Origin of the sequence: Rhizobium sp. L9, from assembly GCF_002531885.1 — a bacterium.
Lineage (GTDB): Bacteria > Pseudomonadota > Alphaproteobacteria > Rhizobiales > Rhizobiaceae > Rhizobium.
The window spans coordinates 1-109369 of record NZ_NWSZ01000027.1 but is presented as its reverse complement, the minus strand read 5'-3'; the positions used below and the strand labels follow the sequence as shown (position 1 = coordinate 109369).

The following is a 109369-nucleotide window of genomic DNA, read 5'->3' as shown; positions in this document are numbered from 1 at the left end:
GCCGCTGCTGGGCGGGCGGCGCAGAGAGCGTCTCGCCAGCTCAGAAATGACTTCGCCGACGCTCCGGTGCTGCTGGGTTGCCATCGCTTTTGCGGCGATCAGGACATCGTCGTCAATCGCTAAGGTCGTTCTCATATCCGCCTCATCGCGCATCAATCATCACGCATCATATAAAGCAAGTGGTCGGCCGTCTCAAGGTGGATACCGAAATGACGCGTCATTGCGCCAATCTTTTCACCAGAACCTGCGATTTTTTGCTCGACATGATGACGGTCGCCAACACGACCTTGCAGGGGGCCGTGAACGATGAGTGCTACCTGCGAAAGGGTGATTTCCGATCTGCGCGAGCCATCGGCTCGCTGGAGGGCTTATTAGCCCGAAAGGCTGGCTGTCTTTCCTTTGGCGTGCCGGAAATCGATGCGGTCCTGCCTGGCGGTAGCCTTACCCACGGCTTTTAGCAGCTGCGTCGCTTAGCGGCGTGCCTCGCACGCCGAATATGACCAGGTGAGGTCAAGGAGCCGTAACGCGACCGCAGCGTCCGCTTTCCGAGCAATCGGAGGGCGTACTTTTTCAAGCACCTCCGCTAGAAGCCATGACCGGAAGTCGTATCACTATGAAGGTCGGTTGCGAGGGCTTCACGCTTGAATGATCTGCTCGCGTGGCCTCACTTCCACCATCGCCGCCATCCGTCCAAGGGGACGACGGGATCGGATCGAAACTCGGCGGTGCATTCGATGGCGAGGTGATCAGGCATCCCTCGGAGAAGGGGTGTCGTGTCGGGGTCAGGCTGAGGTAGCCCGCGAGATCGGTTGTCGGGGCAGGGATTCGAACCCCGCGTCACAGCTCGAAAGCTGGAAGCAACCTCGGACACCCAAGGGATGGGGAGAGCGCCACGCTCCAATTACGCTTACGCCCGACTGAAGCATTAACTCCCTGGCCTTGCGATTGTTCCTACTGCTGCGAAGATGATTGTAAGATTCCTTTCCATTATCGCCCCAGGTTGTCGAATAGCGATGCTATACAATTCAGCCTCCGATGCATAAAGAACGACGACGTCGTCAATGTTAATGGTGCGTAAGCCGTTTATACAGTTGATTTCTGAAGTATGGACGAATAGCCTCAGCTTATTCGTCAGGCGGACCAGACGAAGCAGAACTTGAGGCAGCCGAAACTGCCCGAAGAAACTCCAAGCGGCAACCAAGCCGCCCGCCAATTTCCCTGCTAGGAACCGAGCTTACGTCGCTGATGGCGTGTGCTCACGGCTGTTTGGAGATAACTATGAAGTTCGCCCTCGTAGAAGGAATCCGCCAAGAAGCGACGACTGGCACCCGTGGTATCTGTCCCGGTTGCGGCTCGCCGGCGCTAGCCAAGTGCGGCACCAAGCGCCTGCGTCACTGGCCCACGTGAGCACCGCCGTTTGTGACCGATGGTGGGAGCCCGAGACCGAATGGCATCGAGCGTGGAAGAACTTGTTTCCGATGGACTGGCAGGAAGTCCATCATCGGGCTCTCGACGGCGAGGTCCACGTCGCCGTTGTCGTTTGGCAGTACGTAAGAATGCGGTTGTTTCGAATTCTTTGGCAGATAATTTAAGACTCCTGGCGAGAGGAATCTCAAATTAAGTGCAACAGCTCAGGCTTTGCTATCGGCCTCTTTGATCCTCGATGTTGGGTCGTGTGTTCAGATCCCTTCAACTGCCCCAGACGACGACTTGCCATTGATCGTGAAATTGCCGCTACCCGGATGCCTTCGCCGCCGCGCCCTGCCGATAAGATTTTACGCCCCGGTCCAGATCAGCATCGGCGACTGGGATAATTGCGCCACGAGCAATAAAATGGAGAAACTATTGATGCAATTGTGACCAACGCGTTCTGACGACATTATCCACGTCAGACGAACTCAGCGTCGCCTGAAGCTATCAAAAACGAAGTTCGCAGGACGCGAAATGACCAAACCCCTTTCTTCCATGACCCGCAGAAATCATCCCACGCTGGAGCAGTGCTGCTATGGGTCGAGGTTGTGATTGCGCGGGCAGTATTCAATTCCACGGTTCATCCTCCAATATCGCTCGGATCCACTATGCCGCGGTATAATGTGCGTCACGTGTGATGTGCTGATAGAGTTCAAGCTTCAACTTATATTTGCCACGAGGATCCCGTGAAGGAAAAGCGACCAGAAGGCATCGAGCGCTACGACCGTCCGGCCGGCGGCTGGGATGCGTTAAAAGCCGTAGCAAAGACCCTTGCCCATCAACAAATCATCGCGCAGGGCACACGAACGCTGCTAAAGGCCAACCAACCGGAGGGTTTCGATTGTCCAGGTTGTGCCTGGCCGGATCCCAAACACACCTCGTCGTTCGAATTTTGCGAAAACGGGGCCAAGGCAATCACCTGGGAGTCGACCGCCAAAAAGACGGATGCCTCTTTCTTCGAACAACACACCGTGGCGGCGCTGTGGGAATGGACAGACCACAAGTTAGAAGACGCTGGCAGGATTACGCTTCCGTTGCTCTATAATCGCGACACTGATCATTACGAACCGATTGGTTGGGATACCGCGTTCGAATTGATCGCGAGTGAGCTTAATCATCTGGACAGCCCTCACCAGGCGGAGTTCTACACGTCCGGCAGAGCCTCGAATGAATCGGCGTTTCTCTATCAGCTTTTCGTCCGCGCATTTGGGACAAACAACTTCCCTGATTGCTCCAATATGTGCCATGAGGCTACGAGCGTTGGCCTGCCGATGTCGATCGGTGTCGGCAAAGGTACTGTGACGCTGGAGGATTTCGACCACGCCGACGCCATCTTCAGTTTCGGACATAATCCCGGTACCAATCATCCCCGGATGATGTCGACATTGCATCAAGCGTCGCGTCGAGGTGTGCCAATCATAGTGTTCAACCCGCTCAAGGAACGTGCACTCGAGCGTTTCGCGGCACCTCAAGATCCGCTTGAGATGGCTACAATGTCATCGACGCGTATAGCCTCCGCTTATCATCAGGTCCGTGTCGGAGGTGACCTGGCAGCGTTGAAGGGGATCATGAAGGCGATTTTCGTTCGCGACGCCGAGGCGATTGCGGGCGGAGGCGAGGGGGTCTTGGATCGTGCCTTCATCGCGGAGCACACGGTTGGATTCGACGCACTCCAGGCGGACATAGAGTCGACGAGCTGGGCTGATATCGAATCAGTTAGCGGGCTCACCCCCCAAGCCATCGAAAGCGCAGCCGATGTCTACGTGAAGGCGAAAAACGTAATCGTCTGCTATGGGATGGGGCTGACGCAGCATGCCCACGGGACGGAAAACGTACAGCAGGTTGCCAACCTGCTCATGTTACGCGGCAACATCGGTCGCGAAGGCGCTGGGATCGCCCCGATCCGCGGCCACTCCAATGTTCAGGGTGACCGCACCGTTGGGATTACAGAGATCCCGACTGAGGCGCTGCTGGAGGGAATGGAGAAGGCTTTCGGCTTTAGGCCTAACGGCGAAACGGGACACAGCGCCATTGAGGCTGTTGATGCGATCGCGGAAGGGCGTTCGAAAGCGCTGATCTGCCTCGGTGGGAACCTGGCCGTCGCCATGTCGGACCAACTTGCGACGTTTCAGGCGATGCGTAAGCTTGATCTCGCAGTGCATATTTCTACTAAGCTGAACCGATCGCATTTGCTTACAGCGCGAACGTCGTTGATACTTCCCTGCTTGGGTCGAACGGATCTCGATACGCAAGACTCGGGTCCCCAGGCCGTTACCGTGGAAGATTCGATGTCGATGGTTCACGCGTCGAGGGGCTTTCTAAAGCCGCCGGCGAAGATGTTGAAGTCGGAGCCGGCAATCATTGCCGGCATCGCCAAGGCCACGCTTGGTGGGCGTTATTCGATCGACTGGGATGGGCTGATCGCGGATTACAGCCGGATCCGAGATAAAATTGAAGCTGTATTCCCGGAGTTTTTCGATTTTAACAAGCGAGTCCGAGTTCCGGGAGGGTTTCGTCTGGATGTGGCCGCATCATTCCGTCGGTGGAACACCCGCACCGGGAAAGCAAACTTCCTGGTCGCTCGGGGCCTCCTTGAGGATCCCTTATTGACACGGCCAGACGCTCTCCTTCTGACGACGATCCGAAGCCACGATCAATATAACACCACCGTTTACGGAATGGACGACCGGTATCGTGGGGTATTTGGCCGACGGGACGTTCTTTTCATGAATCCGGCCGATTTGGCAGCTCTACAACTCAGTGACGGCGACCTCATCGATATTCGGTGCCTGATTGACGCGGAGGACCGCGATCTTAGGGTACAGCGGCTTACCGCGGTTGCCTACGACATTCCATCAGGTTCTGTCGCCGGATATTATCCTGAGTTGAATGCTTTGGTGCCATTGAAGCACTTCGACCGCACCTCCGGAACGCCCTCCTACAAAGGAGTTCCGGTCGCAGTCGCCAGGGCGTGCTAACATCAGGCGGATGACTCCAGCGGTATTGTGCGGTATTGGTGCGAGGGGGCAGTCTCTTGCACATCACGCCTTTGTTTGTCCGGTCTTCCCGTGAGACGTGTCCAATCGCTGCTTTCGCAAGCAGCTCTCCGTATTGCAGGAGAATTTGATGGCACCACGGCAACCGCCTGAGATAGTCACCTTCGGGCCTTTTCGCCTGCATCTCAAGCTCCGCCGTTTGTTCCACGACGAGGAAGAGGTGCGCCTTGGCAACCGAGCAATGGAATTGCTCATCGCACTGGCGCGTAAGAAAGGAGAGGTCGTAACAAAACGAGACCTGTTCGACGCGGTATGGCCAGGCATCTTCATTGAGGACGGCAATCTCAAGGTCACAATCGCCTCGCTGCGGCGAACCCTTCGAAAATACTCGGCGATGGGCAACTATATTCAGACATTTTCAAACCGGGGCTATTGGCTTAGCGACCAAGCCGATGGCGTTGCGCCTGATGATGGTAACCTGCAGAGCATCGCGAGCACACAGCTCCCTCACTTAGGTAACGTCATTGGCCGAGCTGACGAAATCGCCGAGCTGTGCAAGACCGTCGGGGTCAGCCGGCTAACCAACATCGTCGGGGCAGGAGGCATAGGCAAAACAACGGTGGCTATTGCTGTCGCCCGGATTGTTGAGGGCGAAGAAGAGGTTTCTGTCACGTTTGTAGATCTGTCGCGGATTACCGATGAAGAATATGTCATACCTTCACTTGCGGCCGTCCTGGGCATCAATTCAGGTAGTCAAGACCGACTTGATGCCATTTCCTCAACCCTCGCCAAACGAGCAACCCTGCTGGTGTTAGATACCTGCGAGCATGTGAGCAATGCCGTGGCGCATCTATGCGAAGTGGTACTCAAAAGAACCGAGAGCGTGAGGATCCTTTGCACAAGTCGACAAGCTCTGCGCGCCAAGCACGAGAAAGTCGTATGGCTAGCGCCCCTGGGGGTGCCGCCGGCAGGCGTAGCTCCCGCCGCGGAGGAAGTCCTGGCATATCCCGCTCCCAAGCTGCTGGTTGAACGGGCTTCGGAGGCGGGCCATTACAAACTGACGGACCGGGACGCAGAAACAGTCGCAGAGATCTGCCGGAGGCTTGACGGTCTGCCGCTTGCGATCGAACTTATCGCGCCCCGCCTGTTGGTCGAAGCGGCGGCCGATGTTCTCAGAGAACTCGACAACCGATTTGCTGGACTTACCGGCCGCGAGCTTGAGGCCCCGCCGCGGCAGCGGACCCTTCTCGCCACGCTGGAGTGGAGTTATGCAATGCTCACCGAAACCGAGGCGGCCGTCCTACGTGCCGCCTCGATATTCGCGCACCCATTCGAACCAGGTGCACTACTGCGCGTGATACATCACCGCCAGTTTGATCCCGCCCTTGTCTTCGACGCGCTTGCGGGCCTTCGCTCGAAATCGATGTTGAGCATCGAGCACTCATCCGACGATATGCGGTATCGGCTTCTGGACAGCACACGAGCATTTGCTGCCAGCCTGCTCGAGACTTCAGGCGAGGTTGAACAAGTTTCGGCGGCATACGCTCGATATGTTCTAGAGGTGTTTGAGAGGTCCATAACCGAGCGGGCACGACTCCCGGCTCAAAAGTGGTACGCGACCTATGCAACCCGCGCAGAAGAATTGCGCAAGGCCATCACCTGGGCTCTCTATCAGAATGGTGACACGTTGCTCGGGCTGAGGCTCGTGGCTATCGGCCTTCCCCTTTGGCATGAACTTTCCATGATCGAAGACGCAAGAAGGAACTGCGAAGAGGCTCTTACAGCGTATGACCGGATATCTTGCTCAGAGCGCGCGCTCCAGCTGAAGCTCCTCCTGGGGCTGGCCGCGGTCACCAGATTTATCTCGACTGATACCGATAAGGCCATTGCGACGTTCGAGAAAGCTATAAAGCTGTCGCGTGATGTCGGGGACAAAGACGCTGAGTGCCAGGGACTTGTGGCGCTGGCTAGCTATCGACTTTTGCCAGGATACCGAACGGCAGCGCAGGAGACACTTGCGCAGCTGAAGAACGCCGCGATGCAAAGCGGTAACCGCCCGGCTCTGTGGGAGCACGAGACCCTTCTCGCCGAGATGGATGTTATCCAGAGCGACTACCCGGCAGTTATCGCTCGACTTGAACGGCTCCGTGAGCAAATACGGAACGCTTCGGATGGGACCGCATCTCGTTTTGACGCCGACATTCGGATCAGGACCGAAAACACCTTGGGTGCGGCTCAATGGCTTGGTTCTCAGAGGCCGGGAACCGGATTACGTCGGGTCCAGACCGCAGCCCATTGGGCATTGGAGGCACATCATGGTTGGACGCTGATATACTGCTTCACTCGCGGTATTCTCTTCATACTCAGCGAATGCCGCGACTACGCACTCGGCGGGCACTGTCTCGCCAAATTGAGGGAAGCCATCGACAGGTATGACATGCCAACCTGGACCCCGGTTGCCGTCTGTTATGCGGAAGCCTTCGACGCACTTTCCGGGTCAAGAAGAGATCCTGATGCGATCATGCGGGCGTTCGATCAACTCCGCACTGGCCTCCCTCAGCACGGCAGGCATGTCTACTACGCGCTTCTGGCGAGAGCGCTTCACGCGATCGGATGCGTGGATGAAGCGGCTCGCATTCTCAATTACGTCTTCGAGATCGGCCCGCAACGCTCAATGCTTCCCGAATTGCTTCGTCTCAAGGCAATCGAAGAACGGTCGAAAGGTCGCGATGACGATGCACATTCAACTCTGTCGCGGGCTCTGGCGATTGCGGAAGACCATGGTTCTTGGGCTTGGCGGCTACGGGCCGCGACGGACCTCGCCTCGCTTCTCCTGGAAAAGTTTCAGGTTAATGATGCGAAAACAGTGCTCGAGCCGGTATATGGCCAATTCCTTGACGGTTTTGTCACGCCCGATCTGCAGCGTGCGAACAAAGTGCTTGATGATCTCAACAGCTCAAATCTCATGAGTACTGTGGGAGTCGCGGCTTCTCGATAACCGCTGATTACGGCTGCTCGAAAATGGCGACTAGCAGGAGCCTCAACGAGAGACTTTCCCCTTAGCTTTCCGTTATCCGCCTTTCTTTCTCGGACTCGGCCGCCAGCTGCTGCCAGTCCAGGTCCTCTTGCAATTCCAGATATTGCGTCGCGCCGATGAGATCGGCGTCTCTAAGTTCATCGAGGCGCTGGCGCTGAGCTAGGGTCGCAGCGCGCAATAGCCCGCGGCGTCGATCGTCCGACAGGCCGCCGGGGTCCGCTGCGGTCTTGGCATACTGAGCAATGAGTGCTGCTGCTTCGGGTCCTTCTTCTGAGGCCAACCTTGCGACCGCAGCTTCAGCAAGGCCGGCTCTAGCCACATCGGTCTCCTTTCGGACTGCCGTCTGGCGGCCTAGCCGGAGAAGGTGGATCATCGGAGCCAGCGTCCCCCCTTGGATGACAAGCGTCGCAAGCACAACGGCAAACGCCGCGAGTACTACCAAGTTGCGCTCGGGGAAATCTGGTGGGAGAGCGAATGCAGTCGCAAGAGTGACGAGGCCACGCATCCCGGCCCACCCCACAAGCATAGTCTCTCCATGTTGGAATGGTGCGAGGTAACCCCCTCTTTTGTGTCGGTACGCGACTACCGCGTGAAAGAGAAAAGCAATCGCCATTCTGCAAACGATCACGCTGATGACGACAATCGTGGCGAAGCCGACCGCGCGGGCTAGCTCATCAGGAGACATTGTCTGAACGATGCTTTTCGCCTGCAGGCCCATCAGCAAGAACGCTACCACATTCAGTAGAAAGACCACGGTCGTCCATACGGCAAACGAATGGACGCGCATCCGGGGGGAGTCGTTGACAGTCGCCAAAGTGGCGATAGTCATAGCACTTGATACGGTAGCCAATACCGCCGACAGATGCAGTCTCTCGGCGATTAACCAGGTTGCGAACGCGTAAACGAACTGGAGAAGCGTCCCGCCTACCGTGTTTTCCGTAAGTGGCCTGAGTCTGGACAGAAGATAACCAAATGCTATACCGAAAACTATCCCACCCGGTGCCGCGATCGCAATCTTGATAACGGTCGCCGACCCTAGCCCGCCACTGGCATGGACGTTCAGAGCCGCGCTGAACAGCAAAAGGGCGGTCGCGTCGTTGAACAGGCTCTCGCCCTTGAGCAGCGTATCCACCCTGCGATCGACGGGTAGTCCTGACAGAACGGCGGTTGCCGCCGCAGCGTCCGGAGGAGCGACGATCGCGCCAAGAGTGACGGCAACCGCTAGGGGGAGGCCGGCGGTCATCGTGCCAATAGCAACGACGATACCCGTGGTAGCGAGAACGGCTACTACTGCGTAAACAAAGATCGGCAGGAGCATGCGCCTCGCAGCGCCGATAGGAAAGTCATAGGCAGAGTCGACGAGGACAGGCGCGATAAAAAGCGCCAACGCTGTATGGGGATCGATCGGGATGTTAGGTGCTCCGGGAACCATCGCGACCGCTACGCCAGCCGCGGCAAGAATGCCTGGATAGGGCAGGTGGACTCGCCTTGTGATCTGCAACAGAAACACGGCGACTGCCAGAAGCGCCACTAGGGTTTCGAAAAAGCTCATGATGTACAATAACAAAGATCTGTAGGCGTTATAGTCTCGGTAGCCCGAATCATGAGCATCCGGCGGCCAATTTCACCAAAATTAACGGAGCGCGTTATGGACTTCGAGGTGGCAATAATCGGCGCTGGGGCAGCTGGTATTTCCGCGGCCCGTATGCTGACCTCGCTGGGTCGCAAGGTAGTCGTCATTGAAGCAAGCAGCCGCGTCGGCGGCCGAGCCTGGACCAACGAGATCTATGGTCTCCCACTCGACATGGGTTGTGGCTGGTTACATTCTGGTGAACGCAATCCGCTGGTCGATATGGCAAGGGCTGAAGGCTTCGATGTCGTAGAAGGTCGCACCGCTTGGCAGGATCAATGGCGGGACCTCGGGTTCACTCCCGATGATCGAAAAGCTGCCCTTGAGGCTTGGGCGGGAATGTCTAAACAGATGGAAAGAGACCCACCGGCCTCTGATCGAGCTTCGGATGCCCTTGACCCAGGTGGGAAGTGGAACGCTTACTGTCAGTCTCTAAGCGGATATCTCAACGGTGCGCCGCTCGATAGTCTCTCAGTCGAGGATTTCCTTGCCTACGACAAGGCCGCGACCCAGTCAAACTGGCGGGTGCGTGAAGGATATGGAACGTTGTTGGTAAGGAGTATGCCGCCTGTTCCTCTCTATTTATCTTGCGCTGCCAGGAAGGTGCGGCAAACCCGAACTGGCGTTAGGATTGAGACCGATCGCGGAACAGTTGATTCCCGGGCGGTAATCGTGACTGTCTCGACAGCCGTGCTTGCCAGAGCCCTTATCGAATTCGATGCGGAAATGGACGACCACCTGCATGCGGCTGGGAACCTGCCGCTTGGCCTGGCGGACAAACTTTTCTTCCACCTTGAAGGCAATCATGGTCTGGAGGCGGAAACTCATCTTCTGGGCAATCCTGCAAACGACAAAACGGGCAGTTACTACATCCGACCGCTTGGTCGCCCGATCGTTGAGGGATTTTTTGGCGGCCCTGGCGCGATCGCGATCGAAGACGCTGGAGTTCTCGAAGCTTTCGCCTTTGCCATCGAGGAGTTGACGGCGCTGCTCGGTGGTAAAATTGAAAAATACCTCAAGCCAATTTCGTCCTCTTCATGGTGCAACGTTGAATGGATCCACGGCTCATATAGCCATGCATTGCCCGGCTGCGCTCGAGACCGCGAGACATTGGCAAAACCAGTGAGCGAGCGACTGTTTTTTGCAGGCGAGGCCACAAGTCGCTTCGACTTCTCTACAGCTCACGGTGCATGGGAGAGTGGCATCAGGGCAGTTCAAGAATTCGCGGCGTGCTATCCTAAAGCAGTCGCTCCCTAGTGGGCAGGACTGACCGCATAGCGAATGGCTTTCAAGATTTCGACATTTTCTTCTAAACCCGAACCCCGATCCGCTCCGAGGCTTCGCTAATTTGCGGCCACGCGGCCAGCGTGGACGGCCGCAGCGGCCATCGACCTTTGGAGACCTACGCCTTCTGCGAAGACGAAGCCCGGCTGACGATGCCAATGCCGTTTTCAAGATCACCAACAGAAATGGCGTCGATGCGCCCGCCGACCATTGCCAATCACTCCTCAACAAGAACGGCTTGGGTCTCTGACTTGGCCTGATCTATAAAATGGAGCCTTCCCGGATAGCTCCGAGTGGGATGCACCCCGTGAGTGTTAGCTTTCATTCGCCCGAGAAAATGTCCCCGCGCCATTTGCGGCAGAATCCCGGAATCTGCAATGACGGGGCATCCTGAGATCCTTTCTGCGTTGATGTTATCGTGGAGCTGCGTGTTATTCCGTCTCAAAAAGACCGCGATACCGATTGGGCTGCGAGCGAAGGTATTGGTTTGGTACACGAATTTTACCACCCAGCTCCGCTGCAGCGTGCCACGGCCAGTTCGGATCGAATAGGATAGTTCTTGCCAAGGCTACCATGTCGGCGTCACCAGTCCCGACGATCGCTTCGGCTTGATCGTAGCCGGTGATCAAGCCAACCGCGACCACGGGAACGTGCACGACCTTCCGCACCTCTCGAGCCAACGGGACCTGGTAGCTAGGCCCTACTGCGATCTTCTGGGCGGGATGGAGGCCTCCACTGGACACATGTATCGCGCCAGCGCCATGCTTTTCGAGTTCTTGTGCGAAAACAAGCGACTCTTCAAGCGTCAGGCCACCCTGAACCCAATCCGTTGCAGAGATACGCACTGAAACCGGCTTCTCACGGAATGCTGCGCTGACCGTATCGAAAACTTCTAAGGGAAAGCGCATTCGGTTCTCGAGGCTCCCGCCATATTCGTCCGTGCGTTGGTTGGCTAACGGTGACAAAAACTGATGGAGTAGATAACCGTGCGCGGCGTGAAGTTGCACGATGTCGATACCGAGTTTGTCGGCTCGCGCCGCGGCAGCTCCAAATGCATCGCGAACGCGTTTCAGTCGCTCTTTATCCAAAGCGACGGGCGGTTGTTGATCAGCGTTGTAGGAGATCGGCGACGCGCCGTATGTTTGCCAACCGAGTCCGTCGGTTGGAGCAAACTGGCCGCCACCTTTCCAGGGAACTTCGGTCGACGCCTTCCTGCCTGCGTGACTGAGCTGAATCGCGATAGGCATGTCCGACCACCGCCGGATGCTCTCGAGCGTCAAGCTCATAGCCGCGTAATTCTGATCGCTGTAGAGGCCGAGATCTCCATAGGTAATCCGTCCTTCCGGGAGAACTGCAGTTGCCTCAATCGTCAAGAGCGCTGCGCCTGAGAGGGAAAGCTTGCCAAGATGTATCAAGTGCCATTCGTTCATGTTCCCTTCTTCGGCGGAGTACTGACACATCGGCGCAATGACGATCCGATTGGCCAATGTGAGGCCCTTGATTTCAATGGGCGTGAAAAGCTTTGGCTTGGACATTGTTGCTGCTCCCAACACGGCTTCCTGTTGCCGTACGTTTGTCCTTATGCGCTAAGGTACCACGATGTGTGACGGTCTAGGCGGCTGCCAGATTAGGACGGCGAGTGAGCGTCATGGTGAAGATGACGAGACCGGTGAGCGTGAGGCAAAACCCCGCCCAAGCGGAGGAGAGAATGCCAAAGCCGCTCGCAATCGCGAGGCCACCCGACCATGCCCCGATCGCATTGGACAGGTTGAGTGCCGCCAAATTCATCGCGCCTACAAGGGTGGGCGCCTCGGGAGCGAATTTAGTCAGTCTGACCTGGATAGTCGGTATCGCGGTGAACATGGTTGCGCCGACCAGGAAGAAACCGGCGAATAGGACGGGAAGCTTGAACCCGAAAGTGGCCAGTGCTGCGAGTACGACGACTGCTACGCCAAATCCGAGCAGGAGACCGCGTGCCGGATACGTGTCGGCGAGGCGACCGCCAAGAAAATTGCCTGCAGTCATCCCGAGTCCGAAAACTGTAAGTGCAACCGGGATCCATCCTGCTTCCAGCATGGCGACATCCGTGATTAACGGTCCTACGAAAGTGTAGATCGCAAATATGCTCGCAACGCCGAGAGCGGCGACGAGCATGGTCATCCATACTGCTCCTTTACGCAGAGCGCTAAGCTCCTGTATGACGGAGCTACCGCTCAGAGCGTGGGTTTTCGGCACGAACGCCATTAGCGCCAGGAACGATAGCGCGCCGAGGCCCGACACCGCAAAGTAGGTGTTTCGCCAGCCGATGGTCTGGCCGAGGAACGTCGCGAGTGGGGAGCCGACGATGGTCGCCACGGTCAGTCCCATCATCACCAGAGCAAAGGCCTTGCCGGTATGGCCAGGGCCGTAGACGTAGGTGGCTACAACGGCTCCTGCCCCGAAATATGCACCTTGGGGCATGCCGCTGATGAAACGAGCGAGTACGAACATCTCCAAGTTGGCCGCCAGCGCGGACAGGATATTCCCCAATACGAACTGCGCCATGAGCATGAGAAGCAGGGTGCGACGGTTTAATCGTGCAGCCGCTAGCGTGACAAGTGGTGCGCCGATGACCACTCCGAAAGCGTAGGCAGTCACGGCGTTCGTCGCAGTAGGAATGCTTATCCCCAGGCTTTCGGAAAACAGTTGGAGGATACCCATGCTGGCGAATTCGGAGGTGCCAATGCAGAAACTGCCCAAAGCCAGTGACAGCAGTGTCAGGCGGCATCGCCCGCGCTCCACGGGATCGGAGGAATGAACGTAAACCGCGGCGCATTGAGCGTGATAGGCTTTGTCGAGCATCGGTCGCATCTTTAATGGGGTGGGAAAAGTGTTTCGGACCCGTCCCTGTAACTGGATGCGTTATCTTCACGCCGGATATCGATCGAGTGTAATTAAGCGTTGTAAAATGCAGTGAATCTCATGCTCATACGTCAATCACGTCGACGGCTGTCACGGTATAAACGGATCGATCCGCGAGTTCGCCGATCTTGCCCACGTAGTTTTGAAAATGAGGAGTTTCACGATGAGAGGAGTTGGCCTCCACGTCGATGTACATCTCGTCAAGGATGAAACGGCTCGGCTCCGAGGCGTCTCGCCAAAGATCATAGCGCAAGTTACCTTTCTCTCCCCGCGAAGGCGCAGCCATGCCTCTTAGCAAGTCTTCCAATTCTGCTTCTTTCCCGGATTTTGCCGTAAGAACCGCGTAAACTTTGACGTTTGTCATATGGTGTCCTTTGATCCGACCGCCTACCCATCACGGATGGGACGACAACCGACAGACACACTATCCGGTCGACTTGAGAGGCGTGCGTAAAACACAGTAAAAAAGCGTTAAACGATGCCGGCTTCAAGAGTTACGTCGGTAGAAGCCGCTGGGCCAAACCTCGGCCTAACGTCTCCTTCGGCGAGAGGACGATGGCGGCGTACGACGCGAGCTGCTGAAGCCAACCGCAGTCGAAGAACTGGAGACGGGGCCTTACAATAACAGGGCCGTCGTTTCTAATCCGTTCAACCGCAAAAAGAATGACATGGGTTCAGGTTTCGGGTCTTATTCAAGACCTTCGGAAACCGTCGGCTGCCAGTGCGGGCAACATCCAAACGTCACGGATCCGCCTCTTCTCGGTTGTTGCGCTTGGCGCGGAACAGCGGCTGTTTCCTCGACAGGATTGCACTACGCAGCTCACGCAATTAACTGCTCCGACCGCTTTCATTCCGTTCGCAATGCAATCAGAAGGGTGATCGCTGCGGTCCTCGACGACGAAGGATTCTGGCCGGTCACCAGAAGGCCATCGCGAACGACATAGCTGTTGAAGTCCTCCGCAGCTGAAAACTTCGCTCCTTGGCTCTTGAGCAGATCCTCCAAAAGGAAAGGCACCACCTCCCTGAACTGCATCACGGACTCCTCGGAGTTCGTGAAGCCGGTCACCTCGAGTCCCATGGTTATTGGTCGGTCATCCGGGGTCCTGACGTTGGTGAGAATGCCTGGAGCATGAGACACCAGCGCAACCGGCTTGCTCGTCGCCAGCATCGTCTCGATCAAGGAAAGCGCGTCGGGATCATTCGTCAGGTCCCAGAGCGCACCGTAGCCGCCTGAGAAAAACACTGCGTCAAACTCCGCTGCGGCGATCGACGACAGTCGACGCGTGGCTTTCAGCGACGCCATGGCGGACGCATCGCTTTCGAATCGCCGCGTATCATCCGTCTGATAGGCGGCTTCGCAACTCCTGGGGTCGAGCGACGGAATACCGCCCTTCGGTGAGGCTAACGTGATATCGACGCCGGCTTCTCGGAACAGGAGGTACGGTGCAGCAAGCTCTTCCAACCAGAAGCCCGTTTTCTTGCCCGTGTCGCCAAGTTGGTCGTGCGATGTCAAAACGATCGCAATCTTCACAGTGCCACCTCCTGCTCGGCTGCGGCACCACTCTATATTGCTGGACTAGCTGCGCACGGTCACTGCGTGCTGCACATTATTCCGTCTGTGCGCAGTTGAGGTCCTTTGCGGCACACGCGGTGATAACCGGTCGATCAGTAGTGCATCACTGGCGGGACATGCGCCTGAACTCGCCCGGTGTCATCCCGCCGACGCGTTTGAAGGACCGGACGAAATTTGACTCAGACGAGAAGCCGCAATCGAATGCGATCTGGGCGATCGAAAGGCCGGCCGCGAGTCGTATCTTGGCCATTTCCAGCCGACGGTGACCGACGAAGGTGCTGGGCGACTGCCCGGTTGCAATCTTGAACATGCGCGAGAAATGGAAGCGGCTCAGCGAGGCCACAGCTGCCAGATCGTCCAAGGTAATCGGTCCTGCGAGATTAGCATCGATATAGTCGATCACGCGTTGGAGGCGCCTTGAGTCGAGACCTGGTGATGCGATTGCGCTGCGCGCAGGGTCAATCCCAAAACCCGCGTGACTATTCAGGAGCCTCAGAGCTAACGCGTCCGAGAGGGCTTCGATGAGCAAACTCCCGCCCCAGGTCTCGCAAGTTAGTTCCCTGACGAATTCCGTCGCGATGCACTCGATGAGCGGGTCACGAAAGCCGGCATGATAGTCGATAGAAGGCGATGACGCATCGCTGCGGAGCGTTCCGGCGAGATTTGATAAAAACGATGCAGGCAGATAGATGTGTACCATCTCGTCTATCGTACGAGAGATCGATTTAAAGTCCTCTCGTATCCCGCAGGGGCTTAATCCGATCGTTCCCGGCGCCCCTACGATCCGTTCACGCACACCCTCGGCCTGACGGGTTACCACCGTCGTTCCGCGCATGACGACACAGATCTCGTTTACGTCGATTGTACCAGGTGGCCTCTCGCCCGCGGGATGGAAGCGAAGTTCGGCCTGGACACCCCGCCAGCTCCTGCCGGAGGAACTCAGGATCACGCGTCCTCTGGCATAAGAGGCAGGCAGCTTATTCATGCTTCGCACCCTCATCATCCGGTAGCGCATACGATCACATTCGTTTACTTGGCGCAATTGGGAAGCGACTTGGGAGCGGCCGAGGCAATGCGTTACCTCACCAACCAGGGACTCAGTAGAATTCTTCGCAGCATTTACCTTGGGGAGGCAAGTAGTAGTCTATCCGCCGTGAGTTCAGTGAGCGTCCAAGCCCACGTGAAAGGCAGGTTGGGACATGAGTGATAAAACTGTTATCGGCATCGATATCGGCACCACCGCCATTAAGGCAGTGCTGGTGACCGGGGCGGGCACTCAACTGGGGCACTATGTCGAGTCGTATCCCACCGCGCGTCCCGCTCCAGGGATCGTCGAGCAGGAACCTGATGATTGGATCAGAGTGGCCATTCAGGCTCTTGCCGGCTTCGAGCGCGATTTTGACCTCGGGGGGCTACAGGCTATCGGCATATGCTCCCAGGCCAATACTCACGTCTTCATTGACCGCAACGCAACGCCACTCGCTCCGGCGATTGTCTGGCAGGACCTGCGATGCGCCGACATCGCCGTCGAACTGGATGGGCAAGTGGGCGCTGAGAGTCGGATTGCATGGTGGGGTGCTCCATTTCCTATCGACGCCAGTCATTGTCTCAGCCGTATGGAATGGATGCGACGCAACAGGCCGGACATCTGGGGCCGCTCGCGAGCCGTCATCCTGCCGAAGGACTACTGCATCGCACGATTGACGGGAGAGGTTGCGGCGGACGCGATAGCATCTATTGGTCTGGTTGACGGACAACTTAATTACATCAAGGCGCTTCTTGATCTCGTGCCGGATGCAGTGCAACGCCTGCCCCCACTGCGTGATTTCACACATGTCGCGGGACGCGTCTTGCCGGGGTTGCCCTGTGCGGGTACGCCCGTCATTGTCGGGACTATGGACGCATGGAGTGGCATGTTTGGCGTCGATGTCGGGAAAGTTGGAAGCGCAATGTATCTCAGCGGTACGAGTGACGTGCTGGGGATCGTATCGCCAAAGCGCATCCCGACGCCGGGAGTTGCAGCATTTCCTACCTATCAGGAAATCACACTGCATGCCGCGCCGATACAATCCGGAGGCGCGTCGCTAGCATGGCTCAGCCGTCTCCTGGGTAGAAGCATCGACGAACTTTGTGTTCTGGCAGCCGCCATGAGTGGACAGGAACGCATTCCGCTTTTCATCCCCCATCTGGATGGCGAGCGGGCGCCGCTCTGGGACCCATTCGCGCGAGGTATATTCCTTGGGCTCGACTCCTCCATGGGTCCCGCCCACTTGGTGCGATCAGTTATGGAAGGCGTTGCATATTCGGCGCAATGGGCGCTGGAGACGCTTGAGCGCTCCGCCGACAGCTCTCCGTCGATCCTGAACTGCGGCGGCGGCGGATTTGCTTCGGACGTTTGGAACCAGATTCGCGCTGACGTGCTCGGTCGCACGCTTCGATGTGTACGAAGCGCGGATGCGGCGGCGACCGGGGCTGCGGCCATGGCCCTTGCGGGAATAGGTGCAGCGGGCTCGATCGCCGATGCTGCCAGCCGCATTGTCCAATTCGAAAGAGAGTTCCGGCCTGATCCGGCTCGCAGAGGTTATCACGAGGTCCGCATGGCGCTTTTTAAGGACTCGTACGCGGCCACCCAAGACATCAGCCGACGCCACGTAACATCCGTCCTCTGACTAGCGACCGACGGACGATCGGGTGCGCCGTTGCGTCAGGTGGTGGTCCGCTGCCCGCAGCATGCGATGTAGACCAGTCCCCCGCCGGACGCTGCGCAACTGCGTGGCGACCGTCAACGTTCCCGGCGCGCGTTTCCCATCCCATCGCGCCGAAGCAAAAGAGCAATATCTGAGAATCCTTCCGCAATAGCGGAGCATGCGCCATCGGCGCCCTTGCGATAGCGTCCGAGTGCCGTTGGTATGACGTGCTCGATCGGTTTGTGCCCAAACCGCAAAACAGGATTGCTCGCTGTCATGATCACAACCGCTTCACCATCGTCGGTCATCCAGCCGACAAGTCCGTCGTTTCCAGGAATGGAGAGTTACTTCCAAACGGTCGGCATTTCGTGCTCGCTGGGGTAGCAGCCGCTACTATTTACCGGTTTTAACCCCCGGCTTTTCTTAGATCGTATAGACTACTGATAGTGATAAGTGTGCAAAGCCTCGGTCGCCACACAGTTGCGGGCACCAACGGGGGTGCGTGACGTGAACGCTGTTTTCAAATTTGGCCCTTTCAGCCTTAATCCGGTCTCGCGGAAACTCATGCGGGACGGGCGTGAGCTGCTGATCGGCAGCCGTGCTTTTGATATGTTGGTAGCACTCGTTAATAAACAAGGTGAGATCCTTTCGAGACGCCAACTGATGGCTTGCGCTTGGTCCGGCCTGAGTGTTGAGGACTCCAATATACGTGTTCAGATGGCCCACCTTCGCCGTAAGTTGGGTTGCGGCGTCAACGGCGACCGATATATTGCCAGCATCGCGGGCAGGGGCTACAGCTTCGTGATGCCTGTCAAAACGCAACAGGACGTATCCTCTGCGCATTCCCACAGCATCTCCGACGAAGCAGTTTTCGACGATCCCGTCATCATTCAACGCGAGATCAAGATTCCGATCGCGTCTCGCTCGGACAAGTTTTTGGGTCGGGCTTCCAATCTTGAAGAACTGGAGCGTGCCGTCCAAGAGCGCCGGTTAATCACGGTGGTGGGACCAGGTGGGGTTGGTAAAACCACTCTTGTCACAGCCTTGGCGCGTAGCCTCCGGAACTTCGATGAGATCAGGTTCGTGGATCTCAGTGTTGTCACGGATGACGCTCTAGTCGCGGCCGCCGTCGCATCATCGGTCAATTCAAGTGTCCGAAGCAGCGATCCGCTTCGCGACGCGGTTACATGGCTTTCTAAAAGGCGGAGCCTGTTGATCGTCGACAACTGTGAGCATGTCATCAATGGGGTTGCCGATGCGGTTTCGTTCGTCCTGAAACATTCACTTTCTACGCACGTGCTTGCGACGAGCATCGAGGCACTACGGGTCACGGGGGAGGCGGTGTATCTCTTGCGGCCCTTGGGAACCCCCCCCAATACGGGACGGATGACTGCGAACCACGCTCTGGCATGGCCATCGGTTGAGCTTTTCATGAGCCGAGCCGTTGACGGTGGCCACAAAGGTGCCCTCGCTGACGAGGAGGCCGCCATAGTCGCTGCTATCTGCCGGCGGTTGGACGGGAATCCCCTCGCGATAGAATTGGTGGCCAGCCGCGTTGGCATGTATGGATTGGACGGAGTATTGGAGCTGCTGGATAATCAGTTAACGCTCCGTTGGCGCGGCGACAGGGACGCGACACCTCGGCACCAGACTGTTCAATCGCTGCTCGACTGGAGCTACGTTCTTCTGTCGAAGAACACCCAAACGGTCTTGAACAGGCTATCTGTGTTCGCCAGCGAATTCACGATAGATGCGGCGACGGATGTCGTTGCTGGATCCGGCATAAGTGACGCCGATGTTTCGATGGCGATAAGTGAGTTGGTCGACAAATCCATGGTGTCGTCGGGAGGGGTGGATGAGACAACCGGCGCGTTGAAACTCCGGGAGATCGTCAGAACATACGCGGCCTTCAGGCTGACGCGCGAACCTGGGCGGCACGAAACTCAACGAAGACATGCCCTTTTTTACCTAAGAAGAATGCGCGCCCGCGAGGGCGGATCGGGCAAAAACACCTCGCTGCACGATTTCGACATTGGAAACGTACGCACTGCGCTTGAGTGGGCGTTCTCTGAAGGCGGAGACGCCGAGATCGGAGTTGAGACATGTTGTCTCCTGCTCGAAACCTTCCAAGATTTGATGCAGTTCGATGAGTGTAGAAGATGGTGCCAACGCGCGTTAGAGCTTTTGCCGCCCAAACATCAAAACACGGAGCTGCACCTCAAGCTTTTGGAGAGTCTCACGATCGCAACGCTCTTTGGGCATGGCGGCGATACGGAGGTTGCGAACTTATTCGATATCGGACTGCCGCTCAGCCGTCGCCTCAAAAACCATCGCATAGAATCTCACCTGTTGGCGGGATTGGGAATGTATTATCTGAAGCAGGGCGATTTCCGTTCGGGCCTCAACGTTGCAGAAGCTTACGCGAACAAGGTCGATCACCACAGTGGCTCGTATGACAATTTTGTGGCGGGCTGGATGCTGGGAACGATGTACCACATGCTCGGAGAGCAATTCGAGGCCGCGGCCACTTACGATTATAGTCTCGCGCGAGCCACCGGATTTTCTCCGTCGAGATTGGGGTACTTCGAGCAGGCCCACCTTGCGCTAGCGAAGATCGCCCAAGCGCGCGTCACGTGGCTCCGAGGCTCGCCGGAAACAGCGTTGCAGATGGCCGAGAGTGCCATCGAGGAGGCAAGAAGCCAACCAGCCGCTTTATGTTTGAGCCTGCTAATGGGCATAACCGTTTTTCTGGACAGCGGCGAGCTAGATCGAGCGGATATCCTGACCGATGAACTGGCTGAACTAACGGCGACAAATGGCAATCTGTCCGGATACCGTGAAGCTGGCATGGCGGTGCGCGGCCAGCTTCTGGTCCTTCGTGGCGAAGCGGAACAGAGCATAGATTTGTTGCGCGGGAAATTACGATCGGTGAGTTCGATCGGCTTTCAGAGTTTGATATTCGGAACCCTTCGTGCCCTCGCAGAGGGACTTGCCATCGCTGGCGAGCATACCGAAGCGGTTTCGGCCATCGATACTGCACTGGGTCTGTGCGAACGCGCTGGTGGGACCTACCTTCTGCCGGAGCTTTTACGGACGAAGGCCATGATCCTCCTTTCGTCGCCACACTCGAACTTCAATGTGGTACATCGTCTTTTAAACGATGGTACCGCAATTGCGCGCAGAACGTCGGCGCTAGGATGGGAGCTTCGATTGCACCTCGCCCGCATAAAGGCCGACAGATCGATGGGTCTTAATACGACGGAGGAAGGCTTCAGCAAGCTTGCTGAAATCGTCCGAAGTTTTCAGGACGGTTCCGAAACCGCCGACCTACGAACAGCCAACTCGCTTCTACGACAGCGCCTAGACACGGCGCTCGCAAGCTGAACGTGATTTCCCGCGAAACAACCAGGCTCAACCCGCGGGCGCTCGAAGCAGCCGCTAGCGTATGCGCCAAGGGCCATTCGCTGCCGCCGGATCACCTGCCTCAGCTGTGGTGCCGATGGGCCGCCACCTCTACCGGAAGAGCACACAACAAATGCGCCTAACTTCGAGGCTCGTGTCATTTGTTTCGCGACGGACCTTGTGGTCTGAAGGACAGGTATATGCTGTCGTCCCTGAACAGTTGGACATTCTCGATGGGGTTCGAGCGGCAATTTCGATCGCTTTTTTGCTAGCCGGTGCAATCTGCCTTGATATACCAGACTTGGCATTCAGCGTTGTCGCCGCATTTTGGACCTCCCTTTGCGACCCGTTCGGCGGAGCCCGGTCTCGCTTCCGTGTCATGGCGAAATTTGCGATCCTAGGCGCGATCGTGTTTGCCCTCTCATCCTTCGGTGCTCACTTCGGCACCGTGGCTGCTACCGCAACGCTCTTCACTCTCGTCGCATTGTGCTGTCTAGGTCGATCCTACGCGCCCGCGTTCGGACCCGGACCCGCCCAAGGTAGCTTCATCTCCGCAATTGCAGTTGTGATCGGTGTGTCGACACCCCGTCCATTCGAGGGAGCGCTCCAACTTGGAGGTTGCTTCCTGCTCGGATCGACGGCGACAATCCTCATATCGACCTTGATATGGCCGAACCACACCAATGCCCCGGGCAGATTGTTGCTCGTGACGATCTACAGCCGGTTGCGGACGATGCTGAGCGCGCTGATCGATCTCGACCGATCTCCAGTTGGCGACAGCGCGGCCTGGCTGCAATATGAGACGCTGACCCGTAGGGCCGTGAGGATCGCTATTGAGCGAGGTCGCCAAATCGTTGCGCGACGTCTTTTGGGGAGCAAGCCGCACGGTCACGCGGTTGACGTAGCCTCGAGGTTACTAGGTAATCTGATCGCTCTCGGGCACCTACGCAGGTCAGGCGGGGTGTTCAGCGAAGATAATGTCACATTACTTCGCGATTTAGACGAGCTGTTGCGGGAAGTGATCGATTGCTTGGACTCAGGAGCCATGACCTCGGCTCGAATCAACGAAGACGCAAGGTCTCTCCACCGCGCGGCCGAAGACCAAAACAAGGCTTTCGGCAGGTGCATAGAGGGCGCGGCCATCGCACTGATGTCTCTGGGCGGAACAACAAGCCCGGAACAACGGCAAGATGTTTTATCCACGGGCCTATTAGCGACGATCTTCGAGAGGCCTGCGATGCCGTCTGTTGTGTGGCATCAAGCGTTAAGGGTGGCCACAGCTGTGACCGCTTGCCATCTGGTGGAGAGGTGGCTTGGAGTGACCTTGTCATACTGGGGAACGATTGCGACTTTGGTCGTGATGCAGCCGGCTTTGGGGAACACCTGGGCCCGGGTGTTGGAGCGAGCAACAGGCACTCTCCTCGGCGGGTTGGTCGCCGCGGGGTTGCTCATGAACAGCCCTGGCGACGGTGCGATGGCTCTAACGATCGTTCCGCTCGCGGCCGCGGTCATTGCCTTACGCACGGTGAATTACGCGCTATTCACGATCTTCCTGACGCCGATGTTCATGTTGCTCTCTGACCTCATCAGACCCGCAGACGATCTGATCTTTTTAAGAGCGGTGAACGAGAGTCTTGGTGCTCTCTTCGGTGTGGTTGCGAGCATATTGATATTCCCGACCGACGATCGTGTCGCGATTTCCGATACTCTCCGGACAGCCGTATCCGCAAACCTGTCATTTGCGTCCAGCGTGCGAAGGTCGCGCCACGGGCCGCATTCGGCGGAGATTGCGAAGGCACAGGCAGACGCGGGTGTCGGCAGCTCCAGGGCTGAGGTTGCGGCGATGGGACTAAGTCTCGGCAACGGTGCCATAGCCAGCTCAGATGCTCTGAATAGTGTTCTCCTGGCGCTGAGAAATGTATGCGGAGCGTCTGCAGTCTTCGAAACTCTCGGAGACCACGATCCTCAGGTCGATACACAGCGAGCCGACTACTACGAAGCCATGTCATCGGTTCTCGAGATGCAGCTCAGGACTTGGACATTGGGGGATCTACCCATGCCGTTCCAAAAGTCCGGCGACGAATTGGACCAGGCCGTTGCTGATCTTGCATTGACGGTGCAAGCCTTCATCAGGGCATACGGCCGTAGTGGGAGGGGCTACGGCGGGCAATAGTGAGAGGAGTGGGTTTCCCTCGGCTTTCTCGCCGTTTGACACCATTTCACTGACTTCAACGTTTTGTCATGGGGAAGCACGCGTAAAGTTAACGTGTCGAAACGCGAGAGGAAAAGTCAATGATGATTTCTACATCAAGGCGAGCAACGAGTTCCACTCGGGATGACGATCTTCATAATCTGGGGTGCGTTGCAGTCATCGAGGATGATCCCGACACTCGCATGCTGGTATCGAGCCTGATCGAGAACGTTGGGTTTCCGGTCGTGACTTTCGTCGGAGCCTCCGAGTTTCTCTCATCTCCACTTACCCTCGAACCCAGCTGTATTTTGCTGGACGTAAGGCTGCAGGGGATGAGTGGCCTTGATCTTCAGCAGCGCCTGTCGCATCGAGGCTCGCAGTCCCAGATCGTGTTCATGACCGGCTTCGCAGACGTGAACATGAGCGTGCGCGCGATGAAGGCCGGCGCATTCGACTTTATTCAGAAACCTTTCCGGGAGCAGGAAGTCCTCGACGCCGTTTGCGCCGCTGATCTGGCGTATAGGCAGCGTGCCAGCATCAATCGTTCCAAGGCTGCGATTGACCGGCGTTTTCACTCCTTGACGTCACGAGAGCGCGAGGTCTTGGAGGGCGTTGTCGACGGACTGTTGAACAAGCAGATCGCCGCCCTCCTTGGAATCACCGAAATCACCGTGAAAGTGCATCGTGCAAAATTGATGAAAAAAATGCAGGCGAAGACCTTGGCAGAGTTGGTAAAGGACGTCTCGCTGCACCTTTCCTTCGAACGGTCCCAAACTCTTGCGAACGCGGACGACAGCGCCTTCAAGGACACCCGGGAGCGAACAACCGACGCTCGGAGCCTCGTGATGCCGGTCTTTGCCTGAATGCGGCATTGTCCCGATAGAACGCCAAACCAGCTGATCCGATGTCGTTTCAATCAGGGCCGGCTGCATGAGGTCATCGTTACTGCGCGTCCGCGCGGTTGGGCCAAGCCATGACTATACCCCGGTATAAGGCCTCCAAGCCTCTCGTTGCACTCGAGTATAGTGTATTTAAACCATCGAAAGTTTCTCTGCGGGCGTTCCAGCGGGTAAACTTGCACTGGCTCTGTTGAGCTTCCTCCCCATCAAAGGATAACGCCATGGACAGAAAAGTAGCGCATCAACACCGAAGCCTTCCGCTTTCAACGCCGACGGACCTGGGGGAGGACGCAACCCGTGATATCGCGGCAGCGCTCACGGCTCTGTTGGCGGACGTTTTCGCACTCTACCTCAAGACCAAGAACTTTCATTGGCACGTGTCCGGACCGCATTTTCGCGACTATCACTTGATGCTTGATGAGCAAGGAGCCCAGATTTTCGCGATGACGGATGATATCGCCGAGCGTGCTCGAAAGGTTGGCGGGCCGACGCTGAAATCGATAGGTCATATCTCGCGACTTCAAAGGATCCTCGATAATGACGCGGATTTCGTGACGCCAAGAGACATGTTGTCCGAGCTTCGTGACGACAACAAGCAGCTTGTCCGTATCTTACGTCAGCTACATGAGCTGACCTCTTCACATGATGACCATGCGACAACGAGCCTCACCGAGAACTGGATCGACGAGGCGGAAGGCAGGCTGTGGTTCCTGTTCGAGGCAACGCGTCTCGAGCGGTAGCTCCTCGAGAGAGGTGGCTGGATCCGTTGCGATGAACTAGAAAGGCGAGCCGCCCCGGCGGGGGGCGGCTCTCTTGGAGCGTATCGCAGGCGGCGGTGGGAGGCGAGACCAGCAAGCCTTGGTCCTCGGTCGCCTCGGGAGGAGGTGGCGACGGACATGATGCTACCCCAATATTAGAAAGAACATAATTGAGCCGAGGTATCGGTTTGGTTACCCGGTCGGCTGACCTGCGCAGTGCTCTCCTCTGGGCGTTCCGCGAGGATGGAAACGCATTTCTTGGCATCGAAGTGACGGCAGCGTCACTTCCGCTTTGGTTTGAATCTTCGCTGGTCGCGGTGGCCAGAACCAGGGTCGAGTCCGTCTTGGCGGTCTCGGAGACAAACGGATTTGAACCGCTATCCACAGATGCCGAGGGCGAGGGCGGCAAAGGCGAACGTAGGAAACATTAGCATGCAATTTCTCCATCGTTGAAGTACTCATCGATGATCGCGCAATCTCGCAAAATTCGAAATTGTCCGAGTTTTTCGCACGCTAAGCTTCACGTCTGGGGGGTGCGAGCGTTGAAGGCAGCCAAAAATTGGCCGATCAGGGACGCGATCTGAGGGAGGCATTCCTCGAGCGCGAAGTGTCCAGTCTCGAGAAATTGTAGGTGAGCATTGGGGAGATCGTCCAGGTATGCCTGTGCTCCTGCCGAAGTAAAGAAGGGGTCGTTCTTACCCCAGACGATCAGTGCGGGCGGCACGTTGGCTCTCAGCCATTCCTGCCATTGCGGGTAAAGGGGCAGGTTGCTCTTGTAGTCGAGAAGCAGGTCAAGTTGTGGCTGTTTGCGACCCGGCTGCTCGATGTAGAGCAAATCGAGATCGTAATTGTCCGGCATTATACGTTCCGGCCGCGATGTTCCCGCGAGGTACTGGAAGCGAACTCCCTCTGCTGTGAGCAGCCCTGATAGTTCGGCGGTGACTGCGGGATCCTCTGGTCCAGCCGACATTAGCCTCTTTGCTGCCTCCGACAATCCGGCGTCATAACAGTTTCCGTTTTGAATGATCAGGCCGGCTATGAGTTCCGGCCTTCTGGTTGCGATCCTCATCCCCACTGGGGCACCAAAGTCGAAAATGTAAAGGATCACCCTGGTTAGGCCAAGGGCATCTATAAAAGCCTCGATGGCACGTGAAAGGTTGTCGAATGAGTATTCAAATGTTCCTCCCTCCTTCTTGCTGACAGGAGCGGTACTTTGACCGAACCCGGGATAATCGGGAGCGATCATGCGGAAGCTTCCTCCAAGTCGCTCCATAAGTGCTCTGTATTGATGCGACGTTGAAGGAAACCCGTGCAGTAGCAAAATGGGAGGAGAAGTCGATGCCGCATCTTTTGGATGCGTCTCGCGATAGAAGATCTCCGTGTCTTCGACGGCGAGCCGGCGGTAGGTCATTTCGTAATAGCTCGTCATCGCGCCTTCTCCCATCCACTTTACTTTGCCGCCTGAATTATCAGATCCGATACTTCCTCGGCATGCGATAGCATCGCGACATGGCTTGAAGGTATTTCGATCGCCTTGGCGTTGGCCGCCTTAGCCTGATCCTTCTCGAGCTGTGGCGGGATGATCTGGTCTTTGGTTGCCACCACCATGAAAGTCGGTTTCTCGCGCCACGCCGCTTCCGAGACCTTTGCGCTAAGGCATCTGACGTGGAACGGACCCTGCGTCGCAGCTACAACCGCTTTAGATTCAGGGTCGAGATCAGCTGCGAAGTACTTCTTGATGCCTTGGTCGCTGATCCTCAAGAAGCCGTCGTCGTCCTTCACGTATTCCTTGCGGCTTTCCAGCTGGGGATATTTAGACGTAACGTCCTCTAACGACTGCCCTTTATCGGGCGCGTAGGCCGCCACATAGACTAGAGACTTCACCTTCGGATCAGTTCCAGCTTCCGTTATGACAACGCCTGCCCACGAGTGGCCGACGAGAACTACAGGGCCTTCGGCGTTCTTGATCGCGCGCTTGGTAGCGATGACATCGTTTTCAAGCGAGTCCAGAGAATTTTGGACGGCTATTACTTTGAGGCCAGCCTTCTCCAGGCGCGGAATTACCTTTTGCCACGATGTCCCGTCGGCGAAAGCGCCGTGGACAAGTACGACTGTTTTTGCAGCCCCATCCGCGGACCAGGCCGCGGTCGATAACGCCAAACTTGAAAGCAGAAGTGCTGCGGTCGACAAAATCGTCATCATCTGAAGTCTCCTTTTTGCCGATTTTCGGCGTGAAAACTCGATCGATTGTTTGACTTTCCCGTTGCATCCGGGCGGCGTCGATGAGAGGCCGCCTAGTGGGAAAGTGGCAGCATTGGCCGTCGATCGTCATTTTTGCGTGGGATGCTCTCCCACGACATCCAGGCTAGAACACACGAGGTCACGCATCTCGTTAAATCCTGCTAAAGCACGGGAATTCCTAGAGATGGAAGAGCCTAAGGATCCGCATCCTCAGGTCGGGGACTGTCGTGGAAGCGCGGTCACTGCTGGCTTGGTGAAGCGCGTCCTCCGCCTTTGTGCGCGTAAGCAGCAAAGCTGCGAGGTCCTCAGCGATGGCGGGGCGTTCTCTAAGTATCTCTGCAATCTTGCCTTTGCTTATCTGATATAGCGTCACATCCGTAAGGCATTTGGTATCAGCCACTTCCTTACTACCCAGCAAAACGCCTCTTTCTCCAAGAACGTCTCCAGGCGAGAGCCTTGCGAACTCAATCCTTCCGTCCTCAACACCGTCTTCGACAATCGCGACGCCACGTGCCAACATCATAAGTGCGCTAGTCGTTGAGTCCTTCGTGGCGATTACCGCTCCTTGCTTCATCAATATGCGCTCGGCGGAAGAGGCCAGTGCGTTCGCTTCGTCGTTCGTGAGATTGGCGAAAATCGGTGCCAAGCTGATGAGGCTCTTAACGAAATCAGGTTTTCCAGCACCCGCCGCCGTTTTTTCCGCGGGAGGGTCTGAAGCAAGTGGCAAGCTGGCAGCGAAGGTGTGGCGATAAATCAGGTCGAATATTTCGTTCCTCGCCTTCGCAACAGATAACAAGGTGGGTACACGGAATGAAAGTTCCACCTCGATGCAGTCTCGGCTCATACCCGTTATCGAGACCGATGGGCTTGGCGATCTCAATATCTCCCCGCTACCAAGCAGCACCTGATGCATCATCTCTTCGATGGCTTTGGGTGGCACACTCGCTTGCATCTTAACAGTCAGGCTGGCTCCATGTGAGATGTCTGGGACACTCAGATTTGTTATCCGGCTCTTCGCTAAGATGCTGTTGGGGACAACAACGAGGTCGTCCGTTTTGTTGAGAAACTGTGTGGACCGCCAGTTGGTCTCCACGACCTTGCCCTGAACGTTATCGTCCAGAACGACCCAGTCCCCCACAGAAAGGAGCCTGTTGAGGTTGAGCGCGATGCCCGAGAACACGTCGTTTAAAGTGCTTTGAAGGGCAAGGCCGAGTACGATAGCGAAGACGCCGGATGTCGCAATTATCGTTCCGACCGGCAGGCTGAACACATAGGCTATGATGCATAACGCGGCGCTTACGTAGATAATTGCTATGACGAGATCTTGAAGAAGTCTGCCTTCGCGCGGCTTGTGTTCAAGAATTAGAAAGACGCGCGCGCAATTCGCTAAAACCATTGCACCCGCCAGCCACCATATGGTCTTGAGGCTCCCGTGCACGAAGCGCGACGTTACCGCAGACCCCAGGTCTTCCACAGAGTAGGGCGGTATGCCGTTCCAAAGCAGTAAGGCAGTCAGTGCCAAGAAAAACACGCAGTCGATGATCAGTCGACGGGTTCCAGGAGCAGGAGACACTATATGGGCGGCTGCTCTGGCTCCGAACAGTATAGCGAACTGTATCCACAAATCGGTCAGAACGGATGGCATTCGCGTCTCCCGGCCGTTGGTTGGCGGCACGTTCCGCCATCGCGGGCTTTCGACTTAATCGAGCAATACGACAGAAGTGGCCGCAACGCAGGTGAAATGATGTAAACATGCGTGAAACGCGGCGGCTGCGCGCGAGTGGGGATAGCAACTTTCCGATTTGACGGTGTTCAATACCCGTTTTTGGCCCGCCCTGTTACTTGGCTAGCTCAACGTCGCTGTAACTGCGGTTTGACTGTTGCAGTCCAGTTGCCGCGCCTGGGCGTCTTCGCCGGACCAACGCCCCATCCAGCGCCAGCGATGTTACGCCCTAGGTCAACCGCGATGCTCGTTTCCCTGGGATTTACGACGATTAACTCGTTCGGGGTTCTGCGGTCAGGCAATATCCAGCAACGAAATGAGCACTGTCCGATCGTAAGAAGGGAGAACGTGCATGCGCCGTTTTGTCTTAGCCTTGCTGCTAGCTATCGTCTCCGCGGCACCTATTGCGCGGACCGCGAATGCCGGTGCGCAGACCGCCCCAGAGATGCACGCTCCGGTCGTCACCGTGCACTACCGGTCAGCCAAGATCCAGGGCTTGAACGTCTTCTATCGGGAGGCTGGACCGGCGGACGCTCCCGTCGTGCTCTTGCTTCACGGGTTCCCAACCTCTTCACACATGTTCCGAAATCTCATTCCCCAACTGGTGGATCGATACCACGTTATCGCCCCCGATTTTCCCGGTTTTGGGCATTCCGACGCTCCGGATCACAAGGATTTCAAATACGGCTTTGGGGCGTATGCAGACATCGTCGACGAGCTGGTGTCCGGTATCGGTGTCCAGAGCTACGCGATGTACGTGATGGATTACGGCGCACCTGTCGGTTACAGGCTTGCACTGAAACACCCCGATCGTGTCACCGCGTTGATTATCCAAAATGGAAACGCCTACGATGAGGGTCTGCGAGAACTCTGGGAGCCGATAAAGGCTTATTGGGCGGACGGATCGAGCATACACCGGGACGCGCTATCTGGCCTGGTGACCCTCGAGGCGACCAAGTTCCTATATACCGACGGAGTGTCGGACGTCAGCCGCATAAGTCCTGACAACTGGGTCCAGGACCAAGCGCTCCTGGATCGGCCCGGTAACAAAGATATACAAATGGATCTCTTCTATGACCACCGTACCAACGTGCCGCTCTATCCAGCATTCCAGAAATACTTCCGCGACCATCAGCCGCCGACGCTAATTGTCTGGGGAAAGAACGATAAGGTTTTCCCTGAGGAAGGAGCGCGTGCCTACCTTCGGGATCTGCCACAGGCCGAAATCCACTTGCTCGATTCCGGACACTTCGCGCTCGAAGACAAGTTGGATGAAATGGTTCCGCTAATTCGCGGCTTCCTGGATCGTGAATTGGCCAAACTCTAGACGCCGCTCCACCGAGCCGGCGGTGACACTTTAAGTACGCGGGTGGCGTCCGCCAACGAGCAAGATTCCCGTATGCCAAGTATAAACAAACGGAGAAGCAAATGACAAAGCACGTTCTATTCATCGTCACAAATGCAGCAGTGATCGGTCCGCATAATCGTCCCACCGGTTTCTTCTTCGCGGAGGTTGCTCATCCGTTTGACGTCCTCGACAAGGCGGGCGTCGCCGTCGAGTTCGCGTCACCTGCTGGCGGATGGACTCCGTTTGACGCCTATGACGAGAAAGACGTCGCGCAGAAAGAGTTTCGTGGGAGCAAGGCTTTCCGCCGACTGAACCGCAGTCGTCGGCTGTGCGAAGTGAACGCCGCGGATTATGATGCGATCCTCATTCCCGGAGGCCTGGGGCCGATGGTCGACATCCAACGCAATCGTGAGGTCCAGAGTGCGATCGTGCGCGCCTGGACGACGAGCAAGATCGTCAGCGCGGTCTGCCATGGACCGTGCTCGTTACTTGGCGTTGATCTTGGCGACGGAACACCGTTCGTACGCGGCAAAAAGGTGACGGGCTTCTCGAAAAAGGAGGAATACGACTACGCCCGCGAGGATGTGCCGTTCGAGCTTGAAGATGCCTTGACGGGCGAGGGTGCTATCTATTCGTCTGCGGCGAACTGGGAGCCTCATGTCGTCGTCGATGGTCGCCTCATCACTGGTCAAAATCCGGCTTCCGCTGGACCTCTGGCGCAGGAGTTGCTTGCGGCCCTCAGAAAGCAGGGGTGATCATCGCTCCTATTGCTCGCCTGCCAGCGCATACTGCAGGCGAGCAACCCGTCGTTTGCGTTCAGCGTTTTATTTCCTTGCTATGCTGGCCATCGGATCGTCGACGTTGGTAAGCTCCTTCGCCACTACACTCTACGCGTTGTCCGCCGGGAGTGCCGACCTCAGATATGACAGTGGGATGTCGTTACTCGCGAACTTCGAGACGGTCTCCGTATTTGAGAGCGAGCCACCTGCAATCTTCGCAATCAAGCTCAATGCCATCGAGTGTGACTGTCGCAGCCGCCGTGCTGCGAACAGACTGATCCAACCTGGCGACACGAAGAATGGCGTTGCCAAGCAGCATCTCACATGGAGCCTGATCTACTTCAGGGCCGCCGACGCTGTGCGTCAATACCCCGCACCGGGGCAAGCCATTTGCGCATTCGGATGATATTTCTGTCCTCGACCATGAGCGTGCCTCTGCCGGAAACCCGGTCAGTTCACCTCGAACTGACCAAGTCACTGCTAGGAAAACCCGTTTGAGAAATCCTTTGGCAGATAATTTAAGACTCCTGGCGAGGGGAATCTCAGATTAAGTGCAACAGCTCATGCTTTGCTATCGGCTTCTTTGATCCGCGATGTTGCACAAGGAAAATCGTAATATCAGGGTCGTGGGTTCGGGTCCCTTCAAGGCGGCCAAGTCACGTGGAAGCGTCCGATTCGCAGGACTTCTGCTATTTTTCATGATCTTGGATCCAGCAACTGCGAGCATGCCAAAGCGGTCCTGGCGCTCTCGACGCCACGTTCCTGCGGACCCCCAGCGCCTGATTGCTTCAATCATGTCAAGTTTATTGCGGCCGTTTCATCTCCGACTATCCTTGTAGGGCGCTGGAGATTGAACATGCAGAATGGAAAACGCAGGCCTCACGGGATGTCTCCGAAGGGAGATTTCGCGCAATCCAAAACTGTTGCGACAGCGATCATTGAGGACAGTCTTAGGGCTGAAAGAATGAAGACGGAGAAGTTGCGAGCGACCCGGCTGAATGCCCTGAAATCGAATGAAAAGCAGCGAGGGCATCAGCTGTAAAGTCGTTAGTCGGAGCGGCGACTGTCTGCAGCTATGCAGATAGGAAATCGATTGGCAGGGTGAGGCCGACACGTGCAATCGCAGTTCCCCCCTACGTTTAGCAGTTCGACAGCGATGGTTTCATCGGGACCGCTTGGCAACCCGTCTCCGGCAATCTCTCCCAGAACGCGCTTCGCTTCATCGAGGGCAGCCGCCAGATCGACGAATTCATAACACTCTTCATTCGCCACTTCGCCGTCCTGATGCTTGAACCGAAACCTGTAAATCGTCATCAGATGCTCCTCGGGCTGGCGGCAGAACCGCATGCCCAGGATATGGTTCCAGACGATGTGAGACATCAGAGGAAGGCTTGGCCACGTGACAGCCAATCGATCATCATTTACATTGATCGAGGAAGAAGCGGACCATTTCTGTTGTGGCGTTCGGCCCTCGAGGATCTGTATATGACCCGTCGGCATGTCCGCCTGACCACGCATGCCCCGCGCCGTTCACCAGCCAGTATTCCAGTGCGGGCCTTCCATTCTCGTCCGTAAGAACGGTTGTTTCATAGGTCAGGCCGCCAGCAGAACGGCCGGGCTTGCTCACTGCGCCACCCCGCGCAGATGGGGTTGTCGTCGCGACGATCCGATCGGCGTTGGAGGGATGAACCGTCCGGTCAGCGTCGCCGTGGAAAACGATCGTGCGGACCTGGCACGCCGCGTCTAAATCTTTCGGGTCTCTCCTGCGAGAGATAGGACTGCCTTCCCCACGCATAGCGGTGAATGCCGAAACGACGTCGGTGGCCGATCCGCAGGCCAGCCCGGAATGGATTCCCACCGCTGCATAGAGATCAGGATAGGCCTCGGCCATCACCGCCGCCATCGCTCCGCCGGCAGACAGGCCCGCAACAAAGATCTGGCTGCGATCGAGTTCGAAGTCGCGAATGATCTCTTCCGTGATGCCGGCGATGATCGCAGGCTCGCCAGCGCCGCGTCTCTGATCCGATGGCTGAAACCAGTTCCAGCAAGATGATGCGTTGTTCGCTGCCGTCTGGCCGGGATAGGCCACCACCAGGCCATTTGCTTCGGCGGCGGCGTTCATGTCGGTTCCAATCGCGAAGTCGTCTGGATCCTGCTTGCAACCATGCAGCATGACGACGAGGCCTCGCGGCACGGCTGGCGCGGAGGCCGGAACGTAGAGCTTGTAGCTTCGCGTGCCCGCCGCACACGTGAACGAGCGTGCCAGATATTGTGCACCGTCCGGGATTACAGGCTTGAGGGAGCGTCGCGTCATGCCGGGAAGGCCGCCGTCTGAAAATGATGGCAGCTTCCCGGCCATCGAGCGTCCTTCACTGAGGATCCTGAGCGTGTCTCCCAGCGGCCGTCGCACCCGCGGCGATCGTTGAAAAGTATTCGTCTCGGCGAAAGTGGATTCCGGTTTTGCCGCAGGCTCTATGAGCTGGGCGTGAGGATCTATCGGAAATGGTTTCGGGCGCGAATTCGCGGGCGGGGGCATGATGTCGGAAACCGCCGTTCCAGGTTCGCCTGAGACGGTTCGCCCGGCAAGAGTATCCAGGATTACTCGGGTGGCTTCCGAAGGGTTCGAGGCACGCGTGAAGAGCGTTGCCCGGCGCATGGCCGCAGCAAATTCATCATTCATGGGTAGTATCCTTGTTGACGGTGCGATTAGCTTATCGGATGCGCTCTGCGAGCGCGGATTTCAGTTCCGGGCTGGCCTGAAGCGCGCCGAGCACGGTGATGGATTCGATTGTCGCAAGAGCGAGGTCTGGCGTTACATCCGACGCGATACGGGCGAGGCCCACCACTTTGATCTTCAGTCTTTCTCCAGCCGCTTTGACGGACTCCAAGTCGGTTCTGCTGTAGTCGCGCAGTCCAAGTTCGAGCGTGTGACGGACAATCGATTGCTTTACCGCCTCGCCTTCAATGCCCAGCTGGTTCCGGATCGCAGTGCGGATGAAATCGGTGCGATTTGAGTAGAATCCCTCCTGAACGAGGAGGTCGATGCGGCCGAGATCGACATAGCCAAGATTAATTGTGATCTTTTCCGATTCAGTCCCCTTGTCGGGAAGCCTGCGTATATTGTCCGCCATGATCGTTCTCCATCCATGTGGATGGTATATGGATGGTAAAATCAGGTATTCAAGAGCCGCAGTTGCGAGGATCCGCTTAAGATTACGCCATGCGGTTTGGGGAGGACGCAACCGACTGTTTTTTTGCGATTCCCATCACCCACATACGAAATTCTCTTCCATAGGGCTTTTCAAAAGCGGAACGATCCGAAGCAAGGTAGTAGCTCTCGGGAAGCGGAAGGCGGATGTCGAAAGGAACGACCAGGGTACCAGCCCGCAACTCGCCCTCGATCATCGATATTGGTCTGCGCCCGCAGGCGCTGCGCGAAGGTACGGCCGGAGGTGCCGGGCAGGTTATGGTCGACGAGCACGAGATGCACTGTTTCGCGCGAAAGCACGATCGCCGCTTCCTCCGCCGACGGCGCGGTGAGCGGCGTCCAGCCCTCCGCCTCCACGAGGTCGGAGATAAGCTCCGCCATGTCCGGATCGTCCTCGACGATCAGAATGCAGATCCTCTCATTCAACACATGCACGTCCTCCCGCATCCATTATAGGCAGGGCTGTCACGATCTTCAAAGCGGGCTCGTGTTATGCGCTTTGTCACATTTGTAACCTTTGTCATTTTTGAGGGGTTCGCCGCCGGCAAAGCTGTAAAAACCGTAACCATTCTTCGATTGCGCAACGCGGCAGATCTGACATCCTTATTGCGGAGATTGGGACGCAAGGTCCAACGGGAGGAAATCGTGAGAGGCATCACCGCTTTTAGCGCGGTCGCGGCTTTGTGGCTGGCGAGCACCGGCACCGGCATGGCTGCCCCGTCACTCACCGTTTTGTGCGGTGTGGACGAGATGTGGTGCGCCGCGATGAAGACGGCCTATGAGGCAAAGACCGGGCACGAGATTTCGGTAACCCGCAAGAGCACCGGCGATATTCTCAATCAGATCCGGGCGGAGGAAAGCAGCGCCGACCGTCGATGTCTGGTGGGGCGGCACGGGCGACACCCATCTGCAGGCTGGCTCTGAAAATCTTCTCGAACCCTATCAGCCGGCCCATGAGCGCGACATGCTGCCCTGGGCGCAGAATTTCTTCGCCATGTCCGGCGGCCGCTCGGCCGGTATCTATGCCGGGGCGCTCGGCTTTGCCTACAATGCCGATCTGCTGCTCGAGCTGAAGTTGCCGGCGCCGACCTGCTGGAAGGACCTGACGGATACCGCCTATCATGGCCGCATCCAGAGCGGCAATCCGAATTCTTCCGGCACCGCCTTCACCACGCTTGCGACGCTGGTGCAGCTCTTCGGCGAGGATGAGGCGTTCCGTTATCTCGCCGCGCTCAACCGCAATATCGAGCGTTACACCCCTTCCGGAGCTGCGCCTATCAAGGCGGCGGCGCGCGGAGAAACCCTTATCGGTATTTCCTTCATGCATGACGCCGTCACGCAGAAGCAAGCGGGCTTTCCCCTCGTGATCGTCGCACCCTGCGAAGGCACCGGCTACGAGATCGGCGCCGTGAGCATCGTCAAAGGTGCGAAGAACATCGAGGAAGCAAAGCGCTTCGTCGATTTCGCGTTGAGCCCGGAAGGGCAGGGGACCGGAGCGGCGTCCGGCCAGAACCAGGTGCCATCAAACGCGAAATCCAGTCTGCCGCTCGCAGCACCTGACATTTCGATGATCAAAATGGTGGACTATGACTTCGCCACCTTCGGCTCGCCGGAAGAACGAAGTCGACTGCTCCGCAGGTTCGATGCGGAAATCGCCGCGACGAACTGAACAAGCCCTTTAGACAAACAGCAATCCGAAATCGTGAACGCGCTGCCGCGGGCGGGCCGAAGGCCCCGCTGTGTCTCGTTCATGGGAAAATCTAACCCAGGCAACAGGAGGATGCCCGCATGAAAATCAACACCCTTTCCCTCATGCTCTTCGCCGGCACGGCGCTCGGGGCACTACCGGCGCAGGCCGCTGGCGAACTCAACCTCATCTGCTCGGCCGACGTCGTCATCTGCGAGCAGATGAAGGGTGATTTCGAGAAGGCGCATAGCGACATCAAGGTGAACATGGTTCGCCTCTCGTCCGGCGAAACCTATGCCAAAGTGCGCGCCGAGGCCCGCAACCCGAAGACCGACATCTGGTGGGCCGGCACGGGCGACCCCCATCTTCAGGCGGCATCGGAAAATCTGACGCTGGAATACAAGTCGCCGAAGCTCGATGAACTCAACGACTGGGCGAAGAAGCAGGCCGAAAGCTCCGGCTACAAGACGGTCGGCGTCTATGCCGGCGCGCTCGGTTGGGGCTACAACACGGAAATCTTCAAAACCAAAGGCTACAAGGAGCCGGTCTGCTGGGCCGACCTTCTGGCGCCGGAATTGAAGGGCGAGATCCAGATCGCCAATCCGAATTCTTCCGGCACCGCCTACACGGCGCTCGCCTCTCTCGTGCAGATCATGGGTGAGGACCAGGCCTTCGACTACCTGAAGAAGCTGAACGGCAATATCTCGCAATATACCAAGTCCGGCTCGGCGCCCGTCAAGGCGGCTGCCCGTGGCGAGACGGCGCTCGGCATCGTCTTCGTGCACGACGCAGTGGCGCAGACGGCGGAAGGTTTTCCGGTCAAGTCGATCACACCCTGCGAAGGCACCGGCTATGAAATCGGCTCCATGTCGATCATCAAGGGTGCGCGCAATCTCGACAATGCGAAGATCTGGTACGACTGGGCGCTGACGGCTGAAGTCCAGTCCCGCATGAAGGATGCCAAATCCTTCCAGCTGCCTTCCAACAAGAGCGCGGTAATCCCGAAGGAGGCGCCGCGCTTCGAGGACATCAAGCTGATCGACTACGACTTCAAGACCTATGGCGATCCGGCAAAGCGAAAGGCACTGCTGGAACGCTGGGATCGCGAAATCGGCGCCGCCGCCAACTGATGTCCTGACAGGCGGCGCCTGCCTCCACAGGCGCCGCCTTCCTACACTCAAAAACAGCGAGGTCAGCCATGAGACATGGCTATCGCAGGCTGGACGTGGTCCTGCTCCTGGGCGTGGTCGCATTGACCCTGTTGCCCTGGTATCGGATCGAGAACGGCTTCTTCGGGCTCGGTTGGCTGGCCGGTTTTCCCCTTTCCACGGAGGCCGCCCCCGGTCTCGTACAGATATTCGCCCACGGCCGACTATGGCTTGCCGCTGCGCTCGTGCTCCTTCTCCTGGCGGTCGCGGCTCGCGGCATGGCGGACCCGATGCGCCGTGGCGCCGTGCTCGCCTGGACCGGCGCGATCGGCGTCCTGTTCGTCTCGCTCCAGGGCCTCGCCATCGGCTTTTCCGGCTGGAACTGGACGGTGAGCGACACGCTCTTCGGCACACTTTCGAACGGCCAGCCGGCCATGGGGGCGGGTGCGGTCCTCTCTTCCATCACCTTCGTGCTGCTCTTCGCCTTCGGACTTGCCGAGCGCGGCGTCATGAAGGGCGATGCCTTCGTGGTCAGCGCAATCGCCCTGCTGGTCTTCCTCGTCGCCGTCTTCGTCTTCTACCCGATTGGCAGCATGTTCGTCGGTTCGGTGCAGGATTTCGACGGGTCGTTCAATGCGGATAACTTCATCCGCAACATCCAGGATCCGAGCATCTGGAGCCTCAACTGTGTCATCGGCGCCGGCCGCTGCGGCGTCGCCTGGCGCACGCTGTGGCTGGCCATCATGACCGGCCTCGGCTCGACCCTGCTCGGCCTTGCCTTCGCGCTCGTCGCCACCCGCACGCGCTTTCCCTTCAAGAAGGGCCTGCGGCTGCTGACGATCCTGCCGATCATCACGCCGCCTTTCGTCATCGGTCTGGCGCTGACGCTGCTCTTCGGCCGCGCCGGTGTCGTCACGCAGGGGCTGTCGCAACTGTTCGGCCTAGAGCCCGGCCGCTGGCTCTACGGCCTCACCGGGATCTGGATCGCGCAGGTGCTGTCCTTCACGCCGATTTCCTTCCTCGTGCTGATCGGAGTCGTCGAAGGCGTCAGCCCGTCGATGGAGGAGGCGTCAACGACGCTGCGCGCCGACCGCTGGCGCACCTTCCGGCGGGTGTCGCTGCCGCTGATGAAGCCCGGCCTCGCCAATGCCTTCCTCATCGGCTTCATCGAAAGCATGGCCGATTTCGGCAACCCGCTGGTGCTCGGCGGCAGCCATGGCGTGCTCTCGACGGAAATCTTCTTCGCCGTCGTCGGCTCTCAGAATGATCCCTCGCGCGCCGCCGTGCTCGCCATGGTGCTGCTTGCCTTCACGCTCTCCGCCTTCCTCGCCCAGCGCGTCTGGCTATCGGGCAAGAACTTTGCCACCGTCACCGGCAAGGGCGACAGCGGATCGCATATCGCCCTGCCCCGCGGGCTGTCGATCGGTGTGCATGCCGTCGTCATCCCCTGGATCCTTTTCACGCTCGTCATCTACGGCATGATCCTGATCGGCGGCTTCGTGAAGACCTGGGGCCTCGACAATTCGCTGACGCTCGACCACTACGCCAAGGCCTTCTCGATCAGCTTCGAAAACGGGGTTGCCTGGACGGGTGTCGCCTGGAACTCGTTTTGGACAACGATGGAGATCGCGCTGGTCTCCGCCCCGCTGACAGCCGCCGTCGGTCTGCTGACAGCCTACATCATCGTGCGTCAGAAATTCGCCGGCAAGAATGCCTTCGAATTCGCCCTGATGATGAGTTTTGCCATTCCCGGCACGGTCATCGGCGTCAGCTACATCATGGCCTTCAACCTGCCGCCGCTCGAAATGACTGGCTCGGCGCTGATCCTGATCGCCTGCTTCGTCTTCCGCAACATGCCGGTCGGCGTGCGCGGCGGCATCGCGGCGATGAGCCAGCTCGACAAGAGCCTGGATGAGGCCTCCCTGACTTTGCGGGCCAACAGTTTCCGTACGATGCGTAAGGTTATCCTGCCGCTCCTGCGTCCTGCCATCACTGCCGCGCTCGTCTATTCCTTCGTGCGTGCCATCACCTCCATCAGCGCCGTCATCTTCCTCGTCAGCGCCGAATACAACATGGCGACCTCCTACATCGTCGGCCTGGTCGAGAATGGCGAATACGGCGTGGCGATCGCCTATTCCTCCATGCTGATTGTGGTGATGATCACCGTCATCGCCGGCTTCCAGCTCATCGTGGGCGAGCGGCGCCTGCGCCGTGACAACCGCGTCGCCGGCCTCGCCACCTCCGCTTCCTCTCGTCAGGAGAAAATCGCATGATCAACCAGAAAGCCGGTTCCGTCGTCTTCCAGAACGTGCGCAAGACGTTCGGCGCCTTCACCGCCATTGCCGACCTGTCGCTGACCATCGAGCCCGGCACGCTCGTCACCCTGCTTGGCCCTTCCGGCTGCGGCAAGACGACGACGCTGCGCATGCTTGCCGGCCTCGAACATCCTTCCGCCGGAAAAATCCTCATCGGCGGCAAGGACGTCACCATGCTGCCGGCCAATGAGCGCGATGTCTCGATGGTGTTCCAGTCCTATGCGCTTTTTCCGCATATGAATGCGCGCGACAACGTCGCCTATGGCTTGGAATCCTCCGGCCTCAGCCGCAAGGAAGCACGCGAGAAGGCGGAGGAAGGGCTGGCGCTCGTCGGTCTTGCCGGCATGGGCCACCGCCTCCCCGCCGAACTCTCCGGCGGCCAGCAGCAGCGCGTCGCCGTCGCCCGCGCGCTGGTGCTGGAGCCGCAGGTGCTGCTGCTCGATGAGCCGCTCTCAAATCTCGATGCACGCCTGCGCCGCAAGGTGCGCACGGATATCCGCCAACTCCAGCAGCGCCTGGGCTTCACGGCCGTCTATGTCACACACGATCAGGACGAAGCGCTTGCCGTGTCCGACCGCATTATCGTCATGAAGGATGGCGAAATCGCCCAGTCCGGCGCCCCGCGCGATCTCTATGAAGCGCCGGCTTCCGCCTTCATCGCCGATTTCATGGGGGAAGCGAATGTCATCCCATGTGAGGTGGTCGGCATCGATGGCGACGATGCTGAAATCCGCATCGGTGGTTTCAAGCACCGCGTGCCTGCCGGTCGGGCGAGGCCGGGTGCGGCAAGCCTTGCCGTTCGTCCCGGCGCCATCGCGCTTTCCGAGGGACGTGGGCAAGGGCTTGCCGGCCGTATCTTGCATTCGGCCTATCTCGGAGATCATGTCGAGTACGAGGTCGAAACCGACGTCGGCACGCTCTTCATCGTCGACCACGCCGTCGACCGCATCCTGCCGGCCGCCGCCGACGCGACGCTCGGCTTTCGAAGCCGCGGCATCGCCCTTATCAGCGGGTGAGCCTCTAATATCTGAACATTCGGTCGGTGCGGGGCGCTCAATTCCCGGACCGACGACAGCCATTGCAAGGGGTACCAGCATTATGTTGCAAGAGACCGAATTTGATACACGCTTCGCTTTCGCCAAAGCGGTGGCACAGGAGGCGGGCGCCATGGCGCTCGACTATTTCAACAGGCGCGAAACGCTCGTGGTCGAAACGAAGCGGGATCTGCAGGATGTCGTGTCCATTGCCGACCGTAACGTCGAGACGTTCATCCGCAGGCGCGTGGCGGAAGCTTTTGGGGCAGACGGATTTCTCGGCGAGGAATACGGGTATCAGGAAGGGCAGTCGGGATTGACATGGGTAGTCGATCCGATCGACGGAACGGCGCCCTTCGTCAATGGCATGCCGACGTGGTGTGTGTCGATTGCGGTTCTGCACCGCGGTGTACCGGTGATCGGCGTCATCCATGTTCCATGCACTGATGAACTCTACGCAGCGGCAGCGGGCATGGGTGCGAGCCTGAACGGCAAGAATCTCAGCCTCGACCCGTCGAGGACTTTGCAGAATGCGATGACGGGCATCGGCTGCAATACCTATGTCACCCCGGAACGGGTAGGCGCGATTGTCGCCGCCGTGCTTGGCAAGGGTGGGAATTTTATCCGCAATGGCTCCGGTGCCCTGATGCTCGCCTATGTGGCCGCTGGCCGGCTTGTTGGCTATTACGAGCCTCATATGCGTGCCTGGGATTGCATGGCCGGCTACTGCCTCGTCAGGGAGGCAGGTGGAACTCATCTAACCTTCCCGGCTGAAGGCGAAGCTTTGCTACAGGGCCATCCGGTGCTGGCGAGCAATCAGACAGTCTATGCTGATTTGCTGGCAATCCATACCGGCTAAACATCCCAGCGCCCATCGGGGGTCGGGGCTCCGGCGACTGCGCTCCCATTCAGACGTATTCTCGGAGACCCTTGATTTTCACCAGAACGGAGCCGATCGCCAAAATTTCTGTGTGAATGCCGGTTGCCGAACGTCCTTTATATCACCGGGAGCGAAAATAGCTGGGTGAATAGTTCGAATACGTTCAACTGCGAGGGGGAACGGGAGTTCAATCGCCTCCATACGTTCGTCGCGAACAGACAAACACCAATAGAGGCGGCAAGTATAAAGCAGAGGCTGCCGGCGTTCACTAGGGACGAGGCAATTCATTCGTCTTATCGGCCGGGATCGCAGAGAATGTCCAATATTCGACGCGGCCCTCGGTCTCATCGAAATAGTCTGCCACCTGGACGGCGATTGCTTCTCCCTTGTCATCACGGATGTTCCGGAGGGTCGGAGGCAGGAAAACATGGATGAAGGATGGAGAACTGCAGAAATTCGCCCGGTTGAGCACGCGGCCGATTTCGGGGTGCACTTCAAAATCCACTAGAGCAACTCAAAACTGGATAAAACCTGGGGCAAGGTCAGCGGATCGTCGAACTCCTCAGACCGGCCAAACTTCGCCCAGCCGCCTGACCGAGTATTCGTCCGGCCAACACACGGCGGCTTCCCATGCGGCGGACGCTTGTGTGGCGATGTCATAGGCGCGGTCGTCGAGACCGGCGGCATTGCCGGGCAGCACCAGGTCGAGGTCGGGAACGTCGACATGTGACTCGTCCCAGTCGATCAACGCGACCCGGTCGGCGGTCATGCGGACGTTGGCAGCACTGTTGGGGTTGCCGTGGACAACGCATGTCTGAGGTCCGACGAGCCGCGCCCACGCGGCTCGACATCGCATAACGCCCTCGGGCGGCATCGCGGCAAGGTCGATCCTCGTTCCGGTTTCGGCGTGAAGGAGGTCGGTCGATGATCGCCAGCCCGGGCGCTGCGGCCAGCCCTGCGTCAACCGATGCAGCTCGCGGAGCGTATCAGCCATGCGACGCCAGTCGGATTCCGTTTCGGGCGGTCCGCGCTCGATGTATCTCATCACCACCAGACCGTCCACGAACAGCCGGCCGTCAGTCGTCGGGATCGGCACTGGAGCGTGCATGCCTTCACGGTCGAGGTATTGGATCAGTTCGGTTTCCCATGCGAGATCGGCGTCGGTTCTGCGTCCGAGACGACCGACGGCGACCTTCCCGTTGACGCGAACGCTCCACACGTCGTTGGCAATGCCGCCCGTCAGCCGTTCGATGCGAACCGCGTCTTCACCCCATTGCCTGAGTGCGTCCCATCCCATTGGCGATATCATTGGCTGACGTTCTTTGAATCAGTGGAAGCAGTAAGCCGCCATTTCGTCGTCGGCCACCGCTGCTGGGTGTGACCTAATCCCCGCATGCTCGGCGGCTTCGTTCGTCCACGCGGAGAACATGGATCGATCTGGGAAGTGCCCGAGCTTGACGACATCCACGACCTTCAGGTTGGGGTTAGTTTGTGTCCGCGGGTGGCAACTAACCCCTGTCGAGGGCATTAACCTCCGGCCCTGTTCAGAGCACGCCTGATGGCAACAAGGAACAGGTCGACGTCTCCGGATTGGCAGATGAGCGGCGGGCGCACTTTGAGTGTATCTTCATTGGCTCCTGTCGTGCTGATGAGCACGCCATCATCCCGCATTGCATTGACCAGATCCAGAGCCATTGCGCGCCTATCCAGCGTCGGCATCTCCGCGGGTCCGATGTCGATGCCAAAGAATAGACCTGCGTTGCGGATGGCGCGAATGCCATCGTGCTTCCTTGCTAACTCCTCCAGCCCGACTCTGAGCTGCTCGCTCATGGCAAGAGCGTTTTGAGGAATTTGGTCACGCTGCAAGATCGTTAGCACGGCGTCTGCAGTCGCAATCCCAACCGTATTGCCGGCAAAGGTATTCGAGTAGCGAGCGGTGGCGCCAAACCGCTCCATGGGCGCTTTGCGACCAACGACCGCCCCAATCGGAAAGCCGTTACCCATTGGTTTGCCGAGAGTTACAAGGTCGGGTACGATTCCGTGCCGTTCAAAGCCCCACATATGAGCACCAGTTCGTCCGAAACCCGGCTGAACTTCGTCGGCGATGACGAGGCCGCCCGCGTCCCACACCGCCGCAACTCCGCCCGCAATGAAACCGGGCGGATCTACCCACACCCCGTCACTTGAAAAGATGCTGTCGATGAGCAGGGCGGCAACGCCTATGCCGCGACGGGTCAGATCCGCTATTGCTGAACGCACCTGAGCCTCGAAAAAGTCGGCGGCTTGCGTTTCTGGTATACCTGCCGGGCCGGGGAGAGAAACCATCCGCACGAATGGGCTGAGCCTGACGGCGTCTCCCAAGTTAGGCGAAACCGCAGCCACAGCCGCGCTCGTGCCGTGATACGCATGCGAGGAGACGATCACCCCCTCGCCGCCACTCACGAGACGCGCGATCCGTAGGGCAAGATCGTTGGATTCACTGCCCGTGCATGTGAAGACCACGCGGTCGAGCTCGTCTGGGAACGTATCAACCAGCCGCTCAGCATAGTCGACAAGTCTTGGCTCGAGATAGCGCGTGTTGGCGCTGATACGCGCCGCCTGTTCCGCCATTGCCGCATTCACCTCTGGGTGGCAATGACCGAGGGAGGGAACATTGTTGTAGAAGTCGAGATAAGCCTCGCCGTCCGGATCATAAAGCCACATGCCTTCGCCGCGAACGAAATGCACAGGCCGTCTATATTGCAGTCGATAAGATGCTCCGAGAACTGCGTCACGGCGGGCAATGAGCTCGGCTTCGCGCGCTGGGAGGTCGGACTCACCTGGTCTGTAGCGATTGGGCATAAGGTCTGTGGACATGTTCTCCGCCTGTCTAAGGTTTCGGTGAAGGCTTTGACGCTGCCGAGAGGACTGCCGCCTCGCCTGATGCAGTGGAAAGAGGCGCCAGGATAGACAGGCCGCGCTCGGCACGAGCGACGTTCTTTTTGATGTACTCCGCGTCGGCCGGAAAGAGATAGGAGCGCCAGTAATTGACTAATATCAGTGCGCTTTGTCGTGCCCGCATCAGCCCGACCAGCAGCTTTGCTTCGAGAGCAGAAAGTGGAACGACCGCCGCATAGCCTGCAATGAGGTGCTCGGCTCCGCCCAAAGGAAGAGTTGGATCCGTCACGACGTGACTTGCCGCGATCGCCAGATCTTGGATCCTTGGGCTCCAACTGCCATCGCCGAAATCGATGAAACCCAAGCCATCGCTGGTAACGATTGTGTTGAACGGGCTGGGATCGTTATGAGTAACTTGCCAATCCAAATTCTGGATCTGCGGCTCGATGATCCGCATGTATTCCGCCATCGCTGCCCCAACGCTTTCAGCCACGCTTCCAGCCGGTAGGTATTCCTCTAGTTCCATCAATCGCGACCAGCACCCGATATGCCAGAGAATGGGGCGTTTGGCCGAGGGTAGGTTGACTTGCCCAAGCGCCATGTCCAGTCGGCCAAGAGCGCTTCCGGTACGAAAGAGGAGCTCAGGAGTTGGCGTCTCTTTGTGCAAAGAGATGCCCTCGATACGGGTCTGTAGGTAACCGCTAATACCCTCTTCCTCAAACATCAATGCGCCGCTACTCGTGCGAATAAGTGTGGGTGCAACAAATCCCGCGCTATTCTGTAATGCCGCCAAGGCAGCGCTTTGGAAACGGAAGCTGTCGATCGCCTCACGTCGTGCCGACGTCTTCAGGATCAATCGGCGACCGTCAAGCAGAGAGACCTCAGCAGTGCGTTCGACCTCAGACGACAAGACCGCGATCGATCCTTCCAACCCGTAGTGCCGCTTTAGCAGTGTTGCCGAAATGTCGGGTTCCGAAAGGTCTGGCGGCGTGGAGAGAATTGCGGTTGCGGCGCGAAAAAAAGCCTCTGTCGAGGCTGCAGCATGCGGTGGTTGACGGAAGGCCGCAGCCGCGGGGCTGCTGAGCCGGCCGAAGTCCCGATCGGCATCAAAACCACGATCGCCCAATTCGAAGATCCTCGCCGTTTATGGTGCTTTTCGTGCGGCCGAGCTAGAAGCTCTGACCTAGTGTGACTAGATCAGAGCAGGCACTCGAGCACCGCCAACTGGCTTGCGCGTCTTTCGATTCGTGAGCCGCGGTCGCCTTATTCAAGTTAGAGTCCGAAAACGCCGGGCAGCTGCGAAATATCGCGAATCTCGGTGTATTCATAATAGGGGTTGGCTGGCTCATGGCCACGATTGACCCACACCTTGCTCTTGATACCCAGATCATAGGCGGACATGAGGTCGTGACGGAAAGACGACGAGACGTGCGTTATGTCCTCCGGTCCGCATCCGAGCATGTCAAACATATATTCAAACGCCTTGAGGTGCGGCTTGTAGGCTCCTGCCTCCTCGGCAGTGTAGACAGCATGAAACGGCGCGCCGAGCTTTGCCACGTTCGAAGGGATCTGGGCCACCATGGAATTTGTCAGAATGACAAGGGGGATTTCCTTGGCGAGCTTAGCTAGTCCTTCGGGCACATCCGGATGCGGTCCCCATGTCGGTACGCGGTTGTAGATGGTTTCGGCGTCTTCGGGCCGGAAGTGAACCTTATTACGGCGGCACGTGCGCTCCAAGGCGTTGTGGACAACGTCGGCGTAAGGTTTCCAAGCCTGCATTACCTCATCAATGCGGTACGCCTGGAAGTTCTTGATGAATTCGTTCATGCGCGGCCCGTCCAGGAGATGACCGAACAGATCCCGAGCGGCTTCCGCCATCTGAAAGTTGATCAACGTACCATGGCAGTCGAATGTTACGTATTTAGGCCTGAAGCGATCCATGTCCTTGGCTCCTGTGAACTGTACGGCATGGACGAAGCATAGTTGCAGTCGTTTGGCAGAATGTGCCGGAATGTTTCATCTTTCAGCAGAAGTCTCTTCGGTCGCAGCAAATCCCGCACAACCTTCCGCTGGCGGCGGGTCTCGCATTTGGTTGTGTCCTGAGTTGAGTTGCTCCAGCGAATGCAGCGGTTCGCGAGGCCGCGTTGTGTTGGAACAATTGCGTCTGCCTTTAACGGCAACTGACGAGACGGAACTAGCTGGAATACTGAAAAGGCGCCATTTCGAGCGTCGGCAGTCGAAGCGAGAGCGATCCAAGAGCTGGCATTCCGAGGCTCCTTTGCACAGGCTTCCTGCGTGTATGAGCCGATTAAAGCTAGCAATGCCGTCATCGGGACGGGCTATGGTTCACCCGAGTGCGTGACCAGCCAGGCCATAAATCCAAGGTTCGCCGGCCTTACGGTTCAAAAGGAGTTGGCCCCGCGACATAGTTGTCACTCGTTCGGCCACTTGAAGGTCGCACGCGCGTAGAAAGTTCACCAATGGTCCTGTTTCGCGCGTGTCGACGCGCGCAAACTGGCCCTTCAGATTCCGTAGATGGACCGCAATGAGCTGAAGCGCGTCATCGTCGTTGCTAGCTACAACAGGGCCGATCACATGGCCGCGGCCGAACTCCCTGCATATGGAATAGCCGACGATCCTCCCATCGCGGCGGAGGGTTTGGATAGTGGAAATCGGAACCAGTGCCGAGATCAGTTCCTCGCGCTTCCAACCGAACGCCTGGGTATCAAGTTCGATGATCTGCCCTAGTGCATCGATCCCCGCTTCAATCAAATCACCGTTCGGAGCGGGCAAGTTGGGCAGGGAGGAAGCAACTGTCCCCTGGTGCATCCATACCGTCGCCTCGTTTGCAAAACCCAACGAGACATACAGATTGTGGGCCGCACGAGTTGAATTGAGATACAGATTTCTGCCGCGACATTCTTCGAATACCTGCTCCATGAGCCAACGGGCATTACCCTGGGCTTGCGAGCGCGGGGTGGTGATCACTAGGCCAATCATCGCAACTTCTTGGCCGTAGGGGAACCACATGGCGCTCCCGAAAACCCGCCCGATGCTATCTACTACCGCTATACCCCGACCGAACTGGCGAAGCCAATCCCAGTCCTTGGTACGGTGTGGCCATCCGACCGCCACGGATAAGGCATGGAGCGAGCCGACATCAATCTCGTTGATATCCCGAGCCACCAACTCGAATGATTTAAGTCGAACAGACTTCGGCATTGACTTTGAGCTCCTTCGCCCGCCACCAGTGGAACGGCCTTGGCGACGCTACTACCAAGCGCCAATGACCTCATGATTGCACGTCAGACTCGGCATCTTTCACTAATTTGCCCTCGGGTGTCGAAATCTTATCCCGAAATTTGCGGCGTCGGGATGACAACGCAACTTTGCTAAACTTAGATAAAGCAAAGTTCGACAGACTGCAGGGGGCCGCACAGAAACCGCAGCATAAATCAGCTCTGCGAGGCGTCAAGAAATGCCAAACGAGCCAAGCATTTTGGAATTTCGTGCTGTTGCGGCAGCATAATTCGGTGACTCCTTCGGCAGGAGAAGACCATACTAACATCATTCCGTCGTGGCATGTCGGCATGTTTCGGTAGGAGCTCGGCAGTTTGTGTCAGTGGATTGGGGGCGATTCGATTGTCAACGCCACCCTGTTGGGCCTTGTAGCATTTCGCGACACCGGGAGTGTGAAACGGCCTCGTCGTTCGGCCGAGGCGTCGAAATTCAGCAAGATCGGCTTCAACAACTGGTGCGATCACGACCGAAGTGACCACAAGCGATCTGGTTTGGGCGCGAAGGCGGCCAGGCAGGCCTCCAATAGCCGGGCTTAAGTTTGCAGGCCCAGCGTGACGTTTTTGCCTTCGTACCAATGATGGGAGAAAGTTCGTGAAAACTCTGCTTCTCAAGAAAGAAGAGGTCGGCAGATTGATCACTATGAGGGACGTGATTGGCGCCGTCGAAGAGGCGTACAAAGCTTTCAACAGCGATCAGGTGGAGCAACCCGATTATATAGGAATGCATCTCCCGTCACCGGGTAGCGAAATCGACTTCAAGCTCAGCCACTACAAAACCAATGAACTTATTTCGATGAAGACGTCCTCGGGAGGGTTTGTCAACAATCCGACTGCATTTGGGGTGCCGAGCGGGATGGGAACCATTCTGCTGTTTGACGCCAGAAACGGGGCGCTGATCTGCGTCATGGACGGCAGCCTGATCACGGGCTTGAGAACCGGCGCCGCGGGAGCTGTTTCCGTAAAGGTGTTGGCGAGGAAAGATGCTCGCAGGATCACATCCATCGGGACTGGAAATCAGGCAAGAATGCAGATCCGAGCGATCCGGGAGGTCATCAATATCGAGGAGATCCATGCCTGGGACAATAGCGCGGATACGCTTTCCCGTTACAAAGCAGATATTGAAAGCGAGTTCGGCATTCCCGTCGTCATTGCGCATTCCAAGAAGGACGCGGTCGAGCAGGCGGATATCCTCGTTACGACGACACGCGGTAAAGGCTCACTCGTGGAAGCCGATTGGGTAAAGCCGGGCACGCATATCGTCGCGATCGGCACGGACCAACGAGGCAAACAGGAACTGGATCCAGAAGTATTCAGAAATGCCAAAATCGTCGTCGACTCGATCGCGCAGTGCAGCGAGAAAGGCGAAACATGGCATCCGCTCGATAGGCATGTCATCACCAAGGAGAGGATCCATGGTGAAATCGGAGAGATATTGCTGGGAAGGAAACCAGGAAGAGAACACGACGATGAGGTGACCATTTTCGACTCTACTGGAATGGCAATCCAAGACAACACAACCGCATCGAAGATCTATAGCAATGCGATAGAGAGAAGCGTTGGAACCTTCTTCGAATTTTTCGAGTCCTGACCTCCGGTACGATCTTGGCAAAGCGGCTGGAAGGTTCCAGCACGTGCGGGCACATCGTTTGCTCGCGATCCGGCGCCGAAAAACAAGCAGTCTTCAGGCCGATCCTTTCCATCAAGGAAACGCGAACTCCAATATACTAAGGCGAGCAGCATCATGCTAGACTATCCAACTATTCAGGACATTTGGGAAGCCCGGGAACGATTGGCGCCCCATATCAGACACACTCCGTTGCTGCGGGCGGACAAGATCGAAAAGGCTGCAGGTTGTCAGCTCTATCTCAAACCCGAAACGCTGCAGATTACCGGCGCATTCAAACTTCGCGGCGCTCTCAACAAGATGCTTTCGCTCCCGCGAGAAGTCATCGCAAATGGCGTCATCGCCAGTTCCTCGGGCAACCATGCTCAAGGACTCTCATACGCGGCTCGAATGCTCGGTGTGAAGGTTGTCATAATTGTTCCGGCCACCACGCCTAAGATCAAGATTGCCAATACCGAAGCATTGGGCGCCGAGGTCATTGTCTTTGATGGCGACACCGCCGCGAGATGGAAGCGGGCCTATGAAATCGCCGAAGAGAACAACTACGCGACCGTCCACGGCTTTGAAGACCCGCTGGTCATGGCCGGTCAGGGCACAATCGGCTGTGAAATTCTGGAAGATTTGAAGGACGTGGAGACGGTCATAGTTCCCTTGGGCGGTGGAGGCCTGATCTCGGGAATTGCGACCGCCATCAAAGAAACCAAACCGTCGGTTCGAGTCATCGGTGCTGAGCCTGCTCTGACACCGAAATACTATCAGAGTCGGATCAACGGCCAGCGCACCTCGTTGCCCCTGAAAAACACGATCGCGGATGGCCTGAGAATTAGTGTTCCGGGCCAGAACCCGTATCCAATAATTGAAAAATACGTCGATGAAATCATTCTCGTCGAAGACCACGACATCATCGCGGGCATGCGCGCACTTGCAAAAGATGCCAAGCTGATTGCGGAGCCGGCGGCTTCGATCGGCATCGGGGCTCTGCTCGCGGGCTCCATAAAGGTCAGGTCGGATGAAAAGGTCTGCGCAGTGCTGAGCGGTGGCAATTGGAACTTGCCGGACCTTGCCGAGATATACAAGGACGGCTCGGAATGACCTTTTGTGATACTTGCTGGATGCGCACGGCGCCTGGACGAGGTGGCCGTACCGACCATGATGCAGATAGCACGCTGCCGCAACATAATACGTCTCTCACTTCGGAGATGTGCGCCAAACTTTCTGCTTTGAGCTAGCTGGATTCAATAGATCCTGCTGCTCAACATGGAGCGTTCGGCAGGAAATGGTCCTCAGCAAGCCGTAATGTGGAGATCAGAGCGCCGCTTGGGCGGCTACGTCAAGGAGACCTGCGATGAACGCCAAGGAAATCCTCGAGCGCCTGGTCGGTTTTCCCTCCGTCGTCGGAACGCCGAACGATGGCATCGTTGCATGGATCACGGACTACGCAGAGCGCTGCGGTGCCAAGGTGACGGTGTTGCCGGGGCCGGAAGGTGACCGCGCCAATCTGTTTGCGACGATCGGCCCCAATCATGTGCCCGGCTATGTTCTCTCCGGACATATGGATGTCGTTCCCGCGCTTGAGACGGCCTGGACATCCGATCCTTTCCGCCTGCGGGCGGACGGTGATCGGCTCTTCGGCCGGGGCACGAGTGACATGAAGGGCTTTCTCGCCGCACTATTGGCTGCTCTGCCCGCAATCGCCGACATGCCGCTCGCGCGCCCCCTGCATTTTGCATTTTCCTATGACGAGGAAGCCGGCTGCCGAGGTGTGCCTCATCTCATCCGTCAGTTGCCCGAGCTTTGCGCCAAGCCGATCGGCGCGATCATCGGCGAGCCCAGCGGCCTGCGTCCGATCCGCGGCCATAAGGGCAAGGCCGCTGCAAGAGTCGAGATCCGCGGGCGATCCGGCCATTCGTCGCGACCTGATCAGGGTCTGAATGCAATCCATGGCTTCGCCTGCGTCCTGCTTGCCGCCGTTCGTGCCGGAGACGCGTTACAGAGCAGCCGATTGGACCCGTGCTTTGAGCCACCCTATTCCTCGCTCCAGGTCGGAACCGTGTCCGGCGGACAAGCCGTGAACATCATTCCGGATTGCCTCACGGCGGAAATCGAGGCCCGGGCGATCACCGGAGTGACACCCTCCGATCTCCTCGAGCCTGTGAGGCTTGCCGCACTCGGGCTTGAGCAGCGAGGATTTCAGACAAAGTGGGAGCTCCTGAGCAGCTATCCGGCGCTATCGCTCGCAGCCGATGCACCACTTGCTACGCTAATGGAGGGCCTGACAGGGGTCGAAACGCTCGCCGCCGTGAGCTACGGCACCGAAGCCGGGCTTTTTCAAGCGGCCGGCATCGATGCGATCATTTGCGGTCCTGGCGATATCGCGAGAGCCCATCGGGCCGATGAGTTCATCCGTGGCGACGAACTCAGTGCATGTCAGACGATGATCGAGCGGCTCGCTGAAACACTCCGAAACTGAGGCATTCCAATGACGTTCTGGTTCAATTCTGATCGAGAGCGAGGGCGCATCTTCGCCGAAGCATTCGCCCGCGACCTGCCCGATCTCCCTTTCATCATGGATGCAACGCAGGTCGATCCCGATGATATCAGTTACGTCCTGACGTGGACCGCTCCGCCGGATCTCGACCGCTTCAAAAACCTGGAAATCGTCTTTTCGATCGGCGCCGGCGTCGATCAGTTCCGGGTTGAAAACCTCCCTTCGGGGGTGAAGCTCGTCCGAATGATCGAGGATGGCATCGTGCGCATGATGCAGGAATATGTGACGCTTGCGGTGCTGGCGCTCCACCGCAATCTCAAGGCCTATCTCATGCAGCAAACTGAAGGGAAATGGCAGGCGCTGCCCGCCCGGCAGGCGGCAGACCGCCGGATCGGTGTACTTGGTCTCGGGATGCTCGGGCAGGCGGTGATCGCGCGGCTGATGCCATTCGGCTTTCCACTGTCCGGCTGGAGCCGTGCTCCGCGCCAGATCGATGGGGTGCGCTGTCATCACGGCGCCGAGTCGCTGGCGTCCTTTCTCGGCGAGACCGACATTCTGGTCTGTCTGCTGCCGCTCACGGAAGAGACGCGTGGCATACTCGATGCACGTCTCTTCGCGGCCCTTCCGCCCGGCGCATCGCTCATTCATGTCGGCCGCGGCGCTCAACTCGATCATGATGCGCTGATCGACGCACTCGATATGCATCAACTGTCCGGTGCGGTGATCGACGTCACCGAACCGGAGCCGCTTCCGCCTGAACATCCGTTTTGGCGCCACCCAAGGATCATGCTCACGCCGCACATCGCCAGCGTGACGCAGCCCGAAACCGCCGCCCGCTCGGTCATCGAGAACATCAAGCGCCATCGCGCCGGCCTCGACCCGATCGGACTGGTCGACCGCACCCGCGGTTACTGATCCACAGCAGGACACAAAGGAGAAACCATGTCACTACTCAAGACCATCGACCCGAACAGCACAGAGGCCCCGCGCGAATCCAAACCGGTTCCGGAGCGGCTAATCTCCGGCGACCCCTCATTCAAGACCTGGGCTCAGGATGTGGCACGCGATGGGCTCGTCCATACCGGTGTCTGGGAAGCAACGCCAGGCCTCACCCGCTCGATCAAAGGCGAGACCTTCGAGTTCTGCCACATCCTCCAAGGGGTCGTTGAGCTCACACCGGATGATGGTGAACCGGTTACCTACAAGGCAGGCGACAGTTTTGTCATGAAGCCGGGCTTTACCGGCACATGGCACACCATCGAAACCGTCAGGAAGATCTACGTGACGGTGATGTAACCGCACCACCGACCACATCCCCACGAGTAACGCACGAGCCTATCGACAGACATAGTCGTCACAAAGGCCTCGTGCGGTCTCGCCCATATATCCGCAAGGACACGGCCATGGCTCTGAGTTTCAATCCCGACACAATCGAGTTGCCGAGAGGTCATTTCATCGGCGGGCGCTACATCGACGCCAAGGGCGAGCTACCGATGCAACGGCCGTCCGATGCCATCGCCTATGCCGACTGCCCCGTGGCCGACGCTGCCCTCGTCGATCAGGCGGTATCCGTTGCAAAGAGAGCGCTCCGCGAGAGCGGCTGGGCCACCCGCCGCCCGCGCGAGCGGACCAATGCGATGCATCGTTGGGCGGACCTGATCGAGGCTGAAGGAGAGACCCTTGCCCGGCTGGAAGCCGTTTCCTCCACGCGTCCGATCGGTCAACTCATTCAGGGCGATGTCGCGGTCACTGCCGAGCAGATACGCTTCTTCGCCGAATTCGCCGACAAGGAAGGCAGCGACCTCGTGCCGACGGACGACTTAAGCTTCGGCATGATCATGACCGAGCCCTATGGCGTCGTCGGCGCGATCACGCCGTGGAATTTTCCACTCTCCATGGCGGGCTGGAAACTGGGTCCGGCACTTGCTGCGGGCAATGCCATTGTCTTGAAGCCCTCGGAGATGACGCCCTTTTCGACGCTCTATCTTGCTCAACTTGCCGTCCGCGCCGGCATTCCGGAAGGCCTCATCAATATCGTTCTTGGCGACGGGCAGACCACGGGCCAGGCGATGACCGGCCATCCCGATATCGGAAAGATCAGCTTCACCGGCTCGACGGGGGCCGGGTCCGCGATCATGGCGAATATTGCCAGGACAGGCGTCAAGCCGATGACGCTGGAACTCGGCGGCAAGAGTCCGCAAATCGTCTTTTCCGACAGCGATCTGACGCTCGCTGCGAATGCGATCGCAAACAGCATCCTCTCCAACGCCGGACAGGCCTGCGTCGCGGGCTCACGGGTTATCGTTGAGGAAGCTGCGATGGAGCCGCTGGTCGCCGCCCTGCGCGCCCGAATGGCAACGATCGAGCCCGGCCCGACCTGGGACGAGCGCTCTAACTACTCGCCAATCATCTCCGAGCGTCAGATCGATCGGATCGACGCAATTGTGCGCGCGGCGCGCGACGCCGGCGCCGAATGCCCTGCCGGCGGCAACCGCCTCGAGCGGGAAGGCTATTTTTATGCTCCGACGCTACTGTCGAATGTCGACCAGGTCTCCCCTGCGATCACGGAGGAAATCTTTGGGCCGGTGCTGACGGTGCAGAGCTTCACCGATGAGGAAGAGGCGCTCGCACTGGCCGATCATCCCTCCTACGGGCTGGCGGCGGGGCTCTTCACCCGCGATCTCAACCGCGCCATCCGAACCACGCGCCGGCTGCAGGCCGGCACCGTCTGGGTCAATCGCTACAGCCGCTCCCGCGACCATATCCTGCCGACGGGCGGCTACAAGCGTTCGGGCATCGGCAAGGATCTCGGACGCGAAGCCTATCATGCCAACCGCAAGAGCAAGAGTGTGCTCATCAACCTCCAGGATCAGACATGAAGACCTATTCCATCGCGCTACTGCCCGGGGACGGCATCGGCAAGCCGGTCACCGAGGCCGCCTGGGACGTGCTGCAAGCCACGGCGAAGACTTCAGGCTTTTCACTTGAAGGGACGGCCTTTCCTTGGTCCTGCGACTTCTACAAACAAACTGGCGCCATGATGCCGACGGATGGGATCGAAACACTCAGTCGTTTCGATGCGATCCTGCTCGGCGCCGTGGGTTGGCCGGCCGAAGTGCCGGACTCGGTTTCGTTGCATGGGCTGCTGCTGCCGATTCGCAAGGCTTTCACACAATATGCTAATATTCGCCCGCACCGGCTGCTGCCGGGCGTCTCGGGTCCGCTGAAAAGCGGTGCGTTCAATATCCTCTGCATCCGCGAAAACACCGAGGGCGAATATTCCGGCGCTGGCGGCCGCATCCATCAGGGGACAGATGACGAGGTGGCGGTGGAGACCTCCATTTTCACCCGAAAAGGCGTCGAACGCATCCTGCGCTTCGGTTTCGAGCAGGCTCGCATGCGGCGCGGCAAATTGGCCTCGGTCACCAAATCCAATGCCCAGCGATATTCCATGGTTTTCTGGGACGAGATCACCCGAAGACTGGCGGCCGAATATCCCGATGTCGAGGTGACGAGCTATCATATCGACGCGATGGCGGCGCGCATGGTCATGGCGCCGGAATCGCTCGACGTCGTTGTCGCTTCCAACCTGTTCGGCGATATCCTCACCGATCTCGGTGCCGCAATCCAGGGTGGGCTCGGCTTTGCGGCGTCCGCCAACATCAATCCGGATCGCTCAGCGCCGTCCATGTTCGAACCGGTCCATGGATCGGCGCCCGACATCGCTCATCTCGGAATCGCCAATCCAATCGCCACGATGTGGTCGAGCGCCATGATGCTGGAGCACATCGGAGAGACGGCCGCTGCCGCTCGCACAGTGTCCGCCATCGAAGCGACGACGAAGGCCGGGATCGGCGTCGTTCCCGGAAAAGACAAGACCGAGACGATCGCGAGGGCAGTGCTCGAACGTCTTCTCTGAGGGGCCGCTTGAGTTCTTTCGCCGGAATCCGCGGAGCTATTCTCCTGGTTCCGACTACGTCAGCAAGCGCGGCAAACTCGGCCTTGATCTTTCATCTATTCTATCGGCGAAAAAGAAGGCGCGGATCGTGAGATCCGCGCCCTAGTTGGCGGCAGGGGAGGAGGGGCCGCTTATTGAAATCTGTCGAGGGTCTTGTAGTAGAGCCCGACGAGTGGCAGGAACCAGGGCTTGCCGAAATGGCCGGGAACGGCGGGCCATTCCAGACCTTTGAGCGGATTGCGATCCGCCTTGCCGAGTATGGCGTCTGCCATAATCATTCCCAGGTGGGTCGAGAGCTGCGCGCCATGGCCCGAATAGCCCATTGCATACCAGACACCATCTACATAGCCCGCCCGGGGAAAACGGTCCTTGGTCATATCGACCAGCCCGCCCCAGCAATAATCGATCTCGACATTGGCGAGCTGCGGGAATATCTGGGCAAGGCTCGCCCGCAAAATGGCGCCGCTCTTTTCGTCCGAACGTTGATCCGATGTCGCGGAAAAGCGGGCGCGGCCGCCGAAGATCAGCCGGTTGTCAGGCGACAGACGGAAGTAGTTACCAATGTTCATGGAGGTGGCGCAGGTCCGGTTGCCCGGCATGGTGGCGGCCACCTCCGCCTCGCTCAAAGGCCGGGTCGCGATCAGGAAACTGCCGATCGCAATGATGCGGCGCTGGAAATAGTTGAAGGAAGTTCCTGACCCATAAGCGCCGGTCGCGACCAGGACATGATCGGCTGTTACCTCTCCCCGGAAGGTCTCCAGACGATGCTTGGACCCTGTCACTGTGTGCCGTGTTACCGAAGCCCTTTCGAATATCGTGGCGCCATGTCTGACCGCAGCATCGGCCAATCCAACGACATACCTGCCCATATGCATCATGGCGCTCTTTTTCGACAGCATCGCGCCATGGAAGGGAGAGCCAATTTCCGTCTTAAGATCACGCGCCGTCAGCAGCGCGGTATCCGGATCGACCTCCCGATGCACCGCTTCGAAATTCCGGGCGATCGTGTCGAAATGCTGCGGCTTTGACGCGAGTTTGAGCTTGCCCGCGCGCCGGAAATTGCAGTCGATCTTTTCTTCGGCGACGATCCTTTCGATCGTGTCTATCGAGTCGTCGAGGGCACGGTAGAGCGCCACCGCGCGTTCGACGCCGAGTTCACTCTTGGCAGCGATGAAGCTGTGGGCCAGCCCATTGTTGAGATGTCCACCATTGCGACCGGATGCACCCCAGCCAATATGGTTCGCCTCCAGCACGGCAACGCGCGCACCCGACTTTGCGAGCTGCCGCGCCGCGGCGAGCCCCGTGAAGCCCCCGCCGATAACGACAACATCATAGTGGCCATCGACGGGGCCAATGCAGGCGCCCGCGAATTTCAATGCGGTGTCGTGCCAGTAGGATTCAAACTTCATCGCCTTGCTCCGCTAGAGGCCAATGCCGGCTGAAATGCTCTTGATCTCCACGTAGCCGTTGATCGGCTTGCGTGTACGATCAACTTTGTTCTGGATGTCGATATTGATTGCCGACATGAACATTGGGACTGCACGCCCGTAATCTAAGCTAGTGGATTTCGATTGGGGTCGAATCATCGAGTTGGTCCTTGGTTATGCCCGAGGCGCGTTCGTATGAGCAATTCTACGAGGGTTATGCAGAGTAAGTGGCCGCAGTTGCCACTCTACGAAGCAGATTCTTTCGTATTTCGTCGGTATTTGGCAGAGAGTTCCGACCGCGAGCCGCTGAGGCACCGAGCCATTCGCGGATTTGCTGTCAGCATAAGATGCGGTGACCGCACGCCAACACGGTCAAAGATGTCGCCAGTCTCCATTTGTCGGGACGATCTTCTTTTCGGCCGACGTTATTCTTCCCTTTTAGAAAAGCAGGGATCCAGACAATGCATATGACCCAACTCCACATGGTTCCGTTTGGCGCCGAACATCTTGCAGGCGCGCTGGCGCTTTCGCGACAGGCCGGATGGCCACACAGGCTGGCGGATTGGGAAACGGCACTTGCAATGAGCACAGGCGTCGTCGTGCTGGATAACGAACAGGTCGTCGGCACTACGCTCACGACACGCTTTGGAGGCTGCGCCACAATAAATATGGTCATCGTCGCCGAAGCCATGCGCGGACGTGGCCTCGGCCGCCGCTTGATGGAAGCGGGTCTTGATGGTGCTCGCGGTGTGCCGTGCAGACTGGTCGCGACCCAGGAGGGCCTGCCGCTCTATGAAAAGGTGGGCTTTCGCCAAGTTGGCGACATCTTGCAATGTCAGGGCATCTGCGCGGCCGTGGAGGCGCCGATGGATGTCGAGTGGATGCAATCCGGCGATCTCCCGGAAATAGCCGCCTTGGACAACGTCGCCTTCGGTGCTGATCGCAGCAAGCTGATTTCCTATATCAAGGATATCGGGCGGTTTGCGGTGATCCGGCGCGATGCACATGTCGTAGGTTTCTCAGCAACGCGTTCCTTTGGCCGCGGTGAGGTCATCGGTCCCGTGGTGGCCAAGAATGCGGAGGATGCCCGCAAGCTCATCCTGTTCCAAATAGCGGCTCGAAACGACAAATTTCTTCGCATCGACACACCCAAGGACCTCGGCTTGTCGCAGTGGTTGGCCGAGTGTGGACTCGTCCATGTCGGTGGAGCGACAGCGATGCAGCGCGGCGGCGAGACCAATCCATCTCCCCATGTCACAACCTTCGCCCTGGCCAATCAGGCTTTCGGCTGAACGGAGATAACGATGCACAGCAACTCCCTTATCGAACTCGACCGCGCCCATCTCGTTCATCCGGTCGCCTCCTATCGCACCCACGAAACGCTCGGTGTGCGCGTCCTGTCCTCTGCGTCCGGCGCGAGCGTAACCGACATGACCGGCCGCCAGCTCATCGACGGCTTTGCCGGCCTCTGGTGCGTGAACGCGGGCTACGGACACGAAAGCATCGTTGAGGCTGCCGCACGGCAGATGCGAGAACTGCCCTACGCCACTGCCTATTTCGGTCTCGGTTCGGAGCCGGCGATCCGCCTCGCCGCGGCGCTTGCCGAGCGGGCGCCGGGCAATCTCAACCATATTTATTTCACCCTGGGCGGATCGGATGCGATCGATAGCACGGTTCGCTTTATCCGTTATTATTATCACGCCAGGGGAACCCCGCAGAAAGACCAGTTTATCTCCCTCGAACAGGGCTATCACGGCTCCTCGACCGTGGGCGCCGGGCTCACAGCTCTTCCCGCCTTCCATGCCGGCTTCGGCATACCGTTCGAGTGGCAGCACAAGATCCCCTCGCATTATGTCTATCGCAATCCCGTGGGTACCGATGCACAAACGATCATCAATGCCTCACGGCACGCCCTGCGGCGGAAGGTGGAGGAAATCGGCGCCGAACGGGTGGCGGCTTTCTATGCCGAACCGATCCAGGGTTCTGGCGGCGTGCTGGTGCCGCCGAGGGGCTGGATGAAGGCGATGCGCGATCTCTGCCGCGAACTCGACATCCTGTTCATCGCCGACGAGGTGATCACAGGCTTTGGCCGCACCGGCCCGCTTTTCGCCTGTAGCGAAGACGATGTGGTTCCCGATTTCCTCACCGTCGCCAAGGGCCTGACCTCCGGCTATGCGCCGATGGGCGCGGTCTTCATGACGGACCACGTCTATAACACCATCGCCGACGGCGCCGGCGGTTCTGCCGTGGGCCATGGCTATACCTATTCCGCCCATCCGGTCAGCGCCGCGGTGGCGCTCGAGGTCCTGCGCCTCTATGAGAGCGGTCTTCTGGAAAACGGCCGGCGGGCAGGCGCTCGCCTTGTCGAAGGGCTGCAAGGCCTTGCCGATCATCCGCTCGTCGGCGACATCAGGGGCCGCGGCATGCTGGCCGCCGTCGAGCTTGTCATCGACAAGGCAAAGAAGACGCCGCTTCCGGCAGCGGCGGATCCTTCACGCCGGATTTTCGACCGGGCTTGGGAAAACGGGTTGATCATTCGTGCTTTCGGCAATGGCGTGTTGGGCTATGCGCCCCCGCTTTGCTGCACTGATGGTGATATTGACGCGATCATTGCCCGCACGAGAACGACGCTAGATCAGACGCTGGACGACAGGGACGTCAGGGCTCTCATGCCATGACGCGGAGTGCATTGCTCGATCTCAGCTCACAGCTCTCGCTTACGAGGAGGCGCAGCTCGAATATTGCTGGCGTTTGCCGGCCCAATAGGGAATGAGGCTGCGGCCGTCGTTATCTCTCCAGGGAGCGGACGTTGGAGGCTGGGCACGCTGGCAGGACGTCGCCGGCACTGTGGTGCTGGCGGGCGGCTCACCCCTTGTCAGCCAAAAGGGCTCAATCCGGACGATGATCGCTGTGCTTAGCGGCAGCGCGTGATCCTCACCTTCTGCGACTACTCGGACGAGCGCTTTCCTCAGGCCTTGGTGCCAGCTTCAATTCCGTCCTTCGAACCTAGTGTCGACGGCCTGCCGAGTGCGCTCCATACGACGGAGTTTCCAGAGAACGGCGTGCCGATGGTGCTTATGGCGATCAGCGGCCGTGTCAGGTCGACGTTACGGCACAGCAGTTCCGGTTCGCTCGCTATTTCGTGCCGATGTTTGCCGTCGCTGGCCAAGCCGGCGCTAAGGGGGCTGAGGATTGGCGCTCCGGCCGTGAAGCTTCGGCGCTAGCAGCTTGATGAACACACACCAATGGAGCGGATGCGCAGTTGCGAGAATTATTTGCCCCTCGCTCGGTAGTGGGCCATTAATCAAGAGGCGCCGTATTGCGTCCGCCGACGATTAGCTCACGTCGCGGGTCTTTGTGGGCAGGCCGGCCGAGCGCAACGACGATTACTGTTCGATGCGTGCGAGAATGTCGCGGCATTTAGATCACCGCTCCAATGTATACCCCTACTGGCATCAAAGGAGGGAACTTTCTAGGGCTGGTTTGTAAACGACACAAATAATTCCAGGAGCGACGGTCGGGCAGTTAAAGTTAATCCTAAATTAGCACATCAGCCGAATTCTTGCGGTTATCTGAGCTGCACAGCCCGCCCTAGAGGACTGGAGAATTCTATGAAACGCCCGACCGTCAAGCAGACCCTCATTGCCGTTTTGTCTGTCATCTGTGCCTTCCTGATTGCATTGTCGTACAATTCTCTCAGTTCAATTTCGACACTGAACGACAGTGCTCAGCAGATTGGCGGTTTCTGGATGAAGCGGATGATCACCGCCAGGGATATCCAGGGAAACTTCTCTGATCTGAAGCTGGCTTATGCGCAGTACTTGCTGGAGGCGTCGCCGGAGAAGCGGGCCGCCGAGGTGAAGCTGATCGACGAGACGAACGCCGCAGTCGAGCGGGCAATCCAAGAGTATGTGGCGGGCGTCCGGACGGAGAAAGGTCGCGAGCTGATCAATGACGTCAAGTCAGGGCTCAAGAAATATAGCGAGCTCGCCGGGCAAATGGTCCAACTGCAGGACAACGGCAAGACCGCCGAGGCGGCCACTCTCTTTCGGGAGAGTATGGAGGCGCAATCTAATTTGGTGACACAGGAGATTGCAGACCTCGTGGGCTTCATCCTGGGACAGACCGAAACATATGTGACCACAAGCGACGCAACCGCGAGCTACGCGTTCAGGACCACGGCATTGATTGCCACCCTTTCGATTCTGGTCACCTCGGCTGGAGCGCTCTTTGCCGTTTTCGGCATCGCCAATCCGATCCGCCGAATTGCCTCTTCAATGAAGATCCTCTCCGACGGAGATCTGCAGAGCGAAATCCCGTACGCTGGCCGGGCCGACGAGATTGGGGCTATGGCAGGAGCGGTGGAAGTGTTTCGACAGAACGCCATCAATGTTCTTCGACTGGAGCGGGAAGCAGCGATATCGCGAAGCGAGTCGGAGGCGGCGCGCGCCGCCGCTCAGGAGCGCGCCGAACGGGAGGCACAGCAGTTGCGCTTTGCAACAACGACCCTTGGCGATGGATTGAGACGCCTTGCGGATGGTGACGTTTCTTTCCAGCTCGCGGAGCCTTTCGCTCCGGAATACGAGAGGTTGCGTGCGGATTTCAATGCTTCGCTTAGTCAACTCGGCACAACCATCGGCGCTGTACTGCAGACGGTGCACAGCATCGACAATGGAACACGCGAGATCGCATCCGGCGCGCAAGATCTCTCCAAGCGGACCGAACAGCAGGCCGCCTCCTTGGAAGAGACTGCAGCAGCCCTTGATGAGATCACTGCCAATGTGACAACTGCCTCGAAGAGAACCGACGAGGCTCGCAATGTCGCCCTCGAAGCCAATGTCAGTGCAGAACGTTCTGCTTCCGTTGTCTCTCACGCCGAACAGGCGATGAGGCGGATAGAGGAAAGCTCCGAGAGGATATCGAGCATCATCAGCGTCATCGACGACATCGCTTTTCAAACCAATCTACTGGCGCTGAATGCTGGCGTCGAGGCAGCACGGGCCGGGGAAGCCGGCAAAGGTTTTGCGGTTGTCGCTCAGGAAGTTCGCGAGCTTGCACAACGCGCAGCGACGGCGGCGAAGGAAATCAAGGGACTTATCGAAAAGTCCTCAACCGAAGTCGGCACCGGCGTGAAGCTGGTTCTTGAGACCGGCCAGTCGCTAAACAAGATCGGCGAGCAAGTGTCTCAGATCAACCAGTTGATGGACGCAATTGCTACGTCCGCGCGTGAACAGTCCACTGGGCTGGCGGAAATCAATACGGCCGTCAATCAGATGGATCAGTCCACTCAACAGAATGCTGCGATGGTCGAGCAATCCACGGCGGCGGCCGCGTCATTGTCGGCTGAGGCGACCAGGCTGCGCGAACTCGTCAATCAGTTCACTCTCGACCGTGAACCTGCTCAGGCGGCTCAGCCTAGACGTAACCTCCGAACCATGGCGGCGTGATGGCGATCAGGGACTTGTCCTCACGCAACCGGATAGGAGAACCAACAGCCTGCTCTCTCCGCGGCCAATTTCTAGAGGAGTGCAAGGAGTTCTTAACACGCGATCTCCAGCTTTAGGACCCTTCCTTTAAAGCATGCTTAACGCGGAGGATGGTGGTCGCAACAGCTCCCACGACCACTGGAACAGCGCCAAGCATGATCACCGGATCGATGTGGAAACCTGCATAGTCAGCTGTCTCATATATGAACTTCAGCAGGCCCAGGAGATAGTAGCTGATCGCGATTATCGAAAAGCCTTCAACCGCGCGCTGGATCTTGACCTGTGTCGCAGCCCGGTCCGCCATTGCCTGGATCTGTAGTGCTTTCAGTTGTCCAGCTACGTGCTCTGCCCCGTAAATCGCGCGGACGGAGGGATTAATAGCTTGGCCGTCCATGATCACAAGCGCCTTGTTCCTGACCGTCTGCACCCGACTGGTCGGATCAGTCATAAGGAACTTAATCCTCGCTTCGCCTTATCGAGTTCCCAGCGGTTCCGATCGACTTGCGCGACGACGTTGACGTCTGGATCGGTAGCGATGATGCGTTCCCGGTCGAGGGCTGGCGATTCAGCTTTCGTGGTTATGGCGTTTGTCCCGCTGAGGACGTCGGCAATAAAGCCGGCGGCGCTATTTTTGCCTTCGAGATCGGCATCGGCAGATGCCGACGGACTGGAGAACCAGAAACGTAAGACAGCTTCGTTCCATCTTTGGGTGCCTCGGCACGCAACGCGGCTTCAACGTTTTACTTCTCTTTTGGAGCGCCGGAATCGCTCAAGCGCCTCGCACGGAGAACCCACGAAGGTACGGGGTCGCGGCATTCCAGGCAGGGGGTGACGGCGAAATGCCAGCAACGGCAACGACAAGTTCGATCCTGGAGGCCACGCTGTTCAGGTGTTCAGGCGGCTCGAGTGACTCTGTGGTTAACACCTCTCTTAAGCAAACATTCAGCCCTCCTAAATGTCATCTTCCGGTCTTTCCGGGCATCTTATGCAGGGCAGGTCCAATGGCCCCAATGTCGTGAAGCGAGGTGAAATGATGCTGACCGGACGCGAGAGCCAGTTCTACATTGGTGGGAAGTGGCAGGAAGCGGTGGATGTAACCCGTTTGCCTGTCGTCAATCCCGCCTCCGAGCAGGTTGTTGGGCAAATCGCTGCGGGCGGTGCTAATCACGTCGATCTCGCGGTTGCAGCTGCGCGCAACGCATTCCCGCTTTTTTCTCAAGCATCTGTTTCCGAGAGGCTTGGTCTGCTCGGCAGGATGCATTCTCTCCTGAAAGAAAGAGCGGATACGTTCGCAGAAGCCCTCGTTATGGAAATGGGGGCGGCGATCAGCTTCGCGCGCGCATCCCAGGTTCCTTTCGCTGCCGAGCACATCCGTGTTCAGATGGAGATTCTCGAGAAATACCAATTCACCATGGTTGATGGGCGCACCGCAACCGTCAAGGAAGCGATCGGGGTTTGCGCGCTAATCACACCCTGGAACTGGCCACTTTACCAGATCACGGCTAAGGTCGCTCCCGCGATCGCAGCAGGCTGCACCATCGTCTTGAAGCCAAGTGAGTTGTCCCCTTACAGCGCTCTGCTCTTTGCCCAACTGATGCATGATGCCGGCACTCCGCCGGGGGTATTCAACCTGGTCAACGGCACTGGCGAGAGCGTAGGCGCAGCGCTCGCCAGCCACCCCGACGTCGACATGATCTCGATCACCGGTTCCACCCGCGCAGGGGTACTCGTCGCGCAGGCGGCCGCCCCGACTGTGAAGCGGGTGGTTCAGGAACTCGGCGGCAAGTCACCGAACATCTTGCTCACCGATGCCGATTTCAGCGAGGCGGTAGCGAAGGGCGTGCTCGCCGGAATGCGCAACGTCGGCCAGTCGTGCAGTGCGCCGACGCGCATGCTGGTACCTGCACATCGGCTCGGCGAAGTGGAGGAACTGGCAAGCGCGGCTGTGCGTGCCATCCGTGTCGGCGCGCCGCTTGATCCTGCGACGGATATGGGGCCCATAGCCAATCGTGCCCAGTTCGAGCGGGTACAGGTCATGATCCAGGCCGGTATCGATGACGGCGCTAAGCTGCTGTGCGGCGGTTTGGGCCGCCCGGCTGGCCTTAGTGGCGGCTTTTTCACGCAACCGACAATCTTTTCCGAGGTGACGCCCCACATGCGGATTGCTCGTGAAGAAATCTTCGGACCCGTACTTTCGATCATGCCCTACAAGGACGAGGAAGAGGCAATCGCGATTGCTAACGACACCGTCTATGGATTGGGCGCTCATGTTCAGTCTTCAGACCCGGAGCGTGCGCGCCGGGTCGCCACTCGCATCCGCGCCGGCCAGGTCCATATCAACTATCCGGCTTGGGATGGAGCGGCCGCCTTCGGTGGCTACAAGCGGTCGGGCAACGGGCGCGAGTACGGCGTATACGGGCTTGAAGAGTATCTCGAGACGAAGTCGATCCTCGGTTATTGACCAGGCTTCTCCGCAGGATCGGCTCTCCATGGCAGTGGTTTCAGCGACTGACGAAGCATTGTCAGGAAAGCGGCAGTGCGCGCACTTCGTCCGTGCCGCGATCCGAGGATGGCGACGATATCGGCCGACGGCAGCTTCCAGTTGGGAAGTACCTGCCTCAGCCGTCCCATCGCCAGGTCTTCTGCAACGGCCCATTCGGAGCGCATCATGATGCCCTGACCCGCCAGCGCCCAATCCCGAATAACGGCGCCATCATTACTCGACATGACAGGGTTGACGCGCACTGTCGCACTTTCCTGCCGTAAGCCCTTAAACCGCCAGAGCGTTACGTCCTCCTCGTTCTCGCGAACGACAAGGCAGCGATGTCGCGCCAGATCGGCGGGCGTAGTAATGGGCGCAGCCGAAATTAGGTATTCGGGACTTGCGCAGAGAATCCGGTTGTTCGGCGCCAGCGTCGTCACGACTTGATCCAGATGCGCGGACGCCCCGATGTGAACAACCACCTCATAGCTGTCAACGATCAATGCCGTGGGATGGTCGGACAGTTGCAGGGTAGCGGTGGCACCACGATGCTCTCGAGCGAAAGCCTCCACGACCGGGGCGACGTAGATCCTACCAAAACCGTGAGGTGCTGCGACCCTGAGGTGCCCGCGGACCGTACCCTTGCGATCAGCAAGGGCTTCGGTAAGCGAGTCTAAAGCATCGCTGACGATAACGCTGTGGGCAGCGACCAATGAGCCCTCTTCGGTAAGACGCAGGTGGCGTCCGGAGCGGTCGATCAGTCGTACCCCGACTTTCTCTTCAAGAGCGCGCAGGCGCTGGGTCACCGCCGGAGGGGTGACGTTCAGCTTTCTCGCGCTTTCAGCGAGGGATTTGGAGGCTGTGAGGACCGAAAAAAAGGCAAGATCGTCGGATGTGAGCATTAATCTGCTCCTGAAGTGATCGTTCATAGAGGATTAATTGCCATCTTTATGGTTTCGCGACAAGGTGAGATCAGGTTGGTTATTGGGTTCATGGAGCTGGCGACGTTGACTTATCAGCCCGATGAGCTGGCCTCGGCAGTATTCAGCGGGTGCGGGGTGGAAACTGAGTGAGGGAATGCGCGGGCCGATTTGGCCGCACTTGAACCGGAAGGGATCCCCTGAAAGATAACGCGCGACCGCTGCTCCGGACGGAGCTGCTATGCGGGCAATGGTGGGAGCGTCTTCATTCGAAGCTCCATATGTGAACCCAAAGCTCGGATGGGCCTGCTCGCTGATAATCCACAATCCGTTCGCATAGAGCGGATAGTCCGCCGATTAGGTTCGGGGCGAACACCGCCCGCATCTAACCAATCAGATTTATCTTCGGATTACGGAGGAGAGGGCGAACGCGGTCAGTGTATCGCGCACGCCGGGCATCTCGGCAATCAATTGCCAAATCTGTCGGATGCGGTCGGCCTCAGGGGACTCGACCCGCACGAGGAGATCGAAATCGCCGGTCATAACGTCGCAAGCAACGACTTCTGGGATCTTGCGTAGCGCCTGAATGACTTCTCCGCCCCTCATGCGATCGTGACGATAGACGAAAATCAATGCGGTTGTGACGTTTTGGCTATTCCCACCATCCCCGGTGAGGATTGTATATCCCTTGATGAAGCCTTCTCGTTCGAGACGTTCGATTCGCACCCGCACGGCGTTGCGAGAAAGGTTCACCTTCGCCGACAAATCCGCATGCGAAATTCGGGCATTAGCCTTCAATTCGATAAGTATCTGTTCGTCAGTTCGATCGAGAAGATATTTCATGGATATTGAGCCGGGTCGCTTAACGTAGAATGTCGGAAGTTACGGACCGATAAGCTAACATGGCGATTTCCGGTAGTAATGTTCTTTCCCTCTTGCTCGCAAATCGCTTTGATGTCGAAGCCATTACGAATCCTGGCAGCGCCTCCTTTTCCCCATCAGTCAGGCAGCGGACGTCCTGATAACCCTGCAGCAGCGCACGGGCCCGGTCTTTATTCAGCTCTCCGTTGATTTCGCCCGCCCAACCGACAAGCGCATCAGCAAGCTCCGACACGAGCGCGTCGTCGTGCCGAAGCCTGAAATTGATCACTCCGCTGACTTCCTCTCCGAGGAAAAAGACGTTCTCCTGGACCAATGCGCCATGAATTGCGCCAATGCGAAGATCCGTCGATTTGCACTTCGCTTTTTGTTCTAAGACGGTGTGCATTTCAGCCATCACACGGCCCAGGCTGAGGCATTTTGCCGGGTTTGCAAATGTGGGTGAGGCGCCGGGTACGAAGCTGACGATGGCGACCAATCGACCTGCGGCCCGAGACGTGGCGTGGCCATCGACAGTGCGCAGCGGCTTAGGGCAGGGGACGCCATGTCGATAAAGCGCCTCCATGGTTTCGAAGGCCCTTTCCAGATCTGAAGGTTGGGCTCCGCTCTCGAAAAGGGTAACGATGAATTCGCCTTCCCTCGTCCGGAACAGATAGGTCGTCTCGGAGTCGCCGTCCGCAATGCCAATCACAGACAGAAGCGACGTAAAACCATAAGCTGCGGTAATGAGTTGGCGATCTTCGTCAGAAAGCTCGGTAAAAACAGCCATTTCCTACCCTTATGCGGCCGATGAACCCATCAGAAATTTGCGAAGGCGGTGGTACCTTCGAAGAGCTCTTCAACTTGATTGGAAGTTAAGATCCCTTCCTCTTCCACGACCTGCCGCAGCCCCCGCTTTTCGACCAGCGCTTTTTTGGAAAGTTGCGCTGCCTTACTGTAGCCGATTAGCATCGCCAACGGTGTCGCAAGGACGAGAGACTGATCGAGGAGGTCCTTGCAACGGTCGACATCAACTTCAATGCCGACGACGCACCGCTGCTTAAAAATTTCTATACCCCGCGTCAACATCCGCATGGATTGAAGGATGTTGAGGATGATCACCGGCTCCATCGCATTGAGTTGCAACTGCCCCGCACTTGCCGACAGGGTGACAGTGAGATCATTTCCGATAACCTGAAATGCGATTTGGTTCATCATTTCCGGAATGACGGCGTTGACTTTGCCGGGCATGATCGAGGAACCGGCCTGGACGGGCGGAAGTCGGATTTCTCCCAGGCCGCCCCTCGGCCCACTGCTCAAGAGCCGCAGATCATTGCAGACCTTTGTCAGCTTCACAGCAATTCGCTTGAGGACACTGGAGATGGAAACGAAGCCACCGGTGTCGGAGGTGGCCTCGATCAGATTTCGAGCTCGGATGAGCTGGATACCGGAAATCTGTGTCAGGTGGGCGCAAGCCGCGGCTGCAAAGCCGCGGGGTACGTTGATCGACGTTCCGATCGCAGATCCGCCGAGATTAACCTCCTTCATCAGCCTCGAAGCAGCCTGCAGTTGGTCGATATCTTCGTCGATCAGCTCGGCGAACGCACCAAATTCCTGCCCGACTGTCATTGGGACCGCGTCCTGCAACTGAGTGCGGCCGACCTTCAGCACAGTCGCATATTCATGCGCCTTGGCGCGAAATGCATCGCGCAGCCCGACCTGGGACTCGATTAGCCCTTCGCAAGCACGAAGAATGGTCAGACGCAGTGCGGTCGGATAGACATCGTTTGTCGATTGAGACAGGTTCACGTCATCATTTGGATGAAGCTTGTCATAGTCGCCCACATTCGCGCCGAGCTTCAAGAGCGACAGGTTCGCAACAACTTCATTGACGTTCATGTTGGTGGACGTTCCGGCGCCACCCTGCATCATATCGACCGGGAAGTTCTCATCAACGCATTTCAACTCGATGAGCTCATCGCAAGCCTCTGAGATTGCCGACGCCTTTTCCGCTGACAGCAGGCCAAGCTCAGCGTTCGCACGCGCGGCCGCTTTCTTGACCATAGCCATAGATTGAATGAGTTCGGGGAAGTCTTTCAGGCGAAGGCCTGAAACGGTGAAGTTAAGTTCGGCTCGACGCGTATGGACACCGTAGAGAACGTCACCGGGGATAGGCAGGGGGCCGATCAAATCGGTCTCTATGCGTTCGGTTCCCATTTGCCGTTCCCCCTAGTCCAGAATTCCGGCGTGGCGCATGGCATGAAGGATTACCTCTTTGACAGGATCGCTCACCTCCACGAGAGGAAGGCGCAGGTCCCCTCGAATCTTTGAGAGTTGCGCCAGCGCGAATTTCACGCCAGCCGGGCTGGTCTCGAGGAATAGCGCGCGATGCAGGGGCATCAGTCGATCCTGAAGAGCCAGTGCCGCCGCGAAGTCGCCTTTCAGGCATGCCCGCTGGAAGTCTGCACACAGCCGGGGAGCAACGTTCGCGGTCACGGAAATGCAACCGTGGCCGCCATGGGCCATATAACCCAGCGCGGTGCCGTCTTCGCCGGTCAGAAGATTGAACTCATTGCCGCAGGCCATACGCTCCAGCGAGGGTCGCAGGAGATTGCCCGTCGCATCTTTGACACCCTTGACGTTCGGACAATCCTTAAAAATTCGGGCAAGCGTTGCGACTTCAATGTCGATTACACTCCGACCCGGGATGTTGTAGACAATGATCGGAACCGTAGCTTCAGCATCGATGGCCTTGAGGTGCTGATAGATCCCCTCTTGGGTGGGTTTATTGTAGTAGGGCGCGACGATCAGCAAACCGTCCGCGCCGGCCTCCTGTGCATGCCGCACGAAGCTGATTGCTTCCTCCGTGCTGTTGGAGCCGGCGCCGGCTATGACCGGAACGCGACCATCCGCTGCCTTGATCGCGATTTCCACGACTCGCTTGTGTTCGGCATGGCTGAGGGTCGGGCTTTCCCCCGTTGTTCCGCAGGGGACAAGCCCTGACGTGCCCTCGGCGATCTGCCATTCGATGAGGCTGCGAAGCGCAACCTCATCGACTTTCCCATCGGCAAATGGGGTGACAAGGGCAGTGATGGATCCTTTGAACATCTTGACTTCCAAAAACGACGATGGGTTCACACTGGCGCCGGCGATCAGTGCTGCAGCGACGTGATGCAAACGACCTTTGGCTGTGTCATGTCCTCATAAGCAAAGCGAACGCCTTCGCGTCCCATGCTGCCGTATTTGAATCCGCCAAACGGCATGGCGTCGAACCGATAGTCGGACGACTGGTTGATCATGACGCCCCCGGCGTCGATCCGCTTTGCTGCCTCCAGGGCGGTGGCAAGATCGTTGGTAAAGATCCCGGCATGGAGGCTGTATTCCGGCTTGTTAGCCATCTCTATTGCCTCTTCAAGTTCATCGAACGGCTGCAGTATGACGACCGGGGCGAAGACTTCCTCATTAAGTACGTCGCACGCGGCCGGCACGTTTTCCAGGACGGTCGGGGGATAGAGGGTGCCGGCCGGCTTGTGACCGCAAAGCAGCATCGCGCCGGCAGCGATTGCCCGTTCCACCATAGCGGCGGCTCGGTTCACCGCACTTTCGGAGATCATCGGGCCCATGTCAGTCTCGGATTTCATCGGATCGCCGGTCTTCATCTGGGTAGTCCGGGCCACGAACTTGGTCTTGAAGCGTTCATAGATCGTGCGCTGCACCAGAATTCGCTGCGTTCCGATGCAGTTCTGGCCCGCCGCCCAGAAGGAACCTGACACGCAATCTTCCACGGCGGCGTCGACATCGCTATCTTCCATCACGATAACCGGAGCATTGCCACCGAGATCCATTGCGAGCTTCTTGATGCCTGCAGATCTTGCGATGGTCTCGCCCGTGACAAAGCCGCCTGTAAAGGAGATCATGCGAACGTCTTTTGCCGAAACAATCGCCTCGCCCAGATCGGCGCCGCCGACAGCGACCGTGACGACCTCTTCCGGCAATCCGCTTGCGATCAAGACCTCCACCAGCTTGATGGCCGATAGAGGCGTAAGCTCCGACGGCTTCAGGACTACTGCATTTGCGCCGGCGATGGCAGGGCCAAGCTTGTGCGCCACGAGATTGAGCGGGTCATTGTAAGGCGTGATCGCCGCGACGATCCCTAGCGGCTCCCGGGTGTACCAGCCCTGCCGAGATTCCGATCCAGCATAGGCATCAAACGGGATCACTTCGCCAGCATTCCGCTTGGCCTCTTCCGCAGAGAGTTTCAGCGTGTTGACACAACGTGTCGCCTCCTTGCGGGCCTGGGCAATTGTCTTCCCCGCCTCCCGCACGATCAGGAGCGCAAACTCCTCCTTACGTTCTTCGATGGCGGCTGCGGCCTTTTCGAGAATCGCAGAGCGCTGGTGGCGGGGGAGCGATCGGGCAATCTGCGCGCCGCGCCTGGCGCGTTCGAGCAACAGGTCCACAGCGTCGGCACTGGTCTCTCGGATGGCGCCGACAAAACTGCCGTCGAAAGGATTACTGACGATGATCTCGTTGGAAGAGGTGGGTTTCAAGGCTAGACCGGGCATCACGCTGCCTCCTTCGCGAAATTTGCCGACTGGGCATTGTGTATAGCCACGATGTCGGACAGCAGTGCGTAGGCGGTTTCGACTCGACCGGCGCCCGGGCCGCTCACGGTGACGGGACCGAGAAGCTCTGTGTTCAACGATACTGCGTTGGTAGCGCCGTTGACGCCGGCGAGCGGATGTCCGAGGGCAAGCTGTTTGGGCGTGACACTGCCAGTTATCGTCCCGTCGGCATTGCGAACTGCTGACCCGACCAGTTTCCAACGACTTTCAGCCTTGGCAGCTGCTTGAATGTCGGAGGGAGAAAGCTTGGAGATGCCGTTGCAGGAGACATCCTCCGGCTTGAGATTTGCGCCCAGCAGCTCATTCGCCAAGATCACGACTTTCAGGCGAACGTCGAAACCTTCGACGTCGGCGGTCGGATCGGCTTCGGCATAGCCCAGGGTCTGCGCTTCCGCGACAGCGCTGGCGAAGTCGAGACCGTCCTCCATGCGACCGAGGACGAAGTTCGACGTGCCGTTAAGGATCCCTTCAAACCCTTTCACCTCTGCTCCGGCAAGGGTCTTCTCTGCCATCCTTATGACGGGCGTGCCGCTCATGACGGAGCCCTCATATTCGAAGTGAACACTGTTCGCCTTGGCAAGTGCCTTCAGTTCGCGACCAGCAATCGCTATTGGCCCCTTGTTCGTGGTGACCACGTGCTTGCCCGAGTTGAGAGCCCAGCGGCAGTGCGAAACCGCAGGCTCGCCGTCCTTCGGGTTCGTAAAAGTCGCCTCCACGACGATATCGGCGGGCGCCGTCTTGATAATGGCTTCGTTGTCGGCCTCGGCGCTGCCGCCGGAGAGCTCGCCAAAACCGCCCTTCGCGAAATTCGCCTCCACGAGGGTCTTCGCATCCAGACCGTTGGGCGAAATGACGGAGCCCAGATGGAGATCACTGACCGCAACGATGTTCAGGCGGAAACCAAGGTCTCGTTCCCAAAGCGGGCTCTTGGTCGCGATGAGCTCGGACAAAGCGCGGTTGACGCCACCGAACCCGATGAGAGCAATATTATAGATCTTCATGTGGTGTCCTCCGATGAAGCGATTTGTCCGCCTATCATCAGATGCGAATCGCTCAGTCGGAACGGCACAAACGGACCAATCTGCTGTGCATTTTGCTCATGATGCTGACCGCTTGCCCGTCCTGCCAGATCCCAGCGCTCGGTCGACATTGGTTCCGGCCAGGAAAACCGACATGGCCATGCACTTCATCGAAGTGTCTATCTTTGCGCAAAGAGGGCGTGTCTGATTGGCTGTCGGCGGCAATCTCAGGAGAAGTGATCAAAATCGATCGGAACTGAAAAGCCTGTCTTGACGCGGTCCATCACCACCATTGTCTTGAAGCCCTTGATGTCGGGATTTTCATAGAAGAACTTGCGGGTGAAGACCTCGTAGTCCTCCATGCTCTCGGCAGTGACAATCAGGACGAAATCCGCATCTCCCGTTACATAGTAGCCGTTCATCACTTCCGGCGTCTGCCGGATCGATTGCTTGAACCGGTCTACGATGTCGGCTCTTTCGCGCTCGAGCGTGACAAGTACAAGCATTGCGATCGGCCGGCCGACAGATTTAGGTTTCACAACCGCAACCTCCGCCTCAATCACTCCGGCCTCACGAAGCCGCTTGAGGCGGCGCTGCACCGCAGTGGCCGAAAGACCAACCATGGCACCGATGTCTTCGCTGCTGTGCCTGTTATGAACCTGCACGATACTGAGAAGACGAGCATCTAGGCGGTCGAGCTGCATTGGGAAACTCCGCAGGATTTCATCGTTCAATGGCCATCAAAAGCAGGAATTCCTCGTTCAAGCAACACCTACGCCGGAATTCATCGTCTCAGTGCTCCTAACCTTCATGGACCAGACAGAGGCGGCGGAAACGTTCAGCCCGATGATGACCTCGCTGCATGAGGAATTGAGAATGACCGACATTGCTGAAATAGCTGAGATGGACCGCAAAACGGTTCTGCACCCGTTCACCTACCTTAAGAACTACTCAGCCGGGGAAACTGATCCTACCATCGTCGAGACGGGAAAGGGCGTTCGTATCCGCGACGCATCCGGCCGAGAATACCTGGACGGGTTTGCGGGCCTCTATTGCGTGAATGTCGGCTACGGCCGAACCGAAGTGGCCGAAGCAATCGCCCGGCAGGCCTACAAGCTCGCCTATTACCATTCCTACGCCGCACACACGACGGAGGAACTCGCGCGACTTTCGGATCGACTGGTGCGAATGGCGCCAGGCAACATGTCCAAGGTCTTCTACGGGCTGTCCGGTTCGGACGCGAACGAGACGCAGGCGAAGATCGTCTGGTATTACAACAATCTTCGCGGGAAAGCGCAAAAGAAGAAGATCATCTCGCGTGAGCGTGGCTATCATGGATGTTCTGTGGTTGCCGGTTCCATGACAGGCTTGAGCTTTTACCACGATCATATGGATCTCCCGGTTTCGGGGATTCTGCGTACCGGCGTGCCGCATTTCTATCGCGGTGCGATGCCTGGCGAGACCGAAGAAGCCTTCTCACAGCGCCGCGCTGATGAATTGGAAGCGCTTATTCTCGCAGAAGGGCCGGAGACTGTCGGCGCCTTCATCGCGGAGCCGGTCCTTGGAACGGGAGGCATTACACCGCCGCCGGCAGGATACTGGCCGAAAATCCAGGCCGTGCTGAAGAAGTACGACGTGCTGCTGATTGCCGACGAGGTGGTCTGCGGGTTTGGCCGCACCGGTGCCATGTTCGGCTCGGATCTCTACGGTATGGATCCCGATCTGGTCACCGTCGCCAAGGGCTTGACGTCAGCCTATGTGCCGTTGTCGGCGGCCATCGTTTCGCAGAAAGTCTACGAGGTCATGGAGGAGGCGACGCCGCGCGTGGGCTCCTTCTCACACGGCTACACCTATTCCGGTCATCCGATCGGCGCCGCGGCGGCGAACGCAGTGCTTGATATCGTCGAGCGCGAAAATCTGGCCCGACAGTCCGCGACGAAAGGCGCTTATCTTTTGCAACGGTTGAAGGCAGAGTTCGAGCAGAACCCGATCGTCGGGGAAGTTCGTGGCGTCGGCATGCTGGCAGCGATCGAGTTCGTTTCCGATCGTGGTAGCCGGGCTTCGTTCGATCCGGGCCTGAAGGTCGGCGCGCGCATCTCGCAAGCCGCTCGAAATCGCAACCTCATCGCGCGCGCAATGCCGCACGGAGACATTCTGGGCTTTGCACCGCCACTTGTGATGACGGAAGCGGAAATCGACGAAATGGTTGCGATCGCAAGGGCCGCCGTCGACGAGGTGCTGCGGGAGCTGGACGCTCAAGGATTGGTGGCGGGATAACGAATGGACGATCGTCTGAGGCTTTGCGCATGAACGCAATTCTAAAGGTTCACGAACTCACCAAGACGTTTGGATCGACGAAGGTGCTGGATGGTATCAGCTTCGATATGAGAGAAGGTGAGGTCATTTCTCTGATCGGGTCCTCCGGGTGTGGAAAGAGCACCGCACTGCGCTGCATCAATTTTTTGGAGATGCCGACATCGGGTCGGATCGAGTGCATGGGCCAGTCCGTCTCCGTCGTCAATGAGGAGCGCGGCGGAAGCCAGATTGTCAACGCTCGCGATATCAGGAACCTACGCAGACAGATCGGCATGGTGTTCCAGAATTTCAATCTCTGGCCGCACCTGAGCGTCCTGTCCAACGTGACCGAGGCACTCGTTTGGGTGCTGAAACTCGGGAAGAAAGACGCCGAAGAGGTTGCGCTGTCGGCCTTGTCGAAAGTCGGCATGGCGAGTTTCCGCGACCGCTACCCGCAACAGCTTTCCGGCGGGCAGCAACAACGCGTCGCGATCGCACGTGTTCTGGCAATGAGACCGAAACTGATGCTCTGCGATGAGCCGACATCCGCACTGGACCCCGAGCTCGTGGGTGAAGTGCTGAAAGTCATAAGGGCGCTGGCGGAAGCGGGGGCTACGATCCTTCTCGTCACGCATGAAATGCGGTTCGCACGCGATGTGTCGAACCGGATGATATTCCTGCAAAACGGCCGCCTTGAGCAGGATGACGAGCCGAAGGAACTGTTTCGAAATCCGGCAACGGAAGGGGTGAAGCGGTTTCTATCGACAGTGATGGCGGCCAACGCCTGAAAGCGCGCTACAACGAAAACCAAAAGGGGTAACAAATCATGATCAACAGCAATCTCATCAAGTCAGCATTCGCAACCAGCCTTCTCGTCTGCGCACTGGCGACGGGCGCGTCGGCAAAGGACGGCGTCCTGCGCATCGGGACGGAGGGTGATGCGCCGAAGTTCAGCATGGCCGATCCGAGCGGCAAGGTAACCGGGTTCGACGCCGATATCGCCAACGGCATCTGCGCCGAGCTGAAACTGAAGTGCGAATTCGTCGTACAGACATTCAGCTCGCTGGTGCCTTCCATGGATAAAGATCGCTTTGACGTCATCATTTCCGGCCTTGGTATCACCGCCGAACGTCAGAAGAAGATCGACTACTCCATCCCCTATGCGACAACACCGCTCTATTTCGCTGTCGCCAAGGACTCCCCGCTTGCAGGCCTCAAGAGCCTCGCCGAAATCGAAAAGGCCCTCCAGGGCAAGAGTGTCGGCGTCGTCACCGGGACGACCTACGCCAGGTTCATGGAGAAGCGGATGCACGGCGCCGATCTTAAGACATACGACGCCGTCACGCAGCTGACCGCCGATCTCGCGAGCGGCCGTATCGACGCCGCCTTCGCGGATTCGCCGACATGGATGGATTTTTTCGCAACGCCTGACGGCGCCAACTTCACCAGGATCGACCTGAAGATCATGGCCATGGATGACCCAGACGTTCTTGGCCATGGCATGGGAGTCGGCATGCGCAAGGGCAATACCGAACTCAAGACCAAGGTCGATGCCGCCCTTTGCAAGATGATCAACGATGGCAAGGTCAAGGAAGCCTCGATGCATTGGTTCCAGGACGACTACACGATTCCCTGCAAGAAGTGATTGTTTCGAACATGAAGCCTGCCTTGGCACATACCAAGGCAGGTCACGGGGATTGTTTCCATGTTGGGTGACCTCTGGGTGTTGATGGTGGAGCAAAGTTGGGCGCTGGCTCTGCTGAAAGGAAGTGTCGTCACGATCGTCATCGGTTTGACCGGAATGGCACTCGGTTTTCTGGTTGCGACCCCCTTGGCCATCATGCGCTGGCGGAAGGTCGTGTTTGTCTCGCAACTTGTCGACGGGTACAGCGTTCTTGTTCGTGGCGTCCCGGGCTTGCTGGTCATCTATCTCCTGTTTTTCGGGTCGATCGAGTGGGTGAAGGAGATTACGGCTGCGTTCGGCTACCAGGACTCGGCTGATGACGCATACCCCTACATCGTCGGGGTGATCGCGATTGCCGTCATCTCGTGCGCCTATTCGATCGAAGTCATCCGGGGTGCGCTTCAGGCGGTGCCGTACGGTCTGCTGGAAGCCGCTCAGTCGCTCGCCTTGCCAAGAGGGGTAACCTTTATGCGCATCACGTTCCCACTGGCACTGCGGCTGGCGCTTGGCGGGATCAACAACGTCTGGCAGATGACGATCAAGGATACTTCGCTCGTCTCGGTCGTCGGCTTACAGGAATTGATGAGGACGGCTGCCATCGGTGCAGGAATCACGCGATCCCCGCTGCTTTTCTACTGCATCGCTGCAGCACTCTTCTTCTGCATGACCGCAGTCAGCCAAACCGCGTTTTCGAGCGCAGAACGTGCGCTCGACCGCGGCTTCCGAGGAAGCTGATATGGATATCGGAATAATTGCATATGCCATTCCGTTCCTTGTCATAGGTGCCAAGACGACGTTGCTGATCGCCGTATTCGGCGTCGGTATCGGGCTTCCCTTTGGTGTCGCCGTCGGGCTCGCGCGCTGCTCCAGGAGCCGGGCATTGCGCCGCGTATGCGACGCCTACTGCGCGATCTTCCGCGGCACGCCAATGCTGGTGCAGGTCTTCGTCATCTATTACGGCTTGGCCCAGGTGAGCTTTATTCGTCAGAACCCCATTCTGTGGTGGATGATCGGAGATGGGCTGAACGCTGCAATCCTTGCCGTGGTGCTCAACACCGGTGCCTACACGGCGGAGATTTTCCGCACGGCTTTCCTCTCCCTGCCGAAAGGACTTATTGAAGCGGCAGAAGCCTGTGGCATGCACCCGTGGCACGTCTTCAAGAGGGTGAAGTTCCCGCTTGCCGTACGCCAGGCACTTCCCGCTTATAGCAGCGAGGCGGCGATCATCGTGAAGGAATCCAGCCTCGCATCCACGATCACCGTTCTGGAAATCACCGGATATGCGAAGCGGCTCATGAGCGAGACTTTCGCGATCATGGACATCTTCATCGTCACCGCAGCGTTCTATCTCACCATCAACGTCGTCGTTCTGACGGGTTTGAAACTCCTCGAACGGCGCCTGTCGTTTGTCCGATAAACAGATCCAAGAAAGGTCTTTCAATGTCCAAACTCACTTTCGTCGATTACGGCAACCTGCCTGAACCGCGTAAAGGCCAGCCCGCGCCTGAAAGGCTGGTCGAGGGAAATCCGCAGTTTCTCTCTTGGGACATCGCGCAGACCGCCGATGGCGTCGTTCGCTCCGGCGTCTGGGAAGCGACGCCCGGCGCCTACCGCTCGATCAAGGGCGAAACTTTCGAATTCTGTGTCATTCTGTCGGGTGTGTCCGAACTGATTGAGGATGGCTGTGAGCCGCGACGCATCGTTGCCGGCGACGCTTTCGCCATGCATCCGGGTTTCGTCGGAACCTGGAGGGTGATCGAAACGACGCGCAAGCTTTGGGTCTGCCGAGACTAAGCCATCATCACTTCAAATCATCTTTCCGGAACGTAAGCTCTCATGGCCCAGGCTCAAGCGCATCCCATTAAATCCACGCCCTACTGGTGGGAGGACAGCACATTTCCTTCCCTGCCAGCGCGGAACGTCGAGAAGACATGCGACGTGGCGGTCGTTGGGGGAGGGTACACGGGTTTGTCGGCAGCGCTCGAACTTGCCCGTGCCGGCAAGCATGTCCAGCTGTTCGACCGTCAGGCTCTTGGCCTTGCGGCATCGGGCCGCAATGGGGGCATGGCCAGCGGAAGCATCCGCCCGGGGCGGAAGGATTTGGTCAGGCGGTTCGGGCAGGAGAGGGCGCAAGCCATTCTCCTGGAAGGTAAGGCGGCGCGAGAGGATCTCTGGCGCTTCCTCAGAGACGAGAATATCGAATGTGACTTCTCGCTGTCTGGCGCCTTCAGCGGGGCCATGACGGCTGATCAAGCCGACGAACTCCGTCGTCAGGCAGACTTTCTCCATCAGAATCTCGGCATCGAGGCATATCCGGTGGAGAGGGCCGATGTTCCGAAGTTCATCGGAACTGACCTTTATGTCGGCGGCCTTGTGCGCAAAGATATCGGTGGGCTGCAGCCGGCCAAGCTTCTTGCGGCCATGGTCCATCTGGTAAGTTCGTCGACGGCAGTAATACATGAAAATACCGCAGTCATTGGATCGACTAGCGAGGCGGGAGGCGTGCGAATTCAAACGCGGCGCGGAGAGGTTTTCGCCAGAAAACTTCTTGTCTGCACTGATGGCTACACCGACGGTTTCGACCCGTGGCTGCGTCGCCGGCTTGTTCCTGTCCGTAGCAGGATAATTGCAACCGAGCCGCTCGACAGGGAGGTGATGGATCGGCTGATGCCGCCACGCATGATGTATGGCGACCTGCGTAAGCTCAGCTACTATTATCGGCCGTCGCACGATGGATCTCGCATCTTGTTCGGCGGACGCGACGGGACGACTGAAGGGGACTCCGCTGCTCCGATTGCACATCTGCAAAGCGAACTTGCTCGGCTCTTTCCCGAACTTGCAGGAATAGGTCTTACACACAGCTGGTTCGGCTTTGTGGCCATGAACCGCGACATGATCCCGCGCATGTTCACCCGCGGAAATACAGTCTATGCGACCGGCTATTGCGGCTCCGGTGTCGTATGGGCCAGATGGCTGGGCAAGAAGGCGGCGTTCAAGATCCTCGGTGACGGGGAACAATCGCGCTCTGCGTTCGATTTCGATGCCGCTCCGAGGGCCGTCCCATTCTTCAACGGCAAACCCTGGTTCATTCCTATCGTTTACTCGATGTATGCGCGGCACGACAGGAAGATGCTCCTCAGACGCCTTAAGGGCTGAGGATCAGTTGTCATACTCGTTTGTGCAAGTCCGCCACGGCGCCGAAGTTCGTGCCGTCCGCTTGCAATCAAGTCCCTGCGTTGGCGCTACGCTCAGCAGGCAACAACTGGCAAAGGCCGGAGCTAAGGTGAACAGACATGATTAGTCTGGAAACGATTGAGCAGGCGCGCGAGCGCATCAGCAAGCACATCCGCATCACGCCTGTCGTCATGTCGGCGACACTGTCCGAACTGGCCGGGACCCAAGTCAGCCTGAAGCTGGAGCATCGCCAGTTGACCGGAAGCTTCAAGCTTCGTGGAGCCACCAATGCCGTGTTGCAGCTCACCCAATCCGAGCGGGATAGAGGCGTTGTTGCGGCTTCCACTGGCAATCACGGACGCGCGCTCTCCTATGCTGCCGGCGCGATTGGCTCCCGAGCGACCATTTGCATGTCGCACCTCGTGCCGGAAAACAAGGTGTCCGAAATCCGCCGGCTCGGCGCTTGCGTACGGATCGTCGGGTCATCCCAAGATGAAGCGCAGGTCGAGGTTGATCGTCTCGTCGCGGAGGAGGGCCTCAGCATGATCCCGCCCTTTGATCACCCCTGTATCATCGCCGGCCAGGGCACCGTCGGACTTGAAATCGTCGAGGCGATGCCTGACGTCGCCGCGGTTCTTGTTCCCCTGTCCGGCGGCGGTTTGGCAGCAGGTGTCGCGTCGGCGGTCAAGGCGGTGCGCCCGGATGCCAAGGTAGTCGGTATAACTATGGAAAGGGGAGCGGCGATGAAGGCTAGCATCGATGCGGGGCACCCGATCCAGGTCGAAGAGCATCGAAGTTTCGCCGACTCGCTCGGAGGCGGCATCGGATTGGCCAATGCCTGGACGTACCCGATGTGCAAAACCCTCCTCGACGACGTGGTGCTCGTCAGCGAGCGCGACATAGCCGCCGGCATACGTCACGCCCATGCGTATGAGCATGAGATAATCGAGGGTGCTGGGGCAGTCGGCATTGCTGCGCTGCTCTCAGGTAAACTGGCGCAGGTTGAAGGCCCGATCGTTGCCATTCTTTCGGGTGGGAACATCGACATGGCGTTGCACATGAAGGTGGCCAACGGCCTCGACACAATTGGTGAGGGAAGCTGATGCCGAAAATAAGGATATTGACCGAGTCAGAGCTTCGAACCATCGTTCCGCTCGACATGGATGCGGTGACTTGCGTTGAAAACGCCTTCCGCGCACTGGCCGTGGAAAACGCGGTTCAGATGCCGCCGATTTTGCGCCTCGACGTGCCCGACAGCAGAGGCGAAGTCGATGTGAAGACGGCTTATATTCATGGTTTGAGCAGCTTTGCCATTAAGGTCAGCCCTGGTTTCTTCGATAATCCGAAAATCGGACTTCCGAGCACCAACGGTCTGATGGTCTTGCTGTCGAGCAAAACGGGCTTGGTGCAGGCGCTCTTGCTGGACAATGGCTATCTCACCGACGTTCGCACCGCGGCCGCCGGCGCTGTCGCGGCAAACCATCTGGCACGGAAGGACGCGTCGATTGCAACGGTCTTCGGGGCGGGCGTTCAGGCCAGGCTGCAACTCGAGGCCCTCATGCTGGTGAGACCTATTCGAGAGATCCGCGTTTGGGCGCGTGATTATCGACGGGCGCAAGCGCTTGTTGAGCAGCTCGGAGCAAGACAAAATCTTTCCATTTCCGCATTTGAGGATCCGCGAAGCGCGATCGCCGGGTCACAGATCGTCGTCACGACGACACCTGCCGACCGACCGATTGTCGACGCCACGTGGCTCGAACCCGGACAGCACCTGACCGCCATGGGTTCGGACGCAGAACATAAGAACGAGATTGACCCCATTGCTATCAAAGCGGCAGATGTTTACGTGGCTGACAGCATCAAACAAGCGCGAAGACTGGGTGAATTGCGCCATGCCATCGAAGCAGGTCTCGTCGCAAGCGATGCTGATTTTCCGGAACTAGGTCAGATCGTTGCAGGCGCCAGACCGGGCCGCAGAAGTGCCTCAGACATCACCATAGCCGATCTTACGGGCACCGGTGTTCAGGATACCGTTATTGCCACGCTGGCGTTTGCGCGCGCAGAAGAACGAAGTGCCGGCACGTTCTTTGAAAGTTGACAGTCGTTGGCTCTTTGCCGCCGACCTCATGACGCAGCATGAAAATCTTCTTGGATGGTGGCGAGAAGCCAAGACACGAATTGATCGATTCCAGCTGTCCTCCTCGCCAGTGCCGAACGAATAACCCCGTAATGTGAACCATCAGGCTGAAAGCCGAATGGTGCGGTCAGGCGGCCTTTGCGGATATCGTCAATGGCAATGATCTTTGGGCACATGGCCACACCAAGACCGCTGGCTGCGGCCTCCACCATCAGGAAATGATGGTCAAGAACGCGAGTCGAGCGCGGCTTTGGCGCGTCCGGATGAGCGGTGGACCACTTCTGCCATCCATCCGGTCGGGTCTTTGCAGCAAGCGCGACATAACCGCCGGCAGCAAACCGATCCGTCATGGCGGGATGCATGACGGGACCGACTTCCTCCTCGATCAACCGTTCGACCTGCCAATTCGCATCGATCGCGAAATCAAGCCTGCGGATCGCAAGCGTAATACGGTCGCGCGCGAAATCGAAACCTCCACCACCGACAGAAAGATGAAAGTCGATTTCGGGATGGCGATCCTGAAATTCCGAGAGGCGCGGGATCAGCCATCGCATGGCGACGGATCGTTCGCATGAAACGACGATCGGCGGTGACAGATCGACCTTGCGGATATCCTCCAGCGCCGCCGAAACGAGGGACAAAGCGTCTGTCGTCGCCTGCGCGAGCCGTGAACCCTCTCCCGTCAGCCTTAGGCCACGCCCATCAACTTCCAGCAAACGAATGTTTAGGTGTTCGGAAAGTTTCGAAACGCGCCGGCTGACAGCACCGTGCGTCAAATTCAACTCAGCCGCAGCCGCACGCACGGAACCAAGGCGCGCAACGACCTCAAAGGCACGCAGGTCATCGAGGGATGGAATGTCCGAACGCTTCATTGGTGACAAACTATCACCGGTATGTTTGAAATCATATCAATTTCCGTCTCGAACTAAGGAGGAACAGTCGAGGCGGGCGCTCTCCTGAAAGCGCGGCTCCTCGAATCTGAAGAATAGTACAGACGGCAACGGTTCGCACGCTGTCTCCATCGAAGAGGGCTGCCGCATGTTGTGAATTCGATGCAGCATATGTGATGTCACGGCGCGGCAGCCGCTTGCAGACAGGCCGCGAAAGATCGAGCCAAAGTTCGATGTCGGAGGTGGTGGTCAAAGGCAGTTGCAACACCACATTGATATGGCGCCATGACTCAACGCGAAAGATCGTATTATTGGTGATCCTATATCACCAAAATTCGTCAGTTTATATTGATAGTCCGAGCCTATCCTTTCGCTAGTATGGCCGATACAGCCAAACCGATAAGGTCTCGATCATGCAAGCCAATGCTATCCGCCTGGACTTCCGCTCTGATACGGTCACTCGTCCCACCCGTGGCATGCGTGCGGCGATGGCTGCCGCCGTGGTGGGCGACGATGTCCTTGGCGACGACCCGACGGTCAAGGCGCTCGAGGCCCGACTTGCCGCACTGTTCGGCAAGGAAGCGGGACTGTTCGTGCCAACCGGCACCATGTCCAATCTCGCTGCGATCATGAGCCATTGCCAGCGCGGCGAGGAATTTCTCTGCGCAACCGGAGCTCACACCTTTCTGTGGGAAGCCGGAGGCGCTGCGGTGCTGGGCTCGGTCCAGCCGCAGCCATTGCCGGTCCGCGCCGACGGCACGATCCCCATCGAGGAGCTTCACGCCGCGGTGAAGGACGATGATCCGCATTTTGCGATCACGCGACTGGTCAGCATCGAGAACACGTTCGCCGGGCGGGTCCTGCCGCGCGATCATCTGGCCGAGGTCGTCGAATTTGCGCGGGAGCGGAAGCTCGCCACCCATCTCGATGGTGCGCGGCTGTTCAACGCGGCTGCGGCGCTCGGCGTTGATGTCGGGTACCTGGCAGAGGGCTTCGATAGCGTGTCGCTGTGCCTTTCAAAGGGGCTGGGGGCGCCGCTCGGATCAGTGCTGGTCGGCGATGCCCCATTGATCGCCCGTGCGCGCCGGTGGCGCAAGATGCTCGGCGGCGGGATGCGGCAGGCAGGGATAATTGCAGCGGCTGGGCTGTACGCGCTCGACCATCACGTCGACCGGCTGGTCGAGGACCACGCCAATGCTCGGGTCCTCGCGCAAGCATTTGCGGAGATTGAGGGGCTGAAGGTGACTCCGCCGCAATCAAACGTGGTCTTTGTCGAGCTCTCGCCCGATCTGGCGGCCCGGCTGTCCGAGGCGCTACGTGAACTCGGCATCGCGGCGAGTTTCTGGCCCGGTGGGCGAATGCGCTGGGTCACCCATCTCGACGTCAATCGTGTCGCCGTTGACGAGGCAATCGCAGCGGTGCGCGAGATCACTGAGGGCCGGACATGAGAGACGTCATCGATTCACAATTGATCGTCAGAATAACAAGCGCCACTGCCGCACCAAACAGCCCTTTCGCCGTCATAGCCCAATGACTGCGCCGCTCTGACGTGGAGCAGGATTGCGTGCAGACCGGATGGGCGGTCGGAACTGGCGGAAAGACTGCCAAGGCAGGGGCGCTTCCCATATTTACCTGGAGAAGCGCCGATATTGTAGGCAGGGTCTGGTGGAGATGCCGTAGGTGGCAGGGAGACACCACCGGTGGTCACTCACCATGTCCTTCGGCGCGTATGTGGCTGTCCAGGATGTCAATCTCAGTGTCTCCGATGGCGAGTTGCTATCGTCGGACGCACCGTATGCGGCAAGAGCACCATACTCAATGCGATCGCCGGCCTCCTGAAACCTGCTAGTGGCATCGTTTCCAGCGATGGTCAGCCGGTGCGCGGGATCCAGAACGACATCGGTTACTTGTTCCAGCAGGATGCATTGCTTCCGTGGAAGACCGCGATCAGAACGTGGAGCTCGGTCCCATGTTCAAGGGTGTCGGCGCTGCCGAACGTCGCAAGCGGTCGATGAGATGGCTCGCGCAAGTTGGGCTAAAAGGTTTCGAGCACCGCAATCCGCATCAGCTTTCCGGCGGTCAGCGCAAGCGCGTGCAAATGGCGCAGTCGCGGATTACAGGGCACCGGGATTTCGGAAGATTGAAAATAATCCGCGAGACCAATTTGATCTATATTGACACCAATCGCTAAACCAATTCTATATTGATCGCACAACGATCCTGATTGGTAGCGAATGGTGGTGAACGTGAAAGCAACTCCGACACTTGAAGCAAGCCGTGCGCCTTCGCAGGCGGCTGTAGCATGCGAAGCTCCCACGCAACTGTTTATCGGCGGCGAATGGGTTTCGGCAAAAGGTGGCCGGACCTTCGATGTTATTGATCCTTCGACTGCGGAAGCCATCGCCACAGTTTGTGATGGCGACATCCCGGATGCAATGGCGGCCGTCGACGCGGCAGAGAAGGCGGCTGCGGTCTGGAAGGCAACGTCGCCGCGGCGGCGCGCAGATGTCCTGATGAAGTGTTTTCACCTCCTTCTCGAACAAGCAGAGTGGCTGGCGCAACTGATCACGGTGGAAAACGGCAAGGCGCTTCCCGACGCGAGATCGGAAGTCGCCTATGCGGCCGAGTTTTTCCGCTGGTATGCCGAGGAGGCTGTGAGGGCTCCCGGAGAATTTGGATCAGCACCTTCGGGCGCAAACCAGATCATCGTCAGCCATGAGCCGATTGGTATCGCCGTATTGGTAACGCCTTGGAATTTCCCGGCAGCGATGGCGACCCGAAAAATTGCGCCGGCATTGGCTGCAGGCTGCACTTGCATCTTGAAGCCGGCAGCCGAGACGCCTCTGACCGCGCTCGCCATTGGAGAACTGATGCGGCAGGCAGGTGTTCCCGCCGGAGTGGTCAATATAGTTCCGACGAAAAAGGCTGGTCCTGTGGTTAGTGCAATGCTGCACGACAAGAGGGTCCGGAAGCTGTCGTTCACCGGCTCGACCGGCGTTGGCAGGATACTGTTGCGCGAGGCCGCGGACCAGGTCGTCAGTTGCTCAATGGAATTGGGCGGCAACGCGCCTTTCATCGTATTCGACGATGCCGACCTGGAAACGGCGGTCGCCGGCGCAATGGTTGCAAAGATGCGCAACGGCGGTGAGGCTTGCACGGCCGCAAACCGCTTCTACGTCCAAAAAGGAATTTCTGCTGACTTCATACGCCGCTTCGCGGAGGAGATGGCAGCGCTCAACGTCGGGCCGGGACTGGCACCGGATACGCAGCTTGGACCACTGATCACCGATGCCGCGGTCGTCAAGGTGGAGCGCCTGGTAGACGATGCGATAGCCAAGGGAGCCCAGCTGGTGACAGGCGGTAGCAGGTTGAGCGGCGAGGGTTTCTATTATTTGCCAACCGTTCTCGCCAATGTCTCTCCGGACGCCGAGATTCTTCGCGAAGAAATCTTCGGTCCGGTTGCGCCGGTGATTGTGTTTGATACCGAGGACGAGGTCGTCGATCTGGCCAACGACACCGAATACGGGCTTGTATCCTATATCTTCAGCCGAGACCTCAAGCGTGTGCTTGCGGTCGCCGGCAGGCTGGAAAGCGGCATGGTCGGGATTAACCGCGGTGTCGTTTCCGACGCTGCGGCGCCGTTCGGCGGCATGAAGCAGAGTGGCCTCGGCCGCGAAGGCAGCCATCACGGCATGCTCGAATACCTGGAAACGAAGTACATCGCCGTCACCTGGTAGGTCGTTGCGAGCACCGCCGGTTACTGGTTGACGATCAGGTGCCGAGGTCAGGGAGGCTCCGAAGACGGAACAATGACGCAGGTATATGTAGCAAGAATAGGAGAGATGAATGTCCCTACTGAAAACCATCGACCCGGATCCATCCTTCGAGCCGAAGCATAGAACTGCCGAGCCGGATCGCCTCATTTCGGGCAGCCCCGCTTTCAAGACGTGGCTGCAGGACACCGCCAAGGACGGCAAGGTCAATATCGGTGTTTTCGAGGCGACGCCCGGTGAAACGCACTCCATCAAGGGCGAAACCTTCGAATTTTGCCATCTTATACACGGTGTGATCGAACTGACGGAGAAGGACAAGAACCCGGTCATTTATCGAGCCGGCGACAGCTTCGTGATGAAGCCGGGCTACGTCGGGGTCTGGAAGACGATCGAGACGGTGCGGAAGATTTTCGTCACCGTCACCTGATCATTCGAGCAAACGATGCCGTCATAACGTGCATCTTCGCATCTGCAGGCGGGACGGGGCGTGGCGGCAGGCAAGCCGTTTCGGTCGCCGAGATTTGAACCTGATGGGCGGTTTGTCCGTCGCTCTTTACTCGTCGTCCGGTACGGCCAGGAGTCTCGCTTCTCCGCCGCGGCTTCATAGATCCTTCGCTCTTATCAATGGTGAGCAGGAGACCTACGAATGGATGAACTCATGCAAACGGAATCGATCATTCTTGCCCCTTTCGAGGCTCATCATGTGGGCGGAGCCCTCGCGCTGTCGCGTGCAGTGGGTTGGGCGCACAGGAGGGAAGACTGGGAAATGATACGGTCTCTGAGCGAAGGACGCGTTGCGCTCGCCGGCGACCGGGTTGTGGGTACCGCCCTCATGACTCCCTTCGGCGACACCTGCTCTGCCATTAACATGATTATTGTCGATGAAAGCCAGCGAGGCCTGGGGGTGGGAAGAAAATTGACCACCGCCGTGTTGGAACTCGCTGGTGAGCGTGAATGCCGATTGACGGCGACGAATGACGGCTTCCCTCTATATGAAAAACTCGGATTCGTCGCGACACACCAAATCATTCGCCACCAGGGGGTCGCTAGCCACGTCGATGCTCCTGAGAATGTTGAGTGGATCGGGCCTGACGCGCTGCCGGCAATCAAAGCGCTCGATCGTATGGCATTCGGGGCCGACCGTGACGCGATATACAACGTCCTAGCGATGGAGGGGAGTTTCGCCGCCATCCGGAAAGGTGATCGTATCGTCGCATTTGCGGCAACCCGGTTGTTCGGAAAGGGTGAAGTCGTCGGGCCCGTCGTTGCGGAAAGCCCGGAACAGGCGAGGGACTTGCTTGCCTTCATCCTCTCGGGCAAGGAAGGTCGCATTGTAAGAGTCGATATCCCTGAACAGACCGGCCTTTCGTCATCGCTTGCGGATTGGGGGCTGCCTAAGGAGGGTAGCGTCGTTGCGATGGTTCGCGGTGCGGCGGGTCGATCTGAAACACCGGCCGTCCAAATTTTCTGCCTTGCGAGCCAAGCTATTGGCTGACAGAAAATCCGAAGTGCGATGCGGCGACATTGGACAGATGTGACTGCCACAGGCAAAAAGCGTCTCGCCGCAAAGGCGTCCGCGCGCGTGGCGATCACGAAGATGCACTGAATATTCCGGCAAGGTCGATTATCCGAATTCCCGCGAAACAAGAGCCGCAAACGCTTTTTCATCGTCCTTTACGTTTATGCTGCGTGTCAACAGGTACGACCATTCTGACGGGCGGCTCCTTAGATGCAATGCTGGCTGTCTTCCACAGCATTGCCGCAGCGCTCCGAGGGCTGGCCCGATCTGAGTCTGCATTGGCGTTTTCCCTTTCTAGCCTTGAGCATGGCGCTCCCGCTCTCGCAACATCCACGGCTCCGCCGCTTTGAAATGATGGGCACCCATAGCCTGTTCTTCAGTTGTGGTCTCTCATCATTCCAGCGGCACGAGATGCCGGCTGTCGAGGTCTGGTACACTGGAGCATGCTTTCAAGCGGCAAATGCACTTTGATCAGGGGCGATTTCAGGACGACGAAGGTGAAGTACTTGTCAATGCCGATCTCCAAATCGAGGAGCTGTTCAATGATCGTCTGGTACTCGTCGATTCCGGTGGTGACAAATTTTACGAGATAGTCGTAGCCTCCCGAAACCAAATGGCACTCGATAACCTGATCGACCTTCTCGATAGCGCTGATAAATCTCGCGAAGTCCCGCTGACGGTGGTTTTTCAGCGTGATTTCGGTGAACACCGTCAGCGTCTGACCCAGTTTTGCGATATTGATCTGCGCAGAGTAGCCCTGAATATAGCCCATCGCCTCCAGCTTTCTTACCCGCAACAAACAGGGACTTGGCGAGAGGTTGACCATTTCCGAAAGCTCGACATTCGTCATCCGGCCATTCGTCTGCAGTGCGTTCAGTATCTTGACGTCAATCCGATCAAGTTTCATTGGCTAATTCCCACTGATGAGGATGGCGCCGGCGAAATGGCTTCCTTGCTTTGTGATCGTTCCAAGTCATCGTCGGCCACGTGTCTCTAGAAAATCGAAGAGTGGATCGCGTCGCAGACGGCCTCGGTAACCTCCCGGGTAGTGGCTGAGCCGCCCACGTCGGGAGTAAGGATTCCGTGGCTCAAGTTGACTGCCGGCGACCGTTACCGGGCATGCGATTGGCGTCGAACCCGCGTCGCCGGCATCCTCAGCGCCGCCCGAGAGGCGGTCTTTTCCGAAACGTCACATTCCCAGGGAGCGCTGGTCAGCGTTGATCGAGCAATTTGATCTGGAGATCTTCCCAATGCTCCTGGAATGCATCCCGCGCCGTATCGTAGTGACGGCTCCTCAAGCTGTTGATGAGCCGCTCGTGTTCTTCCGCCATTTCTTCAGCGGTGGAGTAGAAATCCTGCCGCTGTGCGAGAAGAAGCTCGATCTCGCCCTCAAGGTCCGAGTAGGTCCGCTTGAGCCGAGGGCTACCGCTGGAGGCGATGATCGCCCGGTGGAAGTCGCGGTCCGCAGCAACCAGCAAGGATCTGTCGGAGGACAGCGTCGACCTGTGCATGACATCGACCGCCTCCAGCGCCTGAGAGGGGATAATGCCGGTCAGCACGATCAGACGTATGGCCTCGCCCTCAATGGCGCCGCGCACCCGCGTGATATCGACAATATCGTCTGGCCCGAATTCGGGCACCACAAAGCCCCGGTTCGGTATCTGACGCAACAGACCTTGCGTGACGAGCACCTGGGCTGCTGTACGGAATGTGTGCCGCGAGGTCGAATGCTCTTCGCACATCTTCACGTCGCGTAGGAACTCGCCCGGTTGGAAGTCCCCTGACAAGATTCGCCGTCGCAAGGCGTGAGTCAGGACCTCCACTGCGCTGCTGGGCGGCTCGACGTTCATCTCTGGATCTTCGGCTCGGTTCTTGGCGGGCAGCGACGGCATGGCTTTGGCTTTGCTCGTTGTTTATGTCGTATACCTACGCCACATGCGGCGGCGCAGGGCAAGGGAGATGACATCGTACCTCTGCGCTGCATGCTGGCGGCTCCTAGATCTGCACGGACCGAAGCGCCTCGTCGACGCCTTCGAGCAAACGCGCCGCGTTGGCCGATGTGAAGATGAGCGGGGGCCTGATCTTCAGGATATGTGCGTCCGCTCCCGTCGCGGAAATAAGGATGCGCCTGTCGCGCAGGGCATTGACCGCCGCAAGCGCTCGGTCCATGTCGGGTGTTTTCCGGTCTCTGTCCGTAATGAGTTCAACGGCGAAATAGAGGCCGGCCCCACGAACATCGCCGACAAATTCGTATTTTTTCTGCAGACTCCGGAGGCCGTCGAGAATTTCGCCGCCGACCTTGACGGCATTGTCCAACAGGCCTTCCTCGAGAATCGTGTCGAGCACGGCTCTTGCTGCGGCGATAGCGACGGAGTTGCCGCCAAACGTATTGAAGTAGCGCATGCTGGATCCGAATTCGGCAACGAGTTCGGGCCGCAGCACCACGCCGGCAACGGGATAGCCGTTGCCCATGGGTTTGCCCATTGTGACGATATCCGGATCGACTTTGTGACGGTTGTGGCCCCAAAGATGGGTGCCGGTCCGCCCGAATCCGGATTGCACCTCGTCGGCAATGAACAGGCCACCAGCCTTGCGCACAACTTCCGCCACCGGCGCCAATACGTCCGTCGGATCGACGTAGAGACCATCGGAAGAGAAGACGGAATCTGCGATGAAGGCCGCTAGTCCGCCGCCATGCCGCTCCATGTCGGCGATCTGTCGTGCGACATCCTCCGCCATCCGCCGGCCGATTTCCTCGACGGGCAGGCGATAGGAATCCGGCGCGGCAACCGTGCGAAGATAGGGATCCAAAGCCGACTTCCTGCCGAGCGACGGCGAGATTGCCGCCACCGCGCCGCTGTTGCCGTGATAGGCTTCCGCCGTGACGATGACGCCGGTTTTGCGTGTGTGGTAGCGTGCGATCCGCAAGGCGAGATCGTTGGCTTCCGAGCCCGTGCATGTGAACATCGCGCATCCGGTCCGGCCGAGTTCGCCACCGAACGTATTGATCAGGGCTTCGGCATAGTCCAGCAGCGGCTCCTGCATGTAGCGCGTGTGGGTACAGAGTACCTCGAGCTGCTTCTGGATCGCCTCGACGACACGCGGATGAGAGTGACCCAGCGAAACCACGTTGTTGTAGGCATCAAGATATTCGTTACCGTGCTTGTCATAGAGGAAGACGCCCTTCGCACGGCAGATCTCAACTGGCGACTTGTAGAAGAGCCGATAAGCAGGCCCGAGCAGCCTTTGCCGCCTGGCGACATGCGCCAGATCTTCACTTGTGAGATGAGACGTGTCCTGAGGGTTGAAGCCATTTGGCATGTCGCCACGGAAGCCCTTGGGCAGGGTAGTCGCTTGTTTGGACATTGTCGTTCCTATCGTGCCAGAAGATCGCAAATCTGTGCGGTCGAAATTGAGTGAAACCACTCGAGGTGGGCCCAGCCGGCTTCTGTATTGCGCAGGATATAGCGGCCATTCTCGGGGAAGATCTCTGCGCGCCAGCATGTCAGCAGCGCACGAACCGCAAGACGTCCCATCGACAGGAAGGGAATGAGCCGGAGCTCCTCATCCGTCAGTTCGGCATGGCGGAGATAACCGCGCAGAACGTCGCGCGCTTCGTCGAACAGGTCTCGCCGGTTCCCATGGTCGAACGTTTTTGGCATCTGGTTCATCAACGCCGTAGAGACATCGACGGCGATGGCGGTACGAACCGCATCGCCGAAGTCGATGACGCCGGTCAGGAACTGTGGATTGGTGTGATCGACGACCAGGTTCGACGTATTGAAGTCGTTGTGGAGCACTTGCCGCCGGCACAGATCGAGCTTCGGCTTGATTTCGGCAAACCGCTCGAGTGCACGGACGGTCCAGGCCCGCTTGCCGCCCTCAGGGATGAAACTCAGCAGATCGGTCAGGTCGAGCAGATGGGTGACGTCCCATGCCACCGTCCGGCCGTCCGCGGGGTGCGAGAAATCGGCCATGGAATGACGCAGTTTTGCCAGGATTTCGCCGATCCGTTCACGCTGTGGAGCTGTGCAAGATGTCCGGTCGAGCGGGGTGCCGGCAAGGAAGGTAATAAGACGCACGACTCGCCGCTCGCCGCCACTCGTAGTGACAATCGGCAACTCCGCCCCGTCGACATCGCGAAATGTGCGGGGGATTGGTAGATCAGGGGCTCGCTGCTCCAGATGACGCATCAGCGACACCTGGAAATCGAGTTCCTCGATCCGCTCCGAAGGATGAGCGATCTTCAATACAAACTTCCCCTGGGCGGCGCAGTCGAGGAGGAACGTGTCGTCCTTTTCTGTTTCAAAGCGCGTTGCCGAGCCGCGCGTGCCATATAGTCGCTCGGCAATTCGTTCGGCTTCTGCAGTGCCCACGGTATGGCACGCCTCGGAAAGCTCAGGGACGCGGGCTGGCCCGCATTGATGCTTGTAACCCATCTTCAAACTCATTCCCGTCCTGCCTCGGAAGGGCAGTTTCGATGACCTCAGTATGTCATACTTCAATTTTTGTACAACAATTTATTTCTATGACGAAGGGGATCAATTTCAGCTTTTTTGATGACTTCAAGCTTGCCCAAGAAGAAAAGCATTGTTTATTCAACGAAATAGGTGGCTTCTGATGGCTGTTTTAGTGGCGAGGCGCACACGTCGCCGGGAAATTTCAGGGCCGAAGGTCCAAAAATTGTTGGACAATCGGTTGCCATTGTCCAAAAGTTATGCCAGTGTGCTCCCACTGGTCGGAATGCAGCGAACACGTCGGATTGATCCGCTTTAGTGGATTGGCCAGGTATCTGAAAAGGCAGAGGAAATTGACCAGATTCGCAAAGGTACCTGCCGCGTCCGCATTGGGGGTCCGTCGGGACCGCGACCTCTTAGACAGGCGGCATGCCCGCCACATGACCTTGGATAGGCACACCGTGCCATGAAAATTGGAAGGAATACATCCGATGACTGAATTTCGACCGAAGTACGTGACCTTCGACTGCTACGGAACGCTCACCAATTTCGACATGGCCGGCGCAGCGCGACGCGTCTACGGCGAGCGCCTCTCCCCTGAAGCGATGTCAGCCTTCATCGAGGCTTTCAGGGGCTATCGCCTTGACGAGGTGCTGGGCCCATGGAAACCGTTCGTCGAAGTGGTTCACAATTCAATCGAACGCAGTTGCAAACGTATCGGTATCCCGTTCAAACCCGAAGACGCGCAACGGATCTATGATGAGGTGCCAACCTGGGGTCCGCACCCGGACGTTCCGGCTGGCCTGTCCAAAGTGGCCAAGGAAATTCCGCTGGTCATCTTGTCGAACTCCATGAAAAGCCTGATCATGTCGAACGTGGAAAAACTGGGCGCACCCGTCCATATGGTAATCACGGCAGAAGAAGTCGGGGCATACAAACCTCTGATGAAGGGCTTCGAATACATGCTCGACAAGCTCGGCTGCGGACCGGAAGACATCACTCATGTGTCCTCATCCTTCCGCTACGACCTGATGACTGCCTATGACCTGGGCATCAAGAGCAAGGTCTGGGTCAACCGCGGCCATGAGCCGGCCAATCCTTTTTACGAATACACCGAGATCAAGGACATCGGTGGGCTAGCCGCCGCCGTTGGCCTGGAGCCAGCCCTCAAGCGTGCTTGAAAACAGGGCTCAGGCGCTGTTGCTATGATGAGAGGGGGCGCTCCGTTCGCCTCCTTCTTATCGTTCGAAGGAAACAAGCACGGCCTTTCGCAAACTCCTCCCTCAGGCGTGACCAGCTGTCCCGGGGCACTTCGGAACCCCCTGGTTCGTGCTGCTGGTCGGCATATATTGCAAGACGCTGGACAGCGTCGGCTAGGAAAATCTGTCCTGCACTGGCCTTCCCGCACGGTCAGAGACCGCCTACCTTCACTGTGGAGCCGTCAAAGAAGCGCGACAGCCGAAAGGGCGCGGGATCGACGCAAGGCCTATCGTTCGCAACCAGGTCGGCTGCCAGGCGGCCGACGCCCGGGCCAATGCCGAAGCCATGGCCGGAACCGCCCGCGGCCAAATAAAGCCCTTTCACATGATCGGACGCCGAGATGACGGGCACCGCGTCCGGTGTGCAATCCACATAGGCGCCCCAGCTGTCGGCGATCTCAATGCCCCTTAGTGCCGGGAACTGTTCGGTGACGCCTTTCAGAATAGCCGCGATCGTCCTGCGGCTCGGTCTTGGATCGAGAACGCGGATTCGCTCGAACGGCGAAACCCCATTCTCGTTCCAGCGGGCGAAGGCTTCCGGTCCGTGAAACATCGATCTCCCAATGCCGATCTGGACCGCTTTCAGTCGCTTCAGAAACATCGGCATGAACCAGCGCGCATAGCGGAGGCCCTGCGGCGTGATATCCAAGGTCGCCCTGCCGCTGATCGCAAGCGTGTAACTGCCATCCAGCCTGCGGGTCAGCGAGCACTCCGGTGTATAAATCGCCTCGCCGAGACTCGTTGTAGGGCGTGTACGAATTGCGGTTTGGCGCACGCTTGCCTGCGGGAACTGTACGCCGTACTGGCGACAGAACAGGGAGGCCCACGCACCGCCGGCGTTCAGAACGGCCTGCGATCTGATGATACCTTTTTCCGTGATGACGCCCGCAACTGCACCATTGACGATATCGAGGCCTCTCGCAGCGCATTCCTGGTGGATCGTCGCTCCGAACTTCCGGGCACCATTCGCGATCGTCGGCGCCGCAATGGCCGGCTCGCCCTTCCCATCATCGACGGAATGGACGCCGCCAAGCCACCGGCGGCCTTGCGCGGGAATTCTGTCATGCGCCTCCTGGGCAGTCAGCATCTTCGTATTGACGTTGAATTGCCGGGCAAGATCAAGCCATTGTTCCCATTCCGCCAGCTGCTGCGGGTTATCTGTCGCATAGAACAGGCCGCATTGGCGGAAGCCGACGTCTTCGTCGATTTTCGCAGCAAATTGGTCCCACGCCTGCATGGAAACCCCCGAGAGCGGCAGTTCGCGCTCATCGCGGTTCTGCCGCCGGCACCAGCCCCAGTTTCGGCTTGACTGCTCACCCCCGACATATCCCTTTTCAATCAAGGCAACGGAGAGCCCCCGCTCTGCGAGAAAAAATGCCGCCGATGCGCCGATAATGCCGCCGCCGATGACGACGACGTCGGCCTTGGCTGGAAGCTCTTGATCGCTCTGTATGCGTTTGAGGAATGGTGACATCGTGGCTGACCTGAATTGATTAGTCGGAGCTGTTTTCTGTCTGCCGCGCCGGAGCGTCTCGCGCGAGAACGGCGACCGCGTCGATCTCGACGAGATAGCCGTAGTGCAGTTCGGGCACCGGAACCACTGAGCGCGCCGGGCGCGCCTCTCCCAGCCGCGCTGCATAAACCTGGTTGAAGCGCGGCCAGTTGCTGACGCCAACGATGTAGGCCGTCACCCTGACGAGATTGTCCGGGCTGCCGCCTGCGGCTTCGAGAACCGCCAGCATATTCTCGATAGCCTGCCCCGCCTGCGTCTCGAACTCATTGTCGGGAAGCGGCGCCCCATCCGGCCGAATCGGGAGCTGCCCTGATATATATAGATGCTCGCCCGCCAGTTTGGCCTGGACATAATGACCCGCAGGGCGGGGCGCGAGGTCGGTATAGATGGTCACGACGTCCGACATCACCAGCCTCCGAAGCGCGGCCAGCAGGTCTCAACTGCATGCGAGCCACCGCGGACAACATGATAGACTGAGTGCTGTGCTGCGGTTGCGCAAGCATGGTTCGGCAGGATCCGCACCCTGTCTCCGACCGCCAGGTCAGGCAGGCGAGCGTCCGACCCGGGTCGCACGGCTATAATTCCATGCTCCTGATTTGCATCGGCAACAATGATGTCGAGATAGGCGTTGCCCTCGAGGTCGCAGACGAGGCCGTATCCCTGATCGACGGCCTGCTTGCCGGTGCCACGGTCACGCGACAGCGACATCCATCCGCCATCGGTGATGATCCAACCCTTTTCGCGCTGATGGCCGATTACCGTCGCCAGAACGCTGAGCGCGATGTCGTCGACTTGGCAAATGCCGATGCCTGCCATTACCAGATCGAAGAACACGAACACGCCGGCGCGGACTTCGGTCACTCCAGTAAGGTCCTTCGCGTGGTGGGCCGTTGGCGTCGAACCGACACTGACGACCGGGCACGGCAGACCCCCATCGCGCAGAAGACGCCCGGCATCAACAACGGCCAAGCGCTCCGCTTCCGCATAACGCTTCTGCTCCGCGACGCCCCCACCCTTATAGCTATCCCCAGCATGGGTCAGAACGCCACGCAGCTCAGCCCCTGCCGCCAGGATCTTTCCGATCTCCAGCAACTGAGCATGATTGGCGGCCACCACACCCGAGCGATGGCCATCGCAGTCGATCTCGATCATGGCTGGGATCCGCTTTCCGGCGTCTCGGGACGCCGCGGCAACCGCCTGCGCCTGCTCGAGGGTATCCAGTACGACCACGAGATCGACGCCCTTGGAGCGCAGCTCAACGACACGTGCAAGCTTTGCCGGCGCGATGCCGACCGCATAGATCATGTCGCGAACCCCATCGGCCGCGAATTTCTCGGCTTCCTTCAGCGTGGAAACCGTCGCCGGTCCCTCGGGCGCACTCATGACCCGCCGGGCCACGTCGATAGACTTCGCGGTTTTCAGATGCGGTCGAAGCGACACGCCCATGCCATCGAGCCGGTTCCGGAGACGGGTGATATTCCGGTCCATCCGCTCCGCGTCGAGAACCAGACAGGGCGTTTCCAGCGTCTCGAGGGTGGTCGTGGCCGCTAAGCGAGTGGAGGGGTCGAACGTCGTTAGATCCATCTATCTGATCTCCAAATTCGAAATTCACCTTGGCGCTAAAAGGTAAAGATCGAAATTAATGGTTGGTGAAGGTTCGATTCAGTCGGCGGTTAATGGTGACAGCGTGATATCACCCGCGTCAGCCTGAATCCGCGTGAGCACGTCGATCTCCATCTCGACCTCCAACCGCAGATTGGAACTGCCTGAGAACGCCCCATTGAAAGCCGCCGTGCCGATGGTAAAACCTGCGGCTCCGGATCGTACGACGGCCGCCATCCTTTCGGGACTGTCGATCGATCCGGCAACGACGACAGGCTTTTCGACCGCTTCGCACACGCACGTCATCAACGCTTCGACATCGCCGTTGAAGCGATAGGCGAGCAGATCGAGACCGCTCACACCCTGGATCGCCGTCAATTGCCGGGCACTTTCCACAATTGTTTCGATCGTCCCTTCGAGCCTGCTCGGATGTCCCACGATCTTGCCGGGGAAGGGATAGTACTGGATGTTCCTCCCAGCGATAATTGGCAAAACGACATTCGGTCGGGTTCCACCCATCAGAATGTCGACGCCAATGTCAACGGCGGCCTGCGCGGACCGGCGCTCGCTCTCCTCGTCGAGGCTGACAACTTCCAAATAGAGCGTCGCGCCCGCCCTCTTGATCGCAGAAGCAAGGCCCAAAAGTTCATCGAACGGGAGGCCAATATCCTTGAACCCCACATGTCTGATGCCTGCGGCAAGCACATCCTTGAGGCGCTCGGCCGCGTCGGCAACGGTCCGATCCTGATTGGTCAGCATGAAAATGAAGTCGGGAGTCTGGGGCATCGAAAGCGCTCCTAAATTGCGTTGAGAAGCAGGGCCTGATCGAAGGCATAGCGAAGAGAGGAATGGTCGGCCGTGCCCCGGCCCGCGATATCGAATGCGGTGCCGTGATCGACGCTGGTACGGATGAAGGGCAAGCCGATGGTGACGTTGACGCCTTTGTCGATGCCGAAATACTTGACCGGAATGAGCCCCTGATCGTGGTATTGTGCAACGACGATGTCGAACTCGCCCTTGCGGGCCCGCATGAAAACCGTGTCTCCGGGCCACGGGCCGGAAGCGTCTATTCCACATTCCTGAGCGCGCCTGATCGCCGGCGCGATGATGTCGAGATCTTCACGCCCGAACATGCCGTTTTCACCGGCATGGGGATTGAGGCCGGCGACCGCAACGCGGGGCGATGCGATGCCATAAGCCTCGCCTGCCTTGTGCGCCAATTCGATCGTTCTGAACACCGAATCCTGCGTCACCAAGTCGATTGCGTCGCGCAACGACACGTGGATCGTCACAAGAATGACACGCAACTCGTCGTTGGCCAGCATCATCGCAAACTTGTCGGTCCCCGACCGCTCGGCGAGGATTTCGGTGTGGCCGGGATAATTGAGCCCGGCCTTCTTCATTGCCTCCTTGTTGATCGGAGCGGTCACGATTGCCCCGAGGTTTCCTGCCAGCGCTTCGTCGATCGCTCGCACGACATAGTCGTAGCTTGCGCGCCCGGCGCGAGCGTCCACCTGACCGATCGGCATATCGTCCGGCAGATCCGAGATATTGAGTACGGGTATGAGCGTCGCGTCGGGGACCGCCTCATCGACCGACGCGATGGGCTGCACTTGGAGAGGAAGAGCCAAGGCCCGAACCGCGCGTTCCATCACCTTTGCGTCGCCGATCACCACCGCCTGCTCCGGCAGTCCGTCCGCGAAAACGCGCGCGATGATTTCCGGGCCGATTCCACAGGGATCGCCCATCGTTATGCCAGCAGGTTTTTTCATTTCTTATCTCCAAGCCAGAGGCCCCGAAGCAATTCGGCTGATTTCAGCAGGATATTGGACGAGCCGAAGCCGCCCGCCTTTGTGATGATGTGAACAGGATGGGGGCCGTTCGTGCGGCCCACCGGGATGCCCGGCTCGACCTCGCCGAGGAGATTGAGAGAGCCGATCTCGAGTTCCTTCAGAACGGATTCGGCGGTGTCACCGCCAGTCAGGAAGAGTCCGGTCACCGGATAATGCTCCATAATCGCGCGGACAGCCTTGCCAAGAGCGATTGCGATAGACCGAGGAGCGGCGGAGGTACCACGGTCCGACGTGGTTAGAATAACGTCACCGCTGGTTCCGGATTGTCTGTATTGGGCAGCGGCGTTTTCGGCTGCGAGGTCGGCCGAGCGAGACGCCACCTCTGCGTCGATGATGATCTGCCGGACGGTGCCAGTTCTCATCAGCCGTGAGCATTGCTCGCGGCTCAGGGGATTGACGCTGCCAACGACGAAGAGATTGATCGCCGCCGCGAGGGGCAACAGTGTGGGGTCATCGGCGCGACCCACATAGTCTGCCAATGCGATTGCCAGTCCTGGAGAACCGCACCAAAGGATGGACTTCGGATCCGCCGCCGATTTCACCAGCCGGGCCAGATCTTCCTGCGTTGTTGCATCGGCGATCAACAACTTCCGGTGATCCGCGGTCAGTTCGCCGGCCTTCAATACACGGAGTTCCGCAAGCCCAAGGTGACGGATCTCAGCCTGCGGGATATCTCGAAACAGATACCGAAGGTGCGAGTCCGCTATGGGGTGGAGCGGGTCCTTTGCAAACTCGGTTTCCTCCAACGGCACGCCATGAAGAAGCTGACGCCCTCCTTTAGTAGTGCGTCCGCCTGCAGGGAAAGCTGGAGCGACAACTGCGATGGTCCGGCCAGACGCCGCGAGCGCGGCTTCTATCTCAGCTCCAACGTGGCCGCGAATGGTGGAATCAACGGTATTGTAAAGAATTTCTGCGGATGCCAGGCTTTTTGCCGCCTGTGTCGCCCGATCGACAGCGTCCTTCACGGATGCGGCCCGGCTTGCCTTGTTAATAGAGGTGATCGCCACATCTTCCGGCGATGATCGCCGGTAATCGGTGAAGACAAGGCATCTGTGCCCCATACTCACGAATGGTGCGGCGCCATCCGTTGCACTTGTCAGATCATCGGCCAGAATTCCTACCTTCAAAGTCGCCGTCCTATCGGTTTTCGTGTGACGAGGAGATACTAGCGCTATTGCTTTTGCCGGAAAAACGATCAATTCTGACTGAAATCCATCACTTTAACTCACAGATATGGCCGCACGATTCCCATCTTTATCCGCGCTCAGAGTGTTTGAAGCAGCTGCACGGCATTTGAATTTCGGGCGTGCCGGCGATGAATTGTTCGTTACACACAGCGCCGTCAGCAAACAAATCCGCTTGCTTGAGGACGACTTGGGAGTGGCCCTTTTCGAACGAAGAAACAGGGCCGTTTTTCTGACCGATCCAGGGCGGCGTCTGCTAATGACGATGAGCGAAGTGTTTCGCCAGATCAGCGAGTGTTGCGACGAAATCAAGGGTGGCGGCTCGGCACCCCTTGTACTTTCATGTGAACCGACATTCACGCAGCGCTGGCTGATTCCGCGCCTTCCGTTGTTTAACGCACTTCATCCTGAGATTGAGGTTCACGTCTTTGCCGCCGGTGGCCCTGTGAACTTCGACAGAAGTCATATAGATCTGGCGCTACGGAGAAGCGATTTCAGCTGGCCGCCGGAACTGTTTGTGGAAACGGTAGTCGAGGAACGCGTCGGCCCCGTGTGCGCGCCAAGGCTGTTAGCTTCCGGCAGAGATGAAATCCTCTGCTTGCCTCGCATTCATTCGGCCACCCGTCGAGATGCGTGGACGCGGTACATCTCCGACAACCAAATCGCAGATCCAAACCCACCCGGCAGCCAGGTTTTCGAGCATTTTTATCTGAGTATCGAGGCGGCAATCGCTGGGCTGGGTGCTGCGATCGGCCCAGAGCCGCTCGTCGCCGACGCTGTGGAAAGCGGGCAACTGGTCGCTCCCCACGGGTTCTCCGGCAACGGCTACAGCTACATCCTGTTGAGCCGACTTCCTTTCGAAGGCGATGCCAGAAAACGAACCTTCCTCTCCTGGCTTCGGCGACAGGTTGCTCCCTGAAGCGCGCAATTTGGCAACACTTCGGCGCCGACCTCTGCGTCAAATGGCGAGAACGCAACCGAGACGGTCACGGCGGGACACGTGAGAACACGCCTGGAGACCAATTGCTCAGACCAATTTCTCAAATGCTAGGTCCGAGTATGTTGGTCCTGGCTTCAATGATGTGGTCGTACATCGTTCGCTCGGCCTCTCTGCTGTCACGATCCTTGATTGCGTCCAGGATTGCCTGATGGCTGACGATATAGGCCGTCATGCGCTCTGAGGTCAGCGATTGTTCTTTCATCTTCCCCCAGAGGTTTCCCGCCCGTACTGCGTGTATGCCTTCATAGAGGGAGGCAAGAAGACCGTTACGCGCGGATTGGACGATGATGCGATGAAAAACGGCGTCCCACTTCTCGAACTCGCCCATAGATTCCGACGCATTGCCCCGGGCGATTGATTTCTGCATTTCTTCGACTTCCTGCCTGGTCGCGCGTAATGCTGCCAATGCCGCGATCTTGGGTTCTATGATCAGCCGAGCCTCAAAGACTTCCGCCGGATAGGTGCGGAATGTGTCTCCTTCATAGGTAGCCGGCGGGCGAAGGGCGCTCGAGCTCACACCGCTGCCAGCGATAAAGGTGCCTCTGCCGACGTGCCTGATAAGGCGGCCTTCCTTCTCCAGCGAACTGAGCATCCTCCTAAGGGCGGTACGCGGCAGCCCGAGTTTCAGCGCCAGGTCGCGCTCCGGGGGGAGTCGATCACCTGGTTCCAGACCTTCCGCTTCAATGAAGTCTTTCAACACCACGCTCATATGACCTCCAACAAATATTTTGCGAAACCAATTTGATCTATATTGACACCAATGGCAAGACCAATCTTATATTAGTCACAGAACCAAAGCCGATTGGTTGCAAATGAGATCCTAGAATAAGCTGTGCACCGCTCGAGAGGCAATGAGCAGCACGCGTAAGGCAGCGACGAAAACTCAATCAAGAAGCTGCGTAGAAAAGGAGATATATCGATGGCGACTGAAGCTGTTACAGCAGGCGACGCAGCGCTTTCGGTGCGTGCCCTGACAGTCGACCTGCCAAAAGGCATGGAACGGGCTCATGCCGTCGAAAATGTATCCTTCGACCTCAAGCGTGGCCAGATCCTTTGCATCATCGGCGAGTCTGGATCGGGCAAGTCTGTAACCGCAAACACCATCATGGGTCTCTTGCCCAAGATTATTCCGGTCTCATCGGGTGCCATCAATCTCGATGGAACGACCATAGTCGGCGCGCCGACAAAAAAGCTGCGCCAGCTGCGCGGCCGCGTCGTGTCCATGATCTTTCAGGATCCGCTTTCGGCGCTCAACCCGCTGATGACGGTGGGCGAGCAGGTTACTGAAGCGATGGCGGCTCATGGTGTGGGCAACAAGGCCTCGCGCCGTGACCGCGCCCTCCAATTGTTGACTGAAGTGGGCCTGCCGGATTCGGCATTGATGTACCACCAGTATCCCTTCCGGCTTTCCGGTGGTCAACGCCAGCGGGTCATGATCGCGATGGCGCTGGCCCTTGAGCCGACCGTGCTGATAGCAGACGAACCCACGACAGCCCTTGACGTAACCACGCAGGCGCAGATCCTGAAGCTCATCCGAGACATCCAACGCCGCAAGGGAATGAGCGTCATGTTCATCACCCACGACTTCGGGGTGGTGGCAGAAATCGCCGACAGTGTCGTTGTTATGGAGAAAGGGCGGATTGTCGAGCAGGGCACCGCCGATCAGATTCTCAAATCACCCAGCCACCCCTACACCCAGCGCTTGATCGCAGCCGTTCCGCGCCTCACGGGCGAGGACAGAAAACTCAAGGTGCAAACGAGCGACGAGGCAATTCTGACCGTCAAAGGCTTGTGCAAGACTTATCGCAGCGGCAGTGCGCTGTTCGGAAGTCAGCGTGTCGTGCCTGCAGTGCAGGACGCCTCATTCACCTTGGCTGCTGGCCGCACCCTTGGCATTGTCGGCGAAAGCGGCTCCGGAAAGTCGTCGTTGGGGAGACTCCTGATCAAGCTTCAGGACAGCGACAGCGGTCAAATCCTGTTTGAGGGCAAGGACATCGTCAAGCTCTCTGAATCCGAGTTCCGGCCGCTGCGTCCTCGGATTCAGATGATTTTTCAGGATCCCTTTGCCTCGCTAAATCCGCGCTCAACTATCGGTCAGATTTTGACCGTCGGGCCCGTCGCACATGGGATGCCCTACGCGCAGGCGCGCGACGAAGCGCGGGCGTTGCTATCTCATGTCGGTCTCGATGCTGGCGCCTTCGGCCGCTACCCGCACGAATTTTCGGGTGGTCAGCGCCAGCGCATCGGCATCGCGCGGGCCTTGATGTTCAAGCCCAAGCTGCTGATTGCCGACGAAGCAGTCTCCGCGCTCGACGTGTCCATCCAGGCCCAGATCCTCAAGCTGCTTGACCAAATCCAGCGCGAGACCGGCGTATCAATGGTCTTCATCACGCATGATCTTCGTGTCGCCAGCCAGATCTGCGACGAAATTGCTGTGATGCAGAAGGGCCGGGTCGTCGAGCGCGGCCCGCCGTCTCAGATTTTCCTGAAACCCCAATCCGATTACACGCGTGAACTTGTGGCAGCAATCCCAGGAGAACGAAGCAGAGACAATTGCGAAAGTGTAATCGGCTCACGGCAGTAGGTTCCTAATGAGCAAAAAGAGAGGGAATGAAATGACAAAAGAGTCTACGACCAAAACGAATATTTCTCGGCGCGACGCACTGCGCCTCATGGCAGCCGGCGGCATTGCATGCTTTGCTGCCCCCAACCTGATTGGCAAGCCTGACATTGCCTGGGCACAGGACAAGAAACCTGCCGGTCGCGTCGTGGTCGGGCTTTCGCAGGAACCGACCGTGTTCAATCCGCTCATGGCACATATCGAAACGGACGATGCGGTCCATTTCTCGCTCTTCGACGCCCTCTTTCGCATGGATCCGCAAGGCGTGCTTCAGCCCAATCTTGCGCTAGAAGTGCCCACGCAGAAGAACGGCGGCATCTCGGCGGATGGCCTGAACTGGCGCGTTCGCCTGCGTGATGATGTTCGCTGGCATGACGGCAAGCCGTTTACGGCTGAGGACGTGAAGTTCACCCTCGAACTGATCACCAATCCGAAATTCCGAGCGTGGCGCACAGGCGGTCATTCCTTGGTGCGCGACCTAACGGTGGTTTCGCCAACTGAAATCACCTGGCGGATGGAGCAGGTCTTTGCTCCTTACCTGTCGTTTCTCACCGAGACCTTCATCGTGCCAAAGCACCTTCTCGAGAATGAGGCCGATCCGAACGCAGCAGCCTTCAACCAGGCACCCGTCGGCACGGGCGCCTTCAAGTGGAGCCAGCGCGTGGCCGGCGACCATCTCGAGCTGGCAGCGAACACGGATTACTTTGGGGACGGCCCCTATGTCGAACAGGTTGTATTCAAATACATCCCCGACCAGACGGTGCTCTACACCCAATTCAAGAGCGGCGACATCGACCTCACAGACCAGGCGTACATCACGCCCGACCACTACGACGAAGCCAGCAAATTGCCGGGCCGCGTGGTGAGCCTGGTCCCCGGTGCCTCTGTCGAATCGTTCTATCTCAATCTCGAGCGGCCGCAGTTCAAGGAACTGGCGGTGCGTCAGGCACTCTATGCTGCAATGGACAGAGCGGCGATCATCGACGCCCTCTATTTCGGCGTGGTGACAACGACCGAAACCTTCATGCCGAAGGAGTCGTTCTACTTCAATCCGAAGCTTCCGGCACAGGAATTCAATCTCGACGCCGCACGCAAGCTCCTCGACGACGCCGGTTGGGTACCGGGGTCGGATGGGATCCGTGAAAAGAACGGCGTGAAGCTCGCATTCAACAATTCGACGACATCGGGCAACAATCTCCGTGAGCAGGTGCAGCAGTTCCTGCAGCAAACGTTCGCAGAAATTGGCGTCCAGATGACGATCTCGAATCTGCCGGCGGCCGTCATGTTTGGCGAATTCTGGCTGAAGTCACAATTCGACACGGCGATCTCGGGCGTTACGCATCTGATCGCCGCCGACCCCGATGCAACCAATCGTCTTGCGAGCAGCGCGATTGCCGCGAAGGGTGGAAAGGGATCGAACGTCGGCCAGTATTCCAATCCGGAAGTGGATGCGCTGCTGAAGAAGGGCGCCCAGACCTTCGATCCGGAAGCGCGTCGTGAAATCTACTACCGTATCCAGGAAATCGTGCGTCAGGACCTTCCCTTCCTTCCTCTGTTTGCCGCCACCTATGTGGTTGGCAAGAAGGAAGGCCTTGAAGGCTGGGAGCCGAACACGAACACGCGCACGGCATCCTGGCATGCTGCCGGCTGGCGCTGGAAGAGCTGAGTTCACCTCCCGCCGTCGCCGCCGCGCCTCGCGGCGGCGACTTCTGTTGACGCTATCACAGGGAGAGCCTGAATGCGCAGCTTCCTAATTAACCGGTTCGCTCAGAGCCTCGTACTGCTCCTGATCGTTTCCGTCATCGGCTTCGTGGTCCTCAACCTGATTCCGGGCGGCCCCCTGGCACAATTCGGGCTCGATGCGAGCATGACTCAGGACGACTTGAACCGACTGGCGGAGCAGTTGGGCCTGAACCGTCCTCTGTGGGTGCAGTATCTGGATTGGGCCTGGCGCCTGTTGACAGGAGACTGGGGACACTCCTTCCGCGACGGGGCACCAGTTCTCGAGGTGATTGGACGGCACCTCATGGCAACGCTGCTGCTGATGGGCTCGTCCACGGTGATCGCGATCGCTATCGGTACGTGGATTGGTGTTCGCGGCGCTGTAAAGCGTTATTCGGTTTTCGATTATATGGCGACAGTCGGTGCCATGGTGGCCCTTTCGATCCCGACTTTCTGGTTCGGACTGATCGGGATCTACGTCTTCTCGCTCAGACTTGGCTGGCTGCCAGCCGGCAACATGTACACGATCGGTGACGAATCCGTTCTGAACTATCTCCACCATCTCATTCTGCCCAGTGTCGTGCTTGCGCTCGTGCATGTAGCCATCTGGAGCCGCTACATGCGAACGGCTACTCTCGACGTTATCAATCAGGAGTTCATCAAGACCGCCCGCGCCAAAGGACTAAGCGAGCGTCGTATCCTGATGAAACATGTCATCGGCAATGCCCTCCTGCCGATGATCACGCTCCTTGGGATGCAGCTTCCCAGCGTCCTGACGGGTGCTCTGGTCACCGAGACGGTGTTTACCTGGCCGGGCATGGGACGCCTGTTCCTCGACAGTCTCGGCTACAGCGACTACCCCGTGGTGATGGGATTGCTCATGTTCTCGGCGATCCTTGTCGTGGTGAGCAACCTCGCCGCCGATATCGTTGTTGCCATTATCGATCCCCGTATCCGTCTGAGTTAAGCGCCATGAACGCTCATCAGGAGTCAGCCATCATGACCGCCATTGCCGCAAATTCACCCCGGGAGCGCTGGTGGAACAGCCGAACTGCGCACCGCTTCATCAAGCACCATCTGGCCCTCATTGGAATGGTGATGATCGTTCTGCTGACGCTGGCCTGCGTCCTGGGGCCCCACCTGTTGCCGTACGATTCACTTTATATCGATCTGCGCGCCCGCTTCGCTCCGCCCCTGACCGGGCAACATTATCTCGGCACGGACCCGCTGGGACGAGACCTGGCCGCCCGCTTGTTCATGGCGGGGCGGATTTCGCTCCTGGTCGGTTTCTCGGCGATGCTGTTGTCGACGCTGATCGGAACCCTTGTCGGCGTGGTGGCCGGATATAGGGGCGGCGTGGTCGGCACGGTGCTGATGCGTGCCGTGGATGGCTTCCTTTCCTTCCCATCCATCTTCCTCGTACTTGCTCTTGCCGCCGCATTGAAGCCAAGCCCGATTATGATTACCGTCGTCATCGCTGCTACAAGCTGGATGGAAGTTGCCCGTATCGTCGAGGCGGAGGTTCGCTCTTTGCGCGAGCGCGAATTCGTGCTGGCCAGCCGCATGTTGGGACTGAGCGCAACGCACATCATGTTCCGCGAAATCCTTCCCAATGCCATGGGTCCGATCATCGTTGCCGCGACCCTGACCGTCGCGCGCGCGATCCTGATGGAGGCCTATATCAGCTTCCTTGGCTACGGAATTCAGCCGCCGCTGCCCAGCTGGGGTAATATGCTGAACGGCGCACAGCAATATCTGGGGACGGCGCCTTGGCTGGCGATCATTCCCGGCGCGGCCATAACGATCGCTGTCACAAGCTTCAATTTCATCGGCGACGGGCTGCGCGATGCGCTCGATGTCCGCGGCGATCACAGCTGAGAAACACCCTCGCGCGCGGGCAGAAGAGACATGCGCCGCTACACGCGTCACGCTCCGAGCATCGGGAATATCCCCGTGTTCACGACGACTAATTGCCAAGCCTTTATCGTTCCTGTCGGTGATGACTGGAGCACGATGCCAGAGGAATAGTGACTATGCCGGTGCAGGTTCAGAAAGTAAGTGATAGCGCCTCTTTTCCAACCCAGGTTGACGTCGTCGTCATCGGGGCGGGGATCGTGGGTACCTGCACGGCCTATGAGCTTGCGCGCAAAGGGGTATCCGTAGCCCTGCTCGAAAAAGGCATTGTCGGTGGCGAGCAGTCGAGCCGCAACTGGGGATGGGTTCGCCAGCAAAACCGCGACCTCTATGAACTTGCGCTGGCCATGTACAGTCTGCGGCGCTGGGAGGAACTGAGCACCGAGACCGGTCGCGACCTCGGCTTCCGCCGAACCGGGATCCTTTACTGCACGAAAAACGAGGCTGATGTCGCCCGATGGGAAAAGTGGGGCCAGGCTGCACGTCTTCAAGGATTTCATAGCCAGCTCCTCAGCGCATCCGAGGCCAATGAGCGCGCTTCAGGTGGCACATCCTCGTGGATCGGCGGAGTTTGGTCTCCGACCGACGGGAGAGCTGAGCCTAGTCTTGCTGTGCCTGCCATCGCCGAGGCCGCGAAGGAAAGCGGCGTATCACTCCATCAAAACTGCGCCGTTCGGGGCCTCGACATTAGCAACGGCCGGGTGACAGGCGTGTGGACAGAGCGGGGACTTGTGAAAGCCGGCACCGTTGTTTGCGCTGGCGGGGCATGGGCTTCCCGGTTTTCTCATCGATATGGCATCGAGCTTCCCGTCGCAAACATCTCCGGGACCGCAATTAAGACGACTCCCGCCCCCGAGATCATTCAAGCAGGATGCCTCTCGGCTTCAAACTTCGTGTTGCGGCGCCGGACAGACGGCGCCTACACGATCGCCGTACCGGGACGTGGCACGCTCGACATCACGCCGCGGGGGATGCGATATGCGCTCAAATTCTACCAGATGTATCGCAGCAAGATCGGCAAGAAGTTGAAGTACCGTCTGAACAGCAGCTTCTGGAATGGGCCCGATGCTATCAGCAGCTGGGAGAACGATGAAGTCTCGCCGTTCGAAAAAAACCGCATCCTCGATCCTGCGCCGGATGCGGATCTTGTGAAGCTGGCATTGAAGAACCTCGAACGCGAATACCCCGCGCTCAAGGGCATCGGGGTCGAGCGCGCGTGGGGAGGGCTCATCGATACTTCGCCAGATCTCGTCCCCGTCATTTCTAGAGTGGAGCACCTGCCTGGTTACGTGATAGCGGCGGGGTTCAGCGGGCACGGCTTTGCCATTGGACCGGGTGCCGGTCGGTTGGTCAGCGAGATCGTGATGAACGAGACCCCGATCACAGACATCTCACCCTACAGGCTGAGCCGGTTCAGCGACGGCTCCGCGATCAGACGGCCGGAAATGATGTAACGGTCGAGGCTGGTTACTGTCCAAGCTGCCGTTGTAGTGGGCCTATGGCGGGAAGCAAACCGACGAATGGGTCGGAAGATCAATCGAACATAAAGGCTTCAAGATTCTCGTCGACCGGACGTAAATCAGCTCATAGAAGCCAATATCAAGGAGCTAAACCGTGGTCCTCGAGCGCTATACCGTACCGCGCGTCATCCGGGAACGAGCATTCATAGACCGGGAGAAGTACCTGAAATGGTACGAGGAGAGCGTCGAGGATCCGGACAAGTTCTGGGGCAAGCATGGCAAACGGATCGATTGGTTCAAACCCTACACGAAGGTCAAGAACACGTCTTTCACCGGCCGGGTCCAGATCAAGTGGTTCGAGGACGGGCAGACGAACGTTTCGTACAACTGTATCGACCGGCACCTGAAGACCAACGGCAATCAGACGGCGATCATCTTCGAGGGCGACAATCCCTACGTCGACAAGAAGATCACCTACAACGAGCTCTATGAGCAGGTTTGCCGTATGGCGAACGTCATGAAGAAGCACGGCGTCAAGAAGGGTGATCGCGTTACCATCTATATGCCGATGATTCCCGAGGCGGCCTATGCGATGCTCGCCTGCGCCCGCATCGGCGCAGTTCATTCGGTCGTGTTCGGCGGCTTCTCGCCGGAAGCGCTGGCCGGTCGTATTGTCGACTGCGAGTCCACCTTTGTGATCACCTGCGACGAAGGCGTGCGCGGCGGCAAGCCGGTACCGCTGAAAGACAATACCGATACGGCAATCCATATCGCCGCCCGTCAGCATGTCATCGTCGACAAGGTCCTCGTGGTGCGGCGTACCGGTGGCAAGACCGGCTGGGCGCCGGGCCTCGACATCTGGTACCATCAGGAGATCGCTACGGTTAAGCCTGAATGCCCGCCGGTGAAGATGAAGGCGGAGGATCCGCTGTTCATCCTCTACACCTCTGGCTCCACCGGAAAGCCGAAAGGCGTGTTGCATACGACCGGCGGTTACCTCGTCTATGCATCGATGACGCATGAATATGTCTTCGACTATCATCACGGCGATGTCTACTG

85 protein-coding genes and 10 pseudogenes are annotated in these 109369 nt (G+C 58.4%); 49 read left to right on the top strand and 46 right to left on the bottom strand.

Going from position 1 to position 109369, the window contains the following annotated elements:
• Nucleotides 1-135, bottom strand: a pseudogene (locus CO660_RS33975) (CopG family transcriptional regulator); the annotation flags it as partial.
• A gap of 171 nt (nt 136-306) precedes the next feature.
• Between CO660_RS33975 and CO660_RS25410 the strand changes: the two are divergent.
• The 3 genes and pseudogenes from CO660_RS25410 to CO660_RS25390 form a co-directional block, all read left to right on the top strand.
• Nucleotides 307-452: pseudogene (locus tag CO660_RS25410) on the top strand (damage-inducible mutagenesis protein); the annotation flags it as partial.
• Between the two features lie 1704 nt (nt 453-2156).
• Nucleotides 2157-4448, top strand: a complete 2292-nt coding sequence (locus CO660_RS25395) for an FdhF/YdeP family oxidoreductase (protein WP_097601076.1) — start codon at nt 2157-2159, stop codon at nt 4446-4448.
• 148 nt (nt 4449-4596) lie between these two features.
• Nucleotides 4597-7464 carry a winged helix-turn-helix domain-containing protein gene (locus CO660_RS25390; RefSeq protein WP_097601075.1) on the top strand — a complete coding sequence of 956 codons (2868 nt, stop codon included), beginning with the start codon at nt 4597-4599 and terminating at the stop codon, nt 7462-7464.
• 61 nt (nt 7465-7525) lie between these two features.
• Here the strand turns inward: CO660_RS25390 and CO660_RS25385 are convergent, their stop codons facing one another.
• Complete coding sequence (locus CO660_RS25385) at nt 7526-9055, bottom strand: sodium:proton antiporter (RefSeq protein WP_097601074.1); 1530 nt, start codon at nt 9053-9055, stop codon at nt 7526-7528.
• Between the two features lie 96 nt (nt 9056-9151).
• Here CO660_RS25385 and CO660_RS25380 point away from each other — a divergent pair, with 96 nt between their 5' ends.
• On the top strand, nt 9152-10390 hold the full coding sequence (locus tag CO660_RS25380; protein ID WP_097601073.1) for an NAD(P)/FAD-dependent oxidoreductase: 1239 nt from the start codon (nt 9152-9154) through the stop codon (nt 10388-10390).
• A gap of 458 nt (nt 10391-10848) precedes the next feature.
• Here CO660_RS25380 and CO660_RS25375 read toward each other — a convergent pair whose 3' ends face one another.
• From CO660_RS25375 to CO660_RS25355, 5 genes are all read right to left on the bottom strand, one after another.
• Nucleotides 10849-11952 carry an NADH:flavin oxidoreductase/NADH oxidase gene (locus CO660_RS25375; RefSeq protein WP_097601072.1) on the bottom strand — a complete coding sequence of 368 codons (1104 nt, stop codon included), beginning with the start codon at nt 11950-11952 and terminating at the stop codon, nt 10849-10851.
• 76 nt (nt 11953-12028) lie between these two features.
• Nucleotides 12029-13258 (bottom strand): MFS transporter, encoded by a 1230-nt coding sequence (locus tag CO660_RS25370; protein ID WP_097601071.1) that lies wholly within the window; start codon nt 13256-13258, stop codon nt 12029-12031.
• Between the two features lie 124 nt (nt 13259-13382).
• Nucleotides 13383-13682 carry a putative quinol monooxygenase gene (locus tag CO660_RS25365; RefSeq protein ID WP_097601070.1) on the bottom strand — a complete coding sequence of 100 codons (300 nt, stop codon included), beginning with the start codon at nt 13680-13682 and terminating at the stop codon, nt 13383-13385.
• Nucleotides 13683-14165: 483 nt separating this feature from the next.
• Complete coding sequence (locus CO660_RS25360) at nt 14166-14849, bottom strand: type 1 glutamine amidotransferase domain-containing protein (protein WP_097601069.1); 684 nt, start codon at nt 14847-14849, stop codon at nt 14166-14168.
• A 145-nt stretch (nt 14850-14994) separates the two neighbouring features.
• Nucleotides 14995-15591, bottom strand: coding sequence for an AraC family transcriptional regulator (locus CO660_RS25355; protein WP_176536379.1), 597 nt, complete (start codon nt 15589-15591; stop codon nt 14995-14997).
• Nucleotides 15592-16090: 499 nt separating this feature from the next.
• Between CO660_RS25355 and CO660_RS25350 the strand changes: the two genes are divergently transcribed.
• On the top strand, nt 16091-17560 hold the full coding sequence (locus CO660_RS25350; RefSeq protein WP_097601067.1) for an FGGY family carbohydrate kinase: 1470 nt from the start codon (nt 16091-16093) through the stop codon (nt 17558-17560).
• Between the two features lie 113 nt (nt 17561-17673).
• On the opposite strand, the gene CO660_RS32905 is transcribed toward CO660_RS25350, so the two are convergent.
• Nucleotides 17674-17886: a hypothetical protein gene (locus CO660_RS32905; protein WP_141504915.1), complete on the bottom strand. Its 213-nt coding sequence runs from the start codon at nt 17884-17886 to the stop codon at nt 17674-17676.
• Between the two features lie 199 nt (nt 17887-18085).
• On the opposite strand from CO660_RS32905, the gene CO660_RS25345 reads away from it, so the two are divergent.
• The 4 genes from CO660_RS25345 (at nt 18086) to CO660_RS25325 (ending at nt 24810) form a co-directional block, all read left to right on the top strand.
• Complete coding sequence (locus CO660_RS25345; RefSeq protein WP_141504913.1) at nt 18086-20962, top strand: winged helix-turn-helix domain-containing protein; 2877 nt, start codon at nt 18086-18088, stop codon at nt 20960-20962.
• Nucleotides 20963-21686: 724 nt separating this feature from the next.
• Complete coding sequence (locus CO660_RS25340; protein ID WP_176536378.1) at nt 21687-23153, top strand: FUSC family protein; 1467 nt, start codon at nt 21687-21689, stop codon at nt 23151-23153.
• A 119-nt stretch (nt 23154-23272) separates the two neighbouring features.
• Nucleotides 23273-24034 carry a response regulator gene (locus CO660_RS25335; RefSeq protein WP_245421375.1) on the top strand — a complete coding sequence of 254 codons (762 nt, stop codon included), beginning with the start codon at nt 23273-23275 and terminating at the stop codon, nt 24032-24034.
• Between the two features lie 257 nt (nt 24035-24291).
• On the top strand, nt 24292-24810 hold the full coding sequence (locus CO660_RS25325) for a DNA starvation/stationary phase protection protein (protein ID WP_097601063.1): 519 nt from the start codon (nt 24292-24294) through the stop codon (nt 24808-24810).
• 538 nt (nt 24811-25348) lie between these two features.
• Here the strand turns inward: CO660_RS25325 and CO660_RS25320 are convergent.
• From CO660_RS25320 to CO660_RS25310, 3 genes are all read right to left on the bottom strand, one after another.
• On the bottom strand, nt 25349-26257 hold the full coding sequence (locus CO660_RS25320) for an alpha/beta hydrolase (RefSeq protein ID WP_245421374.1): 909 nt from the start codon (nt 26255-26257) through the stop codon (nt 25349-25351).
• Nucleotides 26258-26277: 20 nt separating this feature from the next.
• Nucleotides 26278-27030: an alpha/beta hydrolase gene (locus CO660_RS25315; RefSeq protein WP_022715094.1), complete on the bottom strand. Its 753-nt coding sequence runs from the start codon at nt 27028-27030 to the stop codon at nt 26278-26280.
• A gap of 217 nt (nt 27031-27247) precedes the next feature.
• Nucleotides 27248-28714, bottom strand: a complete 1467-nt coding sequence (locus tag CO660_RS25310; RefSeq protein ID WP_097601062.1) for a mechanosensitive ion channel domain-containing protein — start codon at nt 28712-28714, stop codon at nt 27248-27250.
• A gap of 430 nt (nt 28715-29144) precedes the next feature.
• Between CO660_RS25310 and CO660_RS25305 the strand changes: the two genes are divergently transcribed.
• Entirely contained in the window at nt 29145-30119 is a 975-nt protein-coding gene (locus CO660_RS25305) for an alpha/beta hydrolase (RefSeq protein ID WP_097601061.1), read from the top strand.
• A gap of 101 nt (nt 30120-30220) precedes the next feature.
• Entirely contained in the window at nt 30221-30895 is a 675-nt protein-coding gene (locus CO660_RS25300; protein WP_097601060.1) for a type 1 glutamine amidotransferase domain-containing protein, read from the top strand.
• Between the two features lie 184 nt (nt 30896-31079).
• On the opposite strand, the pseudogene CO660_RS33970 reads toward CO660_RS25300, so the two are convergent.
• From CO660_RS33970 to CO660_RS25270, 5 genes and pseudogenes are all read right to left on the bottom strand, one after another.
• Nucleotides 31080-31344: pseudogene (locus CO660_RS33970) on the bottom strand (hypothetical protein).
• A gap of 622 nt (nt 31345-31966) precedes the next feature.
• Nucleotides 31967-32233 (bottom strand): hypothetical protein, encoded by a 267-nt coding sequence (locus CO660_RS25290; protein ID WP_141504911.1) that lies wholly within the window; start codon nt 32231-32233, stop codon nt 31967-31969.
• Between the two features lie 103 nt (nt 32234-32336).
• Nucleotides 32337-33599, bottom strand: a complete 1263-nt coding sequence (locus CO660_RS25285; protein WP_097601058.1) for a PHB depolymerase family esterase — start codon at nt 33597-33599, stop codon at nt 32337-32339.
• 31 nt (nt 33600-33630) lie between these two features.
• Nucleotides 33631-34050: a CopG family transcriptional regulator gene (locus CO660_RS25280; protein WP_097601057.1), complete on the bottom strand. Its 420-nt coding sequence runs from the start codon at nt 34048-34050 to the stop codon at nt 33631-33633.
• A 275-nt stretch (nt 34051-34325) separates the two neighbouring features.
• A pseudogene (locus CO660_RS25270) lies at nt 34326-34556 on the bottom strand (response regulator); the annotation flags it as partial.
• 216 nt (nt 34557-34772) lie between these two features.
• Between CO660_RS25270 and CO660_RS25265 the strand changes: the two are divergent.
• The 5 genes and pseudogenes from CO660_RS25265 (at nt 34773) to CO660_RS25245 (ending at nt 41170) form a co-directional block, all read left to right on the top strand.
• Nucleotides 34773-35796 (top strand): annotated as a pseudogene (locus tag CO660_RS25265) (ABC transporter substrate-binding protein).
• Between the two features lie 119 nt (nt 35797-35915).
• Nucleotides 35916-36944, top strand: a complete 1029-nt coding sequence (locus CO660_RS25260; RefSeq protein WP_097601055.1) for an ABC transporter substrate-binding protein — start codon at nt 35916-35918, stop codon at nt 36942-36944.
• Nucleotides 36945-37012: 68 nt separating this feature from the next.
• Nucleotides 37013-39235, top strand: coding sequence for an iron ABC transporter permease (locus CO660_RS25255; protein WP_097601054.1), 2223 nt, complete (start codon nt 37013-37015; stop codon nt 39233-39235).
• A complete protein-coding gene (locus CO660_RS25250; protein ID WP_097601053.1) occupies nt 39232-40293 on the top strand; it encodes an ABC transporter ATP-binding protein in 1062 nt (353 codons plus the stop codon). The genes CO660_RS25255 and CO660_RS25250 overlap by 4 nt, the downstream gene beginning before the upstream one ends.
• A gap of 79 nt (nt 40294-40372) precedes the next feature.
• Nucleotides 40373-41170 (top strand): inositol monophosphatase family protein, encoded by a 798-nt coding sequence (locus tag CO660_RS25245; RefSeq protein WP_176536380.1) that lies wholly within the window; start codon nt 40373-40375, stop codon nt 41168-41170.
• 322 nt (nt 41171-41492) lie between these two features.
• Here the strand turns inward: CO660_RS25245 and CO660_RS34525 are convergent.
• The 7 genes and pseudogenes from CO660_RS34525 to CO660_RS25210 form a co-directional block, all read right to left on the bottom strand.
• Nucleotides 41493-41672, bottom strand: a pseudogene (locus CO660_RS34525) (SAM-dependent methyltransferase); the annotation flags it as partial.
• Between the two features lie 81 nt (nt 41673-41753).
• The gene (locus CO660_RS25235; protein ID WP_097601050.1) at nt 41754-42488 is read right to left on the bottom strand and encodes a phosphotransferase; all 735 of its coding nucleotides are present in this window, start codon (nt 42486-42488) and stop codon (nt 41754-41756) included.
• Nucleotides 42489-42602: 114 nt separating this feature from the next.
• A pseudogene (locus CO660_RS32900) lies at nt 42603-42680 on the bottom strand (histidinol phosphatase); the annotation flags it as partial.
• 38 nt (nt 42681-42718) lie between these two features.
• Complete coding sequence (locus CO660_RS25225; RefSeq protein WP_097601048.1) at nt 42719-44047, bottom strand: aspartate aminotransferase family protein; 1329 nt, start codon at nt 44045-44047, stop codon at nt 42719-42721.
• A 13-nt stretch (nt 44048-44060) separates the two neighbouring features.
• Nucleotides 44061-45194, bottom strand: a complete 1134-nt coding sequence (locus CO660_RS25220; protein WP_097601047.1) for a phosphotransferase — start codon at nt 45192-45194, stop codon at nt 44061-44063.
• Nucleotides 45195-45340: 146 nt separating this feature from the next.
• On the bottom strand, nt 45341-46009 hold the full coding sequence (locus tag CO660_RS25215; RefSeq protein WP_097601046.1) for a haloacid dehalogenase type II: 669 nt from the start codon (nt 46007-46009) through the stop codon (nt 45341-45343).
• 405 nt (nt 46010-46414) lie between these two features.
• A complete protein-coding gene (locus CO660_RS25210; RefSeq protein ID WP_097601045.1) occupies nt 46415-47290 on the bottom strand; it encodes a GNAT family N-acetyltransferase in 876 nt (291 codons plus the stop codon).
• A 669-nt stretch (nt 47291-47959) separates the two neighbouring features.
• Here CO660_RS25210 and CO660_RS25205 point away from each other — a divergent pair.
• The 7 genes from CO660_RS25205 (at nt 47960) to CO660_RS25175 (ending at nt 55398) form a co-directional block, all read left to right on the top strand.
• Nucleotides 47960-48955 carry an ornithine cyclodeaminase family protein gene (locus tag CO660_RS25205; RefSeq protein WP_097601044.1) on the top strand — a complete coding sequence of 332 codons (996 nt, stop codon included), beginning with the start codon at nt 47960-47962 and terminating at the stop codon, nt 48953-48955.
• 153 nt (nt 48956-49108) lie between these two features.
• Nucleotides 49109-50083, top strand: a complete 975-nt coding sequence (locus CO660_RS25200; RefSeq protein ID WP_097601043.1) for a threonine/serine dehydratase — start codon at nt 49109-49111, stop codon at nt 50081-50083.
• Between the two features lie 253 nt (nt 50084-50336).
• Entirely contained in the window at nt 50337-51461 is a 1125-nt protein-coding gene (gene argE / locus CO660_RS25195) for an acetylornithine deacetylase (protein ID WP_097601042.1), read from the top strand.
• 9 nt (nt 51462-51470) lie between these two features.
• Nucleotides 51471-52394: a glyoxylate/hydroxypyruvate reductase A gene (locus CO660_RS25190; protein ID WP_097601041.1), complete on the top strand. Its 924-nt coding sequence runs from the start codon at nt 51471-51473 to the stop codon at nt 52392-52394.
• A gap of 27 nt (nt 52395-52421) precedes the next feature.
• Nucleotides 52422-52775 (top strand): cupin domain-containing protein, encoded by a 354-nt coding sequence (locus tag CO660_RS25185; protein ID WP_097601040.1) that lies wholly within the window; start codon nt 52422-52424, stop codon nt 52773-52775.
• A 107-nt stretch (nt 52776-52882) separates the two neighbouring features.
• A complete protein-coding gene (locus CO660_RS25180; RefSeq protein WP_097601039.1) occupies nt 52883-54358 on the top strand; it encodes an aldehyde dehydrogenase family protein in 1476 nt (491 codons plus the stop codon).
• Nucleotides 54355-55398, top strand: a complete 1044-nt coding sequence (locus tag CO660_RS25175; RefSeq protein WP_097601038.1) for a tartrate dehydrogenase — start codon at nt 54355-54357, stop codon at nt 55396-55398. The genes CO660_RS25180 and CO660_RS25175 overlap by 4 nt, the downstream gene beginning before the upstream one ends.
• 170 nt (nt 55399-55568) lie before the next feature.
• Here the strand turns inward: CO660_RS25175 and CO660_RS25170 are convergent, their stop codons facing one another.
• A complete protein-coding gene (locus CO660_RS25170; RefSeq protein WP_097601037.1) occupies nt 55569-56846 on the bottom strand; it encodes an FAD-binding oxidoreductase in 1278 nt (425 codons plus the stop codon).
• Nucleotides 56847-57325: 479 nt separating this feature from the next.
• On the opposite strand from CO660_RS25170, the gene CO660_RS25165 reads away from it, so the two are divergent.
• From CO660_RS25165 to CO660_RS25155, 3 genes are all read left to right on the top strand, one after another.
• The gene (locus CO660_RS25165) at nt 57326-58156 is read left to right on the top strand and encodes a GNAT family N-acetyltransferase (protein WP_097601036.1); all 831 of its coding nucleotides are present in this window, start codon (nt 57326-57328) and stop codon (nt 58154-58156) included.
• 12 nt (nt 58157-58168) lie between these two features.
• On the top strand, nt 58169-59542 hold the full coding sequence (locus tag CO660_RS25160; RefSeq protein ID WP_097601035.1) for an aspartate aminotransferase family protein: 1374 nt from the start codon (nt 58169-58171) through the stop codon (nt 59540-59542).
• 933 nt (nt 59543-60475) lie between these two features.
• Nucleotides 60476-62311: a methyl-accepting chemotaxis protein gene (locus tag CO660_RS25155; RefSeq protein WP_097601034.1), complete on the top strand. Its 1836-nt coding sequence runs from the start codon at nt 60476-60478 to the stop codon at nt 62309-62311.
• A gap of 112 nt (nt 62312-62423) precedes the next feature.
• On the opposite strand, the pseudogene CO660_RS33965 reads toward CO660_RS25155, so the two are convergent.
• A pseudogene (locus CO660_RS33965) lies at nt 62424-63084 on the bottom strand (DUF3422 family protein); the annotation flags it as partial.
• 299 nt (nt 63085-63383) lie between these two features.
• Between CO660_RS33965 and CO660_RS25140 the strand changes: the two are divergent.
• Nucleotides 63384-64811 carry an aldehyde dehydrogenase family protein gene (locus tag CO660_RS25140; protein ID WP_176536377.1) on the top strand — a complete coding sequence of 476 codons (1428 nt, stop codon included), beginning with the start codon at nt 63384-63386 and terminating at the stop codon, nt 64809-64811.
• Here the strand turns inward: CO660_RS25140 and CO660_RS25135 are convergent.
• The 8 genes from CO660_RS25135 to CO660_RS25100 all read right to left on the bottom strand — a co-directional run bounded on the left by CO660_RS25135 (nt 64805) and on the right by CO660_RS25100 (nt 72958).
• Nucleotides 64805-65734 (bottom strand): LysR family transcriptional regulator, encoded by a 930-nt coding sequence (locus tag CO660_RS25135; RefSeq protein ID WP_097601031.1) that lies wholly within the window; start codon nt 65732-65734, stop codon nt 64805-64807. The genes CO660_RS25140 and CO660_RS25135 overlap by 7 nt on opposite strands.
• A 417-nt stretch (nt 65735-66151) precedes the next feature.
• Nucleotides 66152-66595 carry an Lrp/AsnC family transcriptional regulator gene (locus CO660_RS25130; protein WP_097601030.1) on the bottom strand — a complete coding sequence of 148 codons (444 nt, stop codon included), beginning with the start codon at nt 66593-66595 and terminating at the stop codon, nt 66152-66154.
• A gap of 19 nt (nt 66596-66614) precedes the next feature.
• Entirely contained in the window at nt 66615-67400 is a 786-nt protein-coding gene (locus tag CO660_RS25125) for a phosphotransferase (protein WP_097601029.1), read from the bottom strand.
• A 29-nt stretch (nt 67401-67429) separates the two neighbouring features.
• Nucleotides 67430-68827 (bottom strand): aspartate ammonia-lyase, encoded by a 1398-nt coding sequence (locus tag CO660_RS25120; RefSeq protein ID WP_097601028.1) that lies wholly within the window; start codon nt 68825-68827, stop codon nt 67430-67432.
• Between the two features lie 12 nt (nt 68828-68839).
• Nucleotides 68840-69718 (bottom strand): 4-hydroxy-tetrahydrodipicolinate synthase, encoded by an 879-nt coding sequence (gene dapA / locus CO660_RS25115; protein ID WP_097601027.1) that lies wholly within the window; start codon nt 69716-69718, stop codon nt 68840-68842.
• 44 nt (nt 69719-69762) lie between these two features.
• On the bottom strand, nt 69763-71175 hold the full coding sequence (locus CO660_RS25110; protein WP_097601026.1) for an aldehyde dehydrogenase family protein: 1413 nt from the start codon (nt 71173-71175) through the stop codon (nt 69763-69765).
• Nucleotides 71175-72236 (bottom strand): homoserine dehydrogenase, encoded by a 1062-nt coding sequence (locus tag CO660_RS25105; protein WP_097601025.1) that lies wholly within the window; start codon nt 72234-72236, stop codon nt 71175-71177. The genes CO660_RS25110 and CO660_RS25105 overlap by 1 nt, the downstream gene beginning before the upstream one ends.
• A 245-nt stretch (nt 72237-72481) precedes the next feature.
• On the bottom strand, nt 72482-72958 hold the full coding sequence (locus CO660_RS25100) for an Lrp/AsnC family transcriptional regulator (RefSeq protein ID WP_097601024.1): 477 nt from the start codon (nt 72956-72958) through the stop codon (nt 72482-72484).
• A gap of 172 nt (nt 72959-73130) precedes the next feature.
• Here CO660_RS25100 and CO660_RS25095 point away from each other — a divergent pair, with 172 nt between their 5' ends.
• The 9 genes from CO660_RS25095 to CO660_RS25055 all read left to right on the top strand — a co-directional run bounded on the left by CO660_RS25095 (nt 73131) and on the right by CO660_RS25055 (nt 81505).
• On the top strand, nt 73131-74531 hold the full coding sequence (locus tag CO660_RS25095) for an aspartate aminotransferase family protein (protein WP_097601081.1): 1401 nt from the start codon (nt 73131-73133) through the stop codon (nt 74529-74531).
• Between the two features lie 29 nt (nt 74532-74560).
• Nucleotides 74561-75337 (top strand): amino acid ABC transporter ATP-binding protein, encoded by a 777-nt coding sequence (locus tag CO660_RS25090; RefSeq protein ID WP_097601023.1) that lies wholly within the window; start codon nt 74561-74563, stop codon nt 75335-75337.
• 38 nt (nt 75338-75375) lie between these two features.
• On the top strand, nt 75376-76194 hold the full coding sequence (locus CO660_RS25085; protein ID WP_097601022.1) for a transporter substrate-binding domain-containing protein: 819 nt from the start codon (nt 75376-75378) through the stop codon (nt 76192-76194).
• Between the two features lie 60 nt (nt 76195-76254).
• Nucleotides 76255-76968, top strand: coding sequence for an ABC transporter permease subunit (locus CO660_RS25080; RefSeq protein WP_097601021.1), 714 nt, complete (start codon nt 76255-76257; stop codon nt 76966-76968).
• A 1-nt stretch (nt 76969) separates the two neighbouring features.
• Nucleotides 76970-77650, top strand: coding sequence for an ABC transporter permease subunit (locus CO660_RS25075; protein WP_097601020.1), 681 nt, complete (start codon nt 76970-76972; stop codon nt 77648-77650).
• A gap of 23 nt (nt 77651-77673) precedes the next feature.
• Entirely contained in the window at nt 77674-78027 is a 354-nt protein-coding gene (locus CO660_RS25070; protein WP_097584368.1) for a cupin domain-containing protein, read from the top strand.
• A 42-nt stretch (nt 78028-78069) separates the two neighbouring features.
• Nucleotides 78070-79389: an FAD-binding oxidoreductase gene (locus CO660_RS25065; protein WP_176536376.1), complete on the top strand. Its 1320-nt coding sequence runs from the start codon at nt 78070-78072 to the stop codon at nt 79387-79389.
• A 137-nt stretch (nt 79390-79526) separates the two neighbouring features.
• Complete coding sequence (gene eutB, locus CO660_RS25060) at nt 79527-80510, top strand: hydroxyectoine utilization dehydratase EutB (RefSeq protein WP_097601019.1); 984 nt, start codon at nt 79527-79529, stop codon at nt 80508-80510.
• Nucleotides 80510-81505 carry a cyclodeaminase gene (locus CO660_RS25055; RefSeq protein ID WP_097601018.1) on the top strand — a complete coding sequence of 332 codons (996 nt, stop codon included), beginning with the start codon at nt 80510-80512 and terminating at the stop codon, nt 81503-81505. The genes eutB and CO660_RS25055 overlap by 1 nt, the downstream gene beginning before the upstream one ends.
• Nucleotides 81506-81531: 26 nt before the next feature.
• On the opposite strand, the gene CO660_RS25050 is transcribed toward CO660_RS25055, so the two are convergent.
• Nucleotides 81532-82185, bottom strand: coding sequence for a LysR substrate-binding domain-containing protein (locus tag CO660_RS25050; RefSeq protein ID WP_245421376.1), 654 nt, complete (start codon nt 82183-82185; stop codon nt 81532-81534).
• A 42-nt stretch (nt 82186-82227) separates the two neighbouring features.
• A pseudogene (locus CO660_RS33960) lies at nt 82228-82416 on the bottom strand (LysR family transcriptional regulator); the annotation flags it as partial.
• A 431-nt stretch (nt 82417-82847) separates the two neighbouring features.
• Here CO660_RS33960 and ltaE point away from each other — a divergent pair.
• The 5 genes and pseudogenes from ltaE to CO660_RS25025 all read left to right on the top strand — a co-directional run bounded on the left by ltaE (nt 82848) and on the right by CO660_RS25025 (nt 87702).
• The gene (ltaE, locus tag CO660_RS25045) at nt 82848-83882 is read left to right on the top strand and encodes a low-specificity L-threonine aldolase (protein ID WP_097601016.1); all 1035 of its coding nucleotides are present in this window, start codon (nt 82848-82850) and stop codon (nt 83880-83882) included.
• A 265-nt stretch (nt 83883-84147) separates the two neighbouring features.
• A pseudogene (locus CO660_RS25040) lies at nt 84148-84553 on the top strand (ATP-binding cassette domain-containing protein); the annotation flags it as partial.
• Nucleotides 84554-84668: 115 nt separating this feature from the next.
• Nucleotides 84669-86171: an NAD-dependent succinate-semialdehyde dehydrogenase gene (locus tag CO660_RS25035; protein ID WP_097601015.1), complete on the top strand. Its 1503-nt coding sequence runs from the start codon at nt 84669-84671 to the stop codon at nt 86169-86171.
• Nucleotides 86172-86280: 109 nt separating this feature from the next.
• On the top strand, nt 86281-86634 hold the full coding sequence (locus CO660_RS25030) for a cupin domain-containing protein (RefSeq protein ID WP_097601014.1): 354 nt from the start codon (nt 86281-86283) through the stop codon (nt 86632-86634).
• A gap of 219 nt (nt 86635-86853) precedes the next feature.
• Complete coding sequence (locus CO660_RS25025) at nt 86854-87702, top strand: GNAT family N-acetyltransferase (protein WP_097601013.1); 849 nt, start codon at nt 86854-86856, stop codon at nt 87700-87702.
• 400 nt (nt 87703-88102) lie between these two features.
• Here CO660_RS25025 and CO660_RS25020 read toward each other — a convergent pair whose 3' ends face one another.
• The 4 genes from CO660_RS25020 to CO660_RS25005 form a co-directional block, all read right to left on the bottom strand.
• Nucleotides 88103-88633 carry an Lrp/AsnC family transcriptional regulator gene (locus CO660_RS25020; RefSeq protein WP_097601012.1) on the bottom strand — a complete coding sequence of 177 codons (531 nt, stop codon included), beginning with the start codon at nt 88631-88633 and terminating at the stop codon, nt 88103-88105.
• Nucleotides 88634-88937: 304 nt separating this feature from the next.
• On the bottom strand, nt 88938-89618 hold the full coding sequence (locus CO660_RS25015; RefSeq protein WP_097601011.1) for a GntR family transcriptional regulator: 681 nt from the start codon (nt 89616-89618) through the stop codon (nt 88938-88940).
• 103 nt (nt 89619-89721) lie between these two features.
• Nucleotides 89722-91092, bottom strand: a complete 1371-nt coding sequence (locus tag CO660_RS25010; RefSeq protein ID WP_097601010.1) for an aspartate aminotransferase family protein — start codon at nt 91090-91092, stop codon at nt 89722-89724.
• 8 nt (nt 91093-91100) lie between these two features.
• Entirely contained in the window at nt 91101-92177 is a 1077-nt protein-coding gene (locus tag CO660_RS25005; protein WP_176536374.1) for a phosphotransferase, read from the bottom strand.
• 497 nt (nt 92178-92674) lie between these two features.
• Between CO660_RS25005 and CO660_RS25000 the strand changes: the two genes are divergently transcribed.
• Nucleotides 92675-93364, top strand: coding sequence for a haloacid dehalogenase type II (locus CO660_RS25000; RefSeq protein WP_097601009.1), 690 nt, complete (start codon nt 92675-92677; stop codon nt 93362-93364).
• A gap of 229 nt (nt 93365-93593) precedes the next feature.
• Here the strand turns inward: CO660_RS25000 and CO660_RS24995 are convergent, their stop codons facing one another.
• From CO660_RS24995 to CO660_RS24970, 6 genes are all read right to left on the bottom strand, one after another.
• Entirely contained in the window at nt 93594-94916 is a 1323-nt protein-coding gene (locus tag CO660_RS24995) for an FAD-binding oxidoreductase (RefSeq protein WP_097601008.1), read from the bottom strand.
• Nucleotides 94917-94935: 19 nt separating this feature from the next.
• Complete coding sequence (locus CO660_RS24990; protein ID WP_097601007.1) at nt 94936-95361, bottom strand: RidA family protein; 426 nt, start codon at nt 95359-95361, stop codon at nt 94936-94938.
• Nucleotides 95361-96539 carry a DSD1 family PLP-dependent enzyme gene (locus CO660_RS24985; RefSeq protein ID WP_097601006.1) on the bottom strand — a complete coding sequence of 393 codons (1179 nt, stop codon included), beginning with the start codon at nt 96537-96539 and terminating at the stop codon, nt 95361-95363. The genes CO660_RS24990 and CO660_RS24985 overlap by 1 nt, the downstream gene beginning before the upstream one ends.
• 78 nt (nt 96540-96617) lie before the next feature.
• Complete coding sequence (locus CO660_RS24980) at nt 96618-97343, bottom strand: 4-hydroxythreonine-4-phosphate dehydrogenase (RefSeq protein WP_097601005.1); 726 nt, start codon at nt 97341-97343, stop codon at nt 96618-96620.
• Nucleotides 97344-97354: 11 nt separating this feature from the next.
• Nucleotides 97355-98329, bottom strand: coding sequence for a 4-hydroxythreonine-4-phosphate dehydrogenase PdxA (gene pdxA / locus CO660_RS24975; RefSeq protein WP_097601004.1), 975 nt, complete (start codon nt 98327-98329; stop codon nt 97355-97357).
• Nucleotides 98326-99537: a four-carbon acid sugar kinase family protein gene (locus CO660_RS24970; RefSeq protein ID WP_097601003.1), complete on the bottom strand. Its 1212-nt coding sequence runs from the start codon at nt 99535-99537 to the stop codon at nt 98326-98328. Before CO660_RS24970 ends, pdxA begins: the two co-directional genes overlap by 4 nt.
• Before the next feature lie 106 nt (nt 99538-99643).
• Between CO660_RS24970 and CO660_RS24965 the strand changes: the two genes are divergently transcribed.
• Complete coding sequence (locus CO660_RS24965) at nt 99644-100513, top strand: LysR substrate-binding domain-containing protein (RefSeq protein WP_097601002.1); 870 nt, start codon at nt 99644-99646, stop codon at nt 100511-100513.
• A 121-nt stretch (nt 100514-100634) separates the two neighbouring features.
• Here the strand turns inward: CO660_RS24965 and CO660_RS24960 are convergent, their stop codons facing one another.
• Nucleotides 100635-101303 (bottom strand): FCD domain-containing protein, encoded by a 669-nt coding sequence (locus tag CO660_RS24960; protein ID WP_097601001.1) that lies wholly within the window; start codon nt 101301-101303, stop codon nt 100635-100637.
• Nucleotides 101304-101507: 204 nt separating this feature from the next.
• Here CO660_RS24960 and CO660_RS24955 point away from each other — a divergent pair, with 204 nt between their 5' ends.
• The 6 genes from CO660_RS24955 to CO660_RS24930 all read left to right on the top strand — a co-directional run.
• Nucleotides 101508-103178 (top strand): ABC transporter ATP-binding protein, encoded by a 1671-nt coding sequence (locus CO660_RS24955; RefSeq protein ID WP_097601000.1) that lies wholly within the window; start codon nt 101508-101510, stop codon nt 103176-103178.
• 31 nt (nt 103179-103209) lie between these two features.
• Entirely contained in the window at nt 103210-104880 is a 1671-nt protein-coding gene (locus CO660_RS24950) for a peptide ABC transporter substrate-binding protein (RefSeq protein ID WP_097600999.1), read from the top strand.
• Between the two features lie 72 nt (nt 104881-104952).
• Complete coding sequence (locus CO660_RS24945) at nt 104953-105903, top strand: ABC transporter permease (protein ID WP_097600998.1); 951 nt, start codon at nt 104953-104955, stop codon at nt 105901-105903.
• Between the two features lie 32 nt (nt 105904-105935).
• Nucleotides 105936-106814 carry an ABC transporter permease gene (locus CO660_RS24940; protein ID WP_097601078.1) on the top strand — a complete coding sequence of 293 codons (879 nt, stop codon included), beginning with the start codon at nt 105936-105938 and terminating at the stop codon, nt 106812-106814.
• A gap of 155 nt (nt 106815-106969) precedes the next feature.
• Complete coding sequence (locus tag CO660_RS24935) at nt 106970-108304, top strand: FAD-binding oxidoreductase (RefSeq protein WP_097600997.1); 1335 nt, start codon at nt 106970-106972, stop codon at nt 108302-108304.
• A 160-nt stretch (nt 108305-108464) separates the two neighbouring features.
• A partial coding sequence (locus tag CO660_RS24930) for an AMP-binding protein (RefSeq protein ID WP_141504907.1) occupies nt 108465-109369 on the top strand: 905 nt, incomplete at its 3' end.

Bases quoted from the DNA above. Each gene is read 5' to 3' on its own strand.
- CO660_RS25390 (WP_097601075.1), top strand. From the start codon at position 4,597: ATGGCACCACGGCAACCGCCTGAGATAGTCACCTTCGGGCCTTTTCGC.
- CO660_RS25385 (WP_097601074.1), bottom strand. From the start codon at position 9,055: ATGAGCTTTTTCGAAACCCTAGTGGCGCTTCTGGCAGTCGCCGTGTTT.
- CO660_RS25380 (WP_097601073.1), top strand. From the start codon at position 9,152: ATGGACTTCGAGGTGGCAATAATCGGCGCTGGGGCAGCTGGTATTTCC.
- CO660_RS25375 (WP_097601072.1), bottom strand. From the start codon at position 11,952: ATGTCCAAGCCAAAGCTTTTCACGCCCATTGAAATCAAGGGCCTCACA.
- CO660_RS25370 (WP_097601071.1), bottom strand. From the start codon at position 13,258: ATGCTCGACAAAGCCTATCACGCTCAATGCGCCGCGGTTTACGTTCAT.
- CO660_RS25365 (WP_097601070.1), bottom strand. From the start codon at position 13,682: ATGACAAACGTCAAAGTTTACGCGGTTCTTACGGCAAAATCCGGGAAA.
- CO660_RS25355 (WP_176536379.1), bottom strand. From the start codon at position 15,591: ATGGTACACATCTATCTGCCTGCATCGTTTTTATCAAATCTCGCCGGA.
- CO660_RS25350 (WP_097601067.1), top strand. From the start codon at position 16,091: ATGAGTGATAAAACTGTTATCGGCATCGATATCGGCACCACCGCCATT.
- CO660_RS32905 (WP_141504915.1), bottom strand. From the start codon at position 17,886: ATGACCGACGATGGTGAAGCGGTTGTGATCATGACAGCGAGCAATCCT.
- CO660_RS25335 (WP_245421375.1), top strand. From the start codon at position 23,273: ATGATGATTTCTACATCAAGGCGAGCAACGAGTTCCACTCGGGATGAC.
- CO660_RS25325 (WP_097601063.1), top strand. From the start codon at position 24,292: ATGGACAGAAAAGTAGCGCATCAACACCGAAGCCTTCCGCTTTCAACG.
- CO660_RS25320 (WP_245421374.1), bottom strand. From the start codon at position 26,257: ATGACGAGCTATTACGAAATGACCTACCGCCGGCTCGCCGTCGAAGAC.
- CO660_RS25315 (WP_022715094.1), bottom strand. From the start codon at position 27,030: ATGATGACGATTTTGTCGACCGCAGCACTTCTGCTTTCAAGTTTGGCG.
- CO660_RS25310 (WP_097601062.1), bottom strand. From the start codon at position 28,714: ATGCCATCCGTTCTGACCGATTTGTGGATACAGTTCGCTATACTGTTC.
- CO660_RS25305 (WP_097601061.1), top strand. From the start codon at position 29,145: ATGCGCCGTTTTGTCTTAGCCTTGCTGCTAGCTATCGTCTCCGCGGCA.
- CO660_RS25300 (WP_097601060.1), top strand. From the start codon at position 30,221: ATGACAAAGCACGTTCTATTCATCGTCACAAATGCAGCAGTGATCGGT.
- CO660_RS25290 (WP_141504911.1), bottom strand. From the start codon at position 32,233: ATGACGATTTACAGGTTTCGGTTCAAGCATCAGGACGGCGAAGTGGCG.
- CO660_RS25285 (WP_097601058.1), bottom strand. From the start codon at position 33,599: ATGAATGATGAATTTGCTGCGGCCATGCGCCGGGCAACGCTCTTCACG.
- CO660_RS25280 (WP_097601057.1), bottom strand. From the start codon at position 34,050: ATGGCGGACAATATACGCAGGCTTCCCGACAAGGGGACTGAATCGGAA.
- CO660_RS25260 (WP_097601055.1), top strand. From the start codon at position 35,916: ATGAAAATCAACACCCTTTCCCTCATGCTCTTCGCCGGCACGGCGCTC.
- CO660_RS25255 (WP_097601054.1), top strand. From the start codon at position 37,013: ATGAGACATGGCTATCGCAGGCTGGACGTGGTCCTGCTCCTGGGCGTG.
- CO660_RS25250 (WP_097601053.1), top strand. From the start codon at position 39,232: ATGATCAACCAGAAAGCCGGTTCCGTCGTCTTCCAGAACGTGCGCAAG.
- CO660_RS25235 (WP_097601050.1), bottom strand. From the start codon at position 42,488: ATGGGATGGGACGCACTCAGGCAATGGGGTGAAGACGCGGTTCGCATC.
- CO660_RS25225 (WP_097601048.1), bottom strand. From the start codon at position 44,047: ATGTCCACAGACCTTATGCCCAATCGCTACAGACCAGGTGAGTCCGAC.
- CO660_RS25215 (WP_097601046.1), bottom strand. From the start codon at position 46,009: ATGGATCGCTTCAGGCCTAAATACGTAACATTCGACTGCCATGGTACG.
- CO660_RS25210 (WP_097601045.1), bottom strand. From the start codon at position 47,290: ATGCCGAAGTCTGTTCGACTTAAATCATTCGAGTTGGTGGCTCGGGAT.
- CO660_RS25200 (WP_097601043.1), top strand. From the start codon at position 49,109: ATGCTAGACTATCCAACTATTCAGGACATTTGGGAAGCCCGGGAACGA.
- argE (WP_097601042.1), top strand. From the start codon at position 50,337: ATGAACGCCAAGGAAATCCTCGAGCGCCTGGTCGGTTTTCCCTCCGTC.
- CO660_RS25190 (WP_097601041.1), top strand. From the start codon at position 51,471: ATGACGTTCTGGTTCAATTCTGATCGAGAGCGAGGGCGCATCTTCGCC.
- CO660_RS25185 (WP_097601040.1), top strand. From the start codon at position 52,422: ATGTCACTACTCAAGACCATCGACCCGAACAGCACAGAGGCCCCGCGC.
- CO660_RS25180 (WP_097601039.1), top strand. From the start codon at position 52,883: ATGGCTCTGAGTTTCAATCCCGACACAATCGAGTTGCCGAGAGGTCAT.
- CO660_RS25175 (WP_097601038.1), top strand. From the start codon at position 54,355: ATGAAGACCTATTCCATCGCGCTACTGCCCGGGGACGGCATCGGCAAG.
- CO660_RS25170 (WP_097601037.1), bottom strand. From the start codon at position 56,846: ATGAAGTTTGAATCCTACTGGCACGACACCGCATTGAAATTCGCGGGC.
- CO660_RS25165 (WP_097601036.1), top strand. From the start codon at position 57,326: ATGCATATGACCCAACTCCACATGGTTCCGTTTGGCGCCGAACATCTT.
- CO660_RS25160 (WP_097601035.1), top strand. From the start codon at position 58,169: ATGCACAGCAACTCCCTTATCGAACTCGACCGCGCCCATCTCGTTCAT.
- CO660_RS25155 (WP_097601034.1), top strand. From the start codon at position 60,476: ATGAAACGCCCGACCGTCAAGCAGACCCTCATTGCCGTTTTGTCTGTC.
- CO660_RS25140 (WP_176536377.1), top strand. From the start codon at position 63,384: ATGCTGACCGGACGCGAGAGCCAGTTCTACATTGGTGGGAAGTGGCAG.
- CO660_RS25135 (WP_097601031.1), bottom strand. From the start codon at position 65,734: ATGCTCACATCCGACGATCTTGCCTTTTTTTCGGTCCTCACAGCCTCC.
- CO660_RS25130 (WP_097601030.1), bottom strand. From the start codon at position 66,595: ATGAAATATCTTCTCGATCGAACTGACGAACAGATACTTATCGAATTG.
- CO660_RS25125 (WP_097601029.1), bottom strand. From the start codon at position 67,400: ATGGCTGTTTTTACCGAGCTTTCTGACGAAGATCGCCAACTCATTACC.
- CO660_RS25120 (WP_097601028.1), bottom strand. From the start codon at position 68,827: ATGGGAACCGAACGCATAGAGACCGATTTGATCGGCCCCCTGCCTATC.
- dapA (WP_097601027.1), bottom strand. From the start codon at position 69,718: ATGTTCAAAGGATCCATCACTGCCCTTGTCACCCCATTTGCCGATGGG.
- CO660_RS25110 (WP_097601026.1), bottom strand. From the start codon at position 71,175: ATGCCCGGTCTAGCCTTGAAACCCACCTCTTCCAACGAGATCATCGTC.
- CO660_RS25105 (WP_097601025.1), bottom strand. From the start codon at position 72,236: ATGAAGATCTATAATATTGCTCTCATCGGGTTCGGTGGCGTCAACCGC.
- CO660_RS25100 (WP_097601024.1), bottom strand. From the start codon at position 72,958: ATGCAGCTCGACCGCCTAGATGCTCGTCTTCTCAGTATCGTGCAGGTT.
- CO660_RS25095 (WP_097601081.1), top strand. From the start codon at position 73,131: ATGACCGACATTGCTGAAATAGCTGAGATGGACCGCAAAACGGTTCTG.
- CO660_RS25090 (WP_097601023.1), top strand. From the start codon at position 74,561: ATGAACGCAATTCTAAAGGTTCACGAACTCACCAAGACGTTTGGATCG.
- CO660_RS25085 (WP_097601022.1), top strand. From the start codon at position 75,376: ATGATCAACAGCAATCTCATCAAGTCAGCATTCGCAACCAGCCTTCTC.
- CO660_RS25080 (WP_097601021.1), top strand. From the start codon at position 76,255: ATGTTGGGTGACCTCTGGGTGTTGATGGTGGAGCAAAGTTGGGCGCTG.
- CO660_RS25075 (WP_097601020.1), top strand. From the start codon at position 76,970: ATGGATATCGGAATAATTGCATATGCCATTCCGTTCCTTGTCATAGGT.
- CO660_RS25070 (WP_097584368.1), top strand. From the start codon at position 77,674: ATGTCCAAACTCACTTTCGTCGATTACGGCAACCTGCCTGAACCGCGT.
- CO660_RS25065 (WP_176536376.1), top strand. From the start codon at position 78,070: ATGGCCCAGGCTCAAGCGCATCCCATTAAATCCACGCCCTACTGGTGG.
- eutB (WP_097601019.1), top strand. From the start codon at position 79,527: ATGATTAGTCTGGAAACGATTGAGCAGGCGCGCGAGCGCATCAGCAAG.
- CO660_RS25055 (WP_097601018.1), top strand. From the start codon at position 80,510: ATGCCGAAAATAAGGATATTGACCGAGTCAGAGCTTCGAACCATCGTT.
- ltaE (WP_097601016.1), top strand. From the start codon at position 82,848: ATGCAAGCCAATGCTATCCGCCTGGACTTCCGCTCTGATACGGTCACT.
- CO660_RS25035 (WP_097601015.1), top strand. From the start codon at position 84,669: ATGGTGGTGAACGTGAAAGCAACTCCGACACTTGAAGCAAGCCGTGCG.
- CO660_RS25030 (WP_097601014.1), top strand. From the start codon at position 86,281: ATGTCCCTACTGAAAACCATCGACCCGGATCCATCCTTCGAGCCGAAG.
- CO660_RS25025 (WP_097601013.1), top strand. From the start codon at position 86,854: ATGGATGAACTCATGCAAACGGAATCGATCATTCTTGCCCCTTTCGAG.
- CO660_RS25020 (WP_097601012.1), bottom strand. From the start codon at position 88,633: ATGAAACTTGATCGGATTGACGTCAAGATACTGAACGCACTGCAGACG.
- CO660_RS25015 (WP_097601011.1), bottom strand. From the start codon at position 89,618: ATGCCGTCGCTGCCCGCCAAGAACCGAGCCGAAGATCCAGAGATGAAC.
- CO660_RS25010 (WP_097601010.1), bottom strand. From the start codon at position 91,092: ATGTCCAAACAAGCGACTACCCTGCCCAAGGGCTTCCGTGGCGACATG.
- CO660_RS25005 (WP_176536374.1), bottom strand. From the start codon at position 92,177: ATGAGTTTGAAGATGGGTTACAAGCATCAATGCGGGCCAGCCCGCGTC.
- CO660_RS25000 (WP_097601009.1), top strand. From the start codon at position 92,675: ATGACTGAATTTCGACCGAAGTACGTGACCTTCGACTGCTACGGAACG.
- CO660_RS24995 (WP_097601008.1), bottom strand. From the start codon at position 94,916: ATGTCACCATTCCTCAAACGCATACAGAGCGATCAAGAGCTTCCAGCC.
- CO660_RS24990 (WP_097601007.1), bottom strand. From the start codon at position 95,361: ATGTCGGACGTCGTGACCATCTATACCGACCTCGCGCCCCGCCCTGCG.
- CO660_RS24985 (WP_097601006.1), bottom strand. From the start codon at position 96,539: ATGGATCTAACGACGTTCGACCCCTCCACTCGCTTAGCGGCCACGACC.
- CO660_RS24980 (WP_097601005.1), bottom strand. From the start codon at position 97,343: ATGCCCCAGACTCCCGACTTCATTTTCATGCTGACCAATCAGGATCGG.
- pdxA (WP_097601004.1), bottom strand. From the start codon at position 98,329: ATGAAAAAACCTGCTGGCATAACGATGGGCGATCCCTGTGGAATCGGC.
- CO660_RS24965 (WP_097601002.1), top strand. From the start codon at position 99,644: ATGGCCGCACGATTCCCATCTTTATCCGCGCTCAGAGTGTTTGAAGCA.
- CO660_RS24960 (WP_097601001.1), bottom strand. From the start codon at position 101,303: ATGAGCGTGGTGTTGAAAGACTTCATTGAAGCGGAAGGTCTGGAACCA.
- CO660_RS24950 (WP_097600999.1), top strand. From the start codon at position 103,210: ATGACAAAAGAGTCTACGACCAAAACGAATATTTCTCGGCGCGACGCA.
- CO660_RS24945 (WP_097600998.1), top strand. From the start codon at position 104,953: ATGCGCAGCTTCCTAATTAACCGGTTCGCTCAGAGCCTCGTACTGCTC.
- CO660_RS24940 (WP_097601078.1), top strand. From the start codon at position 105,936: ATGACCGCCATTGCCGCAAATTCACCCCGGGAGCGCTGGTGGAACAGC.
- CO660_RS24935 (WP_097600997.1), top strand. From the start codon at position 106,970: ATGCCGGTGCAGGTTCAGAAAGTAAGTGATAGCGCCTCTTTTCCAACC.